Annotated in this window: 104 protein-coding genes and 1 riboswitch (1 of these 105 cut by a window edge); of the genes, 62 read left to right on the plus strand and 42 right to left on the minus strand. The window is 47.4% G+C overall.

The window, feature by feature from the left end; all coding sequences use genetic code 11:
• The first annotated feature begins 190 nt into the window (after positions 1-190).
• The 6 genes from nadA (at position 191) to B2739_RS13405 (ending at position 5522) form a co-directional block, all read left to right on the plus strand.
• Entirely contained in the window at positions 191-1246 is a 1056-nt protein-coding gene (gene nadA, locus B2739_RS13380; protein ID WP_331346351.1) for a quinolinate synthase NadA, read from the plus strand.
• A 139-nt stretch (positions 1247-1385) separates the two neighbouring features.
• A complete protein-coding gene (gene dapA / locus B2739_RS13385) occupies positions 1386-2258 on the plus strand; it encodes a 4-hydroxy-tetrahydrodipicolinate synthase (RefSeq protein ID WP_331346352.1) in 873 nt (290 codons plus the stop codon).
• A 35-nt stretch (positions 2259-2293) separates the two neighbouring features.
• Positions 2294-3514: an outer membrane protein assembly factor BamC gene (gene bamC / locus B2739_RS13390; protein WP_331346353.1), complete on the plus strand. Its 1221-nt coding sequence runs from the start codon at positions 2294-2296 to the stop codon at positions 3512-3514.
• A complete protein-coding gene (locus B2739_RS13395) occupies positions 3515-4285 on the plus strand; it encodes an MBL fold metallo-hydrolase (RefSeq protein WP_331346354.1) in 771 nt (256 codons plus the stop codon).
• A 41-nt stretch (positions 4286-4326) separates the two neighbouring features.
• Entirely contained in the window at positions 4327-5037 is a 711-nt protein-coding gene (gene purC, locus B2739_RS13400; protein ID WP_049630327.1) for a phosphoribosylaminoimidazolesuccinocarboxamide synthase, read from the plus strand.
• Between the two features lie 173 nt (positions 5038-5210).
• Positions 5211-5522 carry a PilZ domain-containing protein gene (locus B2739_RS13405; protein WP_331346355.1) on the plus strand — a complete coding sequence of 104 codons (312 nt, stop codon included), beginning with the start codon at positions 5211-5213 and terminating at the stop codon, positions 5520-5522.
• 14 nt (positions 5523-5536) lie between these two features.
• Here B2739_RS13405 and B2739_RS13410 read toward each other — a convergent pair whose 3' ends face one another.
• Complete coding sequence (locus B2739_RS13410) at positions 5537-6055, minus strand: leucine-rich repeat domain-containing protein (protein WP_331346356.1); 519 nt, start codon at positions 6053-6055, stop codon at positions 5537-5539.
• A 206-nt stretch (positions 6056-6261) separates the two neighbouring features.
• On the opposite strand from B2739_RS13410, the gene B2739_RS13415 reads away from it, so the two are divergent.
• From B2739_RS13415 to B2739_RS13435, 5 genes are all read left to right on the plus strand, one after another.
• A complete protein-coding gene (locus tag B2739_RS13415; protein ID WP_331346357.1) occupies positions 6262-6915 on the plus strand; it encodes an OmpA family protein in 654 nt (217 codons plus the stop codon).
• 230 nt (positions 6916-7145) lie between these two features.
• Complete coding sequence (locus B2739_RS13420; protein ID WP_331346358.1) at positions 7146-7562, plus strand: BlaI/MecI/CopY family transcriptional regulator; 417 nt, start codon at positions 7146-7148, stop codon at positions 7560-7562.
• A 55-nt stretch (positions 7563-7617) separates the two neighbouring features.
• Positions 7618-9165: a TonB family protein gene (locus tag B2739_RS13425; protein ID WP_331346359.1), complete on the plus strand. Its 1548-nt coding sequence runs from the start codon at positions 7618-7620 to the stop codon at positions 9163-9165.
• Between the two features lie 117 nt (positions 9166-9282).
• Complete coding sequence (locus B2739_RS13430; RefSeq protein WP_331346360.1) at positions 9283-9942, plus strand: TonB family protein; 660 nt, start codon at positions 9283-9285, stop codon at positions 9940-9942.
• Positions 9943-10001: 59 nt separating this feature from the next.
• Positions 10002-10838, plus strand: a complete 837-nt coding sequence (locus B2739_RS13435; RefSeq protein ID WP_331346361.1) for a class I SAM-dependent methyltransferase — start codon at positions 10002-10004, stop codon at positions 10836-10838.
• 6 nt (positions 10839-10844) lie between these two features.
• On the opposite strand, the gene hemN is transcribed toward B2739_RS13435, so the two are convergent.
• A complete protein-coding gene (gene hemN, locus B2739_RS13440; protein ID WP_331346362.1) occupies positions 10845-12248 on the minus strand; it encodes an oxygen-independent coproporphyrinogen III oxidase in 1404 nt (467 codons plus the stop codon).
• Between the two features lie 132 nt (positions 12249-12380).
• Between hemN and B2739_RS13445 the strand changes: the two genes are divergently transcribed.
• From B2739_RS13445 to B2739_RS13455, 3 genes are all read left to right on the plus strand, one after another.
• A complete protein-coding gene (locus B2739_RS13445; protein WP_331346363.1) occupies positions 12381-13013 on the plus strand; it encodes a 2OG-Fe(II) oxygenase in 633 nt (210 codons plus the stop codon).
• A gap of 384 nt (positions 13014-13397) precedes the next feature.
• Positions 13398-14843 carry a circularly permuted type 2 ATP-grasp protein gene (locus B2739_RS13450; protein WP_331346697.1) on the plus strand — a complete coding sequence of 482 codons (1446 nt, stop codon included), beginning with the start codon at positions 13398-13400 and terminating at the stop codon, positions 14841-14843.
• 2 nt (positions 14844-14845) lie between these two features.
• Positions 14846-15820: an alpha-E domain-containing protein gene (locus B2739_RS13455; protein ID WP_331346364.1), complete on the plus strand. Its 975-nt coding sequence runs from the start codon at positions 14846-14848 to the stop codon at positions 15818-15820.
• 198 nt (positions 15821-16018) lie between these two features.
• On the opposite strand, the gene B2739_RS13460 is transcribed toward B2739_RS13455, so the two are convergent.
• Positions 16019-16573, minus strand: a complete 555-nt coding sequence (locus B2739_RS13460) for a hypothetical protein (protein ID WP_331346365.1) — start codon at positions 16571-16573, stop codon at positions 16019-16021.
• An 844-nt stretch (positions 16574-17417) separates the two neighbouring features.
• Here B2739_RS13460 and B2739_RS13465 point away from each other — a divergent pair.
• A complete protein-coding gene (locus tag B2739_RS13465; RefSeq protein ID WP_331346366.1) occupies positions 17418-20789 on the plus strand; it encodes a cellulose-binding domain-containing protein in 3372 nt (1123 codons plus the stop codon).
• Positions 20790-20906: 117 nt separating this feature from the next.
• On the opposite strand, the gene B2739_RS13470 is transcribed toward B2739_RS13465, so the two are convergent.
• From B2739_RS13470 to metG, 13 genes are all read right to left on the minus strand, one after another.
• Positions 20907-21464, minus strand: a complete 558-nt coding sequence (locus B2739_RS13470) for a hypothetical protein (RefSeq protein WP_331346367.1) — start codon at positions 21462-21464, stop codon at positions 20907-20909.
• A gap of 86 nt (positions 21465-21550) precedes the next feature.
• Positions 21551-22453 (minus strand): transglutaminase family protein, encoded by a 903-nt coding sequence (locus tag B2739_RS13475; RefSeq protein WP_331346368.1) that lies wholly within the window; start codon positions 22451-22453, stop codon positions 21551-21553.
• Positions 22454-22535: 82 nt separating this feature from the next.
• Positions 22536-25085 (minus strand): circularly permuted type 2 ATP-grasp protein, encoded by a 2550-nt coding sequence (locus B2739_RS13480; protein ID WP_331346369.1) that lies wholly within the window; start codon positions 25083-25085, stop codon positions 22536-22538.
• 122 nt (positions 25086-25207) lie between these two features.
• Positions 25208-28639 (minus strand): transglutaminase family protein, encoded by a 3432-nt coding sequence (locus B2739_RS13485; RefSeq protein WP_331346370.1) that lies wholly within the window; start codon positions 28637-28639, stop codon positions 25208-25210.
• Between the two features lie 340 nt (positions 28640-28979).
• Positions 28980-29699: a peptidase gene (locus tag B2739_RS13490; protein WP_331346371.1), complete on the minus strand. Its 720-nt coding sequence runs from the start codon at positions 29697-29699 to the stop codon at positions 28980-28982.
• Complete coding sequence (locus B2739_RS13495) at positions 29696-30517, minus strand: mechanosensitive ion channel family protein (protein WP_331346372.1); 822 nt, start codon at positions 30515-30517, stop codon at positions 29696-29698. The genes B2739_RS13490 and B2739_RS13495 overlap by 4 nt, the downstream gene beginning before the upstream one ends.
• A gap of 36 nt (positions 30518-30553) precedes the next feature.
• On the minus strand, positions 30554-31273 hold the full coding sequence (locus B2739_RS13500; RefSeq protein ID WP_331346373.1) for an electron transport complex subunit E: 720 nt from the start codon (positions 31271-31273) through the stop codon (positions 30554-30556).
• Positions 31266-31916: an electron transport complex subunit RsxG gene (gene rsxG, locus B2739_RS13505; protein WP_331346374.1), complete on the minus strand. Its 651-nt coding sequence runs from the start codon at positions 31914-31916 to the stop codon at positions 31266-31268. The genes B2739_RS13500 and rsxG overlap by 8 nt, the downstream gene beginning before the upstream one ends.
• Positions 31916-32992: an electron transport complex subunit RsxD gene (gene rsxD, locus B2739_RS13510; RefSeq protein WP_331346375.1), complete on the minus strand. Its 1077-nt coding sequence runs from the start codon at positions 32990-32992 to the stop codon at positions 31916-31918. Before rsxD ends, rsxG begins: the two co-directional genes overlap by 1 nt.
• Positions 32993-33028: 36 nt before the next feature.
• Positions 33029-35398 (minus strand): electron transport complex subunit RsxC, encoded by a 2370-nt coding sequence (rsxC, locus tag B2739_RS13515; RefSeq protein WP_331346376.1) that lies wholly within the window; start codon positions 35396-35398, stop codon positions 33029-33031.
• 44 nt (positions 35399-35442) lie between these two features.
• Complete coding sequence (gene rsxB, locus B2739_RS13520) at positions 35443-36126, minus strand: electron transport complex subunit RsxB (protein WP_331346377.1); 684 nt, start codon at positions 36124-36126, stop codon at positions 35443-35445.
• A gap of 20 nt (positions 36127-36146) precedes the next feature.
• On the minus strand, positions 36147-36737 hold the full coding sequence (gene rsxA, locus B2739_RS13525) for an electron transport complex subunit RsxA (protein WP_049630308.1): 591 nt from the start codon (positions 36735-36737) through the stop codon (positions 36147-36149).
• A 189-nt stretch (positions 36738-36926) separates the two neighbouring features.
• Positions 36927-38960, minus strand: coding sequence for a methionine--tRNA ligase (gene metG / locus B2739_RS13530; RefSeq protein ID WP_331346378.1), 2034 nt, complete (start codon positions 38958-38960; stop codon positions 36927-36929).
• 249 nt (positions 38961-39209) lie between these two features.
• Here metG and B2739_RS13535 point away from each other — a divergent pair, with 249 nt between their 5' ends.
• Positions 39210-39596: a DUF4870 domain-containing protein gene (locus B2739_RS13535; protein ID WP_331346379.1), complete on the plus strand. Its 387-nt coding sequence runs from the start codon at positions 39210-39212 to the stop codon at positions 39594-39596.
• A 73-nt stretch (positions 39597-39669) separates the two neighbouring features.
• On the opposite strand, the gene greB is transcribed toward B2739_RS13535, so the two are convergent.
• Positions 39670-40182: a transcription elongation factor GreB gene (greB, locus tag B2739_RS13540; protein ID WP_331346380.1), complete on the minus strand. Its 513-nt coding sequence runs from the start codon at positions 40180-40182 to the stop codon at positions 39670-39672.
• Positions 40182-42053, minus strand: a complete 1872-nt coding sequence (locus tag B2739_RS13545; protein ID WP_331346381.1) for a S9 family peptidase — start codon at positions 42051-42053, stop codon at positions 40182-40184. The genes greB and B2739_RS13545 overlap by 1 nt, the downstream gene beginning before the upstream one ends.
• 220 nt (positions 42054-42273) lie before the next feature.
• Here B2739_RS13545 and tilS point away from each other — a divergent pair, with 220 nt between their 5' ends.
• Complete coding sequence (tilS, locus tag B2739_RS13550; RefSeq protein ID WP_331346382.1) at positions 42274-43557, plus strand: tRNA lysidine(34) synthetase TilS; 1284 nt, start codon at positions 42274-42276, stop codon at positions 43555-43557.
• Between the two features lie 83 nt (positions 43558-43640).
• On the opposite strand, the gene B2739_RS13555 is transcribed toward tilS, so the two are convergent.
• Positions 43641-45917, minus strand: coding sequence for a hypothetical protein (locus B2739_RS13555; RefSeq protein ID WP_331346383.1), 2277 nt, complete (start codon positions 45915-45917; stop codon positions 43641-43643).
• A 311-nt stretch (positions 45918-46228) separates the two neighbouring features.
• On the minus strand, positions 46229-48163 hold the full coding sequence (locus B2739_RS13560; RefSeq protein ID WP_331346384.1) for a di-heme-cytochrome C peroxidase: 1935 nt from the start codon (positions 48161-48163) through the stop codon (positions 46229-46231).
• Between the two features lie 430 nt (positions 48164-48593).
• Here B2739_RS13560 and B2739_RS13565 point away from each other — a divergent pair, with 430 nt between their 5' ends.
• Positions 48594-48974, plus strand: coding sequence for a hypothetical protein (locus B2739_RS13565; RefSeq protein WP_331346385.1), 381 nt, complete (start codon positions 48594-48596; stop codon positions 48972-48974).
• Positions 48975-48976: 2 nt separating this feature from the next.
• Here the strand turns inward: B2739_RS13565 and B2739_RS13570 are convergent, their stop codons facing one another.
• Complete coding sequence (locus B2739_RS13570; RefSeq protein ID WP_331346386.1) at positions 48977-49426, minus strand: hypothetical protein; 450 nt, start codon at positions 49424-49426, stop codon at positions 48977-48979.
• Between the two features lie 54 nt (positions 49427-49480).
• The gene (locus B2739_RS13575; protein WP_331346387.1) at positions 49481-50815 is read right to left on the minus strand and encodes a flavohemoglobin expression-modulating QEGLA motif protein; all 1335 of its coding nucleotides are present in this window, start codon (positions 50813-50815) and stop codon (positions 49481-49483) included.
• A gap of 258 nt (positions 50816-51073) precedes the next feature.
• On the opposite strand from B2739_RS13575, the gene B2739_RS13580 reads away from it, so the two are divergent.
• From B2739_RS13580 to B2739_RS13670, 19 genes are all read left to right on the plus strand, one after another.
• Positions 51074-51382, plus strand: a complete 309-nt coding sequence (locus B2739_RS13580) for a Rieske (2Fe-2S) protein (RefSeq protein WP_331346388.1) — start codon at positions 51074-51076, stop codon at positions 51380-51382.
• 87 nt (positions 51383-51469) lie between these two features.
• A complete protein-coding gene (locus tag B2739_RS13585) occupies positions 51470-51967 on the plus strand; it encodes a DUF4124 domain-containing protein (RefSeq protein WP_331346389.1) in 498 nt (165 codons plus the stop codon).
• Positions 51968-51988: 21 nt separating this feature from the next.
• On the plus strand, positions 51989-52240 hold the full coding sequence (locus tag B2739_RS13590) for a hypothetical protein (RefSeq protein ID WP_331346390.1): 252 nt from the start codon (positions 51989-51991) through the stop codon (positions 52238-52240).
• A gap of 7 nt (positions 52241-52247) precedes the next feature.
• On the plus strand, positions 52248-52682 hold the full coding sequence (gene mtgA, locus B2739_RS13595; protein ID WP_331346391.1) for a monofunctional biosynthetic peptidoglycan transglycosylase: 435 nt from the start codon (positions 52248-52250) through the stop codon (positions 52680-52682).
• A gap of 191 nt (positions 52683-52873) precedes the next feature.
• Positions 52874-53134: a zinc ribbon domain-containing protein gene (locus tag B2739_RS13600; protein ID WP_331346392.1), complete on the plus strand. Its 261-nt coding sequence runs from the start codon at positions 52874-52876 to the stop codon at positions 53132-53134.
• Between the two features lie 47 nt (positions 53135-53181).
• Positions 53182-54990: an aspartate--tRNA ligase gene (gene aspS, locus B2739_RS13605; RefSeq protein WP_331346393.1), complete on the plus strand. Its 1809-nt coding sequence runs from the start codon at positions 53182-53184 to the stop codon at positions 54988-54990.
• A 95-nt stretch (positions 54991-55085) separates the two neighbouring features.
• Positions 55086-55829 (plus strand): YebC/PmpR family DNA-binding transcriptional regulator, encoded by a 744-nt coding sequence (locus tag B2739_RS13610; RefSeq protein ID WP_331346394.1) that lies wholly within the window; start codon positions 55086-55088, stop codon positions 55827-55829.
• Positions 55830-55934: 105 nt separating this feature from the next.
• Entirely contained in the window at positions 55935-56543 is a 609-nt protein-coding gene (locus B2739_RS13615) for a helix-turn-helix transcriptional regulator (RefSeq protein ID WP_331346395.1), read from the plus strand.
• Between the two features lie 144 nt (positions 56544-56687).
• Positions 56688-57209: a crossover junction endodeoxyribonuclease RuvC gene (ruvC, locus tag B2739_RS13620; RefSeq protein WP_331346396.1), complete on the plus strand. Its 522-nt coding sequence runs from the start codon at positions 56688-56690 to the stop codon at positions 57207-57209.
• A gap of 32 nt (positions 57210-57241) precedes the next feature.
• Positions 57242-57856 carry a Holliday junction branch migration protein RuvA gene (gene ruvA, locus B2739_RS13625; RefSeq protein ID WP_331346397.1) on the plus strand — a complete coding sequence of 205 codons (615 nt, stop codon included), beginning with the start codon at positions 57242-57244 and terminating at the stop codon, positions 57854-57856.
• A 19-nt stretch (positions 57857-57875) separates the two neighbouring features.
• Positions 57876-58901, plus strand: coding sequence for a Holliday junction branch migration DNA helicase RuvB (gene ruvB, locus B2739_RS13630; protein WP_331346398.1), 1026 nt, complete (start codon positions 57876-57878; stop codon positions 58899-58901).
• Between the two features lie 8 nt (positions 58902-58909).
• A complete protein-coding gene (gene ybgC / locus B2739_RS13635) occupies positions 58910-59317 on the plus strand; it encodes a tol-pal system-associated acyl-CoA thioesterase (RefSeq protein ID WP_331346399.1) in 408 nt (135 codons plus the stop codon).
• A 21-nt stretch (positions 59318-59338) separates the two neighbouring features.
• Positions 59339-60025: a protein TolQ gene (gene tolQ / locus B2739_RS13640; protein WP_331346400.1), complete on the plus strand. Its 687-nt coding sequence runs from the start codon at positions 59339-59341 to the stop codon at positions 60023-60025.
• A gap of 38 nt (positions 60026-60063) precedes the next feature.
• Complete coding sequence (gene tolR, locus B2739_RS13645; protein WP_331346401.1) at positions 60064-60492, plus strand: protein TolR; 429 nt, start codon at positions 60064-60066, stop codon at positions 60490-60492.
• A gap of 5 nt (positions 60493-60497) precedes the next feature.
• Positions 60498-61340: a cell envelope integrity protein TolA gene (gene tolA / locus B2739_RS13650; protein WP_331346402.1), complete on the plus strand. Its 843-nt coding sequence runs from the start codon at positions 60498-60500 to the stop codon at positions 61338-61340.
• Positions 61337-62617 (plus strand): Tol-Pal system beta propeller repeat protein TolB, encoded by a 1281-nt coding sequence (gene tolB, locus B2739_RS13655; protein WP_331346403.1) that lies wholly within the window; start codon positions 61337-61339, stop codon positions 62615-62617. Before tolA ends, tolB begins: the two co-directional genes overlap by 4 nt.
• A 42-nt stretch (positions 62618-62659) precedes the next feature.
• A complete protein-coding gene (gene pal, locus B2739_RS13660) occupies positions 62660-63124 on the plus strand; it encodes a peptidoglycan-associated lipoprotein Pal (protein WP_331346404.1) in 465 nt (154 codons plus the stop codon).
• A gap of 13 nt (positions 63125-63137) precedes the next feature.
• Complete coding sequence (locus B2739_RS13665) at positions 63138-63893, plus strand: YbgF trimerization domain-containing protein (protein WP_331346405.1); 756 nt, start codon at positions 63138-63140, stop codon at positions 63891-63893.
• Positions 63894-64183: 290 nt separating this feature from the next.
• Positions 64184-65440, plus strand: a complete 1257-nt coding sequence (locus tag B2739_RS13670) for a hypothetical protein (RefSeq protein WP_331346406.1) — start codon at positions 64184-64186, stop codon at positions 65438-65440.
• Between the two features lie 12 nt (positions 65441-65452).
• Here the strand turns inward: B2739_RS13670 and B2739_RS13675 are convergent, their stop codons facing one another.
• From B2739_RS13675 to B2739_RS13685, 3 genes are all read right to left on the minus strand, one after another.
• Entirely contained in the window at positions 65453-66646 is a 1194-nt protein-coding gene (locus B2739_RS13675) for a lipid A deacylase LpxR family protein (protein ID WP_331346407.1), read from the minus strand.
• 216 nt (positions 66647-66862) lie between these two features.
• Complete coding sequence (locus tag B2739_RS13680; RefSeq protein ID WP_331346408.1) at positions 66863-67453, minus strand: TetR/AcrR family transcriptional regulator; 591 nt, start codon at positions 67451-67453, stop codon at positions 66863-66865.
• A 179-nt stretch (positions 67454-67632) separates the two neighbouring features.
• Positions 67633-68652: a nucleoid-associated protein gene (locus B2739_RS13685; RefSeq protein ID WP_331346409.1), complete on the minus strand. Its 1020-nt coding sequence runs from the start codon at positions 68650-68652 to the stop codon at positions 67633-67635.
• Positions 68653-68755: 103 nt separating this feature from the next.
• Between B2739_RS13685 and B2739_RS13690 the strand changes: the two genes are divergently transcribed.
• The 3 genes from B2739_RS13690 to B2739_RS13700 all read left to right on the plus strand — a co-directional run bounded on the left by B2739_RS13690 (position 68756) and on the right by B2739_RS13700 (position 72884).
• Positions 68756-69103 carry a RidA family protein gene (locus tag B2739_RS13690; protein WP_331346410.1) on the plus strand — a complete coding sequence of 116 codons (348 nt, stop codon included), beginning with the start codon at positions 68756-68758 and terminating at the stop codon, positions 69101-69103.
• Positions 69104-69189: 86 nt separating this feature from the next.
• Positions 69190-70377 (plus strand): PilT/PilU family type 4a pilus ATPase, encoded by a 1188-nt coding sequence (locus B2739_RS13695; RefSeq protein WP_331346411.1) that lies wholly within the window; start codon positions 69190-69192, stop codon positions 70375-70377.
• 17 nt (positions 70378-70394) lie between these two features.
• Positions 70395-72884, plus strand: a complete 2490-nt coding sequence (locus tag B2739_RS13700; protein ID WP_331346412.1) for a bifunctional acetate--CoA ligase family protein/GNAT family N-acetyltransferase — start codon at positions 70395-70397, stop codon at positions 72882-72884.
• 11 nt (positions 72885-72895) lie between these two features.
• Here B2739_RS13700 and B2739_RS13705 read toward each other — a convergent pair whose 3' ends face one another.
• The 5 genes from B2739_RS13705 to dusB all read right to left on the minus strand — a co-directional run bounded on the left by B2739_RS13705 (position 72896) and on the right by dusB (position 78405).
• Positions 72896-73840 (minus strand): histone deacetylase family protein, encoded by a 945-nt coding sequence (locus B2739_RS13705; protein ID WP_331346413.1) that lies wholly within the window; start codon positions 73838-73840, stop codon positions 72896-72898.
• 129 nt (positions 73841-73969) lie between these two features.
• Positions 73970-75256 carry a phosphoribosylamine--glycine ligase gene (gene purD / locus B2739_RS13710; protein WP_331346414.1) on the minus strand — a complete coding sequence of 429 codons (1287 nt, stop codon included), beginning with the start codon at positions 75254-75256 and terminating at the stop codon, positions 73970-73972.
• A 146-nt stretch (positions 75257-75402) separates the two neighbouring features.
• Positions 75403-76980 (minus strand): bifunctional phosphoribosylaminoimidazolecarboxamide formyltransferase/IMP cyclohydrolase, encoded by a 1578-nt coding sequence (gene purH / locus B2739_RS13715; RefSeq protein ID WP_331346415.1) that lies wholly within the window; start codon positions 76978-76980, stop codon positions 75403-75405.
• A 145-nt stretch (positions 76981-77125) separates the two neighbouring features.
• On the minus strand, positions 77126-77419 hold the full coding sequence (gene fis, locus B2739_RS13720) for a DNA-binding transcriptional regulator Fis (protein ID WP_331346416.1): 294 nt from the start codon (positions 77417-77419) through the stop codon (positions 77126-77128).
• The gene (gene dusB, locus B2739_RS13725; protein WP_331346417.1) at positions 77416-78405 is read right to left on the minus strand and encodes a tRNA dihydrouridine synthase DusB; all 990 of its coding nucleotides are present in this window, start codon (positions 78403-78405) and stop codon (positions 77416-77418) included. Before dusB ends, fis begins: the two co-directional genes overlap by 4 nt.
• 41 nt (positions 78406-78446) lie before the next feature.
• On the opposite strand from dusB, the gene B2739_RS13730 reads away from it, so the two are divergent.
• The gene (locus tag B2739_RS13730; protein ID WP_331346418.1) at positions 78447-78629 is read left to right on the plus strand and encodes a hypothetical protein; all 183 of its coding nucleotides are present in this window, start codon (positions 78447-78449) and stop codon (positions 78627-78629) included.
• Here B2739_RS13730 and B2739_RS13735 read toward each other — a convergent pair.
• The 7 genes from B2739_RS13735 to B2739_RS13765 form a co-directional block, all read right to left on the minus strand.
• Positions 78619-79578 carry a hypothetical protein gene (locus B2739_RS13735; RefSeq protein WP_331346419.1) on the minus strand — a complete coding sequence of 320 codons (960 nt, stop codon included), beginning with the start codon at positions 79576-79578 and terminating at the stop codon, positions 78619-78621. The genes B2739_RS13730 and B2739_RS13735 overlap by 11 nt on opposite strands.
• Positions 79579-79632: 54 nt before the next feature.
• A complete protein-coding gene (locus tag B2739_RS13740; protein ID WP_331346420.1) occupies positions 79633-81036 on the minus strand; it encodes a DUF3426 domain-containing protein in 1404 nt (467 codons plus the stop codon).
• Positions 81037-81214: 178 nt separating this feature from the next.
• Positions 81215-82096: a 50S ribosomal protein L11 methyltransferase gene (gene prmA, locus B2739_RS13745; RefSeq protein WP_331346421.1), complete on the minus strand. Its 882-nt coding sequence runs from the start codon at positions 82094-82096 to the stop codon at positions 81215-81217.
• Positions 82097-82197: 101 nt separating this feature from the next.
• Positions 82198-83538, minus strand: a complete 1341-nt coding sequence (gene accC, locus B2739_RS13750; RefSeq protein WP_331346422.1) for an acetyl-CoA carboxylase biotin carboxylase subunit — start codon at positions 83536-83538, stop codon at positions 82198-82200.
• Between the two features lie 58 nt (positions 83539-83596).
• On the minus strand, positions 83597-84061 hold the full coding sequence (gene accB / locus B2739_RS13755) for an acetyl-CoA carboxylase biotin carboxyl carrier protein (RefSeq protein WP_331346423.1): 465 nt from the start codon (positions 84059-84061) through the stop codon (positions 83597-83599).
• Positions 84062-84126: 65 nt separating this feature from the next.
• Positions 84127-84564 (minus strand): type II 3-dehydroquinate dehydratase, encoded by a 438-nt coding sequence (gene aroQ, locus B2739_RS13760; RefSeq protein ID WP_049630272.1) that lies wholly within the window; start codon positions 84562-84564, stop codon positions 84127-84129.
• A 323-nt stretch (positions 84565-84887) separates the two neighbouring features.
• The gene (locus B2739_RS13765) at positions 84888-86702 is read right to left on the minus strand and encodes a protein-disulfide reductase DsbD (RefSeq protein WP_331346424.1); all 1815 of its coding nucleotides are present in this window, start codon (positions 86700-86702) and stop codon (positions 84888-84890) included.
• A gap of 201 nt (positions 86703-86903) precedes the next feature.
• On the opposite strand from B2739_RS13765, the gene B2739_RS13770 reads away from it, so the two are divergent.
• Together B2739_RS13770 and waaA are read left to right on the plus strand one after the other, a co-directional pair.
• Positions 86904-87635 carry a hypothetical protein gene (locus B2739_RS13770; protein ID WP_331346425.1) on the plus strand — a complete coding sequence of 244 codons (732 nt, stop codon included), beginning with the start codon at positions 86904-86906 and terminating at the stop codon, positions 87633-87635.
• Positions 87635-88930: a lipid IV(A) 3-deoxy-D-manno-octulosonic acid transferase gene (gene waaA, locus B2739_RS13775; protein ID WP_331346426.1), complete on the plus strand. Its 1296-nt coding sequence runs from the start codon at positions 87635-87637 to the stop codon at positions 88928-88930. Before B2739_RS13770 ends, waaA begins: the two co-directional genes overlap by 1 nt.
• Before the next feature lie 78 nt (positions 88931-89008).
• Here waaA and B2739_RS13780 read toward each other — a convergent pair whose 3' ends face one another.
• Positions 89009-90373 (minus strand): TolC family outer membrane protein, encoded by a 1365-nt coding sequence (locus B2739_RS13780; protein WP_331346427.1) that lies wholly within the window; start codon positions 90371-90373, stop codon positions 89009-89011.
• A gap of 575 nt (positions 90374-90948) precedes the next feature.
• On the opposite strand from B2739_RS13780, the gene nhaD reads away from it, so the two are divergent.
• From nhaD to radA, 12 genes are all read left to right on the plus strand, one after another.
• On the plus strand, positions 90949-92208 hold the full coding sequence (nhaD, locus tag B2739_RS13785) for a sodium:proton antiporter NhaD (RefSeq protein WP_331346428.1): 1260 nt from the start codon (positions 90949-90951) through the stop codon (positions 92206-92208).
• A gap of 163 nt (positions 92209-92371) precedes the next feature.
• Positions 92372-93613 carry a sodium:proton antiporter gene (locus B2739_RS13790; protein ID WP_331346429.1) on the plus strand — a complete coding sequence of 414 codons (1242 nt, stop codon included), beginning with the start codon at positions 92372-92374 and terminating at the stop codon, positions 93611-93613.
• 125 nt (positions 93614-93738) lie between these two features.
• Positions 93739-93835: riboswitch (TPP riboswitch) on the plus strand.
• Positions 93836-93906: 71 nt separating this feature from the next.
• Positions 93907-94746, plus strand: a complete 840-nt coding sequence (thiD, locus tag B2739_RS13795; RefSeq protein ID WP_331346430.1) for a bifunctional hydroxymethylpyrimidine kinase/phosphomethylpyrimidine kinase — start codon at positions 93907-93909, stop codon at positions 94744-94746.
• A 15-nt stretch (positions 94747-94761) separates the two neighbouring features.
• Positions 94762-96672, plus strand: a complete 1911-nt coding sequence (thiC, locus tag B2739_RS13800) for a phosphomethylpyrimidine synthase ThiC (RefSeq protein ID WP_331346431.1) — start codon at positions 94762-94764, stop codon at positions 96670-96672.
• Between the two features lie 52 nt (positions 96673-96724).
• The gene (locus B2739_RS13805) at positions 96725-97348 is read left to right on the plus strand and encodes an NUDIX domain-containing protein (RefSeq protein WP_331346432.1); all 624 of its coding nucleotides are present in this window, start codon (positions 96725-96727) and stop codon (positions 97346-97348) included.
• A gap of 163 nt (positions 97349-97511) precedes the next feature.
• Positions 97512-98027 (plus strand): DUF1249 domain-containing protein, encoded by a 516-nt coding sequence (locus B2739_RS13810; RefSeq protein ID WP_331346433.1) that lies wholly within the window; start codon positions 97512-97514, stop codon positions 98025-98027.
• 206 nt (positions 98028-98233) lie between these two features.
• Positions 98234-99016 (plus strand): 3',5'-cyclic-AMP phosphodiesterase, encoded by a 783-nt coding sequence (gene cpdA, locus B2739_RS13815; protein WP_331346434.1) that lies wholly within the window; start codon positions 98234-98236, stop codon positions 99014-99016.
• Positions 99017-99022: 6 nt separating this feature from the next.
• The gene (locus B2739_RS13820; RefSeq protein ID WP_331346435.1) at positions 99023-99604 is read left to right on the plus strand and encodes a YqiA/YcfP family alpha/beta fold hydrolase; all 582 of its coding nucleotides are present in this window, start codon (positions 99023-99025) and stop codon (positions 99602-99604) included.
• 66 nt (positions 99605-99670) lie between these two features.
• Positions 99671-101560 (plus strand): DNA topoisomerase IV subunit B, encoded by a 1890-nt coding sequence (gene parE / locus B2739_RS13825; RefSeq protein ID WP_331346436.1) that lies wholly within the window; start codon positions 99671-99673, stop codon positions 101558-101560.
• A gap of 195 nt (positions 101561-101755) precedes the next feature.
• The gene (locus B2739_RS13830) at positions 101756-104107 is read left to right on the plus strand and encodes a hypothetical protein (protein WP_331346437.1); all 2352 of its coding nucleotides are present in this window, start codon (positions 101756-101758) and stop codon (positions 104105-104107) included.
• A gap of 147 nt (positions 104108-104254) precedes the next feature.
• On the plus strand, positions 104255-105175 hold the full coding sequence (locus B2739_RS13835) for a hypothetical protein (protein ID WP_331346438.1): 921 nt from the start codon (positions 104255-104257) through the stop codon (positions 105173-105175).
• Positions 105175-106545 (plus strand): DNA repair protein RadA, encoded by a 1371-nt coding sequence (gene radA / locus B2739_RS13840; RefSeq protein WP_331346439.1) that lies wholly within the window; start codon positions 105175-105177, stop codon positions 106543-106545. Before B2739_RS13835 ends, radA begins: the two co-directional genes overlap by 1 nt.
• Positions 106546-106586: 41 nt before the next feature.
• Here radA and B2739_RS13845 read toward each other — a convergent pair whose 3' ends face one another.
• The 3 genes from B2739_RS13845 to B2739_RS13855 form a co-directional block, all read right to left on the minus strand.
• Positions 106587-107279, minus strand: coding sequence for a transporter substrate-binding domain-containing protein (locus B2739_RS13845; protein WP_331346440.1), 693 nt, complete (start codon positions 107277-107279; stop codon positions 106587-106589).
• 225 nt (positions 107280-107504) lie between these two features.
• Positions 107505-107885 (minus strand): PilZ domain-containing protein, encoded by a 381-nt coding sequence (locus tag B2739_RS13850; protein ID WP_331346441.1) that lies wholly within the window; start codon positions 107883-107885, stop codon positions 107505-107507.
• Positions 107886-107947: 62 nt separating this feature from the next.
• The gene (locus B2739_RS13855; protein WP_331346442.1) at positions 107948-108331 is read right to left on the minus strand and encodes a PilZ domain-containing protein; all 384 of its coding nucleotides are present in this window, start codon (positions 108329-108331) and stop codon (positions 107948-107950) included.
• Positions 108332-108498: 167 nt separating this feature from the next.
• On the opposite strand from B2739_RS13855, the gene B2739_RS13860 reads away from it, so the two are divergent.
• From B2739_RS13860 to B2739_RS13890, 7 genes are all read left to right on the plus strand, one after another.
• On the plus strand, positions 108499-109410 hold the full coding sequence (locus tag B2739_RS13860) for an ROK family protein (protein ID WP_331346443.1): 912 nt from the start codon (positions 108499-108501) through the stop codon (positions 109408-109410).
• Positions 109411-109510: 100 nt separating this feature from the next.
• Positions 109511-110281 carry an ABC transporter substrate-binding protein gene (locus tag B2739_RS13865; protein ID WP_331346444.1) on the plus strand — a complete coding sequence of 257 codons (771 nt, stop codon included), beginning with the start codon at positions 109511-109513 and terminating at the stop codon, positions 110279-110281.
• Between the two features lie 111 nt (positions 110282-110392).
• Positions 110393-111394, plus strand: a complete 1002-nt coding sequence (locus tag B2739_RS13870) for an iron ABC transporter permease (protein WP_331346445.1) — start codon at positions 110393-110395, stop codon at positions 111392-111394.
• 2 nt (positions 111395-111396) lie between these two features.
• On the plus strand, positions 111397-112191 hold the full coding sequence (locus tag B2739_RS13875; protein ID WP_331346446.1) for an ABC transporter ATP-binding protein: 795 nt from the start codon (positions 111397-111399) through the stop codon (positions 112189-112191).
• A gap of 5 nt (positions 112192-112196) precedes the next feature.
• Positions 112197-112703, plus strand: coding sequence for a DUF4442 domain-containing protein (locus B2739_RS13880; protein ID WP_331346447.1), 507 nt, complete (start codon positions 112197-112199; stop codon positions 112701-112703).
• Positions 112704-112722: 19 nt separating this feature from the next.
• On the plus strand, positions 112723-113760 hold the full coding sequence (locus B2739_RS13885) for a Gfo/Idh/MocA family oxidoreductase (RefSeq protein ID WP_331346448.1): 1038 nt from the start codon (positions 112723-112725) through the stop codon (positions 113758-113760).
• 119 nt (positions 113761-113879) lie between these two features.
• Positions 113880-115160, plus strand: a complete 1281-nt coding sequence (locus B2739_RS13890; protein WP_331346449.1) for an MFS transporter — start codon at positions 113880-113882, stop codon at positions 115158-115160.
• Here the strand turns inward: B2739_RS13890 and B2739_RS13895 are convergent.
• On the minus strand, positions 115132-115343 hold the 3' end of the coding sequence (locus tag B2739_RS13895; protein WP_331346450.1) for a DUF1461 domain-containing protein. It continues 511 nt past the right edge of the window; only the last 212 of its 723 coding nucleotides appear in the window; its start codon lies beyond the right edge, outside the window — the gene reads right to left on this strand; its stop codon occupies positions 115132-115134. The genes B2739_RS13890 and B2739_RS13895 overlap by 29 nt on opposite strands.

Consider the following 115343-nt stretch of genomic DNA (forward strand, 5'->3'; position numbering starts at 1 on the left):
GTTCGAATCCAGCACGACCCACCACATTGAAATAAAAAAGGGCGCTTAATAAAGCGCCCTTTTTTATTGCACCAAATAACTGATTCTTGCAAAGCTCCAGATTTAACAGCCAACCCATCGTTTTCTCTGTGATAAAATTTGGCGCAAATTTATGACTCGCCCAAGCGAGTTGGTTTTAGTGAGGCGATGTATGTCCGAGTTTCTGAATCTTGCTGTGCGCGATCTTGCTGCCGAAGATCTCGTCAAACAACATCTGGCGCGTGTCTGGAGTGCACCTCAATATACTCCTGAGCAAGAGGCAGAATATAAATCGCGTATCAAAGCATTGCTCAAGCAGCATAATGCCGTATTGGTTGCTCATTATTACACCGATCCCTTGATACAGGCGCTTGCTGAAGAGACAGGTGGCTGTGTGTCTGACTCTTTGGAAATGGCCCGTTTTGGCAAAAATCACTCTGCGGACACTCTTATTGTTGCAGGTGTTAAATTCATGGGTGAGACAGCCAAAATCCTTACACCTGAAAAGCGTGTGCTTATGCCGACCCTTGAAGCGACTTGTTCGCTGGATTTGGGTTGCCCTATCGATGAGTTTTCTGCGTTTTGCGACCAGCATCCTGACCGTACTGTGGTGGTTTATGCCAATACCTCTGCCGCAGTGAAAGCACGTGCTGACTGGGTCGTGACTTCCAGTATTGCTTTGGATGTGGTTGATTATTTGGATCGACAAGGTAAAAAAATTCTGTGGGCACCTGATAAGCATCTTGGTGCTTATGTTCAGCAAAAAACCGGCGCTGATGTTCTACTGTGGGATGGTGCCTGCATTGTTCACGAAGAGTTTAAGGCGAAAGGTGTAGAGGATCTTAAAATTCTTTACCCAGGTGCTGCTGTGCTGGTGCATCCCGAGTCACCCAAGGCGGTAGTGGAATTGGCTGACGTGGTTGGATCGACGTCGCAGCTGATCAAAGCGGCGCAAACTTTACCCAATCGTGAGTTCATTGTGGCAACGGACCAAGGCATTTTCTACAAAATGCAGCAGGTCAATCCTGATAAGACTTTCCATATCGCCCCCACGGCGGGAAGTGGTGCAACTTGCCGTTCGTGTGCTAACTGCCCTTGGATGGCAATGAATGTGTTGGATAATCTGGCAAGTGTGTTTGATCGGGCAGATAACGAAATCCATGTTGACCTGGACTTGGGTAAACGAGCGATGATTCCATTGCAGCGAATGTTGGATTTTAAAAAATAAGTGTCGGCAATGGTGTTTAATAGTGTTTTGCTTGTTTCGTCTGGCACCACTCAGTACCATGTCGCCTTTCGTTATACAGTCACCCCATTCCTCAATTTTTAAGCGCTACTTTAAGTTCACTAGCTAACGGAGCCCCCAGATGATTCAAGGCAGTATGGTTGCCCTGGTAACACCGATGAATGCAGATAATTCTCTCGATTGGGCGAGCTTGCATAAATTGGTGGACTGGCATCTGGAGCAAGGCACACATGCAATCGTTGCTGTGGGGACTACCGGTGAATCGCCAACGCTGAATGTTGATGAGCATTTGGCTGTCATCAAAAAAGTGGTTGATCAAGTAAATGGCCGTATTCCGGTAATCGCCGGTACGGGTGCTAACTCTACTGCAGAAGCGGTTGAGTTGACTCAAGCGGCAAAAGATATAGGTGCGGATGCTTGCCTGCTGGTGACGCCTTATTACAACAAGCCGACTCAGGAAGGCTTGGTATTGCACCATACTCATATCGCGCGCGCAGTTGCTATCCCACAAGTCCTTTACAACGTACCCGGTCGTACCGGGGTGGATATGAAGCCGGAAACAGTACTGCGTTTGGCCAAGGTGCCTAACATCGTTGGAATCAAAGAGGCAACGGGCGATCTTGAGCGCGCTAAAGTGCTGATCGAGCAAGCCCCGTCCAGCTTTGCAATTATTTCGGGTGATGATGCAACCGCAGCTGATTTAATTCTTTTGGGGGGTAAAGGGGATATTTCTGTCACGGCGAATGTCGTACCTGCTGCCATTGCACGTATGTGCGAATTGGCTCTGGCAGGTAATGCAAGTGAAGCGCTTGCAATTAATGAGCGTTTACTGCCTTTGCATACGGCTATGTTTGTTGAATCCAACCCGATTCCGGTGAAGTGGGCCCTTGAGCATATGGGGATGATCCAATCGGGTATTCGCCTGCCGCTGACACGTTTGTCAGAGCAGTATCACCAACAGCTTAAATCAGCGATGCAACTCGCCGGGGTCTGATAACCTCTGGGTTGCATGTTGTCACGAGATGATTAATGAGTCCGACTAACGCAATGACCATAACAAAAAAACCATTATTGACTATTAATTTCAAGCGCCCATTATGGGTTCTGCTAGTTGCCACTTTAGGGTTTTCCCTGTCAGGGTGCGGCACGTTTTTTGGCGATGAAGGCGTTTTTCGTAATCGCGAAGGTGATTATTTGAAAGCCGATAATATTCCTCCGCTTGTGTTGCCCGCCGGGACAAAATCAGAAACCATGGGAGAGTTGTATCCAATCCCACCAATTACTGCGACTGATTTTGGTTTTGATCCGAGTGCAGATGACTATGAAGTGCCACGGCCTATGCCCTTGTCTGCAAACCTGGGGCAAGAAAACGTCAAAATTCAACGTGTAGGTAATGAAAGTTGGATTTTACTGAATGCGGCACCTGGCGAAGTTTGGCCACGAATTCGTAATTTCCTGAATGTGAATACCTTGGCCGTTAGTAAAGCGGATATTGGTAAAGGCATCATTGAGACCAGCTGGTTACAATTTAAGACTGACTTATCAACCTATGATCGTTATCGCTTGCAGATCGATCAAGGTGTGCAGCCCGAGACTACTGAAATCCACATTACCCACATGAGTGTTCCTGTCGCGGAAAAACCAGCACCCACTCTGGGTTGGCCGCGCCGTTCAGTTAATCCTGATCGTGAAAAGTGGATGTTGGATGAACTTGCAGCAACTCTGGCGAGCGAAACGGCTGAAGGTGGCACATCATTACTCGCACAGGCGATTGGGGGCTCGGTAAAAGCAAATCTAGGTGTGTCAGGCAATGAGCCGTTGATGACCATCAAGCTGGATCGTCAGCGCACCTTTGCAACTCTGACCTATGCAGCCAAACGCGATGGCTTCTCTACGTTCGATCAAGATATCGATGCGGGTATCTACTATGTTCATTACATAAATCCGGAAGATGCTAAGCCGGGTTGGCTCAAACGTTTGTTCCGTATTGGTTTGGAGCCTAAAACCCCAACCACTCCTTACTCGTTGGAGCAAATCAAAACCAATATGTTGACTGGGGATGCTTTTGAAAAGGCGCCTCGCTCTGATCGTGACGAAGAAAAAACATTGCCTGATGCGCCGGGTTATTTGATTGTTGTAACCGGAAGCAGCAACAATTTTGTTGTCCGCGTCCGCGATCCTTATGGAAAACGTTTGACTCCCCATGAGGCTCGTGAGTTGTTAACTGTGCTGCGTAGAAACCTGATCTAAATGGGAAGTTCCCTGCGCTTTGCATCCCTTGGGAGTGGCAGCCGCGGTAATTCAACCCTAATCGAGTGGGCCGCAGGGACGTTGTTGATTGATTGTGGCTTCAGCGTCAAAGAAGCCAATCAACGGCTTGAGCGATTAGGGAAGTGTGCAGAAGATCTGACGGCGATATTGGTAACCCATGAGCATACTGACCACATAAAAGGTGTCGCAGCTATGGCTCGGCGCTATCGTTTGCCGGTCTATATGACACCGGGAACCTGGCAGAGTAGGGATTTGGGTGAGTTACCTGATTTGCGACTAATTGAGGCCTATACTCCTTTTTTGCTCAATGATTTGCAGGTCGTTCCTGTTGCTGTCCCCCATGATGCACGCGAACCTGCGCAATTTGTTTTTGAATATGAAGGGTTACGATTGGGGGTGCTAACGGATTTGGGAAGTATTACCTCCCACGTAGAAACGCATTACCAGGATTTGGATGCGATGGTGCTTGAAGCTAATCATGATCCTTTTATGTTGGCCTCCGGACCATATCCACCATCGTTAAAACAACGTGTTGGCGGGCTCTGGGGGCACTTGAGCAATCAGCAAGCTGCCGGGTTTTTACAGCGGCTCAATTGTGCGCGGCTGCAGCATTTGGTCGTAGCGCACATCAGCCAACAAAATAATTCGCTGGAGCTGGCGCAAGCTGCTCTGGAGTCGGTTACGGCAGAAGTCAAACAAGTGACTTTTGCCTGCCAAAACCAGGGTTTTGACTGGTTGTCGGTTACTTAACTACAAGTTTAATTCTTTACTTTCGAATAGCAGGCCTATCAATGGAAAAGCGCGAACAACTCTACGCTGGCAAAGCCAAGTCCATCTATAAAACTGACGATCCTGATCTGTTGATCATGTTGTTTCGCAACGATACGTCTGCCTTTGATGGCAAGCGCATTGAACAATTGGATCGCAAAGGCATGGTGAACAATAAGTTCAATGCATTCATCATGGGTAAGTTACAAGAAGCGGGTATACCCACGCATTTCGTCAAGTTGGTATCTGATACCGAATCCTTGGTGAAAACGATGGAAATGATTCCGGTGGAGTGCGTTGTGCGCAATCTCGCAGCAGGCTCTTTAGTGCGTCGCCTAGGGGTTCAGGAAGGCATGGATTTGAATCCACCTACGTTTGAGCTCTTTCTTAAAAACGATGCCCTGGGCGACCCAATGGTCAATGAATCCCACGTGCAGTCATTTGGTTGGGCAACACCTGAACAATTGGCACGGATGAAAGAGCTGACCTTCAAAATCAACGCTGTACTTAAGGATTTGTTTGCAGCAGGCAACATGCTGTTGGTTGATTTCAAAGTGGAATTTGGTCTGCATAAAGGTGAAGTAATCCTTGGTGATGAGTTTTCACCGGACGGTTGCCGTTTATGGGATAAAGATACACGTGAAAAGCTGGATAAAGACCGTTTCCGTCAAAATCTGGGCAATGTGGTCGAGTCTTACGAAATGGTTGGTCAGCGTCTTGGTTTGACATTCTAAGAATGCGATCCAAACATTAAAAAAGGGGGCGCAGAGCCCCCTTTTTATTTGTGTGTTTAGTTGTATGTTTTGCTGACAACCACTTCTTCACAGAGGTGGTAGATGATTTTTGTCTAATTCTATCTATACTCAGCAATATTCGTGAGTGAATTATCACGCGCAACAATGCATAGATGAATAAACAGCAAGTTAATTATGGAGAACTCACAGTGAATGAACGCCGCGTTTTTGAGCGTACATCAACCTCTGTCCGGGTTGAAATGTCGCACCCCAGCTTTGGAACAATCATTGGATTTGCTAAAGATATTTCCGATGGTGGCGCGCAAGTCCAAATAGAAAATCAGGTCTGTCCACCTGTGGGAACTGAGGTTTCAGTAAAGTTTAAAAAAGCCGTTGGTGCTATCAATGCAGACCCGGTACGTATGCGCGTGGTGCACCAACTCCGTAATACCATTGGTTTGATGTTTGTTCGGGGCGCTAGTTAAAGCGCCCGGGTTTTTCATAAGCATTGTGTCGGCAATGCCAGTTCAAGCTTTTGATTGTTCAGGTTTTGTGAGAGTTGTTTTAAGTCTTTGCAGCCCATTTGTGGATTGTTTGTTACATCCAAGTGTTTTAAATGTAACAAATGCAATAGCGGTGCCGCGTTGTTGATTTTGTTATTTCCCAACATTAATTTCTCCAAACGTCCTAATTGGCCGATGGTTTCTATGGCAACTAACTGATTGTTGGCCAAATTAAGTTCTTTTAATGCAAAAAATGTTTCTAATCCTGAAAGTGATGTAATGCCTGCATCGCTGCAGTCTAATCGTTTCAAATCTTCCGCTTTGGTGATGTGTTGATCGTAAATAGTTTGTTCAACACAATCGTGCAATTTAGCATCTGCTAATTGGTAGTTTTTGAATATTGAGGGTGGTGTGTAAACAACATTTTCATTCACACTCACTGAATAGTTTTTACAACCCGTAATTAAAAAACTGACGATAAGACCACAAAAAGCAAAAGGAAATTTGTTATACATAGCGAGTTTTCTCAGGTTGAATTAATAAGTGCTGAATGTAAGCACTTTAATAAGGTTCGGGCTGTACAGCAATCATTGGATTTGAAATTCAGTATTTATTCAGTTCCGCTATTTAACAATTCCCCTTAATTAACAATTCCACTTAAGTAGTTATCTGTTAAATTGACATGATGTTTTTTTATTTTTGTTTTACAGGAGAGTCCAACATGAAATATATCCTCGCATTATTATTTTCCATGAGCTTGATTGCGTGTACCACTACAGATCCTTATACCGGTGAACAAAAGACCAGTAAGACTGTTAAAGGTGCCGGTATTGGCGCTGTTGCGGGGGCAGTGTTAGGTGCTGCTACTGGCGACAATAAAAAAGATCGTCGTGACCGCGCGTTAAAAGGTGCTGTTCTTGGTGGGGTGATTGGTGGCGGTGTCGGTAATTATATGGATCGCCAGGAGGCCAAACTGCGTGCTGAATTACAAGGCACTGGTGTACAGGTTCAGCGCGATGGCAATAACCTGACATTGATTATGCCCGGAAATATTACGTTTTCATCCAATAGTGCGGATATTCGCTCTGACTTTTTCGATGTGCTCAACTCAGTTGCAAAAGTGTTGGCCGAGTTTAACCAAACCTCCATTCGCGTAACCGGACATACAGACTCTACAGGTGGCGACAAAATTAACCAGCCGTTGAGCGAACGCCGCGCCGACAGTGTAGCCATGTATTTGCGTAGTCAGAAAGTGAGTAGCGCACGTATTCAATCTTATGGCTATGGTTCACGTTACCCGTTAGCTAGCAACGATACTCCAAGTGGCCGCGAACAAAACCGCCGTGTTGAGCTGGAATTGATTCCTAACGAATAAACGTTATTTGGGTTACCTGAAGCCGCCAAGCATTGCTTGGCGGCTTTTTTATTATCTTAAATTTCATAGGGTTAATAGGGGTGTGCTAATTTTTTAGCACATTTTACTTGACCATTTGAGCGGTGGTGCTATTTTATTAGCATGGTGCTAAAAAATTAGCAGCGACGACGGGTAAGTCTCTGGCAACCCGAAAATCAGGCAGAGCACATTTTTTATTAATGGTGATAACAATGACTTTAGATGATCTGGATAAAAGCGCTGCCGCGCAACTGAGTCGACGTGAGCGGCAAATAATGGATGCATTGTTTGAAGCGGGTGAACTGTCAGCGCAGGATGTCCGTGCGGCAATTCCTGATGCGCCAAGTTATTCGGCAGTACGTGCGTTATTGGCCAAGTTGGTAGAGAAAAAGATCGTTGATTTTCGCGAGGATGGCCCCCGTTATATTTATTTTCCGGTAATCGCTGCAGAAGAGGCGCGGGCATCGGCGCTACAAAAGTTACTAAAAACATTTTTTGGTGGTTCAACTACGGCAGCGGTCAATGCGCTACTTGGCATGAACCGGGAAAAGTTGAGTGAAACAGAAGTTCAGCAACTGCAAAGAGCGATTGAGGATGCCGCGCGCGATTCCCAATCATCTCAGCAATGAGCTCGGGATTTAATAAAAAATCAAACAGTTAGATAAACGCATGGGCAGGTGGTAAATGAATACCCAACTGATGACCAGTTTTATTATTTCCGGACTAATAAAGCCGACTATTTTATTGCTCGTCATTAGCGCGTTGTGGTGGCTATTACGCAAACGCTCCGCATCATTGCAACATTTTGTGCTGAGTCTTGGTGTAATCAGTGTGTTTTTGTTGGTGTTGCTCACGTTTGGATTAAGCGACACATCAATTTCGTTGTTCCCTTCTTTAGCGTCGGCTTTTCAGTTACCTACGTCCTGGTTGGATGCGATTAATACGTGGTTAAGCAACCACTCATCCCCTCGTGAATTACTGTTTGCGACGGCAATTTATGTATTGCCCGCGAGCACTATTCTGTTTTATTTACTCCTGGGTATCGCTGGGCTTTGGTGGCAAACACGGCGAGCGGAGCCAGCTAAGTCACCGGAATTGATTGCACAGTTAAATATGTTGCGTGAATTGGTAGGTATACAACGCAATGTTCGTTTGGTGATGGATCGCGATATTGATTCTCCACAAACTTGGGGGCTTTTCCGCCCGGTTATTATGCTGCCGCGTGCAGCACTATTGTGGGGTGAAGATAAACAAATCAGTGCGCTTATTCATGAGCTCGGACATATTGCACGTTGGGATTGGCTGACATTGTTATTGGTGAAAATAACCTGCGCATGCTTCTGGTTTTTAGTGCCCATCTGGTGGGTTGCCAATCAAATTTATCAGCAAGCTGAAATCGCATGTGATGATTATATTTTTAAACTGCGCGATAAACATCTTGTGTATGCCAAAAATTTATTAGCAATTGCCAGTGCAGATGAATCAGCCGATTCATCGGAGAGTTTACGTATGCGTGGTCAGTCTCCTGTGTATTGGCGCATTATGGCATTGCTTGACCAGCAGCGGTCACATCAACCAGTGGCGATGGAAACGGCTCAGTACTGGACTATTTGTAGTGTATTAGTGTTGGTGTTTTGGGCGAGCGTGCAGTTGCTGCCTCTGCAGGAACAATTGCGTCAGCGGGGTGATTTTTTGTTAGAAATCCAGTGGCCTGAGCTCACAAAAAATGAACCGGTTGAGAGTAATAAATCTGTTATTGTCGAGCCATTTAGTTGGGAATTGCTCCAGCGGATTAAACCGGCGCTGCAAGAATATCCCCAATGGGATGATGACCGACTGGAGGTTACTCGTGTACATGTCAGCAAACCTGTAAAAAAAGAGTTTTCGGATGGTTTATCGCTGGAGCAAATGCGCCCCGATATTCCCCGTATTCAGATACAAGGTTATTTGCCCGTAGATTTGGTAACGCCGGAATATCCTGCGGTGGCGCTTCAAAAAGGAATAGAAGGTTGGGTACAAGTAGAATTTTCTATAGGTACCGAAGGTGAAATTATTGAGCCGCGAATTATTGCTCGATCCCCATCAGCAATTTTTGATCGCAATGTACTGGGGGCGATTAAAAAATCCCGTTATCGCCCGCAGATTATTGATGGTCAAGCAGTCATTGTTCAAGGTGTTACAGAGACATACCATTTTCAACTGATTCCCGCATCGTCTTTCTCCCGACGATAAATTTTTTGTGACGACTAATTTTATTCGTCGATAAATTTCACGCTGTATTTCCCTGCTGTTTTTAATGGCCCTTACTCGGGCAGGGCCATGTTTTGCCCGAACATTGAGGATGTCATCATGAGTAAAGCAATAACCGTTAATCCATTAAATAAAGTCGCTTCTGGCGATGAGCAAATACATATACTTGCGCGCATTTTCACGGGGTTACCTTTGGGTGTGTTTATGACAGCTTGCCTTCTTTGGATGATGCAGGCATTGGTCAATAACGAACAGCCAGTGGAAATAGTAGACGATACTCCGAAAATTCCGGTTGTTGTTATGGCAGGTCCTCCAAGAATTGATACCAGAATCGATGAGCCACCTGTGCGTCCTGTTGAGGTAGAGCAGCCACCGAAAATCGCGATGGTTGAACCTATCGAGATTGATCCCGGTTCAACCGCGATCAATCTGGGCGGTCCTATGGTGATAGAGCAACCACCTATCAGTGCTGGAATAGCCGGTACAGGTCAAATGATTCCTTTCATTAAAGTGCCGCCGCAATATCCGCAATCGGCGTTGGCAAAAGGTGTAGAGGGTTATGTGGATGTCATGTTTGATGTAACGGAATTAGGTACCACTGATAATATTCGCGTTATTGGTTTTCATCCATCGAGCGTTTTTAACCGCAGCGTCTTAAAGGCAATTAAAAACTGGAAATACAAACCCAATGTGGTGGATGGTAATCCAGTCAGAACACCGGATGTGCGTGATCGCGTGACTTTTAAACTGGAAAAATAGTTGCGCTTACAAGGGCACAGTAGATAATAGCTGCTCTATTTACTGTGCCCTTGGTTGTTATGTCCAGCTCATCCAATATCGCTATTTTATGCAATGACTTACTACTCAACTCTGCTCGCACTGCATGGGTTAAATCACTGGCCTCGCAGCTGCAAATCCCTTTGTTACGTGATCAATCGCCAGACTCAATCACCAGTGCTGAATTCGTATTGCTCGTTGATGAAACGCGTGTGGCGTTGCAACAAACTGGACGCAAGGCACCTGGACCTATTCTGGTGGAATTTACAGCGGGTTCGGTTGATCATCGCCGGAAATTTGGTGGTGGCAAAGGGCAGATGATTGCCAAAGCAGTCGGCATTAAATCGGGCTGCTACCCACATGTATTGGATGCAACAGCCGGTTTGGGTAAAGACAGTTTTGTGTTGGCGAGTTTGGGTTGTCCCGTTACGCTGCTTGAGCGTTCACCCATTGTGCAAGTGTTATTGCAAGACGGATTAATGCGTGCATTGGCGTATGCGCGTGAGCAAGATCCTGAATTGTTAGTGGTGCTACAGCGTATGCAATTGATTACGCAGGATAGTGGCGCGTATTTGGCCTCACTGGATGCATCGGCACTTCCCGATGTGATTTATCTTGATCCGATGTTTCCCGAACGAAATAAAAGCGCCGACGTTAAAAAAGAAATGGCCGCATTTCACGATATTGTTGGTAAAGATGAAGATGCCGATTCACTTTTACCACTGGCGCTTGAGCGTGTGAATTATCGGGTAGTGGTCAAGCGCCCGCGCAAAGCTCCGTTTTTAAATAATCAAACTCCCTCATACCAATTGGAAGGAAAATCCAGCCGTTACGATATTTATACGATTAAAAAATTACCCGAGCATCTCAATAGTTAATGTCGGTCAGATAATTTTTGAGTAACGGATGGGTGATACCGTGTTCTGCTGTTTTTGCAGGTATTCATCAAATACCATACAAATTCGGCGAATTAACAAGCGGCCTTTGTTGTGGACATGAATGCCGCTGTTATCAATGCTTAATAATCCATCTTCACGCATTGATTGCAGCTGCGTAATTTCTTTTTGAAAATGCATTTTTGGATCAATTTCAAATTCACGTATGACATCTGCAAAAGCCAACTCAAAATGGCAAATCAATTGGTTGATCACGAAGCGCCGCACTATATCTTCCTGGTTCAAACTAAAACCTTTCATAATAGGCAGCAAGCCCATATCCATTTTTTGTTGATAGGTGGTTAAATCTTTTGCATTTTGTACGTACACATTATCAATCATGCTGATGGATGACACACCCAAGGCTAATAAATCGCAATTGCCATGGGTTGAATATCCCTGAAAGTTTCGCTGCAATTTCCCTTGTCGCTGTGCAATGGCAAGCGGATCATTGGGTTTGGCAAAGTGGTCCATACCGATATACACGTAGCCTGCAGCTTGCAGGGTCTCAATCGCGAGCTGCAACATCTCTAATTTTTCAGTAGATGATGGCAGATCGCTTTCGTTAATCATCTTTTGGCTTTTAAACAAATGTGGCATGTGCGCGTAGTTAAATAGCGATAAGCGATCTGGTTCCAAGCCAATTACTTGCTGCAAAGTATCGTGTAACGATTGTTGGTTCTGTAGTGGCAGTCCGTAAATCAAATCCATACTGACGGATTGGTATTGTTGCTCGCGTATGGTGTGCATCAGAGCGGCGACTTGTTCATAGGTGTTAAAACGGTTAACAGCGTTTTGTACGTCCTGGTCAAAATCCTGTACACCCATACTGATCCGGTTAAATCCCAGCTTACGTAAGTGGCGCAATCTATCCGGAGCGATTTGCCCCGGATGAATTTCAATTGAAAATTCAGCTGATTCATCATCAGCAAATGTAAATAAACGGCGGCTCGCATTCATGAGTAGCGACATTTCATCATCGCTAATAAAAGTTGGTGTGCCTCCGCCCCAGTGTAGTTGCTGCACTTGTTTTCCGGGTTCAAATAAATCGGCATAAAGCGACAGCTCCTGAATCATGCGTTGCACGTAGGGAAGGGCGCGGCTTTTATTATGCGTGACGACTTTGTTGCAACCGCAGTAGTAACAAAGGCTTTCACAAAATGGAATGTGGAAATACAGCGACAGTGGCCGATGCGCGAGATTGCTGCGCACAATTGCACGGAACAAGGCAGACTGGCTGAATGCTTCACGGAATTGTGGCGCGGTAGGGTAGGAGGTATAACGCGGCCCTGCCAAATCGTAGCGTTGGATAAGTGCCGAATCCCATTCAAGTGGTTGTTCAAAGTTGCGCATAACGCCTACCTGTTAGTGTGGAGTCGTTATAGTAAAAACCGGCGCAGTTAAACGAATTGACATGGATCAAGCCTATAATGGCTAATCTGGTTAATCCTGTAATCATTCTTAACCTGAACGATGATGGTGTGTATGTCTAACAGCAAGTTTGATTCTCAAGACACATGTTGTCTTGCAGAAAAGTTCGATGAAATTGCCGATGCACTCGCCGGCCCTGGCTTTATTATTCTGGACGGTGCATTTCCCGATACGCTCACCAATGGGCTTATCGAACTTATCAATACCAAAGATGCCCAGCTGAAAAGGGCAGGGGTTGGCCGCAATGAGGATTTCCAGCTCAACGATACTGTGCGTGGTGATGCCATAGAGTGGTTGGAGCCGGGTGATCCCAGTGTCACAGAGTTTTTATCCATTATGGATAAACTGCGCAGCGCTCTTAACCAGCGTTTGTTTCTTGGGTTATGTGATTATGAGGCGCATTTTGCGCGTTATAACCCCGGTGCTTTTTATAAGAAACACAGCGATGCATTTCGCGGAAAACCGGGCCGCAAGGTTTCCAGCGTATTTTATTTAAATGTGGATTGGGATTTTGCAGCAGGCGGCGAATTGGTGCTCTATGATGAAGCAGGCAAGGACGAGTTAGTTCGTGTTGCACCAGAATGCGGCAGGCTGGTGCTGTTTCTGAGTGAAGAATTTCCCCATGAAGTCCTCCCCGCGAGCCGCCAACGCCAGAGTATTGCGGGTTGGTTTAAGGTAAGCCCCTAAGTTTTTTGTTCACAGGAAAATATTTCAGCCTACGGCAATCAAATTTTTAGGTGGCCAATCCCTTGGCGAGTGATAAACGACGGCTAAAACTCTGCGTAATAGGTGAAATCGCTGGATTGTTTTCATCGTTGCCCGATTGGAAGGGCTGGGATAAAAGAAATAGCATAAGAATGTTTGGGAGCGGTTAAGTTAGTTGGCAATGCTTTTGCAGGATTCGGGTTGTAGCTCGCTGAAAGTCTTCCGGGAGCGGAGCAATGGAACCAGGGACGAATTTCAGCGGGCGCTATAACAACAAGATAATCAGACCCGATGCTCAGAGAAACTCCTCTCTACAGAGACAATAAAGCGAGGCCGCGCATGCTTAAGGAAGTCACCATGAGTGAAATGAAAATTGATTGGCAGAATTACCATTCTGGCAATTTTTACGACGAATTGATTAGCTCGCCCGGTAACCCCCGTCCTGAAACCAAACATCTTGCGCAGTATCTGGCCTCACTTTCCGGCGAAGAATTGCAAGAGCGAAAACTCTCTGCTGAACTTGCGATTAAAACCATGGGTATTTCGTTTACGGTGTATAGCGATGCAGGCAATATCGACCGTGAATGGCCATTCGATATTATCCCGCGCATCATTCCGCAACGTGAATGGCAAAAAACCGAACGCGGTTTGATCCAGCGATTGACGGCGTTGAATTTATTTATCAACGATATTTATAACGACCAAAAAATTATCAAAGATAAGGTTGTACCTTCTTATTTATTTGAAGACTCAGTCAACTTCCGTAAAGAATGCATCGGTATGAAACCGGCATACGGTGTGTGGTCACATATTTGTGGCAGCGATTTAATCCGCGATAACAAAGGCGAATTTTTTGTATTGGAAGACAACCTGCGTGTGCCTTCCGGTGTGTCTTACATGTTGGAAAACCGCAAAGTCACCAAGCGGGTTTTTCCGGAATTATTTGAAAACCATAACATCGTTCCCGTCACCGATTATCCCAATCAATTATTCGACACACTTGCATCGCTCTCGCCGCGTAAATCAGACCGCCCGGAAATTGTGGTGCTCACGCCTGGTATTTATAACTCTGCTTATTTTGAACATTCATACCTTGCGCAACAAATGGGCGTGGAATTGGTTGAAGGTAATGACTTGGTTGTTGATAGCGATGACTGCGTTTATATGCGCAGTATTGATGGTTTGAAACGTGTGGATGTTATTTATCGTCGTATTGATGATTTATTCCTTGATCCTGAAATGTTTCATCCTGATTCGGTATTGGGTGTGCGCGGGTTAATGCGTGCATGGCTAAAAGGCAATGTCGCACTGGCTAATGCACCGGGTGCGGGTGTGGCAGATGACAAAGTCATCTATACCTACGTGCCTGACATGATCAAATATTATTTGGGTGAAGAGCCCATCCTGCCGAATGTTCCCAGTTATTTATGTGTGGATAAAAAACAGTGCGATTACGTGTTGCAAAATCTCGATAAGTTAGTCGTGAAGCCTGCAAACGAATCGGGCGGTTACGGTATGATTATCGGCCCACAGGCGAGCAAAAAAGAATTGGAAGAATTTGCGCTGCGTATAAAAGCGAATCCACGCAACTATATGGCACAGCCACTGATTTCATTATCGACTGCGCCTATTCTCACAGAAGGTAATGCCGAGCCGCGCCATATCGATTTGCGTCCGTTTGTGTTGCAAGGCAAAGATCACTGCGTAACACCAGGCGGCTTAACACGCGTGGCAATGCGCAAAGATTCTTATGTCGTAAACTCATCGCAAGGCGGTGGCAGTAAAGATACCTGGATTGTGGTGGAGGACTAATTATGTTGTCCCGTGTAGCTGAGCGCATTTATTGGTTGGGGCGTTACATGGAACGCTGCGAAAATACGGCGCGCCTTGTAAATGTAAACTCGAATTTATTATTGGATTTGCCGAGCGGTGTGCGGGTGGGTTGGGGGTCGTTGATCGATATCAGCGGCACCGGCAGTTATTTTAAAAAAGATACTTTAAGTGCAGATGAAAAAACCGTTGTACATTTTATACTGGCGGACAAAGACAACCCTGCATCCTTAATTAACTCATTGAGTTTTGCGCGCGAAAATTCGCGCATCACACGTGAAATCATGCCCATGGAAGCATGGGAATTAATTAATGATTTGTATCACTACATTCGCGACCGCGCCGAAAAAGTTACCTCGCGCCGCGACCGCAATATCATCCTGCTGCATGTTATCAGCAGCGTGCAACAATTTACCGGCCTATTGGCGGGCTGCATGAGCCACAACAACGCCTACGATCTCATCCGTATCGGGCGAAATCTCGAACGCGCCGACATGAGTACACGCATCGTCGATGTCGGCTTGGTGAATTTATTGCCACATTTGTCGATTGGTGGAACGGAAGTATTAGAGCCTTACGACAACATCCTTTGGATGAGTGTGCTGCGTTCTTTAAGCGCATACCAAATGTATCGCCAACATGTGCGTGACCGGGTAAATGCCAATGCAGTGGTGGGTTTTTTACTGCAAAACGAAGATTTTCCGCGCGCCGTATCCCACTGCCTAAAACAGTTGGAGCAGTGTTTGTGGGCGTTGCCGAATAGCGAAAAAGTATTGGCCGCCATTGTGAATATCCAGCACAAATTGGACGAAGCGGATTTGGACAAGTTATTGCAATCCGGTTTGCATGAGTACATTGATGAGTTGCAATTGGAAATTGGTAACTTGCATTTCAAAATTGCAGAAACCTGGTTTCTTCCCAGTGTAATGGTGCAATCACAAGAGCAAAAATCGGCGTGATTGTTTATTTGGAAGAGTAATTTTTTGATACATGATGCTGTCTTGCGTGTTGTCTCTCTGAGACCTCTGGCCCGTTATGCGGGCCTTTTTTATTATGGCTGTTAGCTAGTTGTTGAAGCCGTTATCTAATGCAACAACTTTTTTCGTCAATAAAAAAGGGCGCATTTTAGTGCGCCCTTTAACCTGACTAAATCTGGTTTATTTAATCATCAATACTGCATCAGGCTTTTTGCCTTTGGCTGGAATGAGTGATCTGGCTGTTGCCATAGAGTCAGAACATTCTGGCTTGAAGTTCGCAACATTTTTATTGGTTGCTTTTGGCACTTCTTCGGTCAGTATTTCCACCGTGTTGCCGTCATCATCAAGGTCGCCAACGTCGGGCAATTTGAGCGTCAGCTTATTGTTGGTCACGTAAGCTTCAACACTGATTGTATTTAATGTTCCAAGCTTAAAGGTATTTTTCTCTACGTGAGTAAAATCAAATCCGGAATCAATCCAGTAACAATTTCCCCATTCATCGTAGGTATCGCCCGCGTAATCATAAAAGGTGCCTTTTCCGTCGCTTGCGATATGCAAATAAAGCTCGTCGCGCACACCCGGAGAAACCTCTTCCGACAGGTCCCACAATCCGGCAATCGCGGCTGTACCATATTGCGTGTTGCCGAATACGTTACCGCCTCCATTACCGCTTCCACTACCACCGCCGCCACAAGCTGCCAATAAAAACAGGCTGCCATAAACCATTTTTTTCATAATCCCAAGCTCCATCCCAAGCTCCATTAATGAGCGGTGAAATCCAACATAAGTCCTATGCAAGGTTGCCGCAGAGGCGAGCAAAGATGCGGGCGCGATCTTAGCATAATGGCTGATAATCCCCAGCGTTTGGATAAGCTTGGAAAGGTCTGTTTTTGCAAAAAATAGATGTTGGTTTTTCCAAGCAGGTTGTCTATTTCCAGTTAGTCAGCCTGCCTTCATCCGCATCCAATAAGTGCCCAAAAAGCTGGATAAGGTTATATAAATGGTTTGCAGGGTGAAAATAACTTTCAGCCTCATGAAAAAATCATCGGGCTGTTTCAATTGGTTACACGAGAGTATTTGTTTGGTAGCAGCATCTTATCGTGGATATTTACAAAACTTGACAACGTTGTCCATTGGGCGTAGTTTGAGATGTTCAAGTACTCAGTTCTGAGTGTTTTCTTGTTAGTTGGTTATCGATGTTTGTTGGAATGCTTTTGTTGGAATAGCTGTTGGGAACTACAGCGCTGGGTTACAACAAGGGAATAATAAAAAATCTAACGAATAACGGGTTAATCACTGAATAGTCCGCTGATCATTATTTTATTTGAGTGAAAACTCAGAGCGATATCCTATTGCCTGAAAAAAAATAGGATCGCGCAACATAATTAATGCATTACGCCTGCTGCAGTATTGTTAAGCCCTTTTCTCTTAGAGCGGGATTCCGTTGGTATTTTTTGCTGATGTTGGAATCACCGTTGTTTTGCGATTGTGTGAATCAAGTGAAATAAAAATTACCCCGATCACAGGGGAGGGCGTTTTATTGCCCGAAGAAAATAAAATCAATCACGAGGGGAAAATAATGAAAATAATTTCAAAGTTGATGTTGATGTCGTCAGCGGGATTATTGTGGTCAACGACAGCCCAAGCTTACGACTGTAGCCAATTGGCGCAGTATGTAAATGGCTCCGCTTATACAACGGGTGCGCTGGTAAAAAATGTCAATAAGGCCTACCGCTGTACCGTGAGTGGTTGGTGTTCAATTGGCGGCCCTTATGAGCCGGGTGTAGGTTGGGCGGCAAGTAATGCATGGGCTGATTTGGGTTCATGCGATTCGGTCGTGACCTCAAGTAGTGTTGCACCTTCCAGTGTGTCATCCAGCAGCGTGGCACCATCAAGCGTATCGTCAAGCAGTGTTGCTCCTTCCAGTAAATCGAGCAGTGTTGCGCCTTCCAGTATTTCATCGAGCAGCTCTTCGGTTTCAACCGGTGTGTGTGCGGGCATTAATGTTTACCCGAACTGGACCCAAAAAGATTGGTCCGGTAATCCTTCATATGCTGCGGGCGGTGATCAAATGCAACACCAGGGTGTTGCGTATAAAGCAAATTGGTGGACGCAAAGTGTTCCGGGTAGCGATGGCTCCTGGGCATTTGTGCAAAATTGTACGGGCACAGGTAGCAGCTCGGTTGCGCCATCAAGCGTGTCATCGGTGAGCAGCAGTCGCTCCAGTGCATCATCGTTGAATAGCATTTCAAGTTCTTCCAGTTCAATTATTCCGTCTTCTTCATCTGTGCCTTCTTCTTCATCCGCTCCCTCCAGTGTGAGCAGCGCGAGCAGTAGCAGTGTGAGCGTGGCGATTACCGGTTATTTTCCGGTGCGCGCAAATCCCGTGAGTTTGAAAGTAAAAGGTTGGCCAAGTGATTTGGCGATGGGTTCTTTCACCGATAACAACACCGCATCCAACGATGCGCTTGCTGCATCCGGTGTGGATTCTGTTTTCAATAACGAAGGTAATGGCACTGGCGACCGTGGACAAGTGATTGCACCCAATGTTACCAACAATACCATTGTGCAAGCGCGTGATATTGAACGCGTAGGCGGTGGTTCTGTGTTGCCGGTGATTGGTGTTGCCACAGCTGATGCAACCGATATTGGTGCGGACGATATTTTAAATTCTGCCAATATGGTTAAGCATTTCCAAAATCTGATTCGCGTTGCAGCAACCTTGCAGGCGAGTAAAGATTCATCGCATCCGAACCCCGGTGCAATCGTGCTTAACGCTGGTTTATTAGCGCAGTGGCAAGCGAACCAAAATGGCAGTTTTAAAACTGCATTTGGTAGCCAGGGGGCATGGGTGGCGATTGATGTTAAACAAGCGGTGAAAGATGCGTTAACCAATGATGCGAACTTTGTTATCGGCAGCCAATCTTTATCGGCCATTTATAATTTGAATAATGTGAAAGCCGAAGTGGATAGCGCGTTGCAAAACAACATCACCGGTTGGGTGCAAGCACACAATTTGTTGATTAAACGTTTGAGTCCGGATGTCTCTTTCGGTTGGGTTGCGGGTGTATCAAGCCCTGGCAATAACACCTGGGTGCATACCGATTTTGATGGCTTGCAAGATGTCTGGAATGCAGCGGCTTTCTCTGTATCCACCTTTGCCAATAGCATCGGTGCTTACACCACGAATAGTTATCGCCCGGATTTCTTCGCGTTCGATACCTCGGCTGACGATGGTTTGTCACCTTCTGCGCGCGGTGCTTATGCTTACGGTGCAAGACAATGGGAAAATTATTTGAATTACGTGCGTCAGGTGACTGATTCATTATCAGTTCCGGCAATGCTGTGGCAAATTCCTGGTAGTCACTTAGCGAGCGTGAGTGAATCTACTGGCAGTTACAATCTGGCAAATGATTCAGGCACCGCCGGTACCTATTTCATGGGCGATAAAAGTATTGGAAAAACCATTAGCAATGTGCGCAGTGATGTGTTGAGCATTCCGCTTAATTCATCGGTGTACACAGGTGCAAGCAGTGTGAATGCCTTGTTACAGCAAACGCCGTACGACTGGGGTATTTCCGGTTTGCGCCGCGCCGCATACAGCAACGTGTTTGCGATTATGTGGGGTAGCAAAACCGGCGTAGGTGTTGTTCCAACTGCAAACAGTGCAACCGATAACGGTTGGTTGAAAAATAAAATTGCTGCCAATAAAGCCAATGGTGGTATGCCATTGTACGGCTCAGGTGAATTAACCACTGCAAGTGCGATCACCACCATTGCGCAGTTGAACAGCGATTTGGCGAGCGTTGAAAACGCCATGAATAATCAGGCGTTCCTTTACACCACACCATCCAATGGCAAAGAACCTTCCAGCATTTACAAGTGGGCGGATTTCTTGATGGCGTTAAATGCAATGCACAACGTAGGTGTAGGGCCAACCAAATATTGGTTAATTGATCCAACAAAAGATGATGCAACCAATATCAAATACGCCAAGGTGGCAATTGCAGCGTTCCTTTCACAAAGTATGAAAGAAACTATCCAATACGATGCGTGTGATGAAAATAACTGGTCGATCAATACCGGTGATCCAGTGAACTATCCGATCTCTGCATCATGCGGTCAACTGCAACAAGATTATGCATCCTACGGCCAAGACCCAATTACCGGCCGCGACAATCCATACTCTTGCCCACGCAATCCAAAAATGGAAATCACCGCGAACACCAATGCAAAATGGTACGGCGCTCCAGGTCCATTATTCACTGCGCCTGATCGCGTGTTGGCGAAGAAAGGTTTGCTCGTGAATGGTAGTGTGGGTTACTGGGATTACAGCGCATGGTTCCCTGCAGTCACCACCGTGGATAAATCTGCGCAGGCTTATTTGCGTGAAGAAGGTAAAGTGTATGACGGCCAAAAAGCCGGTAAGTTTGTGTGGAATGGCAGTGCAGGTAAGAGCATTGAAGGTTGTGGTTGGTGGGGGCGCGGTGTTATTCAAACCACTGGTCGGTTGAACTTTGGTAAGTTGAACCACTTCCTCGGCCGCAGCCATGTTGATCCTGCTTATGCTGGCCAAGTGATCGACGGTGTCCCAGTAACTCCGGCACCTGCACAACCGCTGTACGCCGATATGGATCTTTGCTCTAACCCGCAATTGGTGTGTTCATCAACCGAGCACGGTGAAATTAAATGGATCGCCGGTTTGTTCTTCTGGATGAACGAAGTGCAAGGCTACAACGATCCGGCGTACAACTGGGATTACTATGCACGCTTGAAAGCTTACGTTGATGGCGGATTAAAAGGCGATGCATTTATCAACGAGATTTCCGGCATTGTAAACCGCGGCTGTCCGGCAGCTACTTGCCCAATCAGCGGCGCAGTAGATGGCTTGGCTGACAGAAAAGCCAACTTCGTGAAAGTGCTGCAAATCATGGGCTTGAATCCGCAATAAGATTAAAGCCTGCAACAATAAAAAACCCGGCTCACAAGGCCGGGTTTTTTGTTTATCATCAGCTGGGTTATCGAACAAAGGCGCAATAAATTGTGCATTTTTATTACGCTGTCGATATTAAAACGTAATGCCAGTACTCACATAAAAATTCCAGTAGTGCGCTTTGGTATCGCCAGGTTCACCAAATAATTGGTAGTCCACACCCACACCGAGCAGTAAATTTTCCTGAATTCGCAAGCCCACTTCGCCGTTGGCTTCAAACATTGCTTCCCAATCATTTAAATCAGGGTTTTTGAATTTAAATTTACCAATTCCCGCGCCCACACTGCCCAGTAAATATAAGCCGGAATCATAGGCGTAGGGGTCATAATTAATTCCACCAAAACCAACGGAATAAGTTTCCACTTTTACATCCGGTATCGCTTGCTCCAGCTGCGTTACATTTTGGCTTGCGGCAATATAAACCGGCATCTGCGGTAATATCAGCTTTACGCCCAAGCTCCGCTCAAAATCCATTTCGTATTTATCGTACTCGCTATATTCAAACTCATCTTCATCCGCAATGATCTTTCCCCAAGGTGCAAATTTAAATTGCACCACCATCGGCAAATCATCCTGCGCATGGCTTAAGTTAGTGGTTAGGCCTAATATCAGTATGGATAAAAAACGTTTCATTGTTTTCCTTGAATAATGAGTTATAGATTAAGTTGCAGTAGTGCTCAGCTTATAGGTATGCGTGTTGTCATTGATAAATCTTAAGATTACAAGCCTTGAATAACATCTTCCGGAATGCGTTGCACATCGACGGATACGGATAATTGTGGAGATAGACCGCCACCAAAAATAACGCCTTTGAGTGGTGTTACGTCGGAGTAGTCGCGCCCCCACGCGGTGGTGATATGTTGTGAGCCAGTCAGGGTGTTGTTGGTTGGGTCAAACTCATACCAGCCTTCGCCCGGCGAATACACCGCGAACCAGGCGTGTGTTGCATCGGCACCTACTAATTTTTCCTGGCCTGGTGGTGGTAGTGTTTCCAAATAACCACTGACATAACGCGCGGGGTAGCCCAATGAGCGCAAGCAACCAATCGCGAGGTGCGCAAAATCCTGACACACGCCGCGCTTGTGTTTGAGTACATCGGCAAGCGGTGTTGCAACGTCAGAAAATTGCGGGTCGTAAACAAATTCGCTAAAAATCCGCTGCGTTAATTCCAATACTGCCGATAAAAAAGGCCGGTCATTGGCAAAAGAAGGTGCTGCATAATCGGCAAGGTCGGCATGTTGCTGCACCATGGGTGAATCCAGCATAAATTCACGTGCGCTTAGTGTTTCCCAGTCTTTGCTATTTTGCAGTAAATATTTTACGTAGGCGCAAGGGGTTCCAAAATCCAGATTGATATTGTGGGTGTTTTCTTTAATCAACAATTCACTGGTGATACTGACATCCAATTCACTATGGTCTTTTTCAATCGCAAATTGTAAAAAATGATTGCCAAAATAATCGGTATGTTGGGTATGCCCACTGACTTTGGGTGAAATAGTAATTTTTATATCTTCAACACGCTGGCGCTCGGTTGCGCGCGGCAACACATACGCAAGGTTGTAACAATGGCTCACCGGCAATGAATAGTGGTAGCGGGTGTTATGTTGGATACGGTATTTCATAGTCGGTGCGCTTTATCATTCGATTATGTTTAAAATCTGAGTTCGTTTAAAGATCAAAGTGCGTTTAAAGATCAGAGTGCGTTTAAAGGTGATCTTGCCATTCAGTATTTTTCACCAGCAATTGCGGCCCTTCGGTGTGATCAAAATACCGATGGCCTATGGTTTTTGCAGCGTTAGTAAGCAAATACTGCAGGCGCGATAACAATTGATCCAGATCGCTGCGAATACCATCTGTTGTTTTTGCCAGAGTTTTGATGTCGCTTAATTTCAGTGCGGTAGTCGCTTCCAACAATAGTTTGTGCTCTGCACTCAACGTATCGCGGTCTTCCGGCAATTCAGAAAAATGTTGCTCAAGCTGGTTTAGCTGATAAATCAACGAACGCGGATTTTTGTTGTTGAGCATAATCATTTCCAGCCCCTGATCGATATGAATGCCATTTTGGTAGCGGCGGCGATAAGGGATTAATGCTTCACCACAGAGTAATGTTGATTCGATAAGACTTTCCTGATCAGGCTCATCAAAACGTGGCGTCAGCAAGGCGCGTAAGCTGCTGATAATTTGCAGTGCGCGTTCAAGTCGGCGGCCGATTTCAATAAAGTGCCAGCCGTTGCCGCGCGTCATGCTTTCATGGATCAAACCGGCGAAGGCAAGCAGGGTAGTGATCAGGGGCACAAGTGCTTCTTCCGGTGCAGAGAGTGCGCCGGGTTCCAATGCAATTTTTAAATTTTCCAATTCATCGCCAATATCGTTAATCACGCGTTGGGTATCGCTGGATAATTGTTCTTTCACTTGCTCCGCAGAATTGATCATGGCGATCAAATTATTTGCCACGCTGCCCAAGCGCTGTTGATCCAGCAAAATTGCGATCATTTCCGGCTCGGGATTTTTTAATAAATTGTGCTGAAGGCTAGTAAAGCCGGGGTAAGTTGATGTTACATGGGTGATGGCACTTAGCAGTGTACACTGCACTGCATCGGGTAATTTTTCCGTGCGGTTGAGCTGGATAAATACCGTGCGCAATAAGCGTAATGCCGATTCGGCGCGCTCCGCGTAACGCCCCATCCAAAATAGATTTTCGACTACACGGCTGGGCAATGCATTGCCCGATTCCAGTGTGGGTTGTACATCTACCGGGCGCAAAGTGATTTGCTTTTCCGGTTCGGAGGCGAGTACCCAGGTGTCTTTGGAAACCGAGCCGCGTTGATTGGAAATAATGTTTTTATCGCTATCCAAATTAATACGGGTAAGGCCGCCGGGCATCACCGCGTAGGAACTTTCGCTTGCCACCGCAAAGGTGCGTAATACCGAAGGGCGCGGCACAATTTTCCCTTGGTGCCATGTGGGGGTTTGTGCACCGGCAACGTATTCTTGCGCAGCAAATTGATAAGGGTTTTTACGAATGCGGTTTTGCCAGGCTTGTAATTTGGTTTCATCCAAATCGGCACCGTAGGCTTCATACAAACCCGGGCGACGATAGGTAGGTTTAATCAGTAAATTTTTTAAATTGGCGCACACATATTCCAAATCATCCGGATTGCCACACCACCAGGTTTTTACCGATGGCAACTGCAAATCGCGACCAAAGAGCGCGCGCGAAATCGCCGGTAAGTAACGCAATAGCGCAGGGTTCTCAAGCACACTTGAACCGAGTGGATTAGCAATTGCAACGCGCCCCATACGCGCAACTTCCAACAAACCGGGCACGCCCAAACGTGAATCGCCTTTTAATTCAACAGGGTCACAATAAATATCATCCACGCGGCGCAAAATGACATCGACGCGTTTTAAACCATCGAGAGCTTTCATCCATACATAGCCGTTGCGCACACTTAAATCGCTGCCTTGCACTAATTGGAATCCCAAATAATTGGCGAGATAGGCGTGTTCAAAATACGCTTCGTTGTAGGTGCCGGGTGTGAGTACAACAATACGTGCAATGCCGCCGTTAGGATTTAATTCTTGTAACCGTTGGCGCAGCCGTGAAAAAAATAATGAAAGCCGGTGGACATGACTGTCGCGAAATAAACTGGGAAACACGCGGTTCATTACCGTGCGGTTTTCCAGCGCATAACCGGCACCTGAAGGTGCCTGGGTGCGGTCAGCCATCACCCGCATATGGCCATCGGGCGCGCGCACTAAATCTACGCCGTGTAAAATCAGTTGATGTGGGCCAGATAAATTGACGTTATGGCAGGGCCGTAAAAATCCCTGATGTGAAAATAACAATTCCGGCGGTATAACCCCTTGGCGAATTAATTTTCGCTCGCCGTAAATATCTTGCAGCAATAAATTAAAAAGCTCGGCGCGTTCAATCAAACCGGTTTCAATCTGATTCCATTCATCGCTATTGATTAATAAGGGGATTGGATTGAGTTGCCAGCTTTGGTTTGCATCCGGTTCATCGTAAATTTTATAGGTTGCACCATCATCGCGCAAAATGCGGCGCGCTTTTTTTTGCCGCTCTTCAATGGTGTCTTGTCCAAGAGATTCAAAACTGTGTAACAAGTAACGCCAGTAGGGACGAATGCGACCTTCTGTATCGTAGGCTTCATCAACGCCCTGTTGTGGCGAGGGATAATTAAATGCCCCCTGATTGGTATCGAGCCGTGTTTCCATAAGCGTGGAATTCATGATGTAGGTTCTTGTCGTTATGGTGTTTGTTTTTCATTTTAACCCGATTTTATCCCTGTAAGGTTTTTTGAGTGTAAATCCCTCTCATAGTTCATACAGCAACATAAGAGAGGGATGTGAAATTAACTGCGCAAATCAAGCGTATGTGGATATTCGTCAGCGGGTTCCTCGGGCGGTGGTGCCATTGGGCGCGGCGGATATTTGTTTTCAAAAAAATCGCGCAGAATTTTACCGGCCGGTGTAATCGGTAAAGCGCCGGGCGTATGGTTGATATCAAAAAAGCGGTTGCCGCGACGCGATTCTGCTTCATTCGCATTGACCGGGAACCGATCATAACTGCGGCCACCGGGGTGGCTCACGTGATAGGTACAGCCACCGATGCTTTTGCCATTCCAGGTATCAATTAAGTCAAATACCAACGGCGAATGTATGCCAATAGTAGGGTGCAGCGCAGACGGTGGTTGCCATGCGCGATAACGCACACCGCCAACATATTCGCCGTGTTTTCCGGTTGCGTTCAGGCATACGCGCCGACCGTTGCAGGCAAGTACATATCGGCCCGGAGTGAGCCCGCTGACTTTTACTTGCAAGCGTTCGACAGAGGAATCCACATAGCGTGATGTACCGAAGCTGCTGATCTCTTCACCCAGTACGTGCCAGGGCTCTATCGCCCAACGCAATTCTATTTCGATATCATCAAGTTGTACGCGGCCGTAATGGGGGAAGCGGAATTCTTCAAATGCTGCGAGCCATTCCAATTGGAACGGATAGCCATGTTCATTTAAATCGTTTACGACATCACGCAGGTCTTCCCACACATAGTGCGGCAACATAAATTTATCGTGCAGTAATGTTCCCCAGCGCACCAACGGTTGCTTGTACGGATTTTTCCAGAAGCGGCTGATCAAGCAGCGCAATAATAAAATTTGCACCAGCGACATACGCGCGTGCGGCGGCATTTCAAAGCCGCGAAATTCCAGAATGCCTTGCCGCCCACTCGCACTACCGGGTGAATACAATTTATCGATACAAAATTCCGCGCGATGGGTGTTGCCGGTAATATCGATCAATAAATTGCGCATCAATCTATCGACTAACCAAGGCTGCTCGACAATGCCGTCCGGCATTTTTTTGAATGCAATTTCCAGCTCGTACAACATTTCATCGCGCCCTTCATCAACGCGCGGTGACTGGCTGGTAGGGCCGATAAATAATCCGGAAAATAAATACGATAGCCCCGGATGATGTTGCCAATAAGTGACAAGGCTGCGCAATAAATCCGGGCGGCGCAGGAACGGGCTATTTGCGGGTGATGAACCACCAAAGGTGACATGATTGCCGCCGCCTGTGCCTGAGTGGCGGCCATCCAGCATAAATTTTTCGGTGCCTAACCGGCATTGCCGCGCATCTTCATACAAGGCTTCGGTATTGGTTACCAATTCCTGCCAGCTTTCGACCGGATGGATATTAACTTCAATTACACCCGGATCAGGTGTGATTAAAAATTTCTTTAACCGATAGTCTTTCGGTGGTTCGTAACCTTCCAACACGACCGGCATGTTTAACGCGGCAGCGGTATCTTCGATCGCTTCAATTAGCGCAACATAATGTTCAAGGTAAGTGAGCGGTGGTAAAAATAAATGCAAACGCCCATCGCGTACTTCAAAACAGAGCGCGGTGCGGATGACATAACCAGCTTCAATGTAAGCAGGTTTCGTTAGCGGCTCGCCACGCAACGCCGCTTTTTGTTCAGCCACTTTTTGCGCAATAGACGATTTGAGTGCGCTGGTTGATGCGCTGGTCAAGTTTGTCATTAATGCAGTCTGCTGTTGGCCGCTCGCTGCCAGTGGTTCACGTTCTGCCAGCGGATCATTTTCCGGTTGATAGCGCTCGTATTCGTGCTTGGGAAATTCCAGCGAATTTAACGGCAAACGCAATCCGAGTGGTGAATCGCCGGGGGTTAACATTAATTGGTCATTGCGCATTTTCCAGCGGCCGGTTAACCAATTCCGGTGCAAATAATTCCATTCAATCGGCAACACATAACCCGCTTCGGTATTGAGGCCGCGTGTTAACAGTTTTGCAATACGGCGACGCTCAAGGTCATCTTTTAAATCGGCTTTTAACAAATTAATGTCGGGCGGCATTGTTTGTTCTGCCCATAAGTAATAGAGCACGTCTTCATAGGCGGGAATTAAATGTTCAACGTTGACGGCAATTTTTTCGCACAGTGCCTGTGCAAATTTTTTTGCATCGACATGGGTGAGGCCGTAATTTTTATCAAAACGGGCGAGCAAGTGCGGGTTGCGCCACAGCGCTTGTCCATCAGTGCGCCAGAAACATCCCAAGGCCCAACGCGGGACTTCTTCACCGGGATACCATTTGCCTTGCCCGTAATGCAGTAGTCCATTGGGTGCGAATGTATTGCGCATGCGCAGCAATAAATCTTTGGCGAGTTTTAATTTGTCGGCACCCAATGCACCGGTATTCCACTGCTCGGATTCCATATCATCGATGGAGACAAAGGTGGGTTCACCGCCGGTGGTTAAACGCACATCCTGATCAATTAATTCTTTATCAACTGCTGCACCGAGCGCATTAATAGTTTGCCATTGATCTTCGGTATAAGGTTTGGTTACTCGCGGGTCTTCCAAAATACGGAAGACTTCATTGCTGTAAGAAAATTCTACTTCGCACTTACTGGTTGCACCGGTAATAGGAGCGGCAGAAATAGGATCGGGCGTGCAAGCGAGAGGAATGTGACCTTCTGTCGCCAGTAAACCTGATGTTGGGTCAAGGCCAATCCAACCTGCGCCGGGAATATAAATTTCCGTCCACGCATGCAAATCAGTGAAATCGTGTTCGGGACCACTGGGGCCATCAAGCGCTTTGATATCGGCGGTTAACTGCACTAAATATCCCGATGCAAAACGCGCGGCATAACCCAAATGACGAAAAATTTGCACGAGTAACCAGGCGCTATCGCGACAGGAACCTTTGGCGAGCGTAAGTGTTTCTTCGCAACTTTGTATTCCTGGTTCCAGCCGTACACCATAACCAATCATCTGCTGCACCAGCTGGTTGGTGCTCACCATAAAATCGTTGACTGCCCAAGGCTCTTTACTGAGTTCACGATGGCGGATGTCGGTTTTGAGTTTATCCACCATCGCCATTAATTGCGGGCCGCTTTCAGTGACTTCCAAATACGGAATTAACTCGCGCTGTAATTGGGTGTCGTATTTGAAGGGAATATGTTGTGCATATTCTTCGACGAAAAAATCGAACGGATTGATGGAGGTCATATCGGCAATGACTTCAACCTCGATGCTTAATTTTTTACATTGCTCAGGGAACACAAGCCGCGCCTGAAAATTGCCGAAGGGATCTTGCTGCCAGTTAATGAAGTGATTAGCGGGCTCTACTGTTAATGAGTAGCTGTGGATTTTGGTGCGGCTGTGGGGCGCCGGGCGCAAACGCAATACATGGGGATACAGGCTGGTGAGGCGATCAAACTCGTAATGGGTTGTATGGTGGATGGCAACACGAATAGCCATAAATACATCCTTCCTGCGTTATGCGGTTTATGGTTCATACTGGTGCATTCAAGTGTGCATCAGCTTGGGAAAAGGGCAAGTCACTGCCAGTGATTAAGTGAGCCTCTCTGTTTAGTCACCAGAGTCTGCGACTATCATCTACAGCCGTTATGACGCTGTTGGGATGCAATCTGCAAAAGTGATGCGCCCGCTCCCGTTACTGCATGGTTACTGCATATTAGTAAGGCAATAACTGCACCATAAGTGTCCTCCATCGCCAGTACAAAAAAATAAAGCGCCTGTATGGATCAGATACAGGCGCTTTATTTATCGCTAATGGGTTGAATTGCGTTGCGGAGATTTAGCCTTTAGGCGGCGATGGCAATTGTAAGAAGGCTTCGACAATCAAGCGGTCCCAGGATTTGGTGAGCTCGCGCAGGTATTGGTTATCCGCTTCAAAAATAGTGTGTTGCATAACGCCACTGTCGGTAGCGTAGGTCATCAACTCAATCGGTGGGCCAACGGTCAGGTTGGACTTCATTGTCGAGTCCATCGATACCAGCGCGCAGAGTGCGGCGGTATCCAACGTTGTTTCGGGTTTGAGGATCCGGTCCAGAATCGGCTTACCGTATTTGCTCTCGCCAATTTGCAGGTAGGGTGTTTGGTTGGAGGTGGTAATGTGGTTGCCTTGTGGATAGATCAGCATCACTGCCGGTGTCTCCAAGCCGATTTGGCCGCCCAACAGGAAGCTTGCTTCAAAGCTCACATTGGTATTGTGCTGGGCGTGCTTTTCCTGAATAGCGATACTGATCTCGCCTACATAATCTGCGGCCTCGTGAATACTCTCAACGGTGGCGAGGCTGACATCGGCACCGTCTTTAATATCCTTGCGGATTCGTGCAATAACGGATTGTGTTGTAGCCAGATTGCCCGCTGAATTGATCACCAGTTGGCGATCGCCCTGAATACCAAATTGGTACATCTTGCTGTAAGTGCTGACCTGGTCAACACCGGCGTTGGTGCGTGAATCCGAGCAGAAAATCAGGCCGGCATCGACTTTGATGGCAACACAATAGGTCATGGTTTATTCCAGTGGATATCCATCTGAGGGAAGGGAATGGTAATCCCGTTCTCATCAAAAGCAATTTTGATTTTTTCGGTCAGCTCAAATTTCACTGCCCAGTAATCTTCAGTTTTTACCCAGGGGCGCACAAAAAAATTCACGCTGCTCGGGCCTAGCTCACCGACGGCAATCAGGGGTTCCGGATCGGCCAGGACACGCGGGTCGGCTTTGATGATTGCATCCATTACATCGCGGGCAAGGCGTATATCATCGGCGTAACCAATACTGAAAACCATATCGATACGGCGGGTGGCGCGCTTGGAGTAATTGATGATGTTGCTGCTGTAAATTGCTCCATTGGGGATGATGACTTCTTTGTTGTCGCCGGTGTGCATGGTAGTAGAAAAAATGCCGATTTTTTCGATAACCCCGGCAACGCCCGCTGCTTCAACAAAATCGCCGCCTTTGAACGGACGGAAAATCAACAGCATAAAACCTGCCGCAAAATTCTGCAGTGAACCTTGCAATGCCAAGCCAATCGCCAAACCGGCAGCACCCAGTACAGCAATAACGGAATTGGTATTTACGCCCAGTTGGTCAAGTGCTGCAACAATCACAAATACCAGCAAGAGCGCATTGACGAGCGATTGGATAAACTCAACCAGAATGGAATCCAGCTTGGTGCGGCCAAGCACTTTCCCAAGCACGCGGGAAATAATTTTGGCAACTAATTGGCCAATCAAAAATATGAGCAGCGCGATAAGGATTTTAATGCTCCAGGGAGCAACAAACTTATCGTAGAAAGTGATCATCTGGGCTTGATCAATACCGAACATATTTATCTCCTCTCGTTGCTGTCAATCAATCGGCGATCAGGCAACACTGCCGGTAGTCCGTACACGTTTGCTGCCTTTGGGCGTGGATTCTTTTTTAGCCTGCATACGCTGTTTGAGTTGCGCGTCGATGTAATTTTTTCCGGCAATCAAAAAGCCAACCACAATAAAAGCACCTGGCGGCAGCAGGGCAAAAATGACATTGGGATAACTGGCTCCAAAAATATTTAATTGCCAGTTGCGCGCCGATTCACCAAAAATTAAATGCATGTCAGCAAACAAGTGGCCTGTACCCAGCAGCTCACGCACAGCGCCAACGGCAATTAATACCAACATAAAACCCATGCCCATCATAAAACCGTCAACTGCGGCGGGCAGCAATTTATTTTTGCTGGCGAATGCATCGGCGCGGCCAAGCACAGCACAGTTAGTGACGATCAGGGGGATAAAAATACCCAGTATCAAATACAGCTCATAGGTAAATGCTTTCATCAATAACTCGGTGCAGGTCACTGCCGAGGCAATAATCATGACAAACGCAGGCAGGCGGATTGCATCACTCACTTGATGGCGGATCAGTGAAACCACGATATTGGAAATCATCAATACGATCAGTGTGGCCAAGCCCAAACCTAATGCATTCACAACGGTTGAGCTAACGGCGAGCAGTGGGCACAGACCGAGTAATTGCACCAGCGCAGCATTGTTGCTCCACAAGCCTTTTTGGGTAATTTCTTTGTAATTTACGCCATTACTCATGCTGTTCACCTGTAGTTGGCTGTGTATCACTAAATAAACTGTCGTGGTTTGCAGCCGCAAATTCCAACACATGTTTTACTTGTCCGACCACTGCACGCGGGGTGATGGTTGCTCCGGCAAATTGATCAAACGCACCGCCGTCTTTTTTAACTTTCCATTCTTCAATCACTGGAAACATCAGGCTTTTGCCATTAAAACTTAAAATCCATTGGTGTTTTTTCAAATCAATTTTATCGCCAAGGCCGGGCGTTTCCTTGTGTTTGATAATGCGTACACCTGCAACGCTGCCATCGCGATTTACACCCACAATCATTTCAATATCGCCTGAGTAACCGTCGGGGGCAACGGCGGGCACAATCAATGCGGTGATGTCGCCATTGCGGCGTGCGCGATAAATTCTGGCGGTGCTACTGACATGCAAATCGGCCAATGCAGACTCAGGTATTGCGATAGTGTCATTGAGCAAATCATTGTCGTGATCTTGTACGGGAATAACTTCAAACAGCGCACGTTGTTGTGCAGCACGCTCGGCATTTGCAATGCGCTCTTTGGTGCCTAAATTGGTGAGCGCCAAGGTACCTGCAGTTGCCAATGCAAATGCGGCGAGCAATAAACTGTTTTTGCTAATGGATTGGCCGAGCATTAGTGACCTCCATCTTGCTTGTTGGAATCGGTAGCGCGGCGCGGCTTTTTGTGGCCGTAAGTGCGTGGAGTGGTGTAGTAGTCGATAAACGGCGCGGCAAAATTCAACAATAAAACGGCAAAGCCGACACCATCCGGATAGCTACTACCCCAGGTGCGAATTACGTAAACCAATACGCCAATCAGTGCACCGTAAATAATACGCCCGCGTGTACTAACGGCAGAACTTACCGGGTCAGTGACGATAAAAAATGCACCCAGCATGGTGGCACCGGAGAGCAAATGATAAATAGGTGAGCCGCCGGAATTAGAGCTGCCTGAGTCGTAAAACAGTGCCGCCATCAATGCCAGCGCCAGCAGCATCGACAGCGGTGCATGCCAGGTAAAGGCTTTTTTGTAGAGCAGGTAAAGCCCGCCAATCAAGAACGCAATGTTGACCCATTCCCAGCCCGCACCAGCCCAGCGCCCTTCGCTAAATACCGGTTGCTGTTGATAAAGGTCATCCAGCGTAAGCCCTGTGTTTTGTTTCATGATGTCCAGCACGGTCGCTGAGCTGTACCCATCAATCTGGGTACCCAAAAACACTTTATCGAGTGCAGCCACAAGGCTGGGCAAGGTTTGGCCATCACCCAGCATAGTCACTGGCGTTGCCCATTGCGTCATTTGCAGTGGGAATGAAATCAGCAGGAGTACGTAAGCAACCATCGCCGGATTAAACGGGTTAAAACCCATGCCGCCATAAAGTTGCTTTGCCAATACTATGGCGATAAAACTCGCGCTGACTACCAGCCACCAGGGGCAATAGGGCGGCAGCGATACACCGATCAATACGCCTGTCACCAAGGCGCTGCAATCGCGCAAGTAGAACATGATCGGGCGGCTGCGCAGTTTCATCACCAGGGCTTCAAAGGCAACACAACACAAGCTTGCCAAAAGCACGTTGATGATCACGCCTATCCCAAAGAAATGGGTGAGCGCCGCGATACCGGGAAATGTGGCGTACACCACCAGACGCATCAAGCGGCCGGTGCGGTTAGCCCCATGTGTATGGGGCGATGTGATATTCAGTAGTGCCATGCTTTTATCTCATTACACTGTGCCGCAGAGCATGCACTAGGCCAGTTCGCTCAGTTTTTCTTCCAGCTTGGTGACACCTGCGCGGAAGGCTTCAATATTCGGGTCGTTTTCTGCTTCGGCTTTGGCCAGGCGCTCACGGGCTTTTTGCAACCGCCCTTGTAATGACTGGACTTGCTCAGCGCGTTTTTCTTCATCGCTCATGTTGGCCATGGCTGCTGCTTTTGCTTTGGCCTTTTCAATCGCCGCTTGCGCTGCATTTTGCTCGGCGGTTTCTGCGGGCACAGTTGCAGCAGGTGGTTCGTCTTTCAGGCCTAGCGCAGTCAATTCCGCCAAGGCTTCAGCGACTTTCTGTTGGAGCTTATCCAGCCCTTGTTGCAGTGCATCGGCATTGGCGCTGCCTTCGGCTTTGGCCGCTGCGGTTTTTTCTTCCGCTTTGGCCAGTCGGGCGCGCAGCGATTCAAGGTTCGCACGCGCTTTCTCTTCCGGTGACATTGTCAATTTGGCTTGCGCGCGCGCGATAGCGGCTGCGACAGGATCATCGGCGGCAGGCGATGCAGGTGCAGCTGTCGATGCGCTTGGTGCGTCGGCACCCACCTGTGCTACCGGTGGGTTTACTCCCGCACTAAAATCCGCCAGCTTTTTCTCGGCCTCGGCTACTTTTAGCTCTGCTTGTTTGATGCGCGCCTGTTGTTTAACCAACTGTTCTTCGGTTATCGGCTTGTTGACATCTTTGGACACCAGGGGTTTTTGGGCAAATTCCAAGGCGTTTTGCGCGGCGGCAAGCATGCGCTCCAGCTTGGCTTTTTGCTCTTCTGGTGATGCTTGCACTGCGCCCGCCTTGGCAACTGCAGCGCTGATGACATCCCCCGAAGGGGCAGATTGAGGAGCCGATGTTGCAGTCTCTGCCGCTTTTTCCGCCAGTTTTTTCTTGGCTTCTTCGGCTGCCTTTTGGCGCGCCAAACGCTTGGCTTCTTTTTCAGCCTCTTCTTTGGCGATACGTGCCTGACGGAACTCAAAGCGTTGGCGTGAGCGGTCGGACTTTTCTTTTTCTATTTCATGTATACGGATGCTGCCTTTCGCAGCGCGATAGTACTGCACCAGCGGGATAGTACTGGGGCAAACGTAAGAACAAGCGCCGCATTCGATACAGTCAAATAAGTTATGCGATTCCAGCCGATCAAAATCTTCCGCTTGCGCGTACCAGAATAGCTGTTGTGGCAATAAGTTGACCGGGCAGGCTTCTGCACACAATCCACAACGGATACACGCCTGCGCTGGCTCGGGTGCGGGTAGCTCCTGCTTGCTGGGGGCGAGGATGCAGTTAGTGGTTTTGATCACCGGCGCATCCAGATCGAGCAGGGTAAAGCCCATCATCGGCCCGCCCATGATCACACGCGAGGCGCGGTTGGCATCAAAGCCGTGTTGCTCTAACAAATAGCGGATGGGAGTGCCGATTAAGGCATCGATATTGCGTTGGGTGTCCAGCGCTTCGCCCACCACGGTGGTAATCCGTGAAACCAAAGGTTCACCAAAGCGCACAGCGCGCCAGGCGGCGACGGCGGTACCTACGTTGACGCAGATCACCCCTATATCAGCCGAGTGATGGCCACTGGGAATCTCGCGCCCGGTCAGGATCTGGATGAGTTGTTTGGCTCCCCCGGAAGGGTATTTAGTGGGGAACACCACAACCTGGATATTGGCTGCTTCTGGATATTGGGCAAGAGCGCCAGCCACTGCCGCTTTTACCGCCGCAATCGCTTTGGGCTTGTTGTCTTCAATACCGATCAACAGGTTTTTAGGGTGATGGAGAATATGGCTAAGCAGCAGGGTGCCAGACACCAGCTCATTCGCACGGACTTGCATTAGCATATCGTCCGCGGTGATATAGGGCTCGCATTCGGCACCGTTGAGGATCAGGGTATCGATGACCTGCGTGGATTTGGGGGCGAGTTTGACCGCTGTTGGAAAGCCCGCTCCGCCCAGACCTGCTACACCAGCGGCGCGGATTTTATCGAGCAATTGCAAGCGATCCAGCTGCAGGTAATTATCGCATTCGGTCAGTTCAACCCACTCATCGAGGCCATCGGATTGAATTACTATCGATTCACTGCTCATGCCTGAGGGATGGGCAATTGCACGGCTCTCAATGGCGATGACGGTGCCCGATGTCGAGGCGTGGGTGTTGGCACTGAAGGTGCCATCTGCTGCACCGATCAGTTGCCCGGTAAGTACACGATCGCCCACTTGTACTACAGGTTGCGCCGGGGTGCCGATGTGTTGATTCAACGGAATGACCAATACCGGTGGAATAGGCAATTGCCCCAGCGGCAGTTGCAGGGATTGCTCTTTATGCTCGGGGGGGTGGATACCGCCGGGAAGTTCCCAGACTTTGATCAAGCTTGTCATTTATGCGAGTTTCTCGTCGTCGATACGGTAGTCATCAAGGCGTATCAGGCTGCTTTTTCGCCGTTGGGTTCGCCATCGGAGCTCCCGTTGGCATGTGCAGCTCCGCGTCCACGGTCAGAGGCGATCAAATTGACTTCCTGGGCAACTACGTGGAACACCGGGGTCTGATTGGTGGCGGGTAATTCCCACTTCCAGGTTGTCAGATCAGTTTGTACGGGAATCATGTCGATACAGTCTACCGGGCATGGCTCAACGCACAGATCACAGCCGGTACATTCATCGGCGATGACGGTATGCATATGCTTGGCCGCACCGAGAATCGCATCCATCGGGCACGCCTGAATACACTTGGTGCAGCCGATGCATTCGTCTTCACGGATAAACGCAACACGTTTTACATCCAGATGCTCACCGTGCTCGGCATCGAGTGAAGGTGCTTCTACATCCAGCAAATCGGCAAGGGCATTGATGGTGGCTTGTCCGCCAGGAGGACATTTGTTGATGGCTTCGCCGTTCGCAATCGCCTGGGCGTAAGGGCGGCAGCCGGGGTGGCCGCATTGACCGCATTGGGTTTGCGGTAACAACGCATCGATCTGTTCAACAATCGGGTCGCCTTCAACTTTGAATTTGACGGCCGCGAAGCCCAGTACTGCACCAAACATGGCCGATAAGCCACCCAGTGCAATCAAGGCGCTGAGGATAGGATTCTGGAAAATAAATTCGATCATGTGAGTGCCAGGTGTAGGTGTTATTGCAGGCTGACCAGCCCGCCAAAGCCCATGAACGCCAGGGCCATCAGGCCTGCGGTAATCATGCCAATTGCAGCGCCTTTAAACGGCACAGGCACATCGGCAACCGCAAGGCGTTCGCGCATCGCCGAAAATAAAATCAATACCATGGCAAAACCCAGTGCGCCGCCGAAGCCGTACATGGTCGATTCAAAAAAGCTGTGCGCTTTTTGGGTGTTCAGCAAAGCAACGCCCAATACGGCGCAGTTCACGGTGATTAACGGCAAGAAAACGCCCAGTACGCGGTACAACAGTGGGCTGGTTTTTTCCATAAACATTTTGACGAATTGGACTACTGCCGCGATCACCAGAATAAACGCGATGGTGCGCAAATATTGCAGTTCCAATGGTGCAAGCACCCAGGTATCAACCAGATAGGTGCAGATTGAGGCGAGCGTCATTACAAACGTTGTCGCGCCCGCCATACCAATGGCGCTCTCCAACTTGTTGGATACACCCATAAACGGACAAAGGCCGAGGAATTGTGCCAGCACAAAGTTATTCACCAACACGGTGCTGAGCAGAATAATGGCTAATTCGCTGAAACTCATGGTGATTGTCCGATAAAGGAAAACTGCTGGATAAAGGGGGGTAAAGTTGGGTGCGTATTATCGACAAGCAGAGGGGGATTCTCAATAAAAATGACATAAAGCCTTATGGGCTTTATCTATATCCTTATTCGATTCCCCCGATTTACGCTGCCCATGACCTCCATAAATAAAAAGGTCATAGGCAGATGCTTACATAACGCGTTGACCCGGTTTGGCTCCGCTGTGGGGTTCCAGCAAATACAATTCATTACCGCCGGGGCCTGCAGCCAGTACCATGCCTTCACTCATGCCAAATTTCATTTTGCGCGGCTTGAGGTTGGCAACCACCACCGTCAGTTTTCCAACCAAATCTTCCGGTTTGTAAGCGCTCTTGATGCCTGAGAACACATTGCGTGTTTCACCACCAATATCCAAGGTCAGACGCAATAATTTATCGGAACCTTCCACATGCTCGGCATTGGCGATCAGTGCGATGCGTAAATCTACTTTGGCGAAATCATCAAACTCGATTTCTGCTGCGATAGGTTCTGCTGCCGATGTTTGCGCAGGCGCTGCTGCAGTTTTGGTTGGAGCAGCGGCGGCCAATGCTTCTTTGCCTGCTTCAATCATCGCATCGACCTTGTCTTTTTCTACACGTGTCAGCAGCGGTTTGAACTCGTTAATTTTCTCACCGGAGCGGAAGCTTACTGGTGCATTCCAGCTCAAGGTTTCCCCGAGGAATTGCTCTGCATCTTTGGTTAATGCGGGCAACACGGGCTTCAAATACGTGAGCAACGCGCGGAACATGTTAATCCCGAGGGTGCAGACTGCTTGTGTCTGCGCTTCGGCTCCCGCTTGCTTGGCCAGCTTCCAGGGTTCTTGTGTCGCGATGTATTCGTTAGCCGCATCGGCCAGCGCCATAATTTCACGCATTGCTTTGCTGTAATCGCGGGATTCATAGTAATTGGCGATAGTTTCACCGGCATCGACAAATTGTTGCCACAGTGTTTTATCGGCAATTTCATTTGCTAAAACACCGCCCGCATTGTGAATGAATTTCGCTGTGCGGCTGGCAATGTTAACCACTTTGCCCACCAGATCTGAATTCACGCGCTGAATAAAATCTTCCAGATTTAAATCAATATCGTCCACGTTGCTGGTGAGTTTGGCTGCAAAGTAGTAACGCAAATATTCCGGATTCAAATGGTCGAGATAAGTGCGCGCATTAATAAACGTACCGCGCGATTTACTCATCTTGGTGCCGTTCACGGTGAGGAATCCGTGTACGCAAACTTTGGTGGGCGTGCGCAAATTGGCCGAGTGCAACATCGCTGGCCAGAAAAGCGCATGGAAATTCACAATATCTTTGCCGATAAAGTGATAGACCTCGGCGGTGGAATCCGGCTTCCAGTATTCCTGCCAGTCCTTGCCTTGTTTGTCCAAAAGATTTTTCAAGCTGGCGATATACCCGATAGGAGCATCCAACCAGACGTAAAAATATTTGCCGGGCTCACCGGGAATTTCAAAACCGAAGTAGGGCGCATCGCGGGATATATCCCATTCCTGCAAACCAGCATCCAGCCACTCGGCCATTTTGTTGGCCACTTCATCTTGCAGATGGCCAGCGCGGGTCCAGTGTTTCAGGAAATCGCTGAACACAGGTAAGGTGAAAAAAAAGTGTTCGGAATCTTTGGCAACCGGTGTTGCGCCGGAGATCGCCGATTTGGGGTTAATCAAATCCATCGGTGAATAGGTCGCACCGCACTTCTCGCAGTTATCGCCGTATTGGTCTTCGGTTTTACATTTCGGGCAGGTGCCTTTGATGTAGCGGTCAGCGAGGAACAGTTGTTTTTCCGGGTCATAAGCCTGGGTGATCGCGCGGGTGGCGATGTGACCATTGGCCTTCAGGCGAGTGTAAATCAGGTTGGCCAGCTCGCGATTTTCCTCGGAATGGGTGGAGTGATAATTATCAAAACCAATGTTAAACGCAGCAAAATCTGCTTCATGTTCAGCTTTTACGTTGGCGATTTGTTGCTCTGCAGAATGACCGAGCTGCTCGGCTTTGAGCATGATTGCCGTGCCGTGGGCATCGTCTGCACACACATAGGTACAATCAACACCGCGCATTTTCTGGAAACGCACCCAAATGTCGGTCTGGATATACTCCACCAAATGGCCGAGGTGGATCGAGCCGTTGGCATAAGGCAGGGCGCTGGTAACGAGAATCTTGCGTGATTGGGTCATCGAAGTAAAACCTGTCAAATTCAGTTGGGCTGTGGCCGGAGCCGCGAAAAAAGGTGGCGAACTATAGCATTTTTCGCTGTGGCTTTCAGTCGCTTGGTGTGATTGGTTGTTTATTCGTTAACCTGCTGCTATTAATAGTGGGTCGCGTTTAGATGCGGCATTGGGTATCTAAACCATTGGCTGATGACCATCAGGCTATTTATTCACGGCTATTTGCCAGAGCAATACAATTAATAAAAGGATAAGGCTATGGAAAACAACGAAGTACCAAAAGAAGCACCGCAAACCGAAACGCCCGGCACAGAGGTTGCCATCAGCGCATCACAAGACGCTAAAAATCTGGTGCTGCTGTTGTGGTTGGGTACATTATTTTTTGGATTTATTCCGGGTTTGTTGATGTATTTGTTGAAGAAAGATGATGCTTATGTGCTTGATCAAAGTAAGGAGTCCCTCAACTGGTCTATTACCGCGTTGATTGCGTATGTAGCGGGAATGATCCTGACGATTATTTTGGTGGGAGTATTAGTCATTGCCGCTGTGGGCATTTGCCATCTCGTGTTTTGCATCATGGGAATTATTGCTGCAACCAACGGCAAAACCTTCCGTGTTCCTTTTGCACTGCGTTTGATTAAATAAAGTGTTGAGAGTTTTCTGAAAAGGGCAGCGCGGCTGCCCTTTTTATTGTTAACGCATTTTTTCCATGCAAATTTTAATCTTGATCATACGGCTTGTAATCAATCGCCGTAATGTAAAACAGTTCCTCTCCCTCTGGTTTTTTTAACACAATTTCATCATCCAGCCGTTTGCCAAGCATGGCTTTGGCGAGCGGTGAATCCATGCTGAGTTTTTGTTTTGTTACATCAAATTCATCGGGCCCGACAATCTGGTAGGTTTGTTCATTTCCGTCTTCATCTTCCAGTGTTACCCACGCGCCAAAAAACACTTTGCTGCGATCATCCGGTAGCCTGTCAACGACGGTTAGCACTTCCATGCGTTTGGATAAAAAGCGTACCCGCGAATCAATTTCGCGCAGGCGGCGCTTACCATAAATGTAATCGCCATTTTCACTGCGGTCACCGTTTTTCGCAGCTTCGTGTACGACTTGCGTGACTTGCGGGCGTTCTATTTTCCATAATTGTGTGACTTCATCTTTCATGCGTTTGAATCCCGCAGCAGTGATGTAAGTAGAACCTTTGGGGGATGGTGGTCGCCAGCGTCCCATTATTTTTCTCCAAATACGTTTAAATAAAAGGCAAGCTCTGCTGTCAGTGCCTGTTGAATCGTCTGTGCCTGACGAAAGCCATGAGCTTCTTCTGGAAAGGTAATATATTCAGTATAAATTCCTTTGGATTGTAGTGCGTTTACCATAGCTTCTGCTTGTGATGGCGGAACCACTTTATCTTGTAAACCTTGTAAAAAAATCACTGGGCAATTCAGTTTTTCAATGTGACGAATAGGTGAACGTTCACTATAGATAGGTTGTTCCTGTGGGTAAATCCCAACCAATGAATCCAGATAATGGGCTTCAAATCTATGCGTATCTTTTGCCAGGGCTTCAAGATCGCCAATACCATAGAGGCTTGCACCTGCTTTAAACGTATCGCTAAAGGTCAGTGCTGCAAGCACGGTATAGCCGCCAGCACTGGAGCCGCGAATAGCGACTTTGTTTTTATCGATTTTATTTTGTGTAATTAAATAATCCACACCGCTACAGACATCAATGACATCGGTAATACCCCAATTACGTTTTAAGCGATCGCGATACTGGCGGCCATAGCCCGTGCTGCCACGATAATTTACGTCCAGTACGGCAAAGCCACGGCTGGTCCAAAATTGGATTTTTAAATTCAAGCCGGTTTCTGTTGCGCCTGTGGGGCCGCCGTGGCACATCACCAGCAATGGTGGTGGCAGAGTGTGATCTTCTGTTACCTGCGGATTGGTCGGGGCATAGAAAAATGCCTGAGCTGTTTCGTTGTCGCGCGTGGGAAATTCTATTGCTTGTGCATGGGCGATATATTCAGCTGCTATCGCTGTTTCACTTTTACTAATGGCAGAAATAGTGTTGCTGTTGCAGCAGTAAAGTTGTGAACCTTGTGTTGCGCTGGATGCAAGAAAGTAAGCCTTGTTATCGCAGCAGTGAATTGCCGTTATATCGCGAAACTCGGAATCAACTTTTGTGAACTGTTTGGTGAGCGTATCGATAATAGCTAAATACCAACAGCCCATTTGGTTGTAGCAGCAAAAAATCTCGCCGCTGTTTAAAAAACCATAAGTACTCATGCCAAACACCCATTGTGGCGTGGCGAACTCGGCAGTTAACGGATAAATAGATTCTGCACTGGCTCCATTCCAACGATAAATATTCCACCAGTTGCTGCGGTCTGACACAAAAAATAATTCGCCGGTTGGCGACCATTGTGGTTGAAAAATAGATTCGGTTTTACTTCCTGCAATAATCTGTTCTTGCACAATACTGCCATGTGCATCAAGTTGTGTCAGAACGCACTCAGTTCCATCCCACGGCATTTGTGGGTGGAACCAACGTAAATAACTCAGGGTGTTTCCATCCGGTGACACACGTGGATTGGAATAAAAATCTGCTCCTTGCGCGATTGTGTTAATCGCCAGAGATTGCAAATGTATGGCAACAATTTCTGCGCGTGGATGATGCGGGTTTTCTGTGTAATCTTCACGTACGGCCAGTAGTTTTTTGCGCTTGTGATCAAGGCAAAAATCGGCGTAGCGAAAGGCACCTTCAGGCGTGATGGGGCGCGATTGTTTTGTGTTTATATCGTATTGATAAAGACGTTGATCGCTGTCTTGCACATAAAAAATATCGGTTTCGGTGGCAAGATAAGAAGCCCCTCCATATTCCTGAGCCCTGGTGCGCACACTCAGCGGTGCAGCAAAAATATCCATGCGTGTGCCTTCGCTTTCACACACCAGCGCGTTGCGCCCCTTTTCTTGCGGGCGTGTTTCCAGCCAATACAAGCGCTTGCCCACTGCTTGTGGATCGCTGATGCGAATTCCCTGTGCAGTGAGCAATTCAGGTGTGATGGGAGAAGGCCAGTGGCCGTATTGCTTTGTATTCATAACTGTTTGCTTGTTTGGATCGCTCAACTTGCGGAGGTATGAGTTCACAAGACACGCCGTGAATACATCCATGTAGGCTCGAATCGGCATCCATGCCTCATACGGTCTTGTAAACCCATACCCCCCACAGGCATCACTATGTAAGTTAGAAAGGAATTTTTGTTTTGTTTGTAAATCCGCATTAATCTACGCATTTAATCCCACAATGCAATGTCAAATTATGCCGGATTTTACCCCCGAACAATTGCGTCAATATCTACCACCTTTTAACTCATCTACGAAAGAGGTGTGGTGGATAGGGTTTAGTGGTGGATTGGATTCGACGGTGTTGCTGCACGCGCTTGCACAATTGCAGTTGCCTGTATCCCTGCATGCATTGCACATTAATCACCAGATTTCGCCCAATGCAGACGATTGGCAGCATCAGTGTGAGCAATTTTGCAAACAGTTAGGCTTACCCTTTACTGCTGAAAAAGTGCAGGTAAAAAATGACGGAAAAGGTGTTGAAGACGCCGCACGTGAAGCGCGTTACCGGGTGTTTTTGCAGTATGTACAACAAGGTGAATATTTATTAACCGCGCATCACAGTAATGATCAGGCGGAAACACTCTTGTTGCGATTGATGCGCGGCACGGGGCCGCGCGGTTTAGCCGCAATTGTCAGTGAACGGTGTCTGGATACGGGTGGGAAATTAATTCGTCCTCTACTGCATTTTTCGCGTGACGATCTGGAAGCTTATGCTCGCGCACAGCAATTGACCTGGGTTGAAGATGAAAGTAATCAGGATGATCGCTATGACCGCAATTTTTTGCGCAATCAGATTATGCCGTTGTTGTATACGCGATGGCCTGCATTTATGCGCAAGTGGCAACAGACAGCTGACTTATGCGCGCAACAGGAATCTCTGTTAGACGAGTTTGCGCAACAGGATCTGGTGCAAGCAAATCCACGCACAGAGCGAGTGGGGCAGAGTGTTGATCTTGCCTGGTTAAAAACACTTTCGGTTGCCCGTCGACAACATTTGCTACGTTATTGGTTGCGTAGCCAGCGATGCGAAGTTCCCGAAAGCGCGCATTGGCAACAACTTGAAAATCAGCTTTTTTTATCGCGTGAAGATGCCAGTGTAAAAATCACCTGGAGCCAACATGCATTGTGCCCTTATCAGGATCGTTTGTTTTTGCTACCTGCCGTGCTGCCTGTATTGACGTTTCAATTGCTCCCGCCATCGGCAGTAAAAGAAGCAAACGGACTTTATTTGCGTGCAGATTTACCGGATATACAAATTCGCTACCGCACCGGTGGCGAGCGTTGCAAACCTCATGGCCGGGCGCACTCACAAACATTAAAAAAGTTATTGCAGGAATACGCATTGGAGCCTTGGTTGCGCGATCAAATTCCTTTGGTTTACAACGGTGATAATTTGGTTGCTGTTGGCGATTTATGGATTTGCGAAGGTTACCTTGCAGATACAGAAAAGCCAGGGATGCAATTGCGATGGCGGTGATAAAAAAACACATATGAGTCACAATAAAAAAACGGGAGGTGGTTAGCCTCCCGTTTTTTATTGCGATCAACTTTTAATTAGCATTAGAACAGGTAAACCGCTCCGGCCGCTTCTGCACTGTTGTCGTTTTGATCCAAGGCACCATCGGGCAAGCTCGATGTGCTGCTTGAGCTGCTAGAGGTTGACGCGGCAGATGAATAACCACGACCAGCTTCGCGATGTGCACCGACAGCCATAGTTTTACCATCTGCAGACAAGTCTACGTTCATGCCAAAACGGTCATCGCTATCAGTGTTGCTTGCTTTCACATAACTTTGTTGTGTCCAAACACTGTTATTGCGCTTGAAGACAAATACCGCACCGGCACGTTGGGCGCTGTTATCACCTTGGTCACCGTTGATACCTTTGGCGTTACTTGATTCGCGGAAGGAGCCTACCGCGAGCAGGGTGCCGTCTTTGGAAATACTGACATTACCGCCAAATTGGCCGCCGCCAAGTACTTCAATGCTGCGGTCATTTGCCAAGGAAACGCCCTCATGCAGGGTAAGGGTGGAAGGCTTGATAAACGCCTCCTGAATCCAATTACTGCCTGAGCGTGTAAACACATAAGTAGCGCCGGTATTGGCGTATTCAATTGTTTGAGCGGTATCGCCGTTGATGCCAGTCGCTTTGCTTGCATCACCCGGTGTGCCGACTACCAGCGTATTGCCATCGCCTGATAAATCAATGCTGCTTCCAAATGCAGTGTTGATGAAGGTGGTGCTGGGTTTTAAATAGGCTTCTTGTGCCCAGACATTATCGCTACGTTTGAACACATAGGCGGCACCATTTTTAATGAGGCCACGTACAGCATATTTGCCTGCTTCTTTACACTCTGGTTCGATCACATAACCTGAATCGGCGAGGTAATAGCAAGTGTCGTTGGACTGGGTTCCGTTAACGCCGGTTGCGTTGCTGTCTTCACCTGTCGCGCCTATGGCCATAGTGTTGCCGTCAGTAGAGAGGGCGATGCTGGCAGCAAACATGTCGCCAGCTTGGGCATTGGAGTTTTTGATGTACGCCTGTTGCAGCCAGCCATCTTCGAGGCGGATGAACACATGGACAGAGCCAGAGTTTGCTCCACCGTTATAAGAGCTGGAGGAATTTTTGGAGCTGCTGCTGGACGAGCTGGTGCTACTGCTGGACGAGCTGGTACTGCTCGTTGATGAGGCACTGGATGGATAAAATTCAAAACAGGCAGGATTTGAAGATCCAGCATAGTGAATGATCCCGCTGGAGGGGCTTTCATCCAGCGTGGTACCTACCGCCAATGTCTTGCCATCACCAGAGAGGGCAAGGCTCTCACCAAAACGCGCGCCTTCCTGTATCAAACTGGATTTTACGTAAGCTTCCTGAGTCCAGTTTTGATTGGTACGAGTGAATACATACACTGCACCCATGTCGTAATTGTTCGCTGTGATCAGGTCATCCGATGGGTCAGAAGAAGCTCCGTAACGGGTAGTTTCGTAGTTGTTCTGGTTACAGTTAATGCCGATTGATGGGCTGTCTTCCAACAATGCCGATACTGCCAGGGTATTACCGTCATCTGACAGAGCCACTTTGTAGCCGAAACGGTCATTGATCAGCATGCGATAAGGGTTGATATTGGGTTGTTCAGTGTTGGATGCTTTCAGGTAAGCCTGCTGTACCCACACGCCATTCTCTTTAATGAAGATATAAACTGCACCGGAGTTACTGCTGTCATTGCTGTCTTGGTTGCCGTTTACCCCGATTGCTTTGCTGTCTTCAGCCGGTGCGCCTACCGCAAGTGTGGTTCCATCAGCCGACAGGGCGATGCTCCAACCGAAGAAATCGTTGGCTTCGGTGTTGGATGCTTTCACATAACCAATCGCTTTGATCATTTCAGTAGCAGTGAATGTCAGGTTCGATTTCTCGCAACCTTCTGCATTACAAGCTTCTACGTAGTAGTAATTGTTGACCCAATCGTGGACATGTACACCTATGTCATCCGTTGCCTGCGTGCTGGTCAGGTTGCCACCAATCTGCACAACCCCACCGGTTGCCGCATCGTGTTTGAACAGTTTGTAATAGGTTGCACCGGCAACTGCATTCCATTGGAAGGTCAGGACTTTAGCTTTTTGGGCTTCTACCTTCACGCTTGGCCATTCACCTGAGCCATTGGCAGGTATGGATGCCGCCGTGTAGCTGCTGCGCGCAGAAGACAAGCTAACCGATGATGAGCTTGCTGAAGATTTTTTATCGCTGCCACCGCCGCAGCCAGCCAGAATAAATGAGCCTGCTATTAAGGAGAGGAGCAAGGTGGTGCGCTTTAGCAGCGGCGAAAAACGATCGATATTCATTCAGCAAATTCCTGAGGTTTAAAACTGGTCGGTGATTCTGTGTGTCGCGGCGCTTGGTGTCAATCAAATGCCAGCAATATTAGGGTCTTGGGTGTCCATAGCGGTTTACCCTTCATCCCGATGGGCAGCCTAAAGACCGCCAAATCCATAGATTGGTTCAGTGATGAAGTAGTGAATTTCCAAGCGCAGGATAATCTATTCAAAAGTCAGTCATGAAACTGTGAGCAATTGTGATACTTGGCGTTGGGTTTAAACGTGAAATGATGTTGAAGGTGCGCCCGATTGGGGGCGGGCGCAGTCTTTGCCGCTATTTAAAGTGTTTTCAGATACTCCACCAATGCCATTCGTTGATGGTCGGAGATGGGTTGCAGCAGGCGCATTTGGGGTTTGCCCTGCGCATCTTCCACTGGGCGATTATTGGCATCCAACACGAAGACAGGCGTGATACCAGCGGCGTACTCATGTCCTTTATTGGAATTGCTGGGCAGGCTGGTATCGAATACGAATAAGCCCGGATACTGCGCGGGATCGCGCTGGATAATCCCCACCTTTACCGCATCCAGCTCGCGTGCACCCAAGGTGAAACGGTTAGAGCGGCAGGTTTTGCCGCTGGCAATTTCATCATCGCTACAACTAGGCATAAAGAGCTCATAGAGACTGGGAACAGAACCGTTGTGCAAGTAAGGCGCAGTTGCCCATATTCCATTGAGTGGCCGTGCTTTGTAGGCGGCGAGCGTAGATGGGTTGTTTTTATTGACGGTTTCGAAATCCAGATGCCGCTTTGTGTTTTTGATCGGGTTATCTGAAATGGAGCCTATCAGGTCATATAGCTTTTCTGCCCAGCGGCGGAGAAAGAGTTTGTCGTGATCAGGCTCGAGCAACACCCCTTCTACTGCATTGCTTAAGGCAGGTAACACCGAGCCTGTCTGCTGGTAACGCGGTGAGTTGGGTTTGAGCTTGTTGATTCTGTCGCCTTCAAAATACCCCATCTTGCCTGCGTAATTGAGCGCATTCATCGCCATATACGGGTCGGTTCCGATCGTCTGCAAACTGGCAAATTGTGCGGTGATACGGCGTTTGGAATCAGTGCGGTCGATAGCTTCATGGCAGGTGTGGCACTGGTACTCCACAAACACCTGCGCACCTTCCCGTGCGAGTGATTGATCAATTGCAGGTAATACATTCTGTTTCGCCAGCTCTTCCCAGCTGGGTGACCAGAGGCTCTCCAGATGGCGCTCCATACGCGTCAGGTTTCGTACGACAACCGAGGAGCGATATCCGACATCGCCTTGTTGTTTCTTCAGATCAAACTGTGCAAACACGCCCAAGGCTTCGCCTGTATTGCGACCTAATGGGCCAGCCAACTCATTATCACCAACGCCATTCCACTGCACAAAATCATGCTGTGGTGTGTCCCACAAATAGGGATAACTCACCGGCGCATTGGCCGGGTTGTAATTGTCGGAGCTCTGTGGAGTGAGATGCGCAAGAATGCGATTGTAGATGCGGCCAAACGCATCCAGTCGTCCATAGCCGTAAGCGACAGACTGGTCACCGTGACGTGGTTCATTGATGCGGTTGTAGGAGGCGATTTGTGTGGCGGTATTGGCGAGCTTGCTGCGGAAATTTTCTTTTTCATCGGGATATTTCCCCTGCAAAACCTGTTTGGCTAAACGCTCAAATTTGTCTGGTTGATCAAGGCTGGTTTGCAGCGCTAATGCCAGCTCTTTCAGCATGAGCTCCATGTCAGCGAGTGTGCCGCCACCATCAATACGGATCGCAACGCCGCGATAATTCACTTGGCTGGTATGGCAAGCGGCGCAGGTAAAACCCACGTATTTTTCATTTGCATGATCATCTTTAACCCAGCCCACAGGTAATCCATCAGGATTCGAAACACTGGGCTTTTGCGGCAAATAACGCAGGCGATTCATATTGGCATCGCTGCGGAATAATAATTCGCTGTCAGCGACTTCCAGGTGCAGAAAAATATCGTAAGGGATCAGGTTGGAACCTTGGGAGACATTATAAAACCAGAGGCTATCTGCGCCGCTCCAGTTTTGTTCCGGATACACAACGCGCGAAGCGCTATCGCCATAACTATCTTGCGATTCAATCTGCGCATGGCGGTCGCTATCGACAAGTACACCTTGCGATACATAAGTACAGCCAGACAGCGTGGTAATAATAAGTGTTGTTGCAATAAGTAACGAAGCAGGCAAAAAACCTGGGCGATTGACAGTCATGATGAATCCTTGCTGCAGCTAAATGACTAACAACAGGCGCAATTTGCCTGTTAATTCGATTAAAAAATGGCCAAAAATATTATTTTGGTTAAGCAGTGAAAATTAAGGAACTATTTAAGGAACTATTCAGAAAGCCCATAGCCTTAGCTGTGAACTTTAGCAGAATGTGCTTTCACCGGCATCGTTTGTAAAAACAGCAAAACCTGTCACTGCTGTTTACCGAATGGTGGCAAGAAAGTAACAAATTGTTCCCGAATCTAGCCGATAGTGTTTGATCAATAGCTTTTGCTTGAACTGTCATAAATTGTGCGTAGACTGCCGCCTCGCCGCAGCAGAGGGACTTTTTACGGAACCGGGTGGCGAATAATCAATCAGTGAGTGATGTGTTTGTCACAGCAACTCCATAATAAAAAACGCAGCGGAACCTTTTATGTTGATGAATTCTGTGTTTGTGGATACGCCATTAAACAATCGCCTTGGACAAAGCGTTCATTTAGGTGTTTGTCACTTCCACTATCAAGGGCGCGATTACGTGTTTGTTGTCGCACCTACCCAGCAAGCGTCCAGTTTTGTCGGAAAAAACGCTGAGCCTTTTGCGTTTCAATTGCGTGAAAAATTCGGACTTGATCCGCGCCGCTTCGAATTAATTGAAGTTCGTGAATCTGTAGATGCTACGCATTTATATCGGTGGCGTTTTGAATGGGTAGGTAACTCGCCTCTATCCGCTCGCAGCGAAGAAATTAACTCCCCGGGTTTGCGCGCTGCGCTATTCGAGTTATTGGAGCCTGCTGCAGTTGCTGCAACAGCATAAACTTATTTGTCGTTTATGCTGTTGTCGCCATCAGTATTAACCGTATTGTTGTGCTGTTCTTCTAATTGCACCGCATTGATTTCCGGATGATGTGCTTTCTTCTCATTACGCCAGAACCATTTGCGCGGCGGCTGAGTGAATTTTTCCAGCTGTAATTGTTTGTGATGGCTATCGGTAAACCAATAATAATCGTGAATGCTTTTGGGTTTAAACCAACCGCGTACCTCGACGATATGTTCAACAGCTAATTTGGGCATACCCAGTTTGCGATCCAGATTGAAACTCTGATTCCAATGCACCAACAAATCCCGCTTGGCAGTTGCCACTGCCAATTCTTCGCTATCGGCGTTGATGAATTTACAGCTAATAAAGCCGATTACTGGTTCAGGTGTATCGCTGTAATTTTCAAAAAAAATATTTTCGCCTGAGAGTACAACTTTGTAATACGTCATAATTTACTTTCTAACTCAGTCTTAAGTACCAACTATTTTCGTTGGAGTATATCGCTAATCCAATTCGGCATCTGTAACGATTTGGGTGGGTGTAACAATCGGTAACTTTTCAAACAATTTGCTGAAGTGTTGCTGCACTCGCGCGATATTCATGGCTGAAATTCCGCTGGAAAAACCAAACCAGACATAAAGACCATTCAGATTTTTAAACATAGAGGGAAGATATTTTGGCCCGGCAATCACACCTTCCTGATAGCGTTCATACAAGAGTGGCAAGTCGTCCAGAGTAACTTTGCCGACAAACAGCATAGGGATAATTTCCGGTATCCCGGATTGGATCGCGCTGCGGATAAAATTCACGTTTTCGACAAACCCTTTTACATAGGAAATATCTTTAGTGAATACCGACCCGCCCGTCAGGGTTCCACCGCGAAAGACACGTTGGGTTACGCGGTAGCTGTCGTGTTCGCTGATGCCTCGTTCCAGAAAATGACGGTACACCTCGCAAAAATCAGCGCCTTGCTCGGCTAAATCCACAGCTACCACACGGTCACTGATTCGCCGTGCACGCTGGGGAAAGGAACTGAAAGTCAGTGTTTCCAGCAGTACCGCCATACCTTCTTGAATAGCGGTAATCCTCGGTGAACCTACGCTCAACCAGGTTGCCCAGGGTTGCTCGCGGCCGTTCAGTGTTGTGCCTATGTGTACCCATCCTTCATGAACTTCCAGGACTTGTATATCCAGCTCTGAAAAAACAGCGCGACGATTGATTTTGATGCAGTCACCACCTGCAGAGGCGTCAGACACAATATCGTCGCTGATTTGTACGCGCACCTCACCTTCACCAAAATAATCTGCCATACGTGCGCTCAGCATAGTGACGGCATCTTCGGCGTTAATGTGATTGGTGTAAGGGCGATTTAAATGCTCAACAGCGGGCAGTGAAAAAATTTGGCAAAGGCGCTCACCCATTTGGCGTAGCGTTTTCCGGTCACCGCGTAAATTATCGCTGGCTGAACCATAGAGTTGGCGACTGAACTGTCCAAACCGGTCGGTGCCGCGCGCACGCAATAACTCGATGACGATTTGGTATTGGTCAATGGTTGCTTGCAGGATTTTTCCCAATGCGTCATCGCGCCCTAATTGTCTGCGCACATCCGCTTTTAATTCTTTTAGCAATTGGTTGACGGTATCTGGCTCAAATGCCAATTTTTGACGCTGATAAAAATCATCACCCAGTGCGGGTAATTCTTTGCCTTGCTGTGCGCGGAATTGTTGTTCAATACTCGCTGGCCATTTAATAGCATCAAGGATGCGAATTGGCTTTTGCAGGGATATCAAGCGCGTCGATAACTGCTTTAAACGCTCCAGATAGAGTGGGTCGGTCATAACAAGGCTGCTGCTGCTAGGTGCAAGTAAGGTCGCAATATTGACGCATAAACAGTGCCAAGGATACTTGCTTGCCGCGGCGCTGGCCTATTAATAGGGGCGACATTCTAGCTGGTTGCCGACTATTTGTGGCTAGATTTATCTGGTGAAATAATGTGCTAATTCAGCCTTGTAAAAGAGGCTCTTTTGTTTTCTATGGTGTCCCGTGGCAAGAATCGCCAGAATGTGCGTGTCCGGCCCTGTTACAGAGGAATAGCTATGCCGTTTGTTGCTTTGGAAATGCTTCATCAACTTCATGATGGATACCGCAAGGCGGTGCGTGTGGCGGGGCAAGATTTGTTGCTGCTGCAAGAAAATGGCAAAACGCAGTTGATTGTTAATAGCTGTCCTCATGCGGGTGCATCGATGACTTATGCCACGTTCAGTAATAATTGCCTGCGTTGCCCGATGCATGGCATTGAGTTTGACTTGGCATCTGGCCGTTCGCCTAACCCTGCATGCACTCAGGCACTGCAATTTATTCCATTGGTTTATGAAGGTAACAGGATTGGTATTGATGTGCGTTAACCTCCATACGTTAATCTCAATAAGCGATGAAGTACGAATGAATCGAATGAGCAAAAATAATTAATCAGTAATCAAAAAGGACAATATATGTTGCGTTTATTGTTTAAATCAGTGGTGGTGCTTGTATTAATAGTCGGTATCGGTAATTACCTGGTGTATTTAAAAACAGGCCAAATGCCGCTGGGCGATATGCATGAACAGCTGGGGGATAATTGGTTTGCTGATTTGCGAGCATCTTTTTCAACTGAGCAATTCACTAACGATGCCAAACAAGCAGTTAATGATATTGCCAGCCAATATGGCGGGCAGGAACAAGCTGCACCGACAACCGTCTATAAATGGACTGATGCAGACGGACAAGTTCATTTTGGGGATAAGCCACAAAATGCCAATGCCGAGCAAGTAGAAGTCAAAATACAAAATGCGATATCAGCTCCGGTGGAAACTCAATCCGATAAAGGGGCTGATGCGGTAAATCCACAAGCAATTAATCAACAGCCTATGGGTAATTCTGCGCTCGATAAAGCCCGCGCGGCCGCTGAAGCGATGCAGCAGCGAATTCAACAACAAGAACAAGCGCAGTAGAGTGTTTAACACGGGTTTCTGATGAAAATTGTATGGCGTACTAGCGCAACCATAATCAAGTGGCTGTTGCTGCTACTTGTTGCGTATCAGTTATGGATTTTTGCGCACGTATTGCTGTGGAAGTGGGTAAACCCTGCTGAAACCAGCTTTATGGATATTCGCCTTGAAGAATTGCGTGAAAAAAATCCCAACGCGAAATTGAAACATCAATGGGTGGATTACCCGAAAAATCTCCACTCATTTAAAGCGTGCGGTGGTTGCTGCGGAGGATGATCGTTTTATGGAGCATCACGGATTTGATTTCCGGGGAATTGAGAATGCCTTGAAAAAAAATGAGCGCCGCGGCAAATCGGTTGCAGGTGGTTCATCGATTACCCAGCAGCTCGCTAAAAATTTGTTCTTATCGCCATCCCGCTCCTATCTGCGCAAAGCAGAGGAAGCGGTGATCGCATTGATGATCGAGCTGGTGTGGGATAAGCGCCGTATTCTTGAGGTTTATTTGAATGTGGTGGAGTGGGGCAACGGCGTATTTGGCGTCGAGGCTGCAGCGCGCCATTATTATCAGTTGTCGGCCGCCCAGATAGGGCCTTCAGCCGCAGCGCGTATGGCGGTGATGTTGCCTAATCCTCGCAAGTATGAAAAAGCCATGCCCGCGTGGGTGGCGCGCCACGCTTCCCGCGTGCAAGCCCGTATGCATCACTCCCGTATTCCTTGATCTTGCTTGAAATCCTGCGTCATATCCTTATCTCTGCCAAAGCTGTGCGTTTACCAAGGTCTTACGTTTGTCAGATCTGCAGGTTGCCGCAGCGACGCGGTTCTCGCCGCCAGCCTTTTACGTTACAATCGCGACCCTTTTGGGGTCTCGGCATCCTGTAGTTGATGACTTTTTGAACTGAGGTGATAGACGTGCCTATCTACGAATACCAATGTGAATCCTGCAACCATGAATTGGAAGCGCTGCAAAAGCTGAGCGATGCTCCTTTGGTAGACTGCCCTGCTTGCGGCAAGGCGAGTTTGAAAAAGCAAATCTCCGCGGCCGGTTTCCGCTTGGCGGGCGGAGGTTGGTATGAGACCGATTTCAAATCGGGCAAGAAAAAGAATCTCGCAGGTGAAGGCAGTTCCGGTGCTTCATCTGCATCAAGCTCCAATGTGACTTCGTCTAGCTGAGTCGTCGAGCTAATCCATTTACTGTCGATAAATAACGGGAAAAACCTATGCGCAGCCAATATTGTGGCGCTTTAAATGCCTCTCATATAAACCAGGAAGTCACCCTCTGCGGATGGGTAGACGGCCGTCGTGATCACGGTGGTGTGATCTTTATCGACCTGCGCGACCGCGAAGGTGTGGTGCAAGTGGTGTTTGACCCGGATGGCAAGGAAAACTTTGCACTTGCAGATAAAGTACGCGGTGAATATGTGTTGCAAGTGACTGGTAAGGTCCGTGCGCGCGCCGCCGCAACGGTGAACCCGAACATGCCTACCGGCGAAATCGAAGTTTATGGTGCGGCATTGACCATCCTCAACGAAGCTAAAACCATTCCGTTTCCGCTCGATGGTTTCACCAATGTAGGCGAAGAAACTCGCCTGAAATACCGCTTCCTGGATTTGCGTCGCGCTGAAATGCAGAAAAACCTGCGCTTCCGCAGCAAAGTAACCAGCGCAATCCGCAATTATCTGGATCGCAACGGCTTCCTTGATGTAGAAACCCCGATCCTGACCCGCGCAACACCAGAAGGTGCGCGCGATTATCTGGTGCCTTCACGTACCCATGACGGTAAATTCTTCGCACTGCCGCAATCCCCGCAATTGTTTAAGCAATTGCTGATGGTTGCCGGTTACGACCGTTACTACCAAATCGCAAAATGTTTCCGCGACGAAGACCTGCGCGCTGATCGCCAGCCGGAATTTACCCAAATCGATATCGAAACTTCCTTTATGAGCCAAGAGCAAATTATGGAAGTGACCGAAGGTATGTTCCGTGAATTGTTCAAAGATTTGCTGAACATTGAATTTGCTGAAATCAAACACATGCCATTCTCTGAGGCGATTGCCAAATACGGTTCAGACAAGCCTGACATGCGTATCCCACTGCAATTGGTGGATATCAAAGATCTGGTGACAGAAGTTGATTTCAAAGTATTTGCTGGTCCAGCGAATGATCCAAAATCACGCGTTACCGCATTGAAAGTGCCCGGCGGCAACGAGAAGCTGACCCGTAAACAAATTGACGATTACACCAAGTTTGTTGGCATCTACGGTGCAAAAGGCTTGGCTTACATCAAAGTCAACGACAAGTCTGATTTGGAAGAAGGCTTGCAATCACCGATTGTGAAAAACCTGCCGGTTCCCGTTCGTGCTGCGATTCTTGAGCGCGTTGGTGCAGAAAACGGCGATTTGATTTTCTTCGGCGCAGACAAGCATAAAATCGTTACCGAAGCACTGGGTGCGCTGCGCTGCAAGCTGGGTGCAGATTTGAATCTGTATACATGTGAGTGGGCACCTTTGTGGGTTGTTGATTTCCCGATGTTTGAAGATGACGACAAAGGCGGCTGGACTTCAATCCACCATCCATTCACGTCGCCAAGCTGTACACCGGAGCAATTGATTGCGAGCCCGGGCGATGCTTTGTCGCGCGCTTACGATTTGGTATTGAACGGTACTGAATTGGGTGGCGGCTCTGTGCGTATTCACTCACCCGAAATGCAACAAGCGGTATTCCAAATTCTTGGTATCAGCCCTGAAGAGCAGCGCGAAAAGTTCGGCTTCCTGTTGGATGCGCTGAGCTACGGTGCACCACCACACGGTGGTTTGGCGTTTGGTCTGGATCGCTTGATTATGTTGATGGTAGGCGCGAGCTCTATCCGCGATGTAATCGCCTTCCCGAAAACCCAAAGTGCAGCCTGCGTAATGACTGATGCGCCTGGTACTGTGGATGAAATGCAACTGCGTGAGCTGCACATTCGTTTGCGCAATCAAAAGAAAACCGTTGATGTGACCGAAGAGTCACCCGAATACGGCATGTAATACTTAGGTATTGAAAAGGGTGGGCAATTGCCCACCTTTTTTGTTTCTGACTTTTGTCTTTTTATTGTTACAAAGCATCTGAATGGGAGCTATCAATGGCCGGACATTCCAAATGGGCTAACATGAAACACCGCAAAGCGCGTCAAGACGCCAAGCGGACTAAAATTTTCACCAAAATCATCCGCGAACTGACGGTCGCCGCAAAGGGTGGCGCCAGCCCAGCCGATAACCCGCGGTTGCGTGCGGCAGTGGAAAAGGCCTATTTAAATAATCTCAAAAAAGATGTGGTTGAGCGCGCGATTGCGCGTGGTGCTGGCACCAACGAATCCGATGCTTACGAAGAGCTCACCTATGAAGGTTATGGTGTAAATGGCGTTGCATTTATCGTTGAATGTATGACCGACAACCGCAATCGCACTGCGGGTGATGTGCGTCACGCGTTTGATAAAAAAGGCGGTAACCTCGGCACCAGTGGTTCGGTCTCTTATCTGTTTGCCCGCAAAGGCCAAATCAGTTTTGCGCCGGGCATTAATGAAGATGCCTTAATGGAAGCGGCGTTGGAAGCGGGCGCAGATGATGTGGTTATCAATGATGATGGATCCGCTGATGTGATGACCGCCTTCGAAGACTTCTTCCGGGTAAAAGATGCTTTGGCGGCAGCCGGATTAAAAGAATCCGAATCTGAAATCACCCAAATTCCATCGCTTACCGTTAGCCTCGATAAAGACGCCGCCGAAAAAATCCTCGCATTAATTGATGCGCTTGAAGATTTGGACGATGTGCAAAACGTCTACACCAATGCCGATATAGCGGACGATATTATGGAGCAGATTGGTTAACAGGATTTTTCACACCAATTTTCCTCATGTCATATTCCTGTCGTATACAAAATCACAGGAATAGATGAGTTTGGGTTCCCCCAAACTCTTCGAGGTATAGGCAGTATGGATATGCAAATTAATAAGCACTTTCTCAGGCAAGAGCGTGAAAAGCGCGCATGGAGCCAAAGTCATTTAGCCGACGTGGCTGATTTAAGTATGCGCACGGTGCAACGTATTGAGCACAGTGGTGTTGCGTCTATGGAATTTGCAAAGGCGCTGGCAGCCGCCCTGGACTTGGAGCTTGCTGCGCTAGTGCAATCATCACCGGCCATTACTCCACACCGTCCGATGTCTTATCGCCTATTTGCGGCTATTGGCACGGTGCTGGTAGGTGTGATTGCTGTTGGTTGGTGGTCAACGGCAGCGGCGCAGCAGGTCAAGCTCAGTCTTTCGATAGAAGCGCCCAACGGTACTTACTCTGATTTCAAGCTGTTAAATACCATTGGCGAGCAGAGCGAAATGCAATTGGATAATCAGTTCCGGGTTCTGGTTAATTCTCGCCGTCAAGGTGAGTACCTGTTGCTTGAAGCTGACATATACCATTTTGTGGAAGCAGAATACCAACTGATGGCATCCCCATCCCTTCTGATTGAAGATCAGGAGCCTTCATCCTTACACCTTGAATTTCCCAATGGCGACAAGGTGAAGTTGCTGGTTATGGCTGATTATTAAGCGTCACCATTTTTAGATTGGATTGGCAGTTGTTCGCAGACCCACAGCGACTGCCTCCTGCGCCTGCACATCTGTAAATCCCTCTTGCTTCACCCTGAATCACGTGCAACACTGCCACCAATACAACTGTATATAGATACAACTATGGCACTCATTCTCGGTATCGACCCCGGTTCCCGTAAAACAGGTTTTGGCATTATCAATGTCATTGGTAGTAAGTACGAATACCTGACCAGCGGGGTGATTCGCATGAAGGATTCGGATGAGTTGCCCGCCCGTTTAAAAGTGATTTTTGATTCCCTGACCCAGATTATCGAACAATATTGCCCGCAAGAAATGGCAATTGAGCAAGTATTCATGGCTAAGAATGCGGCATCCGCACTAAAACTTGGTCAGGCGCGAGGCGCGGCGATAGTGGCTGCAACAGCGCAAAATGTGCCTGTGTCGGAATATGAGGCGCGCAAGGTGAAGCAATCGGTGGTGGGGAATGGTGCAGCGGATAAATTGCAGGTTCAGCATATGGTAAAAACCTTGTTGCGTCTTCCTGCATCACCGCAAGAGGATGCCGCTGACGCACTGGCGGTTGCTCTTTGCCATGCCAATACGCGTGACCATTTAATCAGGATGGCGGGCTCTTCGAGTTTTCGCCGCGGCCGTATAGTGTAATTTCCGTAACCTAAACAACAAAGAGACTGGTTATGATTGGACGTTTGCGTGGGTTGTTGGTAGAAAAGCAACCTCCTTATTTATTGTTGGATGTGAACGGGGTTGGTTATGAGGTGCAGGCACCCATGACCACGTTTTATCGTCTGCCTGCTTTAGGGAATGAAGTTGTGCTGCATACCCATCTATCGATTACGGAAAATTTGCATCAACTATTTGGGTTCGCTGAGCAGCGCGATCGCTCGTTATTCCGCACATTGATCAAAGTGAATGGTGTTGGTCCCAAGCTTGCGATTGCAATCTTATCGGGTATGGAGGCTGACGATATTGCCCGCTGTGTGCGGGACGATAACATTAACGCCCTGACCAAAGTCCCGGGCATAGGTAAAAAAACTGCCGAGCGATTGGTAATTGAATTGCGTGATCGTCTGAAAAATTGGGATATGCCACAAGGTGATATGTTGGCGCACAGTGAAATCCAAAGCATTGCAACTGATAACGATGTATTCGCAGAAGCAGAAAGCGCCCTCATTGCGTTAGGTTACAAACCGGCAGAAGCGGCAAAAATGGTATCGCTGGCTAATAAACAAAAACCCGATGCGAAAAGCGAAGAGCTAATTCGTATCGCTCTTCGTAGCATTGCCGGTTAGTTTTTAAAGGGTTTACTTGATGATAGAAACGGATCGACTGATTGCTCCTGCTGCTAAAGAGCGCGAAGATCATCTTGATCGTACTGTGCGCCCTAAATACCTTGCTGATTATGTTGGCCAGCCAGCGGTATGCGAACAGATGGAGATTTTTATTGGTGCCGCTAAAAAGCGTGGCGAAGCACTTGATCACACATTAGTGTTTGGCCCCCCTGGGTTAGGCAAAACCACACTGGCCAATATTATTGCCAATGAAATGAATGTTTCGCTTAAGAGCACATCCGGTCCTGTGTTGGAAAAAGCGGGGGATTTGGCTGCGCTGCTCACGAATCTTGAGCCTGGTGATGTTCTATTTATCGATGAGATCCATCGTCTTAGTCCGGTCGTGGAAGAAATTTTGTATCCGGCAATGGAAGATTTCCAGCTGGATATCATGATCGGTGAAGGGCCTGCTGCGCGTTCGATCAAACTTGATTTGCCGCAATTTACCCTTGTTGGCGCAACAACCCGTGCAGGCTTGTTGACATCACCTCTGCGTGACCGTTTTGGTATTGTTCAGCGTCTTGAGTTTTATAATGTTGCCGATCTCACCCATATCGTTGCTCGTTCAGCGGCTTTGCTGGGAGTGAGAATGGACTACGAAGGTGCAGGTGAGGTTGCCAAACGATCGCGTGGAACTCCTCGTATCGCTAATCGTTTGTTACGCCGTGTGCGTGATTATGCCGAAATAAAAGGTGATGGTGCGGTCACTGCAACTATGGCAGATGCTGCATTAAACATGCTGAATGTGGATGAGCGTGGTTTCGATCACATGGATCGCCGCTTATTGATGGCGATGCTGCACAATTTTGATGGTGGGCCTGTGGGGGTGGAAAGTTTGGCTGCAGCCATCAGTGAAGATCGTGGAACGATTGAAGATGTAATCGAGCCCTATTTGATACAGCAAGGTTTTATGGCGCGCACCCCGCGTGGCCGTATTTTGACCAACAATGCTTATTTATATTTTGGGATACCTGTCCCCAAGCGATTACAAGATCCGACGGAATAAATAGTTGTATGAGCGTATTTAGCAGCCCGGTAAGGGTTTATATCGAGGACACTGATGCTGGAGGGATTGTTTACTATGTAAATTATCTCAAATTCATGGAGCGTAGTCGTACAGAATTTTTGCGCAGTTTCGGCTATGATAAGCCCGCAATTCTGGATGGTGGTTTATTGTTGGTCGTTCATTCGGCGCAGATCAATTACCGTCGTCCTGCGCGTTTGGATGATTTGCTCAATGTAACTACGCAAATTCACAGATTGGCGCGAACTTATATCGAATTTCAGCAGCGGGTACTGCGTGGAGAAGAGTTGATGTGTGAAGGGATAATTCGTATCGCCTGTGTTGATAACGAATCTATGAAACCTAACGCTCTTCCGGCCAGCATGCATCAGCAATTGAATCAATTCTGTCATTCTTAAAACTGAGAGTTAAACAAGTTTATGCCTGCTACAGATAATAGTCTGTCAATTTCTCATCTCATTCTCAATGCCAGCTTTCTAGTACAATTAGTGATGCTGATTCTCGTATTAGCCTCAGTGATTTCGTGGGCGATGATTTTTCAACGTGAGCGCTATCAACGAAAAGCGACAGGTGCATTTAATTACTTTGAAAAGCAGTTTTGGTCGGGGATTGACTTAAACCAGTTGTACCGTCAAGGCAACAGTCGCAACGAGATGGTCGAGGGTATTGAGAGTATTTTTCGCGCTGGTTTCAAAGAGTTTACTCGCCTGCGTCAAACAGCAGGAGCTGATTCAGATGCGGTAATGGAAGGTTCCCAGCGGGCAATGCGCGTTGCATTAGCGCGCGAACAAGAAAAGTTAGAAGAAAACTTACCATTTCTTGCGAGTGTTGCATCAGTAAGTCCCTACATCGGTCTTTTCGGAACTGTGTGGGGCATCATGGTGTCATTCCTGAATATTGCTAATGCTGGCCAGCCAAGCCTTGCAACAGTAGCACCAGGTATTGCAGAAGCGTTGATTGCAACTGCGATGGGGCTTTTTGCTGCAATTCCAGCGGTGCTTGCCTATAACAAATTCTCAGCACGTGCGGAAAGCTTACTGGCAAACTACCAGACGTTTGCCGAAGAATTTTCAGCAATTTTGCACCGCCAGGTTCACAGCAAATAACGCTGTTTTACGGTCACTGAAAAAACAGGTTAATAGCTATGTCTGGATTTGGTTCTCCAATCAAAAAGAAACTGAAAGCTGAAATTAATGTTGTGCCATTAATTGATGTGATGTTGGTTCTTTTGATCGTATTTATGATTGCTGCACCCATGATGACCCAAGGGATCAAAGTGGAATTACCACAAGCTGCTTCTGAGCCTGTTGAAAGCAAAGAAGACGAACCTATTACGGTATCAGTTAAAGCTGATGGTACTTATTATATTGATCTTGGGGGGGATGCTGAGGCTCCGCGTCCCCTCGCTGAGATCAAATCGATAGTGAGTAAAGTGCTGAAAGAAAAACCTAACACTCCAGTATTTGTGCAAGGCGACAAAAAAGTCGATTACGGTGTTGTGGTCACTCTCATGGGAGAACTTAAACAGGCTGGTGCACCTTCCGTAGGCTTGATTACGGAGCCAGCGCGCTAACCTATATGAAGTTTGAACAATCTCTATCACTTCCTTTATTTCTTAGCGTGTTTTTTCACGTTTTGTTGTTGGTGTTATTTTTAGGTAACTGGGATTTCTTCAAAAAAGAAGAAGAACCTTATAAGCCACATTATGTTACGGCAACATTGGTCGACATGAAGCCGAAGGCTAAAGCCCAGCCGCAACAAACGAAAGAACAGGTGTTGGACTCCAAAGCTTACGAAGATTTAAAGAACAATAAGAAGCAGGAAGAACAGCGCCGTAAGGAAGCTGAAGCTTTAGTTCAAAAGAAAAAAGAACAAGAAACAAAAGCTGCCGAGGCAGAAAAGCAAAAGCAGCAAAAAATCAAAGAAGAGCAGGCAAAAATAGCTAAAGCCAAGGCAGAAAAAGAGGCGGCAGAAAAGAAGCGTAAAGCTGAAGAAGAGGCTAAGCAAAAAGCTGAAGCTGCCAAAAAGACTAAGCGGGAGCAAGAAGCTCAAGAAGAGCAACGCCGAATACAAGCTGCCTTACAAAAGGAAGAAAAGCACATCAGTGAATCGAATGATGACGTGAATACCAAAAGTTATGAGGAAATGCTCATAGAAAGGGTCCAACAAAATTGGAGTCGCCCCCCTTCAGCGAGACGGGGAATGGAGGTAACGTTGGAGGTGAATATGCTTCCAACCGGTGTGGTAACGGGATTGCGAATTATCAAAAGTAGCGGTGATCCAGCGTTTGATCGTTCTGCTGAACAAGCTGTAAGACGCGTAGATAGATTTACTGAAGCAATGCAGATTCCACCAGATATATTCGAAAAATATTTTCGTGTGTTTAGGTTTACATTCAGCCCAGAGGATTTAAGGTCGTGAAGCGATATTTATTGTTATGTTTAATTTTTGTCACGGGAATGGCCCAGGCACAGTTAAACCTTAAGGTAACCAAAGGTGTAGATAATCCCACAAAGATTGCTGTGGTGCCTTTTGCATGGACAGGTGGGGCGCTTCCTGAGGATTTGGCAAAAATCATCGGTAACGATTTGGAGTTCTCTGGCCAATTTGAAGCAACTGCACCTGAGCGTATGTTGTCTTTTCCTCGCTCTGAGGCTGAAGTTCATTATCGTGATTGGAAAGCATTGGGTTCTGAATACTTGGTGATTGGATCTATCACCCAGCAGGCTGGTCGTTATTATGCGAGTTATGAGCTCTTTGATGTGGTTCAACAAAAGCGTGTCTTTGCCAAACTCACCGTTGATGGCTCAGCGACGCAATTGCGCGATATGGCACACCACATCAGTGATAAGGTATATGAAACAATCACAGGTGTTCGTGGCATTTTTTCAACTAAGTTGATTTATGTTGAGGCATTTAAACGTCCGCAAAAATACCGATTGATGCTCTCTGATATCGATGGCTTTCGTCCCCGCATGTTGCTTGAATCCCGTTATCCATTGTTGTCGCCTGTATGGTCTCCAAATGGGCAGCGCGTAGCTTATGTGTCATTCGAATCTGATAATAAGCCTGCAATCTATATTCAGGATATTGCGACTGGTAGACGTCAGCAGATGACTAATTTCCGTGGTTTAAATGGTGCTCCAGCGTGGTCTCCGGACGGACAAAAGCTGGCGATGGCGCTATCGAAGGATGGTAATCCTGAAATTTATGTGATGAATGTATTGACTCGTCAATTGACCCGTGTGACCAATCATTTTGCTATTGACCATGAGCCAACTTGGTCAGCAGACGGCGCATCACTGTTTTTTACCTCAGATAGAGGTGGTAAGCCGCAAATTTACCAGGTGCACTTGTCCTCCATGCAACAAGAGCGCGTAACGTTTGATGGCGATTATAATGCTCGTGCTCGGGTTTCACCGGATGGTAAAAGTCTGGTTATGTTGAATAAACGTCCCGGAACTACTCATCATATCGCTGCACAAGATATAAAATCTGGCAATTTACGCATTTTGTCCGAGACAAATTTGGACGAATCGCCTACTATAGCGCCCAATGGCGCTATGCTGATGTATGCGACTCGTTCTGGTGGTAAAGGAGTGTTGGCAGCCGTGTCCCTCGATGCGCGTGTCAAAATCCTCCAGCCTCCAAAACAAGGTGATGTGCGGGAACCCGCATGGTCGCCATTCTTTAACTAAATCCCGTAAAACAGATCAAAACTTCATTGGAGTTACACACACATGATCACCAAGGCACTCAAACAAGGTCTTACTCTGGCTGTTGTTATGTCTTTTTTGGTTGGCTGTTCAAGCAGCGATAACAAAGGCACTGAACCTACAACTACCGGTAGCGCTGTTACCGATACATCTAGTTCAGAAGCAACCCTGTCAAACGTTGTTTACTTTGATTTCGATCAATACGCTTTGACCGCTGAAAGCCGTGCTGTTTTGTTGGCGCATGCTGACAAACTGAAAGGCGCTTCAGTTGCTGTGCGTTTAGAAGGTCACGCTGACGAGCGCGGTTCACGCGAGTACAACATGGCTCTGGGTGAAAAACGTGCCAACGCTGTTCGCGATTTCCTTGTAACTCAAGGAGTTAACGGTTCATCTTTGGAAGTTATTAGCTTCGGCGAAGAACAACCAGTTGCTACCGGTAGCGATGAAGCTTCTTGGTCTCAAAACCGTCGCGTAGAAGTTAAGTACTAAGAGTCTGACCCGTATGCTGAAAAATCTGCTTGCTGCCACGTTAATTGTTGCAGCTCCAGCGTTGCAGGCACAAGTACGGGTTGTTGAGTCTTCACCTCAGGGCGTTCGTCCTGGGGTGGCTCAATCTGAATTGCCTGTATCTGCTGAATCTGATGTTTACTCTCAAATACGAGCTTTACAAGAAGAAGTTGCTACACTACGAGGTCTTCTTGAGGAGCAATCCTACGAATTAAAACAATTAAAACAATTACAGTTAGATAACTATATAGATCTTGATCGGCGCTTGTCGGGCGCAAGTGGATCACATATAGCGTCCGATACTCGAACCAATATTTCCCCGTCATCAATAAGTTCAGCACCCACTGATTCATCTAAATCTGGATCACCTTTATCTGCATCTTTAACAGAAAGCGATACATATAAGGCTGCTTACGATCTCTTGAATCAAAAAGATTTTGACGGTGCAGTGGCTGCATTCAACATACATCTAGAGCGTTTTCCTAATGGTGACTTTGCCAGCAATAGTCATTATTGGTTAGGTAAAATTGCAATGCTGAAAAAAGATTATCCGCAGGCGAGATCTTGGTTCACTGAGCTTATTGCTAACTTTCCTAGCGCCGCAAAAGTACCAGATGCGCAGCTGGATCTTGGAAAGGTGTACTTTCTGATGGGTGACAAAGCCAAAGCGAAATTATTGCTGAATGACGTTGCAGCAGGCAACTCAGATGCTGCGCGCTTAGCGCAAAAGTTTATTGCCGATAATTTTTAATTGTTTTCAAAAATATTTTTTCCCTTTATCAGGGGGCTGAATAAAAGGTTCCCTCTTTTAACTTCAACTTGACTGGCCACTTGTTGTAATTTATTCCTTTGGTTGAGTTAGCCATTCCAGTTTTATAGTCCCTTCATTTACATCTGCTTTTTAGCTTCTGTCGAGTTTTTACTTGTTAAAGTTTTTTCTTAAATGACGATAATATTTTGATTGTCATGCTTCATTCAGATAATGTGAAGTAAGCTGTGTGCTTTTACTTGACTAATAATTTATTTATTGAGGTTTGCGATATGAGGCTTCTACAAAAAAAACTCAGCATAAGACTTTTCATCGGTTTGCTTGCTTTTTTTTGCGGGTTTGTAATCGCAGCTGAAAAACAGACTGCATCAAGTTATAAATTGGATTATCTAGTCACTTTTTTGCCTGAAAAAGAAGGCGCAAAAGTTGTCATCCGTATAGATAATGGGGAGCTTCTGCAAAAACTGCGGTTTAATAATGCAGCTGGTTTTTATTCAGATATTCGTGCCAATGGAAAATTAACACTTAAAGATTCACAGGTGTATTGGGATTTGCCGGCGCGCAATGCAACACTTAGCTACTTTGTGAAGTTGACACATGAACGTTCTGCTGGAAGGTATGATGCCCTTATGACAGAAAATTGGGCATTATTTCGTGGAGACGATTTGATTCCTCCAGTAGAAACAACCGAAGCACCTGGTGCACAAGCAGTTGCAGAGTTGGAATTTATTTTGCCAAAAACGTGGAAAAACATTGAAACTGGTTGGGCTCGAAAAAAAGATAATGTATTCATAATTGATAATCCTGAGCGTTTGTTTGATAGACCCACAGGCTGGATGATTGCTGGAAAAATTGGTACTCGACGAGCAACAATTAAAAAAACGGGAATTGCGATTAGTGCTCCAGTAGGTGAAGGGATGCGTCGGATGGATGCATTGACGTTTTTTAATTTTGTCTGGCCTGAATTACACAATGCTTTCGAAAAAACGCCCACTAAATTACTAGTTGTTGGAGCGGGTGATCCAATGTGGCGGGGGGGATTATCGGCATCAAACTCTTTGTTTTTACATACGGATCGCCCCTTGGTTAGCGAAAATGGAACCAGTCCTTTATTGCATGAATTAACGCACATGGTTACGCGTATTAGTGGTAAGGAAACTGAAACGGCAAATGATGATTGGATAGCAGAAGGGTTAGCTGAATTTTATTCATTTGAGCTGCTGTATCGAGCCCATGGTATGACAACAGCTCGTAGAACTAAAATCATCAAAGGACTGGAAAAGTGGGGCTCAGAAGTTAAACACCTACGAAAAAGTAAATCTACTGGTGCTGTTACAGCCCGCGCAGTAGTGCTTCTGGATGAATTGGATAAAGAAATTCGCAAACGCACCAAGAAGCAATACTCTATAGATGACGTTACTAGAGAGCTTATGAAAATTCGTAAAGTCTCATTAACAGATTTGCAGAATATTACAGAGAAACTTATTGGTGCCAAAGCTGATGCACTGAATTCGCCATTATTAAAATAATGGCAAATTCAGTTAAATGTTTCGCGCAACAATTATGCCGCCCCAAAGCAAGTTGCGATCACCTGCACCCCGTTTAATTTCAGAGCTGTGGCCGCGTAACACATAGCTAATTCGATAACCTTGTTTAAATGCAAAGGTATAACCGAGCCAGGCCTCAACTAATATTGGGCGAAGTTCGTGATGTTCATAACTTACAAGGCTATCGCGGAATTGCCCTTGGAGGAAGGCGTTGTAAGAGCGAGCTTTTATTGCAATGCCCGTCCAAAAATAGCGTTCGCTAACTGACTGCGCATTACTGGAATAGGATGATTTTTCTCCGTAACTTGCGAGTTCTGGATTGAACGATGACCAGGGACTATGAATTTGACCAGCGCGCATACTTAAGCTCCAACTGGTCTCTGTCAGATATCCAACAGATGCCTGCAAGGTACTTTTGATTTCAAGATTGTCCGAACCATTGTCAAAATATTGCTGCCGGGCAATCAGGTAGCGACCGGTTAACTCTCCGCCTTCACTGATTTGATTATTCCAGCCTTTTGCTTCTTTACCTGCTGTACCTTGATGGGCAATATTTTGTAGCTCCCCAACAAGTCCAGTTCCTAAAAAACCTACAGTCAGCGTGCTTTTCCACGCTAAATTATCGACCAGATCGACTTGTTCCCGGGAGCTGGATAGATATATCAAGCTTGCATAAGGGCGATCATCGGTATTGGCTTTTTCTAGGGTTATGTCCTCGGGAGTGAATCCAAAAAGCCCTATTTCGCGGCTGTAGGCTTCTTGAGTACTGATGGAGTGATGTTGAAAACCAAGCCACCTATCGATTAGGGCTAAGGGCTTATTAAGAGATATCACTGCATTTCGCACGCTCTCGCCGGTTTGTGTGAAATTGAGGCCGTAAGTGTAATCCTGGTCGCGATGGCCCGGCACTAGAATGTCATTATCGAAAGCAATAGCCCAACTTCTTGAGCCAATTCTGCGATTGTCATACCAATACAAGTTTGGTCTTTTTTCGTTTTCTATTGATGCGGCAAGTTGCAACCATTCGGGTTCCTTCTGCGCAAGATAATCTTTCGTTTCGGCTGATGCGCTGTTGCTAAGAAATAGTCCAGCAATCAAAGCCCAAATTACTGCATGGATAAATTGCGCCCCTCTGATGGAGTTTGATGTGTTTTTCTGCAGAAACTGAACTATTTGAGTTTTCGTCATGTGGTAACTCCTTCATTTGTCGCTACCTGTTTTCTCATATTCTGATGGCATCAATATAAAAATAAATGACCGGTCGTCTTTTATTTAATGCAAAATTCAGGCGAATAAAGACCCATAAAAGTGATAATTACTCATCGCTTTGCATTTAAAAGTGACTGGTCATCTTATTTTTATAAGGCAGAAATACCGGCTATGGTATTTCTGATGATGTGGTGTTTACGTCTTTGGTTTATTGAACAGCTCAGGCAATACTGTCAAAAATGCATCGAGCGGCTCGCGGCATCTGGATGCTTTCATGCGCATTAAGGTGCCTTCCCATGCATTGAATAGAAACTCTGCTAACACGGGTGATGGAAGGTGACTCTTCAGCCCATCTTGAAGCCGGGCTTCCTCTAGAACATCTTCAATAGCTTGCGTACTATTACGCAGCATCTGCCGCACCTTAATACGAATTGCCTCACTGGATTCGGCCATTTCCTGACACATATTCCCCAGAAAACAGCCTCCATTGAGGTTTTCTTCGCAGCCGCCAATATTCTCTACAAAAAAACGCGTAAGACGTTCTTTGGGGCAAATACTGCGGTCACTGAGTAAATGACGATTCTGAACCATGCGCTCTTCGGCTACTTTCTCCAAGGCTTCAATTGCAAAGTCTTCTTTACTTTTGAAATAGGTATAGAAAGAGCCTTTAGGCACATTGGCGGCATTGACAATATCCTGAATGCTGGTGCCGTTGTAACCGCGGGTAGCCATTACTTTAAGCCCTTCATCGAGGAGATGATCTTTTTTCAGTTCACGTTTACTCATGATGTAAATATATGACCAGTCGTCTTGTTTTTCAATGGGTAGTTTAGTTTATATGATTATAAGAAGTGGATTTTTTGCTCTATAGCTATGGTGGTATGAGGATGGACAGGCAAAATTTATCCCTGGATATAACACCGCCAGCACCTCATCAATATTATTAATATAGAAAGACATAGGATTTATTGTGAGTTTTTCAAATGCTTGAGTAAGCGTGCTTTCAATGATGAAGGTAAGTTTTTAATTGTAAGTACATCATTTGTCGCATCGTACTCAATTTCCCGCCCCAAACACTCGGAAGCAAAGCTCATGCTTAAAGAATCATTTCTGCCGCTGATACGGACGTAGCTGCGGACCTGTCCTGCATGAGGAATAAACTCTGGCTTGATGTCTGGTTTGTTGTTTTCCAGATATCGGATAAAGCGCTCAGGTTCGTAGCTTTTCACTTCTGCGGCTAATGTGTGGGAAAGGTCTGTAATAGCGACCGTTTTTCCTGCTTTATTCTGTTCCAAACAGTAATCAGCGACTTTGGTGCGGGTTATTTTTGCGCTGGTTTCATCCAGCGTCTGACTAAAGTCATCAACGACCTTCAGGAAGTCTGCGGTTTCCTGCTTGATATCTTGCTTGTCAGTAAAAGCGATGAAATGAGTAAAGGCATCGGCAACATCTTTATCACCGCGTGCGCGCATCAGTGTGAGATAGGTTGATGAGTCACCGCTCGTCCAGTCATTTAGCTGAATTTTTGCTGCAAGCGTAAAGCCACTGGTATCCAGAAATAGCGAGTCATCAAGCGATAACTCACCGTCGAGATACAAGCCACTTTGATGTTCAACCAAATAAACACTGAGCGTATCACCAATTTCCAGTTTTTCTTCCACAAAGAACACATAGGCATCTAATAAGGATTCGGCTTTCTCCAGCGCTTGCTGGAATTGCTGCATCGCCTTATGGGTAAAGCTTAAGAAACCCAAGCGTTCTTCCCTGCAATCCCGCAACCAGGATGGGAGCGGAAACTCGCCGAGGTCATCAGAGAAGCGTCCATAACTCTTGCCACCTTTACGAATGAATTGCGTCTTTAATTCATACGCCAGCTCGTCCAATTTACCACCGGGGGAAAACGGTTCACTTTTAAGTTGCAATTCAAAAGCGCTACCGGGTGAGTGACGATAAATACGGTGTGCAATGATGGACGTTAAAGCCATGGTTGATTGCTTTCCTAATGATAAGTGGCGTTGGGCGGGACGCGAAAGGCGGCTATTATAGGCGCCACTTTCTATTTGCAAATACTCTTTTAGGAAACTATCAATGGATATCCAACGCTTTAACCCGAGCCCCCGCTGGTCTGATGCGACGATTTATCGCGGTATCGCGCATTTTGTTGAAGTACCCAATGACACCGCTTGCGATATGGAATCGCAAATTGCACAAATTTTACAGCAGGCAGAAGTTACTCTGGGGGCGATTCGCAGTGATAAATCCCGCATATTGTCAGCCACTATTTATATCACCCACCAAGATAATGTGGCTGTGCTAAACAGTGTCTGGACTGACTGGTTGCCAGCGGGTTGTGCACCATCGAGGGCATGTGTAAAAGTAGAGTTGCTGGACCCGGCTATGCTGGTTGAAATTGCATTTGTTGCTGCGGTCAATTAACACGACTTATCACAACAGTGTGAGCTTATCTTGCCTATACTCCTCCTATTGTTTTGTGTTTAGCCTTGTTTCTGGAGGAAGTATTGATGGCAACCCCTATCGACCAATATCTAAATATCCTCGCCAAAAAGGACGGTTCTGATTTATACCTGAGCACAGGTGCGCCGCCGTGCGCAAAATTTCAAGGTGTATTAAAGCCACTTGCTACTGAGGCTTTTAAGCCGGGCGAAATAGAGTCCATCGCCAATGCGATTATGGATGAAGAGCAGCGCGCAGTATTTGCGCACGAATTGGAAATGAATTTGGCGATTTCCATTCACGGTGTGGGTCGCTTTCGCATCAATATTTTTAAACAGCGCAATGAAGTGGCGATAGTTGCACGCAATATCAAAACTGATATTCCACAATTTGATGCGCTGGGGCTGCCCGATATTTTAAAAGATGTGATTATGACCAAGCGCGGCTTGGTTCTGTTTGTTGGTGGTACGGGCTCAGGTAAATCGACATCACTTGCAGCGCTGATTGATCATCGCAACTCATCGAGTGGCGGTCACATTATTACGATTGAAGATCCTGTGGAATTTGTACACAAACATAAGCGCAGTGTTATCAATCAACGCGAAGTCGGTGTTGATACGCGTAGTTATAAAGCCGCCCTCAAAAATACCCTGCGCCAAGCTCCTGATGTGATTTTGATTGGCGAAATTCGTGATCGCGAAACCATGGAGCATGCATTGGAGTTTGCAGAAACCGGGCACTTGGCTATTTCAACTCTGCATGCAAACAATGCTAATCAGGCGTTGGAGCGCATTGTCAATTTATTTCCCGAAGAGCGACGTCCGCAATTGTTAATGGGGCTTTCGCAAAATTTACGTGCATTTGTGTCGCAACGACTCTTGCCAACTGTAGATGGAAAACGCTGCGCCGCTGTTGAGGTGTTGTTGGGTACCAAAACCATTCAAGAGTTGATATTAAAAGGACGTTTTACTGAAATTAAAGAGATAATGGAAAAGTCTGAAAACCTTGGCATGCAAACATTTGATGGAGCGATTTTTAAATTGTTTATGGCAGGCAAGGTGAGCTTTGATGATGCTATTGCCAATGCTGATTCGCCCAATAATTTACGCTTGCGAATCAAGTTGGCGACTGATGGTGTTGCAGTGCCCAAAAGTGAAACCGTTGTTGAATCATCACCGCAACCGGTATCCAACGTATCGGCAACCAGTTTTGGTGAATTGAGCTTACAAAAAATTGATGATGAAGAAAATCCATAAAGACAGCAGTAAATTTTATGAGCGTAAAAAGTGTTGAGCAACTCTTAAATCCTCAATCCATTGCTGTGATTGGTGCGTCGAATCAGCCTAATCGCCCCGGTAATGCGGTGATGCGTAATTTATTGCAAGGGCAATTTGATGGCCCCATTATGCCTGTTACACCGCACTATAAATCGGTGAATGGTGTATTAGCTTATCGCTCAATTGATGAATTACCTATAGTTCCTGATCTTGCGATCATTTGTACACGCGCCACACGTGTACCTGCCATTATTTCGCAACTGGGACGCAAAGGTACGCGTAATGCGATTGTCATTGCTGCAGGCTTGGATAATTTATTTACCGCGCAAGGCACCAATTTACAAGAGCAAATGCTTGCCATTGCCAAAGAGTGGGGTGTGCGAATTTTGGGGCCTGATTCGCTTGGTATTATTATTCCTGCGTTAGGGTTGAATGCGAGTTATGCGCATATCAATGCTTTACCAGGAAAAATTGCAGTGGTATCACAATCGTCTGCGGTTTGCGTTACTTTATTGGATTGGGCGCGTCGTCGTCGTATTGGTTTTTCGCAATTCATTTCACTCGGCGAAGGAATTGATATCGACTTCGATGAAATTCTTGATTACCTCGGACGCGATTCGCAGACATCGGCGATCTTGTTGTACATAGACGCAATTCACAATGGACGTGCGTTTATGTCTGCCGCTCGTGCAGCTTCTTTTAATAAACCTATTTTGGTTATCAAAGCGGGAATTTATGCAGAGAGTAGTGCGCTTACATCGCGATTACCTCCTGAGAAAATAGGTAATGATGCAGTATACGATGCGGCATTTCGGCGTGCAGGTATGTTGCGTGTAGGTGATTTACGTGAGCTTCTGGCAGCGGTAGAAACACTGGCTAATGGTAAGCCTATTTACAGCGAGCAATTGGTGATTATTGCTAACGGCAATGGTCCTTGTGCAATGGCAGTTGATGCACTTTTGCAGCGTGGAGGGCGTTTGGCAACGCTTGATGAAAGTGTCGTTGCGCAGCTGCAACCTTTAATTCATGGTGGTGGTCGAGCTACCAACCCAATCAATTTGTTGGGTGATGCATCACCGGAAACCTATCAAAAAGTGATTCAGGTATTGTTGCAGAGCAACAGCATTGAAAATATTTTGATCATGCAGGCCCCTTCAGCGTTAACTCCTGGTGAAATTTATGCAGATGCAATAATTAATACCTATAAAAATTATAATGGACGAAAACCCAATATTTTTGCTAATTGGATGGGAGAGGATGCTGCACAAAATGCACGTTTGCGTTTTGCTGATGCCAATATTGCTTCTTTCCGTACTCCAGAGGGAGCGGTAGGGGCTTTTATGCACATGGTGCAATATCGGCGCAACCAAAAACTCTTGTCTGAAACTCCTGAATCAATTAGCGATAAAGTTCCTTATCAGCCGCATACTGCACAAACTATTATTGCGAAAGCATTGGACGAAAATCGCAATCAACTCACTTCCATTGAGGCTTTGGCGTTATTAAAGGATTACGGCATTAAAACGCAAAATGAATCGATCGATATGCCTGGCTCGCAGCGTAAAGGCGCTTATCCTTTACGTGTGCAAGTACAAATAGATCCGGTGTTTGGCCCTGTGATTTTATTGGGTGAAGCGGCCAGCCATTGGAGTATACGCCGCAATGCAGTAGTTGCTTTACCTCCGTTAAATATGGCATTGGCTCGCTACATGGTAATACAGGCGCTTGCTGAAGGAAAAATTCGCGAGCGTGAATTATATGTGCCATTGGATATGCCCTCATTGTGTTTGTTCTTGACGCAAATTAGCCAGATTGTGATTGATCATCAGGCCGTTCATAATTTGCTGATTAATCCTGTGCTTGCGGCTGGTGAAGATATTCACGTATTGGATGTGAGTATTGATATTTCTGCTGAAAAAAATAGTTGCCCACTGGCGATTCGCCCGTATCCGAAAGAGTTGGAAGAGACGTTCGTATTGCGCGATCAACGCAAGATATTACTGCGGCCTATTCGCCCGGAAGATGAATTAAATTTGCAGGTGTTTGATAATTCGCAAAGTAAAGAAGATCGGTACAAACGTTATTTCGCCGAGCTACCCCAGTTTTCTCACGAACAAATGGCGCGTTTGGCGCAAATAGATTACGCGCGCGAAATGGCATTTATTGCAGTCGCCAATGATGACCAACAGGAAAAAATATTGGGCGTGGTGCGTGTGCAGATTGATCCTGATAATACCCAGGCTGAATTTGCCATGGCGGTGCGCAGTGAATTAAAGGGTATAGGGCTGGGTGGGCGCTTGTTGCAGAAAATGATTGATTATTGCCGTGCGCAAGGAACACCCACATTAATAGGCTGCACAATGCTGGAAAATTCCGGCATGGCTAATCTCGCCAGAAAATTGGGTTTTTCTGTAAGATTTAATCGGGAAGATGGCTTGATTGATATGTCCCTTAATTTACATGAAACCGACAACACCCATCCGTGAAAATGTTTTTTTTATAGTTTTGCCAGCGCTTTGATATGGGCAAGAGCACAGCGGCCCAAGCCTAACAGATCGTAACCGCCTTCCAATGTGGAGATAATCCCTTTGCATTGTTCGTGTTGCGGATTGGTTTTGCTTTTATCCATTAATTGACGAAGCTGCTGCGTAATCCAAAAATAATCTTGTTCGAATAAACTGATAGATGACATATCGTCATCGATGTAAGCATCAAAACCTGCAGAAATAAAAATCATTTGCGGCTTGAAGTTTTCCAGCGCGGGAAACCATTGTGCGCTGATTGCATCGCGAAACTCCTGGCTGCGACAGGTCGCGGGTAATGGAGTATTGATGATGTTTTTTGGCACATCATCAATGTTAGTGTGAGGGTAAAAGGGATATTGGAAGCTGGAGCAGAATAACACCCGAGGCTCATTTAAAAAAATATCCTGTGTTCCATTGCCATGGTGCACATCAAAATCCACTATCGCCACTCGTTCCAGTCCATATTCATGAATAGCGTGTGCAGCAGCAACGGCAACATTATTGAAAATGCAAAAACCCATCGCCCGGTTATGTTCTGCATGATGGCCAGGTGGACGAACATTGCAAAAAACTGCATCTGTTTCGCCGCGCATGACCATATCTACACCCATGACTGCAGCGCCTGCTGCATATCGCGCGGCTATTAATGTTTTGGGTGAAAGATAGACATCATCTGCATAAAAAATTGCACCGGTTTTTGGCGTTGCCGCAGTAATTTGCTGGATGTATTCGGCAGTGTGAACACGTTGTAATTGTGCGTCGGTAACTTCAATGGCATCACGTTGGTACAGTAATGCATCGATACCACTGGCTAATAATTGATTTGCAATAGCATCAATACGCGCAGGACATTCCGGATGCCCATCGGGCATGTGATGGTCATGACAAGCGGGGTGACTGATTAAGGTGGCAAGCATGCGTTAATTATCCTTTGCTGTGAGGGCCACTATAAACGGTTTGGTGATGTTGTGTGAATTGACCTATTAGTGCGCCCAATAAAAACCCGCATCACTGCGGGTTTTTTTACTACAACCGAAAACGTGGGATCAGTTTTTCTCACGGGCGATGGCACGGTATGCAATATCTTTACGATAGAACATGCCTTTCCAGCTAATCTGCTGCGCTAATTGATAAGCGCGTTGCTGTGCTTCCTGCACGCTATTGCCCAGTGCCGTTGCACAGAGTACGCGGCCGCCGTTAGTCACTGTGTTGCCATCTTTTTCAGCGGTGCCGGCGTGGAATACTTTTTCGCCCGCCACTTCCTGAGTTGGCAAGCCGGAAATAATATCGCCTTTGTCATAAGCCTCGGGGTAGCCGCCAGCGGCCAGTACTACACCAACCGATGCGCGTGGATCCCAATTAGCCGTAGTGTTATGCAAATCGCCCTTGAGTGCTGCTAAACACAGCTCTACCAAGTCCGATTGCAAACGCAGCATTATGGGTTGGGTTTCCGGGTCACCAAAACGGCAGTTGTACTCAATCACTTTGGGTGTGCCCGAGGCGTCAATCATCAAACCCGCGTACAAAAAGCCAACGTAGGTGTTGCCTTCGGCAGCCATGCCATTCACGGTGGGGTAAATGATTTCTTTCATCACTCGGTCATGAACCGCTTGCGTGACAACAGGGGCGGGCGAATAAGCACCCATTCCGCCGGTATTGGGGCCGGTATCGCCATCGCCAACACGTTTGTGATCCTGGCTGGTTGCCATGGGCAATACATTTTTGCCATCGACCATCACGATAAAGCTGGCTTCTTCACCCGCTAAAAATTCTTCAATCACCACGCGGCAACCGGCATCACCAAAGGCATTGCCTGATAGCATATCGCGCACGGCGTCTTCGGCTTGTTGCAGGGTTTCGGCAACGATTACCCCTTTGCCCGCCGCGAGGCCGTCAGCTTTAATCACAATCGGAGCGCCTTTTTCACGCAGGTAGGCGAGGGCAGGTTCTACTTCGACAAAATTTTGGTAATCGGCGGTAGGAATTTTGTGACGGGCAAGAAAGTCTTTGGTGAACGCTTTTGAGCCTTCTAATTGTGCCGCGCCTTTGCTTGGGCCAAAACACAATAAATTGCGCTCCTGGAAATAATCCACCACACCGGCAACCAGTGGCACTTCGGGGCCAACAATGGTTAAGCCGACATTGTTTTGTTCAGCAAAATTAGCGAGTGCTTCAAAATTCAAAACGTCGATGGCGACATTTTGCAATTTTGCTTCCAGCGCTGTGCCGGCATTGCCTGGAGCAACAAATACTGTTTCGACTTGCGCGTTTTGTGCAGCTTTCCAGGCGAGCGCATGTTCGCGGCCGCCGCTGCCAATAATTAATACGTTCATAAAATTAATATCTTTTTAAGTTGTTCATGTAGGTTGGGGTGAGGAGTGAACTCCAACATGACCCTGTAGCTGTAACCAATGTTGGGGTTCGCAAGCTCACCGCCAACCTACAAAAGCAATATCGCAATTGATTAATAATCTGGTTATTAATGACGGAAGTGACGCATACCGGTAAATACCATTGCCATGCTGTGTTCGTCAGCGGCGGCGATCACTTCTTCATCGCGCATTGAACCGCCGGGTTGAATCACGGCAGCTATACCGACTTTGGCGGCGTTATCTATACCATCACGGAAGGGGAAGAAGGCATCGGATGCCATAACCGAACCAGCCACTTGCAGGCCAGCGTGCTCAGCTTTAATCGCAGCGATACGGGCAGAGTTAACACGGCTCATTTGGCCTGCGCCTACACCAATGGTGCGATTGTCTTTTGCATAAATAATCGCGTTGGATTTAACAAACTTGGCCACTTTCCAGGCGAATAATAAATCGCGAATTTCTGCTTCAGTGGGAGCGCGTTTGGTGACGATTTTAAGATCGTCAGCGGCGATAACGCCCATGTCACGATCTTGCACTAGCAGGCCACCGTTGACACGTTTGTAATCCAAGCCGCCGATGCGCTCGTTGCCCCAGTCACCACAGGCCAATACGCGCACGTTTTGTTTTGCTTTGGTAATTTCCAGCGCTTCTGCTGAAATGCTGGGTGCAATAATCACTTCAACAAATTGACGGGACACAATCGCTTCGGCAGTTTTTGCATCCAACTCGCGGTTAAAAGCAATAATGCCACCAAAAGCGGATTCAGTATCGGTCGCGTAAGCCAGCTCGTAAGCTTCCAGAATATTGGCGGCAACACCTACACCACAGGGGTTGGCGTGTTTAACAATTACGCATGCAGGTTCATCAAAAGATTTAACGGTTTCCAGTGCCGCATCGGTATCTGCCACGTTGTTAAATGACAGCTCTTTACCTTGCAATTGTTTTGCAGTGGCAACGCTGGCTTCCTGCGCATTTTTTTCAACGTAGAAAGCGGCTTTTTGATGCGGGTTTTCACCGTAGCGCATTTCTTGCGCTTTAATGAACTGAGTATTAAAGGTGCGTGGGAAATCAGCACTGCCACCTTCAACCATACGGCCAAAATAATTCGCGATGGCGCCATCGTAAGCAGCAGTGTGTTCGTAGGCTTTAATCGCCAAATCAAAACGGGTTTTTAACGAGGTGCAGCCGTTGTTGGCTTGCATCTCAGCGAGAATCGTTGCGTAGTCAGCCGCGTTAACCACGATGTTGACGTGTGCGTGGTTTTTCGCTGCGGCGCGCACCATAGTCGGGCCGCCGATATCAATATTTTCTACCGCATCTTCCAGCGAACAATCTTTATTCGCGACGGTTTTTTCGAAGGGGTAGAGGTTGACCACTACCATGTCGATAGCATTAATACCGTGTTCGCGCATGATCGCTTCATCTGTACCGCGACGCCCCAAAATGCCACCGTGAACTTTCGGGTGCAGGGTTTTAACGCGGCCATCCATCATTTCGGGAAAACCGGTGTAGTCAGAGACTTCAATAGCAGGGATCTTGTTGTCGGTCAGCAATTTAAAGGTGCCGCCGGTGGATAAAATTTCCACGCCTTGGGCGTGCAGCGCTTGGGCGAATTCAACAATGCCGGTTTTATCCGAGACACTGATAAGGGCGCGTTTTACGGCAACAAGATCAGAAGTAGACATACACAATTCCTGTAGATGTGAAAGTTGTAGATGTGAAAGTTAAAGCGGAAAACGGGTGTACAAAAAAATAAGAATTGCTAAAAAGCAAAAGGGGTGGAAACGAATTACCACCCCCTTTTTTATGTGCCATGCGGCGCTGGAGAAATTACAGCAGGCCGTATTGCTTCAATTTTTTACGCAGAGTGCCACGGTTCAAACCCAATACTTGCGCAGCGCGTGTTTGGTTATGACGGGTGTACTTCAATACGATTTCAAGCATCGGGGCTTCTACTTCAGCGAGAACCATTTCATACACATTACTAACGTCTTGGCCGTCGAGGTGTTTGAAGTAGTTTTCTACTGCTTGCTCTACGCAGCCGCGCAGCGATTGAGCCTGGGTTGGTTGTTGTGGAGCAGCTTGTGCTGGAGTTACATCAGCAAAGAAAGTTGCGGTATTCATGCGGCTTTTTCCTCTTTCGTAAGCAGCTGTTCAAAGAAATTTTGAATGCTGGTTTGTTGTTCTTCTGCATTATCTATAGCGTTAAAGGTTTTGCGAAATACTTCGCTGCCTGGGACTGTCTGCAAATACCAACTCGCATGTTTGCGTGCGATACGCGGCCCCATAAACTCACCATAAAAACGGTATAGCTCACACAGATGGGTACATAAAATATCCCTGATTTCTGTCAGGGATGGTTCGGGTAATTGCTCACCGGTACGCAGGTAATGCGCAATTTCCCGGAAGATCCAGGGACGGCCTTGCGCGGCGCGCCCAATCATCACTGCTGCTGCACCTGTGTGATCCAACACAGTTTTGGCTTTTTGCGGTGAATCTATATCGCCATTGGCAAATACCGGAATTTTCACAGCATTCACTACACTGGCGATGGTGTCGTACTCGGCCTCACCCAGAAAAGCGTCAGCGCGGGTGCGACCGTGAAGTGCAAGTGCTTGTATGCCTGCATCTTCAGCGATGCGTGCAATACGCACAGCATTGCGTTCTTCATGGCTCCAGCCAGTGCGAAATTTCAAGGTGACAGGAATCTCCACCGATTTCACTACTGCCTGCAAAATCTCTGTTACCAGTTGTTCGTCTTTTAACAGTGCCGAACCTGCGGCTTTTTTGCATACTTTTTTAGCGGGGCAACCCATATTGATATCGATAATCTGGGCACCATTAGCGGCGTTGAGGCGCGCGGCTTCAGCCATCATCTCCGGGTCGCCACCGGCAATTTGCACTGCAATCGGCTCGATTTCACCCGTGTGGTCCATCCGTAAGCTGCTTTTGCGGCTACTCCACAGGGTGGAGTCAGCTGTTAGCATTTCCGATATCACCAACCCTGCACCTAAAGATCGACACAATTGCCGAAATGGTCGATCAGTAACGCCTGCCATGGGCGCGAGAATAACCTGACTGTCGATGCAATAGGAGCCAATAGTAAACACGTGATTGGGTGTCGTGGTTGTGGCAATGACCGGCTAAAAAAGTGCACAAAATTTGTGCTGCAGCCCTGCTTAAAAGGGTCGCCATAATACCCGTTTGGGCAGGTGTTGGGAATGTAAAAAATACAAAAAATGGTGTTTTTTTGAGCGATAAAAAAGCGTTTTTTAGTCTGTTTGTATTGCAAAAAATAATTATTTGGGGCAGAGGAGGGGGATTTATTGGTTAACTGGATCGTAAAGGTAGGTTTCGTAGTCACGAGCCAGGTGTTTGATCGATGGATTTTCCATTTTGATGATATTGCGCTCTTTCAATTTTGCCTGTTGTAGAGGTTGTATATGGCGCTTGCGCCATAGGTCATCAAAAGAGCTGTCTTTAAAAGCGATATCCAGTCCTTTTTGGATGCGGTTAAGTGCTGCCTGACTGTTTTTATGGGCAAAGAAAAACTTGGGTAGAGGATAATAGAGTGCCATGTAGGCATCGCTGCTAAGTCCCAGGCTACTTTGGTGTTGGGCTTCGAAATAATATTCCAGTGGGCCGCGGCAAAAGAAATCGATCCTGCCGGCTTTGGTCATGCGAAAAAGGTTAACAACACTACTACTTTCGACTACCGCAAGGTTGTTGTGGCGCAATACTTTGGCATCACTCCAGCCAATACCGACACCAAAATCATAGTGTTTAAGTTGATGTATACGTGTGAGGTTTTTGGTTTGTTCTTTTAGCTCGTCGCGCATAAAACAAATCCGGTAACTGAGCGCGCCCCGATCCAGTGGAAAGGGAATGTAGATCAGTTTTTCTTGTTCAGCTAGCTCATCCTCGTAGCTCATTTGCAGAACCAGATTGGGGTAGTTGTCATGGCTGAGCATAACCAGCGTGCGGGCGCGGTTCATTGGCGGGATACCGCGCAGTTCATAAGGGCCATATTCCTTGGTGGTTTTATCCAGTGCCAGTTTCAGTATTTCAACTTCGTGCAATATCCGTTCTTTGCTGTTTAGTTCCGGGAGCTTATGGGTGATAACCAGAGGAGGTATAGATGTAGCCAGTTCTGGTGGTTGTGTGTTTGCGCAGGTGCCGAGTGGGATCAGGCAAAGGAGGCTCGCCGCGATGTATCGCTGGCCAAAAGAGGTGTAGCGCTTCAGGAGCGGCGATATGTACCTACTGATAAAAGCGGATTCCATATTCTGTATCCCACGGGGTTGCAGCCAGTGTGGCTGCCTTGGAAGTCCTATTCTTTATGGTTGGTTGCTGACAATTTGGATGTAGTAATTCACGGCTTCAGCGCCGGGATCTACCAAGTCTAGACTGATATAAACTTTTTGGTTTTGTGGCATCAACTGTTGTCCGGCCATTTCTCCCCCTAGGTATTCCTTGGGCGTAAAGCGACGTGCCGCAACATGGTTTTCATTGATGTCAGTGAACACCAGTTCCAGGTCGGGGAAAGGTTGTTCAAAAGGGGCGTTATTGATGATTAATACGTCCACTTCCAGCGCATCGGGAACCTCTTTGTTCGTCCGCACAGAAAGGTTGGAGGTGATGATCCGGCTAGTATCAACCAATGTAGGTACCTGACATCCAATATACGGGCACAAAAATACGTAGCCTGTGCGATAGGGTTCGACACGGCTGAAGTAATCAAATTTAAACCAACCCACTTGTACTATCAGTGCTATCAAGGCGAGACAACTGAGTGTCGGCCATAGCTTGCTTTGGTACCAGCGGCGCATGCGTTTGGCAGTGAACTCAATAGGTGCTGGCATGATGTTCATTAATAACGCCGAGCGTGAGTTGTCATATGCGCGTATCTTGGGTTGTGTTTTTACTTGGCGTTTTGACGTTTCTTCTTCTTTGGGCGGTGGATTTTCGTCCGGCTCCGCAAACAGTTTGGGGTCGGGTGTGGTCGAGGTATTGTGATTTGCCGGTGCAGTGAAACCTTGGTGGCTGGGGATATTAGCCAGTTCGTCGCTCAGTATTAAGTCATCATCAGATCGGGTTTGTTGTGGTGCATCTTCGGGTTCACCTACCAGGCTAAATACCAGACCGGGATTGGTGGTTGGTGAGCGGTTTGCCGAGGGCTCGGCTTGCATAGCCATGCTACTGGCCAGTTCGTCATCTGCCAGTTGTTCTTCAGTTTTGGGTTTAATGACAGCTAGTTGAGGTGTGTCATCTTCCTCATCTTCAATCAGCATTTCCGCCCAGGATTCATCGGCAGTGCTGTTGGTATCCTCTTCCGGGTCTTTATCGCGTAACTTGCGTTCGAACAGGGAAACCTCTGGTTTGGGCGCCATGTCTATATCCATAAAGCCATCGAATTCGTAGCTCTTGGTGTCCGATTTCGTGTCATCCATGTCATCGCTGATAAGAATATCGTCTGTTTGATCCAGAGAGGATTTGTCGATCACCCGTATAACCGGTTGTGGTTTGATGGCTGTTTTGGGTGTTGGGGTGGCCGGCGGTTGTGATTGGGTTGCCGTTTTTGTGGTCGGGGTAGTTACCAAATATTCCTGAGCTTTGAATACATGCAAACAAGAGCCACAGCGGACGGCACCTTTTGCGGATTGCAGTTGGCTTTGGGTGATACGAAATGCAGTTCCGCACTTGGGGCAGCGAGTAATCATTGGGTTGCTGGGCGATGTCATAGTTGATTTGCTCTTAACACCTGAGGTTTGAAAAGCCCGGATGCCTTTTTATCAGTATTTTACAGTTTAAGGTTTGCAGCTCAATGTGTTGCAGTGTAACCAGCGGGAAGCTCAGGGTAAATTCCAGCGACAATGCGGATTTAGGCTCCGCATCGGCAATGCCAACTGGCTCACTTTCTTAATTGACTTTTGTAGCTGTTAATCTTACCCACTCCTCATGCTCTGCAATCGGGTCGAATATAAACCAGGGTTCATAGGCCGCCATGACAGTTTTGGCTTGAACGGAAAGTATCCCTGACAGGCACAATTTCCCGCCTTTTTTGGTCATAGCACTGAGTGATGGGGCCAGCTCAGCCAATGGGCCTGCAAGGATATTCGCAAGCATGACATCGACTTGAGGATTTGGGCAGTCCGGCGGCAGATATACAGGCATGGCATCGGCAGGCAAATTGTTGCGTTTGGCATTTTCGGTGGTGGCGAGCAGCGCCTGTGGGTCTATATCGACACCGATCACTTGTTTTGCACCTAACAAAAGCGTTGCTATGCCGAGGATTCCCGAACCGCACCCATAGTCGATAACCGTTTTGCCGGTGAAGTCCTGCTGGTCGATCCACTGCATACATAAGAAAGTGGTGGGGTGAGTGCCGGTGCCAAAGGCAAGGCCAGGGTCAAGCATCAGGTTCACTTTGTCTGGTTCAGGCGGTGTTTGCCAGCTTGGGCAAATCCACAGGCGCTCTCCACAGCGGATAGCGTGGTAGTTACTCATCCATTCCCGCTCCCAATCCTTATCTTCCAGTTGTTCCCAGGAGTGTTCAGGCAGTGGGTTGCCGAAACGGCGTTCGGCGAGTGCGATAGTGTTTGCAGTGTCGATTTCTGCATCAAACAAACCGGTCATTTTTACACTGTCCCATAGCGGGGTTTCTCCCAATCCTGGCTCAAGGATGGGTTGATCGGCATTGTCTTGCAGTGTTACTGATGCAGCACCGCAGGCGAGCAAAGAGTCTTCAAGCGAGCTGACGTAACGGCGTGGAGTGATGATTTTCAATTGCAGCCAAGGCATAGGAACTCTGCTGTTAATAAAAGAAATATTGGATTTAATGTGATGCAGATTAAAGCAAAAAGGGCGCGATCAATCGCGCCCTTTCGGTCCACTGGCACATTTTATTCGGCCAGTTTCTTTTCCAGATAATGGATGTTCACGCCACCTTTGCGGAATTCGGTGTCGCGTACCAACATCTGTTGCAATGGAATGTTGGTGCGAATGCCATCCACAATGGTTTCATCCAGTGCATTGCGCATACGGTTCAAGGCAATTTCGCGCGTATCACCGTAGGTGATGATTTTAGCGATCATTGAGTCGTAGTTTGGCGGCACTGTATAGCCGTTATACAGGTGTGAATCTACACGCACACCCAAACCGCCGGGAGCGTGGAAGCCTTTTACCAAGCCGGGGCAGGGCATAAAGGTTTTTGGGTCTTCAGCGTTAATCCGGCATTCAAATGAATGGCCGCGAATAATGACATCGGATTGTTTGATCGATAGAGGCAGGCCTGAGCAGACGCGGATTTGCTCTTTGATCAAGTCGATACCGGTCACCATTTCAGACACCGGATGCTCAACCTGGATACGGGTGTTCATCTCGATAAAATAGAAACGGCCATCTTCGTACAAAAACTCAAAAGTGCCCGCGCCTTTGTATTTGATATCGATACACGCTTTTACACAGGCAGCATAGGTTTGCTCGCGAACTTCCTGAGGAATCCCGGGGGCCGGCGCTTCTTCCAATACTTTTTGGTGGCGGCGTTGCAAGGAGCAGTCGCGGTCACCCAAATGGATTGCATTGCCCTGGCCGTCAGAAAGGATTTGCACTTCTACGTGACGTGGGTTCTGCAGAAATTTTTCCATGTATACAGTGCCATCACCAAATGCCGCTTTGGCTTCGCCTTGGGTTACATGGATAGAGTTGATCAATGCAGCTTCGGTGTGCACTACGCGCATACCGCGACCGCCGCCGCCTGCCGCGGCCTTGATGATAATCGGATAGCCGATACGCTTGGCGATTTTCAGGCATTCTTCCGGATCATCCGGCAGTGGACCATCGGAGCCTGGAACGGTAGGAACTCCCGCTTTTTTCATTGCTTTGATTGCTTCTACCTTGTCTCCCATCATGCGGATAACGTCAGGATCCGGGCCGATGAAAGTAAAGCCACTTTTTTGCACTCGCTCAGCAAAATCAGCATTTTCAGCAAGAAAACCGTAACCCGGGTGAACGGCTTCGGCATCGGTAATTTCCATGGCGGCGATAATGGCCGGTACATTCAGGTAGCTTTTGGGTGATGGATTAGGGCCGATACAAACGGACTCATCCGCCAGACGTACGTGTTTCAAATCGCGGTCAATCTGTGAGTGCACGGCAACAGTCTTGATGCCCAGCTCCTTACAGGCGCGCAATACGCGCAACGCGATTTCGCCACGGTTGGCGATCAAAATTTTATCGAACATAACTCTGTTCCTCAGCGATTAGTGATTGGATTGTCGCTGCGACAACCGCAATAGTTGATTAAGCAATGGTCACTAAAGGCTGATCGAATTCAACAGGGTTACCATCTTCAACCAGAATCGCCTCGATAACACCAGCTTTGTCGGCTTCGATCTGGTTCATCATTTTCATGGCTTCGATGATACAAATAACGTCACCAACCTTAACGTGTTTGCCAACTTCAATAAATGAAGGTGAGCCTGGGCTTGGTGAGCGGTAGAAGGTGCCAACCATAGGTGATTTCACTACGTGGCCAGACACAACAGGTGCGGCAGCGGGAGCTGCAGCTGGGGTGGCGGCAGGTGCAGCCATTGGAGCGGCAGGTGCAGCGGGTGCTGCAAAAGCAGGTGCTGGTGCGTTGAAGTATTGAGTGGTGCCGCTATTGCGTGCAATACGAACAGATTCTTCGCCTTCTTTGATTTCCAGTTCGCCGATGTTGGATTCTTCCAACAGCTCGATCAGTTTTTTAATTTTGCGAATATCCATAAAGTCCTCTCTGCAGCAAGGTATGTGGTGGTTGGTGATGGCCGCATTGGCCACATGAATGAAAACTACTTAACTAATTTGAATGCAGCTTGTAATGCCAGGTCATAACTGGTGGCACCAAAACCGCAGATGACGCCTTGGGCAACATCTGAAAAATAAGAGTGATGGCGAAACGCCTCACGCTTGTGGACGTTTGACAGGTGTACTTCGATAAAAGGAATGTCCACACCCAGCAGGGCATCGCGCAGTGCGACACTGGTGTGTGTAAAAGCGGCAGGGTTGATGATAATGAAGTCGACCCCTTCTTTGCGCGCATCATGGATACGGTCAATTAGTTCGTATTCAGCGTTGCTTTGCAGGGTTTGCAAATGATGGCCTGCTGCTTGCGCGGTTTGAGCCAAATTGCGGTTGATGTCTTCGAGGGTGGTAGCGCCATAGATGCCTGGTTCGCGCAACCCAAGAAGATTCAGGTTGGGGCCATGAAGTACCAAAATGGTTGCCATTAACACTAATCCTGCGGTGATTTTCTGGTTTTATGCTGTGACTGGCGGGGAAATGCCTGGTTCAGCTTGCCGGGGATTTCAAAGTGTGGGGAGTTTGCCGCAAAAATGTAGGTCTGTCCACGATAACGGCGAAATTTTATTAATATGACAGAAAATGCCTGCAAGATTGCAGAAGTTAGTCGTTAGGGTTGTAAAAATAGGCACGGAAATAGCTGTTTTGTTCGATTATCCCGACATCTTGCCCTCATGTTGGCAGCAAGATGGGGGAACTTGAGATAAAAAGCATCAAAAATGAATCATCTTCTGCAAAAATCGTCGAAATGCTATTTTATTTCGCCCTGCATTGCGTTTGCCAGTATTTCCGGTGTCAGTAATTGGGGTAAAACAGCGGCTCTTTCATTGCTTCCAGCGGGAAACCACAGATATAAAGGAACACCGCTGCGACCATATTCTTGCAAAAGTTCGGTGATTTTCGGGTCGGTATTTGTCCAATCGCCTTTAAATGTTGCCACATTGAGCGCGTCAAATAGTTGCTCGGCGGCATCGGTGTGCAGTGCGATGCGTTCATTGGCCAGGCAGGTAAGGCACCAATCTGCAGTAAGATTGATGAATACCGGGCGGCCGTCTGCACGCGCTTGGGCGACTGATTCGGGCGAATAAGATTGCCAGCGATCAGTTGCGAGTGTGCCTTGATTGCTATTTGAGCTCTGCCAAACCAGAACAACTGCCAATATCCAGCTAGTTGCAATACCCAAACGGCGGATTGATTGCCAAATACCAGTGGTGGAGCGTGCCAGTAACCAGCAGCCGAACGCAATTGCGACCGCCCCTACACAGAGTGCGGCCATGCCGCTGACGCTTGTCTGGCGGCCAAAAACCCACAATAACCAGATGGCGCTCAAGTACAGCGGAAAGGCCAAAAATTGCTTGAGATTATCCATCCATACCCCGGGTTTCGGGAGCCGGGTGGCTAATGCAGGTAAATAGCAGAGTAGCAGCAAGGGCAGAGCCATGCCGAAACCCAGTGCCGCAAAGACGGCGATGCATAAGATTGCAGGTTGGGTAAGCGCAAAGCCCAAAGCGGCTCCCATAAACGGTGCGGTGCAGGGGCTTGCGACAACTGCGGCGAGAACTCCGGTAAAGAAGGAGCCGCCAAGACCTGATTTTTGGGTCAAGTTTTGTCCGGCACCCATTAGACTGGTGCCGATATTAATGACTCCTGACATGCTCAGTCCCATCACAAAAAACAAATAGGCGAGCGCGGCGATCAATTCCGGCGACTGCAGCTGGAAGCCCCAGCCGATAGCTTCACCTCCTTTGCGGGCAAGCAATAACGCAATCGCAAACCCTACAAAACAGAGCACAATGCCTGCTGTATAAGCCCAGCCATGGATCGCCAGTCGCTTTCGGTCAGCTGCAGCCAGGCTCATCACTTTAATAGACAGCACTGGAAATACACAGGGCATTAAATTCAGGATAATCCCTCCCAGCATCGCCAGAATCATGGCCTGTACAATCCAGCCAGACCCGGCTTCTGGCTCAGGCATGTTTGCAGAAGGTGTTGTGGTTGGAGGCGCGACGGCTGGCGACCCGGTTGCTGGAGATGCGGCCGTTTGCTCCATTACCAATGCATTAGTGGGATCTACTGAGAGTGTTTTTTTCTGCGGAGGATAGCAAAGGCCGGCATCGGCACAGCCCTGATATTCGATATTCAAGGCAAAAGGGGTGGCGATAGTATCCAAGTCAAAACTAACGGTCACTCCGTGGTAGTGCACCATGGTCTCACGTTCGAACAGCTCGTCATACTTCATTTTCCCGGGGGTATATACAGGTGTGAGCGCAATCTCCTGATCTGTTTTGAACTTGAAGCGCTCCTCATAGAGGTAGTAAGCCTCTGCAATAGACCAATGCAGTAAAAGCTTTCCGTTTTCGATGGTGTAGCTCGGAATGAACGCTTGTCCGACAGGTAAAAATTCGTCCTGGGCGACCAGTTGGTTGCTCAGCGTGGAAGGCGATTGGTTAAAACTCTGGTTCTTAGGGGCAAAAGGGTCATCTGCTGCGTTTATGGAAAGACTGATGGCTAGCAAACCGGCAGGAAGCAGCAAAAAAAGGCGTGAAAAAAGGTGTGAAAGTATCATGATTTTTCTGGGTCTAATTGATAAGGCCGGGATGTCGGCGCGACTGAGTTACAGTAACATACGCGGCCTATGGACACTGGGCAATGCCTATCATTCCCTTGATCTGTGAATTTATCTTTTTTTACCTGCAGTGTTTACTGTCAAACACAATCAGTTCCTGAATATATCTTGTTGCTTATTTAAGAGAAGAGAGTTGCCACTATGTTGACGGTTGTTGGTCGCCTTGGATTATTGATGGTGATGGCGTTTAGCTTGAGCGGCTGCCAAACACCATTTTGGATGAATCAGAAAAAAGCACCGGCACCTGCTCCCGCTCCGGTGGTGCAGAAGCCTCAGGTGACTACCAAAGAACAGCAGGTTGTGAAGATGTTGATCCTCAACGGTGAATACACGCTATCGCAAGATCAGTTGCTGACACCGAAAAATGACAATGCCTATGATTACTTTCGGGCGGCGCTCAAATTGGATCCGAACAATCAACGGGCGAAAGGTGGTTTGCAAGGTATTGTCATGCGCTATGTGGATTTGGCCCGTCAGGCTGCAGCGCGAGGAAATTATTCGCAAGCGACTACTATGCTGAATAACGCGCGTATTGTTGATCCGTCGAATTTATTGATTAAAGAAGTGTCCAGCGCGCTGACTGAGCAAATCAAGGCGGCTCCTCCGGTAGAGCCTTATCGTGGTGGTGCGAATGATTTTTTGTTGGATGCCAGTTTGTTAGGCAAGGATGATCCGCGCATACTTGCCAAGCTCGCCGAAATCGCTAATAAGCTCAAAGCCAGCAATAGTTTGGCAATTATTATTGCCCGGACCGATGTGGAAGGGCGTTGGATTTACCAAAAAATGCGCGATGCAGTTCCAGGATATCGCGTACGTGGGGATATAAAACTGGGTAGCCCGGCGCGCGTACAACTGACTCCGGCTGCGCACTGATGATGCGTTTTCTATACACGGTTGTTTTTTATTGTCTGCTTCCCGTTATTTTGTTGCGCTTACTGTGGCGTTCGGTTTCTGCGCCGGCTTATGCCCGGCGTTGGGCCGAGCGTTTTGCATTCTTCCCCGCGCTGGCCACCTCTAAAAAAATAATCTGGTTACACACAGTATCGGTAGGGGAATTTTTGGCAGCATTGCCGATGATCCGCCGTTTGCAATCCAATCCTGCGATTCAATTAGTGATTACCACAACAACGCCCACCGGTTCCGAGCGTGTGCGTTCGGTCTTGGGTGATTCAGTTTTCCACGTGTATGCGCCTTATGATTTACCTGATGTTGTTGCACGTTTCTTGTGTCGCATCAATCCTTCAGTGTATTTAGTAATGGAAACCGAACTCTGGCCAAATACCTTGGCGGCGTGTGCCAAACGTAACATTCCGGCGTTGCTGATTAATGGACGCCTGTCTGCGAGGTCGGCGCGGGGTTATGACCGTCTTTCTCAGTTAACCGCTCCCATGCTGCAACATATTTCTACTGCGTTGATTCAAAATCACATCGATGCGCAACGTTTTATTGAATTGGGCTTGCCGCAATCCAATATTGTGGTGACAGGTAATATTAAATTCGATTTAACGTTGAGTGATGAATTAAAAAACCAAGCGCAATTATTGAAATCCTCGCTTTCAAATAACGGCCAACGGTTGATTTGGATTGCAGCTAGTACTCACCAAGGTGAAGATGAAATTATCCTTGATGCCTTTGCCCAGCTGCGTGAACACAAAGCCCAATCAGGTGAAAAAACATTACTTGTTCCTCCGTTATTGATTTTGGTTCCGCGGCATCCCGAGCGGTTTACGCGAGTGGGTCAGCTTTGCACTAGTCGCGGTTTTAACACAGTTCGCCGCAGCAGTGGCGTATTTACAGCAGATATGGACATTTTGTTGGGCGATACCATGGGCGAGTTACTCCTGCTGTTTGGTGCGAGTGATATTGCGTTTGTAGGTGGTAGTTTAGTTCCCAATGGCGGGCACAATTTTATCGAGCCAGCTGCATGGGGATTACCTTTGCTAAGCGGTGAGCATGTCTTTAATTTTGCAGAGGTATCCCAGTTGATGATTCAGGCCGATGCGCTGCAAATAACAGGCAATGCAAATGAATTGGCGCACGCCGTGATGGCTCTAATGCAAGATGCCGCCCTGCGAAATAATCGCGGTGAAAATGCATTGCGCGTAGCACAGGAAAATCGCGGTGCGCTGGATAAAACGCTTGCAGTGATTGAACGCTATTTGCAGTAAATATTATTGGGATTCAAAAACAAAAATGCCGGGTTAATTGCCCGGCATTTTTGTTTTTTCTATCGTGTTAAGCGATGTTTAGTTTTCGTATTGGCTACGGCTCACTAAAGAATCGTCGAGCAACCACTTGTCGATTTCCTGCACATCAGCGGGTGTCAACATGCCAGCGACTTCACGCAATTTGATAGTGTCAATCACGTAGTCATAAAGCGCGTTGGAATAATCGCGGCGCGCTTGATAAAGGTTGCGCTGTGCGAGTAACACTTCAACCAGGTTGCGTGTACCCACCTCATAGCCCGATTGCGTTGCTTCCAATGCGGACTGGTTGGAAATAATTGCCTGCTTGCGTGCTTGTACTGCGGCAACGTCAGTTTCAACAGACAAATGCAACGCACGGGTATTTTGGATTACGCTACGTTGCGTGCTGTTATATTGCTCCTGCGCTTGATTGTATTGTGCGTATGCTTGACGGCTGCGCCCCGTTGTTGCGCCGCCGCTGAATATCGGCACGTCCAGGCGCAAGTTGACAGAAGTGCCATCGGTGCTCCCGTCTTGTGGAATGCCGGTGCGGACGCCATCCGAATCATAATCAGAATAACCCAGGGAGGCCCCAAGGGTTGGCAAATGGTTTGAGCGGTTAGCTTTGGCGTTTTGCAAGGATGCATCAGCCTGTAGCTTGGAGGCTTTCAGGTTGTAATTGTTTTTGAGCGAGAACTCTACCCACTCTGCGCGATTGGCGGGTGTTGGTGTGACAACCGGAAATTTGGCTGACAAAGGGGCAACTTTGTCTTCCGGCTTGCCGGTCAATACTTCAAGGGCCTCATAATTGATACCCAGATTACCCCGCGCTTCCAGTGTTGAGGCTCTGGCGCTGTCAAACGCGGCTTGAGCTTCATGGACTTCGGTGATTGCCGTCAAGCCCACTTCGAAGCGTTGTTTGGTTTGTTCGAGTTGTTTTGCCAATGCTTTTTCTTCCGCAATGGTAGCTTCCAATGTTTCAATCGAGCGCAGCACATTGAAGTAGGCTTCTGCGGTACGAACAATCAGGCTTTGCTGGTCAGCACCGAATTGTGCTTCTGCTTGCTCGCTTAATTTGCTTCCCTGTTTGTACACATACCAGGCAGACATATCAAATAGCGGCTGATTTAAAGTGACATCCCAACCAGTGGAGTCGATGTCGGTCTTTGCTGTCGTGTTGTTAAGACGATTTACCGAATCCTCGTCGGTGTTACCGTATTGCGCTTTAGCGTTAATTTGCGGAAGCAGGCCAGAGCGACCGATGGTTTTGTTTTGCAATCCTGCTTCATATTTGGCTTTGTCTGCTTTTAGTTGGGAGTCGTTTTGCAAAGCAAGTTCATAAACGTCCAACAGGCTGTTGGCGCTGGCAGTTAACGGTGCCAGAGAAAAAAGGCTGATGAGCAAGTAAAGCTTGGTCTTTTTCATAAAAGGTTTCCAAAGTCCAGAGTTGAGAATTCCAGTTCAACATCCGGCAGATGAGCGCCTGATGTTTATGGCCGCGAGGGCCTTATTAAATAGCAGTGTGCGTGGAGTGTAGCCGCTTGCTGCGATGGGGTCGAGAAGTGCGCGGAGGTTCACTGGTTAAAAAGGGTAAAACGCACCCGGGTTTGCGTGAAGTTACAAATGTAAGCTCAGCCGCATATTTACCTTTCTAGATCCTTATATACATCCGCATCATATCTGCCCACACAGCTTTAGACGCGCGTGTCCATCTTATAGATTCATCCTGCAAAAAAATGTCAGTGACTGTAACAGCTGCTTTTGGTCATTGTGCACTTATGGGTACTTGTCGTGTGAGTTTGGTTGGAAGTAAGTCCTGATATTGGTAGTTTTGCAAAAACTGTTGATTTTTTAGCCTATCCTGCATTTGTTTGATTGCTTCATCAAAATGCAACTTCTATCATGCGCGCCTAATTCAAGACGGGTTTATTTATCGCTGGCGCTCAGTCGCAGGTGCTCCTTCCCGCAGGATTTCTTTAACTTTATATAAAAGGTCTTATATGTCGATGTCCCTGGAAGTTGTCCTGATCATCTTTGCAGTGCTCGCGCTGCTGGGGGTGGTCTTCGAAGAAGTTATTCATATCAACAAAGCGAAAACCACGCTGTTCTTTGGCAGCCTTTCCTGGCTTGTCATGTTTATGTTTTCCGGTGGGCATGAACAACAAGACGTGATGCTGGACAAGTTAGATCACAATCTGTTGGAGATCGCGACGCTCTGGTTGTTCTTGATGGCAACCATGACATTCGTTGCTTATCTGAATGCCAAAGGAATTGTTCAGTCCGTTGTCCAGCGTTTGTGCCCGGCGCAAATGAGTACTCGTAGTCTGATGATTTTGGTGGCTTTGTTTGCGATGACGCTATCAATGATTTGCGATAACGTTACGGCGACCTTGGTTACGCTTGGGCTGGTGCATGCGTTTGATGTTGAGCAGAAAACCCGTATCAAGCTGGCTGTTTTGGTGGTGTTCGCTGTGAACTCCGGTGGTGTTGCGCTGATCACGGGCGATGTCACCACACTGATGATCTTCTTGTCTGGCCATGTGACTATGCCGCAACTTTTATTGTTATGGGTTCCGGCTATCGTGGGTGTAATGGTTTTGGCTGCATTGATGTTCCCTGGAGTGTCGGGACAAGTGACTACTGAAAAGAATGCTCGCACTTTCACAGGTATGGATTGGGCGATTGTAGGGACGTTTTTCAGTACTATCGCGTGCACGATGTTGTTCAATTTTTTCTTTGGTGTACCACCGGTGCTGACATTCTTGGTGGGTTTGTCGATCATGTTCTTTATAGGCCATTTCATGAATCTGGATCCGGAAGAAACCCAAATTCTTGAGTATGTCCGTCAGATCGAATACGAAACCCTGTTGTTCTTCCTCGGTATTTTGTTGTTGGTGGGCATGTTGAAAGAAATCGGTACATTGGATTTATTGACCAATTTCTACGCACAAATTGCACCGCAATACGCGAACTATTTGATGGGACTTTTCTCTGCACTGATCGATAACGTACCCCTGACGGCTGCATTGCTGAAGTCTGAGCCGGTTTTACCAACAGCCGAATGGTTGGCTTTAACCTACAGTGTAGGTGTAGGTGGCTCGTTGTTGGCAATTGGTTCTGCAGCAGGGATTATTGCCATGAGCAAAGTGAAAGGGCTGACTTTCGGTGCCTTCTTGCGCTACACCCCTCTGGTATTGATTGCCTATACCTGCGGTTATGCGGTGGCGTTAACACTGGCAAGTTTGGTATTCCCAAACTAGCGGCTAACCAGTGTGTTCAGGCTTTACAAAAACCGGGTTTTTACCCGGTTTTTGTGTTTATGAAGGCCGGAATTTACAGACAATTTATAATTGTCGTGTTGGTTTGCTGTCAGCATGCGCGCATTCTTTATTTACGTTTTTTAACTATTAATTTGGAGTCGCCATGTCTGCATTAGAGATAGCCAAGCTCGACCTTATGTATGTCGGGGTAATTATTTTCACGGGGTTACTGGGTGGGGTAATTGCCAAGAAAATTAAAGTACCCGATATCGTCCTCTTTCTATTAATCGGTATCGGCCTTGGCCCAACTATCGGTGGTCTTTTGCACGTACCTGCTGATTCCACCATGAACCAGATAATCCTCACCATTGGCGCTTGTTATTTGCTGTTTGAAGGCGGGGCGACTTTGCGCTTTGCGGTACTGAAGGAAATCTGGATTACCTTACTGGTCATTGCGTCTATCGGCGTGTTGATCACCGGTGCAATCATGACGGTTGCCGGTGTATGGATGGGCATTCCACTTGCAATTGCATTGGTCTTGGCTGCACTTACCGCATCGACGGACCCCGCGACACTGGTGCCAATCTTTAAACAAGTACCGATTCGCGATCGGGTATCCCAGACTGTAATGAGCGAATCAGCACTTAATGACGCCATGGGTGCTATTGCGACTTTTGCAGTAGTTGCATATGTCATGGGAACTGGCGAGGGGTTTAGTTTGACCCATTCTTTGGCTGAATTGGCGTATGAAGCTTGTGCCGGGGTGGTGCTAGGGGCCGTTGTTGGGTATAGCGCAGCGTTTCTGATGGCGCACAACACCTTCGGTATTTTCCGCGAGGTTACCCCATTTGTAATCATCTTGGCGGTTATCACGGTATTCCTATTGGCTGATGGTATGGGCGCTTCTGGTTTTATGGCAGTGTTTACCTGCGGGGTAATGATTGGCAACAAAGAGTCTTTCAGCTTGCCATTGGACCACCACGAACATGAATATTTAGAAGATTATGTTGGTAATACCGCGCTGTTAATGCGTATGTTTATTTTTATCCTGCTGGGTTCACAGGTCGATTTCCATTTGTTAAAAGAATACTTGGGCGTTGGTCTTGCACTGCTATTTATCTTTATCTTTATCGCCCGACCCGTCACCGTATTGTTGTGTGCAGGCCCTGATCGTCGTGCCAAGTGGACTTGGAAAGAATTGGTTTTTATGAGTTGGACGCGGGAAACCGGTGTTATCCCTGCAGCATTGGTGGGGATTCTGGCGGGTATGAAAGTACCCGGCATAGATGTTGTCGGTGCAATTACGTTCATTTTTATCTTGGGGACTATTCTGATTCAGGCACCTACAACAGCGCTATTAGCGGGTAAATTGGGCTTGTTGAAATCCCAGGAAAAATCCGAATAAGTACACGATGTATTAATCCAAAACGCCCGCAGGTAAACCCGCGGGCGTTTTTTTATGCAGTGAATATGATCAGCCTTAATCCAAAAGGTTTCTTTACTCGATCTTGCAACTTGAATAGACTGCCCACTTTCTTGTCGGGGTGCTGGTGCGATGTACTGGCTGAGATATACCCGCCGACCTGATCCGGTTAGTACCGGCGTAGGGAACGAGAGCCTCCTGTTTTAGCATGTCTTCATGCGTGGTCTTTTCTCTCCTTTCCGTGCCATTACCGATTAATGAATAACGGAAATCTAATGAATTCGCCTATTCAAACTGCCGCTCATACTCCTGGCATATCGACACCTATTGCATTAACCATCGCTGGTAGTGACAGCGGCGGCGGTGCAGGTATTCAGGCCGATTTAAAAACGTTTTCGGCCTTGGGGGTGTTTGGTGCAAGTGTAATTGCCTCCCTTACAGCCCAAAATACTTTGGGAGTGCAGGGTGTATTTCCTGTGCCTCCGGTATTTGTCCAGCAACAAATTCAATCAGTGCTCAGTGATTTATCGGTTGGTGCGATCAAAAGCGGCATGTTGGCTACGGCCGATATCATTGCTGCAGTAGCGGAGTCACTGAGTGCTTACTCCCACATCCCATTCGTTCTGGATCCGGTGATGGTTGCCACCAGCGGTGATCGATTATTGGCCGAAGATGCAATCCATACGTTGATTGAAAAACTGATTCCTTTGGCGAGTGTTGTCACGCCGAATTTGCATGAAGCGGCTGTATTATTAAATGAACCGGTTGCAACCAGTCTTGAACAAATGCAACTACAAGGCGAAAAAATTATCGCCTTGGGTGCGCGCGCAGTATTGATGAAAGGTGGACATACTAACAGTGAACAGGCGACCGATTTATTGGTGACGGCTGCGGGTGTGAGTGCATTTTCAATGCCGCGCTTAAATACAAAAAATACCCACGGCACAGGTTGTACCCTGGCATCTGCAATTGCGGCAGGATTAGCAAAAAAATTATCGCTTCATGATGCGGTAAATGAAGCAAAACACTATCTACACAATGCATTACTGCATTCAGAAAAATTACACATAGGGCAGGGTTCTGGTCCTGTACATCATTTTTATTCTTTTTATTAGGCAAGGGGCTCTACTATGAATACCAGCGTCGAAAAAATTCTTAGCCAAACTGCTGAAGTTGATAAAGCATCGGTGCAGCCATTTACTGGCTCAAGAAAAATCTATGTGCAAGGTTCACGTCCGGATATTCGTGTGCCCATGCGTGAGATTACCCTTGCTGATACGCCCACCGATTTTGGTGGCGAAAAAAATCCACCTGTACGTGTATATGATACGTCAGGTCCTTATACCGATCCTGATGCCACTATCGATTTGCGTACGGGGTTAGGTGATGTGCGTAGCGCGTGGATTGAAGAGCGCAACGATACTGAAATTTTGCAAGACAGCCATTCCGAATTTACCAAACAACGTTTGAGTGACAACAGCCTGGATCATTTGCGTTTTAATTTGACTCGCCAGCCGCGCCGCGCAAAACCGGGGATGAATGTATCGCAAATGCATTACGCCAAAAAAGGCATTATCACTCCTGAAATGGAATACATCGCCATTCGTGAAAACATGGCGTTGGCTCAAGCGCGTGAGTTAGGTGTACTTAAGGAGCAGCACCCGGGTATGAGCTTTGGTGCAAGTATCCCGGATGAAATCACGCCCGAATTTGTGCGCAGTGAAGTGGCGCGCGGACGTGCGATCATTCCGGCGAACATCAATCACCCGGAAGTGGAGCCGATGATTATCGGGCGCAATTTTTTAGTGAAAATTAATGGCAATATCGGCAATTCTGCTTTGGGTTCGTCGATCGAAGAGGAAGTGGAAAAACTTACCTGGGGTGCGCGCTGGGGCGCTGATACGGTCATGGATTTATCTACCGGTAAAAATATCCATGAAACGCGCGAATGGATTATTCGCAATTCTCATGTGCCGATTGGTACTGTGCCGATTTATCAAGCATTGGAAAAAGTAAATGGCGTTGCGGAAAATCTCACTTGGGAAATTTTTCGCGATACATTGATCGAACAAGCAGAGCAAGGCGTAGATTATTTTACTATCCATGCAGGTGTATTACTGCGTTATGTTCCGCTCACTGCCAAGCGTGTAACCGGCATTGTGTCGCGCGGTGGTTCTATTATGGCGAAGTGGTGTCTTGCGCATCACAAAGAAAATTTCCTCTACACTCACTTTGAAGACATTTGCGAAATCATGAAGGCTTACGATGTGAGCTTTTCATTGGGTGATGGTTTGCGCCCTGGTTCAATTGCCGATGCAAACGACGAGGCGCAATTTGGTGAATTGGAGACCTTGGGTGAGTTAACCAAAATCGCTTGGAAACATGACGTACAGTGCATGATTGAAGGCCCAGGACATGTGCCTATGCATATGATCAAAGAAAATATGGAAAAACAATTGGAAGTGTGTGACGAAGCACCTTTCTACACCCTTGGGCCGCTGACTACCGATATCGCTCCCGGTTACGATCACATTACTTCGGGTATTGGTGCCGCCATGATTGGTTGGTACGGCTGTGCCATGCTGTGTTATGTCACTCCAAAAGAGCATTTGGGGCTGCCAAACAAAGATGATGTGAAAGAGGGAATCATCACTTACAAAATTGCAGCGCACGCAGCAGATTTGGCAAAAGGCCATCCCGGTGCACAACTGCGTGACAATGCGTTATCCAAAGCGCGTTTTGAATTCCGTTGGGAAGATCAATTTAATTTGGGTTTGGATCCAGATACCGCACGCGCTTATCACGATGAAACCTTACCGAAAGATTCGGCCAAGGTCGCGCATTTCTGTTCTATGTGCGGCCCGAAATTTTGCTCTATGAAAATTACCCAGGAAGTGCGCGATTATGCTGCGCAACAAGGTGTTAATGTAGAAGGCATTAATGAGGATCAGCTGGTCCGTATGATTGATGTTGAAGCGGAAATGCAGCAAAAATCCAAAGAGTTTATGGAGCAAGGTGCCGAGTTGTACCATAAGGTGTAATTTTTCTTCCCAGCCTCCCTTTGAAAAAGGGAGGCGTTTAACAGGATTTATCATGATCGAAAAGCCTCAATTCACACGTGCGGATGTTGAAATTATTCGCCGGGAAGAAATGTACAAACGTTTTTTTCGTGTTGAAAAAGTATTTCTCAAACACAAATTATTTGATGGTGGTTGGGGGCAGGAAATTGGGCGCGAACTGTTTGTACGCGGTGAGGCTGTAGCAGTTGTGCTTTACGATCCTGTACGCGATTTGATTGGTATGGTGGAACAATTTCGTGTTGGCGCTTTGGACGAGCCTAATGGCCCATGGTGTTATGAAGTGGTGGCCGGCATGCTTGAGCCAGGTGAGTCGCCGGAAGAGGTTGCACGGCGCGAGCTTATGGAAGAGGCGAATGTTGAACCTTATGCGCTGGAATATATCTGCAATTACTTATCAAGCCCCGGCGGATGCAATGAAAAATTACATTTATATTGTGGCTTGTGCGATCTACAACAAGCAGGCGGTGTGTATGGATTACCGGAAGAAGGAGAAGATATTCGTGTGCACGTATTTCCTGCGGAAGATGTTTTTACCGTGTTGTTAGATGGAGCATTTAATAACGCTGCTGCATTAATTTGTCTGCAGTGGTTGCAATTAAATCGGACCCGATTACAAAATCAAGCTGTGCACGAATAAATTTTTCCAACCATTGACTTAGCTACAACTCTGGCTAACACTTCCATTACCAGTATGGTTTTACATTAACGCGCAGGCTTGTGTTTCTTTTCTCTATTTATCCGTTATGGCACGGTTTTTTAGGGAATTTTTATAATCCTTTTTGGGAAAACCCAAGGCTTTTATGTTCACATTGCGTACCGCCAAAGCTCAACCCGAATACGTTACCTACAAAGAGCGTTATAAGGTGGATTTGCCGTTGCAGATGGCCGAATGTGAGGCCAACTATTTGCGCTTGACCAAATTATTGGCATTGAATCATTCTGCTGAATTGCATAATCCGTCGCTGCATGAATTCCGCTTCATGGTGGCGCGTGGTGAACAACATTGGCTGCATGTGTTGCGTATTATCGAACGTTCGCCTTACACAACTACTTTGGAACTTAGTCGTGAAGCGGTAGGGTTCAGCTCAGATTGGTTGGCAATGCCGCGCTTGACCTTGCGGATGTACCATGATGCAAAACTTGCTGAGGTGTTGGCGTGGGAGGGACACAAGCGTTTGCGTCCGCGCTATGAATACCCCAATCAAGCGATGTATCACAGCGATGAAAAATATCAACTTAACCGTTTCCTTGGTGAGTGGTTAAAAGTGTGCCTTGAACATGGGCACAGTATGGATTCCCACATTTGTTTTGAATAAAACCCTTCCGGGTTAATTCCCGATTTCTTCACAAAATTTGCAACTATTGCGCATTTTTCCACAGTCACAGGGTGGCATAAAGCATCATTAGCGTATATCGTTGCGATTGAAACTTATCCATTTTGACATCCAAGTCAACGCCGTAAGAGTGAAGTCACTCTACAAATCAACCACAGAACCCGACTATCGAGGGACGAGAGCCGACAGTGCGTCTGATTCAGATAACCGATTGCCATTTGGGTTCGCAACATAGCGAAACCCTTCTGGGGTTAAATACCGACCAGAGCCTAGAGGATGTGCTTCAGCTTATCCAAAAGGTAGAGTCTGGCTTTGATCATTTAGTATGCACCGGTGATGTGGCCAGCGAAGGCCACGTCGATTGCTATCGCCGTTTCGCCCAAACTATCCGCCGCTTTTTTCCTCAGCCGCTAAGCTGGCTTGCAGGCAATCACGATTCAGCAGATATCATGTCTTCCAATCAGGATACATTGGGAATTCAGGGGCGCTTGGTCGATTTGGGGCATTGGTTGTTAGTGTTGCTGGATTCGAGTGTACCGGGACAAGTTTATGGCCAGCTTGGCGCAAGCGAATTGGATTTTTTGGAACATGTCCTGCAAAACCAAGCGGACAAACACGTTATTGTTGCGTTGCATCACCAACCAGTACCGGTCGGTAGTGTCTGGATTGACCAATACGTTGTTCGCAATGCCGATGCATTATTCAATTTGGTTGAAACTTGCCCGCAAGTCAAAATGGTGATTTGGGGACACGTCCATCAGGAATTCAGTGCGCGACGCAACCATCTTGCACTTTATGCAACTCCATCCACCTGTGTTCAATTCAAACCTTTATGTGATGATTTCACTGTGGATACCCAAATGCCGGGTTATCGTTGGTTTGAGTTAAACGATGACGGCACTTATGCGACAGGTGTAGTGCGCGTTACCGATAAACAATACGTTATTGATTATAAATCTGCAGGCTATTGATCGCTCATGGCTGCACTGCTGTATATCCACGGGTTTCTTAGCTCTCCTCTTTCTTTTAAAGCACAGCAAACAGCGCGTTGGCTGTCATCCGTTCATCCTGACATTGCGTTTTATTGCCCCCAATTACCCCCTTATCCGGCACAAACCCAATATCAACTAGAGCAACTGGTGGAAAGCCTTTTGCCGCAACCTGTTTATGTAATGGGCAGCTCATTGGGGGGATTTTGGGCAACCTGGTTAGCAGAAAAATATAACTTGAAAGCCGTGCTGATTAACCCAGCCGTGCGGCCGCAGGATTTTATGCCCGCCTATTTAGAGGTTGACCTGAAAAGTTATCACACGGATGATAGCTACCGTTTACATGCTGGGCATATCACTGAAATTATTGCAGCCGATATACCCGTAACGCGCCCAGCCAATTATTGGTTGTTATTGCAGACCGGCGATGAAACTCTGGATTATCGTCAGGCAGTGCAAAAATATGCCGGCTGCAAGCAAACAATAGAAGAGGGTGGTGATCATGCGTTCCAGGGGTTTGAACGCTATCTTGACGATTGCATTGTCTTTTTTCAGAAAACAGATTTTTAATTCACCGCTTTTGAATTCACAGTTCTTATTATTTACAGACATCCATTCACAGACATCAATTAAAAAATGGCTAATTATTCCGCAGAAGATATTGAAGTACTCACGGGATTAGACCCCGTAAAAAAACGTCCGGGCATGTATACCGAAACTACACGCCCCAATCACCTTGCACAGGAAATTATCGACAACTCAGTAGATGAAGCCCTTGCAGGCCATGCGAAATCCATTGAGGTCATTCTGCACAAAGACCAATCTGTTACCGTGATCGATGATGGTCGCGGTATGCCTGTGGATATTCACCCTGAGCAAGGAAAACCGGGCGTAGAAGTGATCTTATGTACACTCCATGCGGGTGGAAAATTTTCTAATAAAAACTACCAATTTTCTGGTGGTTTGCACGGTGTGGGCGTTTCTGTTGTTAACGCACTGTCAGAAAAATTAATTGTGACTGTAAAGCGTGATGGCAACGTGTATCGCATGGGTTTTTCCAACGGAGATAAAGCAACTGATTTGGAAATTATTGATACCTGTCCAAAACGCCAAACGGGAACCAGCGTTCACTTTTTACCGAATCCCACTTATTTCGATTCCAACAAATTTTCAGTTAGCCGTTTACGTCATGTACTGCGTGCAAAAGCAGTGTTATGCCCCGGTCTCACGGTTACGTTTGTTGATGAACAAACGGGTGAAAAAGATGTTTGGTATTACGAAGACGGTTTAAAAGATTATCTTGCCGGTGCAACCAAAGAATGGCTCACCTTGCCCGAGCAACCTTTCGTTGGCGATTTCAGTGGCCAAACAGAAGCGGTGAACTGGGCAGTGCAATGGTTGCCGGAAGGGGGTGAGTTAATTCAGGAAAGCTACGTGAACCTGATCCCCACCGCGCAGGGCGGAACCCATGTCAATGGTTTGCGCACAGGCTTGCTGGATGCACTGCGCGATTATTGTGAGTTCCGCAATTTGTTGCCGCGCGGAATAAAACTCGCGCCGGAAGATTTGTGGAATGCTTGCTGTTTCGTCCTGTCTTATAAACATGCCGACCCACAATTCTCGGGGCAGACAAAAGAGCGTTTGACATCACGCGAAGCGGCCGCGTTTGTCTCGGGGATTACCAAAGATGCATTTGCACTCTGGTTAAATCAGCACACAGAAGATGGCGACAAGCTGGCTGAATTTTGTATTAGCAACGCGCAAAAACGTGTGCGCGCCAGTAAAAAAATTGAGCGTAAACGTGTGACGCAAGGTCCTGCGTTGCCGGGGAAATTAGCTGACTGTTCCAGTGCTGATCCTGCGCGCAGCGAATTATTTTTAGTGGAAGGGGATTCAGCGGGTGGTTCGGCCAAGCAAGCGCGTGACCGTGAATTCCAGGCAATTATGCCGCTGCGTGGAAAAATCCTGAATACCTGGGAAGTGGTGTCAGAAGAAATTCTGGCAAGCCAGGAAGTGCACGATATTTCTGTAGCGATTGGTATGGACCCGGGCAGTGAAGATCTGAGTGAATTGCGCTATCACAAAATTTGTATCCTCGCCGATGCGGATTCGGATGGATTGCATATTGCCACCTTGCTCTGTGCGCTTTTTGTAAAACATTTCCCGGTATTGGTACGTCATGGCTTTGTGTATGTTGCTATGCCGCCGTTGTATCGTATCGATATCGGCAAAGAGGTCTATTACGCACTGGATGAGGGTGAGAAAAACGGTGTGCTGAATCGCATTGCCGCGGAAAACAAAAAAGGCAAACCCAATGTTCAGCGCTTCAAAGGGTTGGGGGAAATGAATCCTCTGCAATTGCGCGAGACAACAATGGCGCGTGATACTCGCCGCTTGGTGCAGCTCACCATGGACGAAGAAGATGGCACTATGCAGGTGATGGATATGATGCTGGCTAAAAAGCGTGCCAGTGACCGCAAAAACTGGCTGGAAGAAAAAGGCAATCTGGCGGAAATTATTGCCTGATTTTTTGACGGTTCGTATTTCAGTTACACCCTCCTAAAAGGCAAACCCACTGAGGTTTGCCTTTTTCGTTATTGGTGGGCGTATTCTTTTAATGCGACTGTGATCTGTTACCGATCCTTGTTAACAAATTCGCTCCTTGGCAAAACTTGGCTACACTTTCTTCATAATTCCATAACATCTGCTCAGGAAGTCGCCATGAAAAACAAGATGAATAAGCTTCTGTTATCTGCTTTTATGGGTTCTCTGCTAACACTGCATGGTTGTGGCGGTGGTAGCGGGACGGAAAAGGCACCCGAGCCGCAGGCGGCCAGTGTCTTTAAGCCCGGGACTCATCCGCGATTTGACCCTGTAACCTCAGATATTCCATTCAATACAGACCTGATTTTTGCCAAAGCCGCTGATTCGGACGGTACAGCAGATCTGGGGGCTCCAAGCGACCCTGTGCGCGCCACCATGAATCAGCTAGATGGATTTTCTACATCGGCATTTTTTGACATTTTGCTAAGTGCAAGCGTCAATCCTGATTCGGTGATGGCATCCAAAACTGTTTTTCTGGTGGAATTGAACACTGACGGTAAAGATGCGCTGAACCCAGCCAATATTGCAGGTATTACTGGTTTGGCGAGTTTTGATGCCGTGGTTGCATCACAGGATGGCGGCACGAATAACGTTATCCGTATTCGCCCGACCAAACCGCTCAAGCCCAAAACCAAATATCTGGTGATTCTCACCAATGATCTTAAAGATTCCGGCGGCGCTGCGTTAACCCGCTCCTGGACTTATAACGCCTTGCGCGATCCAAGTTACGACACCCTGAGTGCCTTGGTTCCCGTGCGCAATGCGATTATCGGCTGGGAGACCCTGGCGAGTGGTTTTCTTTCGGCTGTTAGCGGCGGCCAATTGTCCGCATCAGCGGCCAAAGAAAAATTGGTACTGACCTACACCTTTACAACAACCGATCCGACGACCGGCTTGGTGGCGATGGCTTCACCGCGTGCAGTGATTGCAGGTATGCAAATTGCTGCTGGTGCTGCGCCCAGTACAGCCGTTGCTAACGCCATGCAGTTGGATTCGCTCAACCTGCTGCCGACACCCAAGGCGCGTGATTTGGGTATTTCTGGCCTGACGGGAATTGATTTCAATAATTTCAGCAGCGCACTTGCTGCGAATGTGGGGAAACTCTACACCGGCTACATCAAATTGCCTTATTACCAGACAGCGGCAACAGGTTTGGGGTTTGGCGAGTATCTCAAGCGCAGTTGGAAACCTGACCTTACCTTGGCAGGCGCTTTAGGCGTAACGGTTCCAAGGGATGTAGATGGCAGCTACAACGTAACCTATCGCTATCCATTTGCGGCCAAAACGGGTGATGAGTCTGTGCCCCTGCAAATCACCCTGCCGCAGGATAATTGGGTACCGGGTTATGCCGGGGCTGCCAATTGCGGCCAGATTTATGCGGTGACGGGGTATCCAACGGTCATTTATGTACATGGCATCACCAGTGATCGTGCATCGGTTTTGGCGCTAGGGCACACCTTGGCCAGCCGCTGTATTGCAACTGTGGCGATTGATTTGCCCGTTCACGGCATTCCAGCTAACAGCGCCCTTGTGAATGTATTAAACGTGGAGAAGAGTAAATCCATTCCTTTTGCTGCGCTCTATGGTGCTAATGCTCCCCATGAGCGTCACTTCAATGTGGCGGGTTCTGGTGGAGCTCCTGCGCCGATGAACTTTGAAACACCGGGTGCTACCGATGGTTCAGGTGCGCAATTCATTAATCTTGGCTATCTGACCAATACGCGCGATAACAACCGTCAGGCGGTGATGGATTTGTTGAACCTGAATGCCAGCCTTGGTGGCATCAATACCGAAATCCGCAAATCGGTGAGCACAGGGTTGGATGTGAACCGTGTGTATGTGGTGGGTGTATCTCTGGGCGGTATTTTGGGTAGTGTGTTCACCACGGTTAATCAGATGGCGATTGCTAACGATGCAAAAGTCGGCCTGCCATCCAACCTTAATCCTGTGCGCGGTATTGTGACCAGTGCAGCGGGTACCCAGGTTGCGCAAATTTTAGTGAACTCAGCAACCTTTGCGCCGGTTATCAATGGTGGTTTGGGGGCCAGTGGCGTTAATGTGGGCACTAGCAACTATGAGCGCTTCCTTTATGCAGCCCAAAGTGCGATGGATGCGGGTGATCCTGTGAACTACATGCAAACGCTGGCAGCGCTGGGTGTTCCTGCCTTGGTGCAGCAAATCAATAATGATGCGGTGATCCCTAACGGTGCCGCGGTGGCACCCTTGACGGGCACATCGGCAATGGCATCGCTATTGGGCGCTACCCAGCTTGGGTTGGGCACAACGCAACTAGGTCGTGGATATGTCAAACATACTGCAGGTGGGCATGTATCATTGTTACGCCCTGAAGGTGGAGCACCTCAAGTGACGGCAGAATTGCAGACACAGGTTGTGACCTTTGTTCTTAACAATGGCAATGTATCCGTTGGTGGTGGTGCACCGGGCAATATTGAATTGCCAGCTAACTGATAATTTTCTGGCAAAAATAAACCCCGGCTGGCCGGGGTTTATTTTTTTATACTGCCCGATTTGCATTTTAATGGCGCAATAACTGCTAATAAATTAAGGTAAACTGCCGCCCGTTTTGCAGCTTTGCTGCGTTGATGAGTTTGTAATATGACCCCACGCAATTATTTATATCTACTCAAAAAATACGATGAATACCAAGCGCAAATCGAGCGTTTGTTGGAATCCATTGTGACCTCGTTATCGCCCAATAAATTGGAAACAGGCCACGACCAATTGAATGAAGTTGTGAAACGTTTGCACAAGTCGTATCCGTTTGTGGAACTGTTGTATTGCCTTGATGAAAATGGAATACAAACGACTGAGTCGGCTGCATCGCCCACAGTGCCAGACCCCAAGCGGCGTGAACCTGGTTTTGGTTCTGACCGCAGCAACCGCATTTATTATTCACGCGCGCGTGACAATGTGGCTGCTGCGACGGTTACCCAACCTTATCTTTCCAGTGCTACGCATCAGTTAGCGATATCTGCAGTGCAGCGGTTTATTGATCCCAATAACGCCACGCGTTATCTGGTGATCAATTTTAATTTGGAAAAACTGATCACCTTTTTGAACGGCGATAGTTTGCGCAGGGTTGTGCATCCGTTGTTCCAGGTTGTTTATGGTTTGATTGGCATTATGTTGGTGGCGGTATCCATGCTGTTGTTATTTTCAGCAGGCCAGTCGTTGTATGAAATGATCCACGAACATACCAATACCGCAACACAAGCATTCCAGTCGGTCATTTTGGTGACTTTGGGCTTGGCGATTTTTGATCTGGGCAAAACGATTCTGGAAGAAGAAGTGCTGCTCCACAAAGATATTCATCACACAGGTTCAACACGCCGCACTATTGCACGGTTTATGTCGGCGATTGTGATTGCAGTATCCATTGAGTCGCTATTATTGATGTTTAAATCTTTATTGGGCGATGCAACCCATTTGAACTCAGCAGTGTTTATGTTGTTCGCCGCGGTTGCACTTCTGATTGGTCTGGGCGCTTATTTGAAATTGACGAGTGAAAAACGTTAATGAGCACAAAAAATAAAAGTGCGTTTGTTTGCAACGAATGTGGTGCTGATTTTAAAAAATGGCAGGGCCAGTGCACCGAGTGTGGTGCATGGAACAGTTTGAGCGAAGTGCGTTTAGGCCCAACGCCGTCTAACCGCGCAGCCAAATTTGAAGGTTATGCTGGTGGTGCAAGCGGCAATAAAATCCAGACGCTCGCCGAAATTTCATTGAATGATGTTCCGCGTTTTAGCAGTGGAACGGGTGAGTTTGATCGTGTGCTCGGCGGTGGATTTGTTCCCGGCTCGGTAGTGTTGATTGGCGGTAATCCGGGCGCGGGTAAATCCACCTTGTTACTGCAAACCCTGTGTAATCTGGCGCGCACCATGCGCGCGCTTTATATCACCGGTGAAGAATCGCTGCAGCAAGTGGCGATGCGTGCACAGCGTCTGGGGTTGCCCACAGACCAACTGCAAATGCTGAGTGAAACCAGTGTTGAAGCGATTTGCGCAACAGCGCAGCAGGTTGTCCCCAAAGTCATGGTGATTGATTCCATTCAAGTGATGCACATGGAAGACATTACCTCTGCGCCCGGTTCTGTTTCGCAAGTGCGCGAAAGCGCTGCGTATCTCACCCGTTTTGCCAAACAAACCGGCACCGTTTTGATTCTGGTTGGTCATGTCACCAAAGATGGTTCGCTTGCCGGCCCCAAAGTGTTGGAGCACATGATCGATTGTTCGATTTTGCTGGAAGGCGATAACGATTCACGCTACCGCACTCTACGTGGCCACAAAAACCGTTTTGGTGCAGTGAATGAATTGGGCGTGTTTGCCATGACCGAGCAGGGTATGCGCGAAGTCAGCAACCCGTCTGCCATTTTTTTGCAGCGCGCAGAGGATGCATCGTCCGGATCGGTTGTGATGGTGATGTGGGAGGGAACTCGCCCGCTACTGATAGAAATCCAGGCATTGGTTGATGACAGTCATCTTGGTAATCCACGCCGTGTTGCGGTGGGAATGGATCAAAACCGTTTGGCAATGCTGCTTGCAGTATTGCATCGTCATGGCGGCATTATGGTGGGCGATCAGGATGTATTTGTGAATGTCGTCGGTGGTGTAAAGGTGATGGAAACCAGCGCGGATTTGGCGGTATTACTGGCAATCGTATCCAGCTTCCGCGACCGTGTGTTACCGCAGGATTTAATTGTATTTGGCGAAGTGGGCTTGTCGGGCGAAATACGTCCGGTACCCAGTGGGCATGAGCGTTTACGTGAGGCGGCCAAGCATGGTTTCAAGCGCGCGATTGTGCCTTTTGCCAATGCCCCGCGGGATAAAAATGTGGGTATTGATGTTGTTGCGGTTAAAAATCTGCAAGAGGCGTTAAATGCGCTCTAATCATATGAGGCACTTTTAATAGCAAATAGTGGATTGCGGTTTTAATTATTTGGTATTTGCAACTCAATCACATTGCGGTCGAGTGCCTGCATCATTTCCCATGCTTGGCTGAAGTTGGGAATATCAAAAAAGAGCGCATCAAGGCTGCCATCCTGTTGCGCTATTTCCAATCCTTGTTTGATCCGCTCGGCAAGTTCAGCATTATTCTTGTTAAGAAAGAAATAAATCGGCTGCGGATAATGAATCGCCAAATTTTTTTCTATCGCCAACCCCAATTTTTCGTATCGCTCCATGTCATCCTGCACTTCCTGAAGGCTGCGCGCCATGTAATCAAACCGTTTGAGTTTTAACATGCGGAACATGGGTTCATAGGAGTAGGATTTTACAAGTGGCAAACCGTTAAAACGATAAATCTCTGTATCGCTCCAATGGGTGCCCGTGCCGATTTTAAGTTGCTGCAAATCGGATAGCGTTTTGATGTTATCAAAGCGGGCCTGTTCGTCAGCCCGGATCACTAGCAGGCGATATTCGTTGATGCCGCGTAGCAAATTAAATTGAACGGTAGCAAATTCTGCTTCACGCTCCGGTGAGCTGCTGCTCCAGACAACATCCAATGTACCGTTTTGGACGAGCAGCCGTGCGCGTTCGCGCGCGACGCTTTTTTCGTGATGTGTTATCTGGATATGCTCATCCGCAAGAGCCGTTTTATGCAGGGCCAGTTGCAGGGCTTGCACATAAAAACGTCCGGTGACTTCAGGTTCAAACGAGTTTTTTTGGGGTAAAACGAGATGCAGATTCTCCGCCCACGAGCAAACAGAGATACTCGTGAAATAAAGAAAAAAACAGAGTGCTGCGTAGCGCATGACTTCAGGCCATATCCAAATCGTCAGGTTACATTCACGTTATTGGCTCAATATAAAACACATGTCAGACATAAATGAATGGCCAACTGCTATTGGCTAGTGGCCATTTTCGATCAGGCTTAACAATTCATAAAGCAGTGTTTTATCGATGGGAGTATCTGGTTGGAACTCAAAACCTAACAAATGTTCGCGCACATGAATCAAACGGCCATGCAGGTTGAGTAATTTTTTAGGGGAAGTGACTAAATTCAGCTCATCAAGTTGTATGTGTACTCGCAGCGGATCCCCTTTTTGCAGCAAATGTTCACCTAAAATAGCCAAGCGTGCGCCCGATTCAGAAAGATCGAGCACATGCGCTTCCCATTTTTTGGTGGAGTAGTGTAAATCGGCATAAGCCCGCAAAGGAAAGCGCGGATGCCTGCGTTTATCTTCTTCGTTGTATCCGTTATTGGTCTGGTCAGAATCAAGGTCATTCATTGTTTTTATTGGCTCTGCAATGGGATCTAGGTTTTGTCTGCGATGGTTTTTTTGGCCACTGATCAATAGGCAATAATCAGTTCAGACAGCTCCCTTTCTGCTTCCGTTGCATCTCCCAAATTTAATTCAATCAAACGGCGTAAATGGCTTACGCTGTCGATATCAATTGAGGTACACATAAGTCCGGTCTGGTTGTGATGCTGGTGAGCAACTACCACAGACATGGCAATAGAGGTGTTATCCGATAACAGGATTTTTACCAGAATCGGATCGGCCTTGATCACAGCGCCAGGTAGCGTTTGTTGTATCAGCAAACCCTTCAGGGAAATATCCAGCAGTGTCGCCCGCCAATGAAATTCACCTTGTGCCAGTTCAACATGGGCATCAAACAGGATGCGGCTAAATTTGCGGCGTTCGTTGACGGTTCTTTTTTCGGTCTCGCTCATAATGTGTTCTTTGTGTTGTCTCTGAAGCAGTAATCGTAATCTGGTATGCAGAGAGTGTAGCCGCTGACAGCCATTTCGCCATTATCGGATAAAGCCTCTGTCGCTATTTGCCTCGCCCGACAGGCGCCACCTATAATCCCATCCAACGTGATAACAGGCTGATTCTTATGGCAGATTTTCGTATTGGTATTGATTTGGGCGGGACTAAAACCGAGGTGATACTACTTAATGGCTCCAGTCAGGAGCTGTTCCGTACGCGCATTCCCACGGTGCGCGATGACTATGATGCAACCCTGCGCGATATCGCCCATTTGGTCGCCCAGGCTGAGGCCGCCGCAGGCGAGACTATGTTGCCGGTCGGGATTGGTATTCCAGGTACGATCTCACGCAAAACTGGCTGGGTGAAAAATGCCAATTCCACTTGGCTCAACGGTAAGCCTTTCCAGAAAGACCTTTCGGCATTTTTAATGCGCGATGTCAAAGTCACCAACGATGCGAATTGCCTTGCGGTATCAGAAGCGACCGACGGCGCAGGGCGCGGATACGATCTGGTGTTTGCCGGCATCCTCGGCACCGGTTGTGGTGCAGGAATTGCCTATCAAGGCAAGCCGGTAATTGGCCCAAACGGTGTTGCAGGCGAGTGGGGGCATAACCCATTGCCCTGGACATCCGAAGCTGAACTCAATGCGCGCCCCTGTTATTGCGGTAAGGCCGGGTGTCAGGAGACGTTTTTATCCGGCACTGGTTTGTGCCTTTCGTATCAATTGGCAACCGATGAAAAACTCAAGGGTCACGAGATCGTAGAGCGCGCAGAGCAGGGCGATGTCGTCGCCCGGGAAGTGCTGACCAATTATTACGATCAGGTCGCACGCGGCCTTGCGGCGATCATCAACGCAATTGATCCGGATGTGATTGTGTTGGGTGGCGGTGCATCGAACATTCAAGCGCTGTACATCGAAGTGCCCAAGTTGCTACCGCACTATGTCTTTGGCCGGGAATGCGATACGCCGATTGTGCAAGCGGTTCACGGCGACTCTAGCGGTGTACGCGGTGCCGCCTGGTTGAATCCACTTGTGTAATCTGTTTTGCCAATCGTGGAATAAAAAAGCCATCGCAAAGGCGTTGGCTTTTTTATTTTTATGGGGCGCATCTTCTTTGTTTTTATTGGGTGCACTCCGCGTGCAGGCCGAACCCGTGCCCCAGCGCATTGCTTCATTGAATATTTGCATCGACCAGTTGTTGTGGGAGCTGGTTGATCGTCAACGTTTGGTATCGATCAGTTACCTCACCGCCAATCCCATGTGGTCGCCTATTGCGGCGCAGGTAAAAGGTGTCACGCTCAATCATGGCTTGGCGGAAGAAATTGTGCCGCTCAAACCCGATGTTATTTTTGCCGGTGAGTTTGATGCGCCCACTGCGATTGAACTATTACAGAAATTGAATTTGCGAGTGGAGCGATTGTCTTTGCCGCGCACGCTTGGCGATATCAATACGCAGATTTTGCAATTAGCCAACATGATAGGCGAGCGCGAAAAAGCGGAGCGGATGGTGAATAACATCAACACCCGAATTGCAGCGCTACAAGCAGCCAATCAACACAAAAAACCGCTTACTGCTTTTTGGTATTCCGCCAATGGTGTTGTCATTGGCGATGGCACTCTGGAGCATGAATTTATGCAATTGGCCGGGTTGCGCAACCTGGCTGCCGAGCGCGGCATGTTTAGTTTTAATCAATTGGATTTGGAATTATTGCTCAGTGCCAAACCGCAACTATTAATTGTGGAGCAGGGCAGTGATGATGCATTTTCACTTGCGCGTGAATATCTATCGCACCCGGCATTGCAGCACGCCGATTTTAAAGTGATTGTCTTACCTGCGGGTTTATCCGGGTGTGCGGCAACCGTGATCAGCGATGTTGCGATGCGATTGAAGGATTCATTAGCCAAATAATGGATTAACCGAATAATGCATTGACGAAAAAATGCATAGATATTACTAAAAGCATCATCGTTACATTATTTTCTTAACAAACAAACTCAATCAATAAAAAGGTAAATACCTTTGCAAATCCGAATCTCTTTTGCCGCCTTAATTGGCTTGCTAGTGCTTGCCATTGCGGTTGCATCAACCGTTGCACTTAATACGGGGCTTGCCGATATTGAGGTCATGAATGGCTTGCAGGATTTTTTTAACGGCGAGCAAAGCCTTGCTGCCAACGTGGTAGGGCAAATACGTTTGCCGCGTTTGATTCTTGCCCTTGTTATTGGTGCAACACTCGGTATGAGTGGTGCTGCTATGCAAGGTTTGTTGCGCAATCCGTTGGCTGACCCGGGCGTATTGGGTGTAAGTAGCGGCGCAGCTTTTGGGGCAATTTGCACTTTGTATTTTGGTATCGCTGCATCGGCCTGGTACTGGTTGCCCAGTGCCGCCATTCTGGGTGCGTTGTTCACCTTGTTTATGGTGTACGTGCTCGCCGGTTTGCACAGCAGTATGTTGGCTTTGATTTTGGCTGGCACTGCCATGAGTGCCATTATGGTTTCATTAATTGCCGTTGCATTAAATTTTGCTCCGAGTTTGTATGCGATGCAGGAAATTGTATTTTGGATGTTAGGCTCACTCGCCAACCGCCATTTTGATCACGTCAGTATTGCGCTGCCACTTGCTGTTATTAGTTGGCTAATGATGCTCAGCCGCAGCCGCTTTCTGGATGCATTGAGTTTGGGTGAAGACAGTGCACGCTCATTAGGCTTTAACAATCAACGCGAGCGCTGGATTTTATTAGTCGGTATTTCCATTGGCGTGGGTGCTTGTGTTGCGGTGAGTGGCGCGATTGGATTTATCGGTCTGGTGATTCCGCATTTGTTGCGCCCATTTGTGGGTTATCGCCCCGGGCGTTTGATGTTTGCCAGCGCACTTGGCGGTGCGTTGTTATTAGTGCTCGCGGATATTCTGGTGCGCCAGTTTGACAGTGCGCGCGAATTAAAACTTGGCGTTGTGACATCACTGGTGGGTGCGCCGTTCTTTTTATTATTGATTTTAAAAACCCGTTCGCGGTGGGCCTGATAATGACCACAACACTCAATGCCCAAGGTGTATCGGTTATCCGCGATAACACAGCCATTATCGATCAGGTAAACATGCAATTATCGCCCGGCGAATTTGTCGGGCTGATTGGTCCTAACGGTGCCGGTAAAAGTTCGTTGTTACGTGTGCTGGCGGGATTAGGCGATGCTGATGCCGGACGTATCAGTATGAGCAACAACACATACACGGATGTCGCCATACAACAATTACCCAACCGCGTGCGCGCGCAACTACTTGCGTATTTGCCGCAACAGGAAACGCCTGCATGGCCACTTCAAGTGGAGCATCTTGTCGGACTCGGGCGTGCGCCATGGCATAAACCCATGAGTGGAAAATCGCCGCGCGATGCACAGGCAATTGAGCGCGCTTTGCAAATCACCGACTTAACCCCGCTGCGCCACCGCATTGTGACTACACTCTCTGGTGGTGAATTACAGCGTGCATTACTTGCGCGTGTATTTGCCGGTGAACCGGAAATGATTTTGGCCGATGAACCTATTGCCGCGCTCGATCCTTACCATCAGTTGCATATGATGGAGTTGTTGGCAGAGCACGCGCAGCAAGGCGGATCGGTGTTGGCGGCGCTGCACGATTTAAGTTTGGCTGCACGGTTTTGTTCGCGCCTGGTGTTAATCCATCATGGAAAAATTATTGCCGATGGTCAGCCGATACAAGTGCTGACAAATGAAAATTTACAGCAAGTCTATGGCATCAGTGTGTATGTCGATTGCCGCGATGATGGTGTCGTCATCATTCCACGAAGCAGAGTGGTGTAAAGAATATGAAAGCCGGTGTATTTAAATTTCTGGCCAACATGTGGCCGCCATTATTATTTGCGGGTATTAAAGCAACGTATCTTGCGGCTGATTACAAAGAGGCGAGAGTGACCTTAAAGTTGCGCTGGTATAACCGCAATTATGTTGGGGTGCAGTACGGTGGCAGTTTGATGTCCATGACTGATCCTTGGTACATGCTGATGATTATGCACAGCCTCGGGCGCGATTATTTTGTATGGGATAAACACGCAGAAATAGATTATCTCTCACCCGGAAAGACCAATGTCCATGCGCATTTTTTATTGACCGATGAAATCCTTAATGACATACGAACAAAAACAGCCAACGGTGAAAAATACGTGCCGGAGTTTGTCGTGGAAATAAAAGATGATCACAATAATATCGTTGCGCGGGTGAAACGCCGTGTCTATATCAAATTAAAACCGCGTGCACGCAATAAAGATGATCTGGATCAAGCAGAGCCGGATCTGAACGACATCAATAGCAATTAGTGAGAGAAGAACTATTATCATGTTAAATGTTGCACTCTGTTCTTATGGTATGTCTGGCAAGGTTTTTCACGCTCCGCTGATTACCGCCGAACCTCGTTTAAAACTGCACACAATTCTGCAACGCAATGAGCCCACTGCGCTGGCCGATTACCCAAATGCAAAGATCGTTAAATCCTTTGATGAATTAATTGCTGATCCCGATATCCATTTGGTGGTGGTCAACACGCCTAACGAGCATCACTACCCAATGACAAAAGCGGCATTGCTTGCGGGCAAACATGTCGTAGTAGAAAAACCCTTCACACTGAGTTTGGCGGAAGGTAATGAGCTAATTGCATTGGCTCAACAACAACATCGTATTCTGTCGGTGTTCCAAAACAAACGTTTGGAAAGCGACCATCTGGATGCAAAAACTATTATCGAGTCAGGTAGCTTGGGGCGTATCGTGGAAGTGGAGTGGCATTACGATCGCTACCGCACCAACATCACCCATAAAAAATGGAAGGAAGATAATTTACCTGGCTCTGGTACCTGGTTTGATTTGGGGATCCACATGGTAGATTCCATGCTGTGCTTGTTCGGTAAACCCAATGCTGTTTATGCCGATATGCGAAGTCTTCGCCGTGCAGAAGGCTCGACGGATTATTTCAACACAATTTTTTACTACGATGACCTGCGTGTTATTTTACGTTCAAGCACCTACGTTAGTGAAAAAAGTGCAACGGTTTCTATCCACGGCGATAAAGGCTCCTACCTGAAATTCGGGCAAGATGTACAAGAAAGCCAAATGATGCGCGGCATCATTCCCGGCATGGAAGGCTGGGCGCAACCGGGCGATGATAATTACGGCATCCTGCATGTCCACAATAACGGCGAAGCGCAGCGCACAATAATTCCCGGTCAGCGCGGCTATTACGAACACTATTATCACAATATTGTGGATGCAATTAGCGGAACCGCGCCCTTGGCATTTTTGCCGCAGCAATCCTTGTTAGGTGTGGAAGTGTTGTTGGCTGCAGAAGAAAGCGCTAAGCAACAAACACTCATTCGATTGTAAGCTGCATCAGAAATACAACACTGATAAAACTGCAAGACTAGGTACTCAATTAAAAACAGCAACTTCGGTTGCTGTTTTTAATTGAGTCTAAAATGATGCACTAATTAAAAAGATACCCGATGCAACAAAACCTCTCCCTCAATGCCAACCGATTTGTCATTTTCTCGGTATTTTTTACTGCGCGTGCTTATTATCCGGTACTTGCAGTTCTATTTATCGATTTGGGGTTAACGCTCGATCAGTTTGTGTTGCTCAATTTAATTTGGGCGCTGACAATTTTTTTGTTTGAAGTGCCTTCCGGTGCATTGGCCGATACGATTGGGCGGCGAACGTTGTTGATTGCGGCATCGGTACTCATGATTGTGGAGATGCTGTGTTTATTGATGGCACCGCGCGATGGTGGGACATTATTGTTTGTGCTCTGCGTGATTAACCGGATCTGCTCCGGGTTATCGGAGGCCTGCGCAAGTGGTGCCGATGAAGCGCTGGCTTACGATTCGCTGCCGCCTGAGAATCGCGCAAGTGCCTGGGATAAATTGTTAACCAGTGCAATGCGTTGGCGTTCGCTGGGTTTTGTGGTGGCGATGATTATTGGTGGCCTGCTGTACGATCCGGATAGCGTTAATTTCCTTTTACCTGAAAGCTTGCATGTGTCAGAAAATATCGCGCAGCGTTTGCCGGTGTTGTTAGTGTTGCTGCAAGCTGTGGCTTGTTTATTGATTACCTTACGGATGGTGGAGCCAGTGCACAGCGCGAGTGGTTCGACATTAACGCAAGCGTTTCGGCTTACGTTGGATACCGTGCGCTGGGTGATAACACATCCCGTTGCATTGGTGGTGATATTGGTGGGCGTTGCGCTGGATCCCATCGTGCGAAATTTTGCCACTATTACCAGTAGTTATTATCGCTTGATTGAATTGCCCGAGTGGACGTTTGGTTTGCTCGGTGCGGCCGTGGGTGTGTTGGGTTGGTTTGTACCGACCATGGCGAATTATTTAAATACGCGTTTTAGTCTGATGACAAACTTAGTGATTATCAGTGCAGCAACATTATTGGGTTTGGTTTTGTTAGTGCCCGTGTGGCCGATTTATGGATTAATCCCCTCGTTGTTTTTGATGATGTTGATGGGCTATTTGGGTTTTACCCTGAGCCGAACCTTGCACAACGCAGCAGATTCATCACGCCGTGCGACGGTATTGTCGGTGAAAGGTTTGGTATTTAATTTAGGTTATGGCTTATTTAGTTTGGGCTTTTCTGTATTGCTTGCCAGCTTTCCCGATACGCCAGAAGGCGCATCGTTGCGCAATGCACTCTTGTGGCAGTTGCCGTTTTTTGCGGTATTGATCTGTGCGTTGTTGGCCTGGGCATTTTTTACCTTGCGCGCTTCAACAAAACCTTAATGCCATAAAGCGCTGCGCACCAAAGCGCAACCATCAGCACCAATAACAACAGTGCAATAAACGCAAAAATATCCGGTGCTTTCATTAGCGTAGTCATCAGTGAATCTTGATAATAAAAAAACCACTGGTGACCATCGGGAAATACCTGCACATGCAACCAATAAAAAACCGCAGTGGGGCCAA

The organism is Cellvibrio sp. UBA7661, from assembly GCA_002483365.1.
Lineage (GTDB): Bacteria > Pseudomonadota > Gammaproteobacteria > Pseudomonadales > Cellvibrionaceae > Cellvibrio.

Coding starts and splice junctions, on each gene's coding strand:
- radA (WP_331346439.1), top strand. CDS start 105,175: ATGAGCACAAAAAATAAAAGTGCGTTTGTTTGCAACGAATGTGGTGCT.
- B2739_RS13495 (WP_331346372.1), bottom strand. CDS start 30,517: ATGTTCGGTATTGATCAAGCCCAGATGATCACTTTCTACGATAAGTTT.
- B2739_RS13545 (WP_331346381.1), bottom strand. CDS start 42,053: ATGAATACAAAGCAATACGGCCACTGGCCTTCTCCCATCACACCTGAA.
- nadA (WP_331346351.1), top strand. CDS start 191: ATGTCCGAGTTTCTGAATCTTGCTGTGCGCGATCTTGCTGCCGAAGAT.
- waaA (WP_331346426.1), top strand. CDS start 87,635: ATGATGCGTTTTCTATACACGGTTGTTTTTTATTGTCTGCTTCCCGTT.
- B2739_RS13695 (WP_331346411.1), top strand. CDS start 69,190: ATGGCAACCCCTATCGACCAATATCTAAATATCCTCGCCAAAAAGGAC.
- ybgC (WP_331346399.1), top strand. CDS start 58,910: ATGAGCGTATTTAGCAGCCCGGTAAGGGTTTATATCGAGGACACTGAT.
- accC (WP_331346422.1), bottom strand. CDS start 83,538: ATGTTCGATAAAATTTTGATCGCCAACCGTGGCGAAATCGCGTTGCGC.
- B2739_RS13425 (WP_331346359.1), top strand. CDS start 7,618: ATGAATACCCAACTGATGACCAGTTTTATTATTTCCGGACTAATAAAG.
- B2739_RS13675 (WP_331346407.1), bottom strand. CDS start 66,646: ATGACGAAAACTCAAATAGTTCAGTTTCTGCAGAAAAACACATCAAAC.
- B2739_RS13670 (WP_331346406.1), top strand. CDS start 64,184: ATGAGGCTTCTACAAAAAAAACTCAGCATAAGACTTTTCATCGGTTTG.
- dapA (WP_331346352.1), top strand. CDS start 1,386: ATGATTCAAGGCAGTATGGTTGCCCTGGTAACACCGATGAATGCAGAT.
- pal (WP_331346404.1), top strand. CDS start 62,660: ATGATCACCAAGGCACTCAAACAAGGTCTTACTCTGGCTGTTGTTATG.
- B2739_RS13500 (WP_331346373.1), bottom strand. CDS start 31,273: ATGAGTAATGGCGTAAATTACAAAGAAATTACCCAAAAAGGCTTGTGG.
- tolA (WP_331346402.1), top strand. CDS start 60,498: ATGAAGTTTGAACAATCTCTATCACTTCCTTTATTTCTTAGCGTGTTT.
- B2739_RS13410 (WP_331346356.1), bottom strand. CDS start 6,055: ATGTATAACAAATTTCCTTTTGCTTTTTGTGGTCTTATCGTCAGTTTT.
- B2739_RS13405 (WP_331346355.1), top strand. CDS start 5,211: ATGAATAAACAGCAAGTTAATTATGGAGAACTCACAGTGAATGAACGC.
- tilS (WP_331346382.1), top strand. CDS start 42,274: ATGCCGGATTTTACCCCCGAACAATTGCGTCAATATCTACCACCTTTT.
- aroQ (WP_049630272.1), bottom strand. CDS start 84,564: ATGGCAACCATTTTGGTACTTCATGGCCCCAACCTGAATCTTCTTGGG.
- B2739_RS13435 (WP_331346361.1), top strand. CDS start 10,002: ATGTCCAGCTCATCCAATATCGCTATTTTATGCAATGACTTACTACTC.
- B2739_RS13450 (WP_331346697.1), top strand. CDS start 13,398: ATGAAAATTGATTGGCAGAATTACCATTCTGGCAATTTTTACGACGAA.
- B2739_RS13575 (WP_331346387.1), bottom strand. CDS start 50,815: ATGACCGACCCACTCTATCTGGAGCGTTTAAAGCAGTTATCGACGCGC.
- B2739_RS13885 (WP_331346448.1), top strand. CDS start 112,723: ATGTTAAATGTTGCACTCTGTTCTTATGGTATGTCTGGCAAGGTTTTT.
- B2739_RS13420 (WP_331346358.1), top strand. CDS start 7,146: ATGACTTTAGATGATCTGGATAAAAGCGCTGCCGCGCAACTGAGTCGA.
- rsxA (WP_049630308.1), bottom strand. CDS start 36,737: ATGAGTTTCAGCGAATTAGCCATTATTCTGCTCAGCACCGTGTTGGTG.
- B2739_RS13820 (WP_331346435.1), top strand. CDS start 99,023: ATGGCTGCACTGCTGTATATCCACGGGTTTCTTAGCTCTCCTCTTTCT.
- B2739_RS13855 (WP_331346442.1), bottom strand. CDS start 108,331: ATGAGCGAGACCGAAAAAAGAACCGTCAACGAACGCCGCAAATTTAGC.
- B2739_RS13685 (WP_331346409.1), bottom strand. CDS start 68,652: ATGGCTTTAACGTCCATCATTGCACACCGTATTTATCGTCACTCACCC.
- B2739_RS13465 (WP_331346366.1), top strand. CDS start 17,418: ATGAAAATAATTTCAAAGTTGATGTTGATGTCGTCAGCGGGATTATTG.
- B2739_RS13850 (WP_331346441.1), bottom strand. CDS start 107,885: ATGAATGACCTTGATTCTGACCAGACCAATAACGGATACAACGAAGAA.
- B2739_RS13790 (WP_331346429.1), top strand. CDS start 92,372: ATGTCTGCATTAGAGATAGCCAAGCTCGACCTTATGTATGTCGGGGTA.
- B2739_RS13430 (WP_331346360.1), top strand. CDS start 9,283: ATGAGTAAAGCAATAACCGTTAATCCATTAAATAAAGTCGCTTCTGGC.
- rsxC (WP_331346376.1), bottom strand. CDS start 35,398: ATGACAAGCTTGATCAAAGTCTGGGAACTTCCCGGCGGTATCCACCCC.
- thiC (WP_331346431.1), top strand. CDS start 94,762: ATGAATACCAGCGTCGAAAAAATTCTTAGCCAAACTGCTGAAGTTGAT.
- B2739_RS13455 (WP_331346364.1), top strand. CDS start 14,846: ATGTTGTCCCGTGTAGCTGAGCGCATTTATTGGTTGGGGCGTTACATG.
- bamC (WP_331346353.1), top strand. CDS start 2,294: ATGAGTCCGACTAACGCAATGACCATAACAAAAAAACCATTATTGACT.
- tolQ (WP_331346400.1), top strand. CDS start 59,339: ATGCCTGCTACAGATAATAGTCTGTCAATTTCTCATCTCATTCTCAAT.
- greB (WP_331346380.1), bottom strand. CDS start 40,182: ATGGGACGCTGGCGACCACCATCCCCCAAAGGTTCTACTTACATCACT.
- B2739_RS13700 (WP_331346412.1), top strand. CDS start 70,395: ATGAGCGTAAAAAGTGTTGAGCAACTCTTAAATCCTCAATCCATTGCT.
- B2739_RS13705 (WP_331346413.1), bottom strand. CDS start 73,840: ATGCTTGCCACCTTAATCAGTCACCCCGCTTGTCATGACCATCACATG.
- B2739_RS13835 (WP_331346438.1), top strand. CDS start 104,255: ATGACCCCACGCAATTATTTATATCTACTCAAAAAATACGATGAATAC.
- B2739_RS13460 (WP_331346365.1), bottom strand. CDS start 16,573: ATGAAAAAAATGGTTTATGGCAGCCTGTTTTTATTGGCAGCTTGTGGC.
- B2739_RS13560 (WP_331346384.1), bottom strand. CDS start 48,163: ATGACTGTCAATCGCCCAGGTTTTTTGCCTGCTTCGTTACTTATTGCA.
- B2739_RS13585 (WP_331346389.1), top strand. CDS start 51,470: ATGTTGCGTTTATTGTTTAAATCAGTGGTGGTGCTTGTATTAATAGTC.
- B2739_RS13740 (WP_331346420.1), bottom strand. CDS start 81,036: ATGACATCGCCCAGCAACCCAATGATTACTCGCTGCCCCAAGTGCGGA.
- B2739_RS13780 (WP_331346427.1), bottom strand. CDS start 90,373: ATGAAAAAGACCAAGCTTTACTTGCTCATCAGCCTTTTTTCTCTGGCA.
- B2739_RS13475 (WP_331346368.1), bottom strand. CDS start 22,453: ATGAAATACCGTATCCAACATAACACCCGCTACCACTATTCATTGCCG.
- B2739_RS13445 (WP_331346363.1), top strand. CDS start 12,381: ATGTCTAACAGCAAGTTTGATTCTCAAGACACATGTTGTCTTGCAGAA.
- B2739_RS13810 (WP_331346433.1), top strand. CDS start 97,512: ATGTTCACATTGCGTACCGCCAAAGCTCAACCCGAATACGTTACCTAC.
- B2739_RS13470 (WP_331346367.1), bottom strand. CDS start 21,464: ATGAAACGTTTTTTATCCATACTGATATTAGGCCTAACCACTAACTTA.
- ruvB (WP_331346398.1), top strand. CDS start 57,876: ATGATAGAAACGGATCGACTGATTGCTCCTGCTGCTAAAGAGCGCGAA.
- B2739_RS13770 (WP_331346425.1), top strand. CDS start 86,904: ATGTTGACGGTTGTTGGTCGCCTTGGATTATTGATGGTGATGGCGTTT.
- thiD (WP_331346430.1), top strand. CDS start 93,907: ATGAATTCGCCTATTCAAACTGCCGCTCATACTCCTGGCATATCGACA.
- B2739_RS13590 (WP_331346390.1), top strand. CDS start 51,989: ATGAAAATTGTATGGCGTACTAGCGCAACCATAATCAAGTGGCTGTTG.
- hemN (WP_331346362.1), bottom strand. CDS start 12,248: ATGCGCAACTTTGAACAACCACTTGAATGGGATTCGGCACTTATCCAA.
- parE (WP_331346436.1), top strand. CDS start 99,671: ATGGCTAATTATTCCGCAGAAGATATTGAAGTACTCACGGGATTAGAC.
- B2739_RS13875 (WP_331346446.1), top strand. CDS start 111,397: ATGACCACAACACTCAATGCCCAAGGTGTATCGGTTATCCGCGATAAC.
- B2739_RS13580 (WP_331346388.1), top strand. CDS start 51,074: ATGCCGTTTGTTGCTTTGGAAATGCTTCATCAACTTCATGATGGATAC.
- B2739_RS13860 (WP_331346443.1), top strand. CDS start 108,499: ATGGCAGATTTTCGTATTGGTATTGATTTGGGCGGGACTAAAACCGAG.
- B2739_RS13570 (WP_331346386.1), bottom strand. CDS start 49,426: ATGACGTATTACAAAGTTGTACTCTCAGGCGAAAATATTTTTTTTGAA.
- mtgA (WP_331346391.1), top strand. CDS start 52,248: ATGGAGCATCACGGATTTGATTTCCGGGGAATTGAGAATGCCTTGAAA.
- metG (WP_331346378.1), bottom strand. CDS start 38,960: ATGACCCAATCACGCAAGATTCTCGTTACCAGCGCCCTGCCTTATGCC.
- purD (WP_331346414.1), bottom strand. CDS start 75,256: ATGAACGTATTAATTATTGGCAGCGGCGGCCGCGAACATGCGCTCGCC.
- B2739_RS13690 (WP_331346410.1), top strand. CDS start 68,756: ATGGATATCCAACGCTTTAACCCGAGCCCCCGCTGGTCTGATGCGACG.
- nhaD (WP_331346428.1), top strand. CDS start 90,949: ATGTCGATGTCCCTGGAAGTTGTCCTGATCATCTTTGCAGTGCTCGCG.
- accB (WP_331346423.1), bottom strand. CDS start 84,061: ATGGATATTCGCAAAATTAAAAAACTGATCGAGCTGTTGGAAGAATCC.
- B2739_RS13680 (WP_331346408.1), bottom strand. CDS start 67,453: ATGAGTAAACGTGAACTGAAAAAAGATCATCTCCTCGATGAAGGGCTT.
- B2739_RS13615 (WP_331346395.1), top strand. CDS start 55,935: ATGGATATGCAAATTAATAAGCACTTTCTCAGGCAAGAGCGTGAAAAG.
- purH (WP_331346415.1), bottom strand. CDS start 76,980: ATGTCTACTTCTGATCTTGTTGCCGTAAAACGCGCCCTTATCAGTGTC.
- B2739_RS13665 (WP_331346405.1), top strand. CDS start 63,138: ATGCTGAAAAATCTGCTTGCTGCCACGTTAATTGTTGCAGCTCCAGCG.
- B2739_RS13395 (WP_331346354.1), top strand. CDS start 3,515: ATGGGAAGTTCCCTGCGCTTTGCATCCCTTGGGAGTGGCAGCCGCGGT.
- ruvC (WP_331346396.1), top strand. CDS start 56,688: ATGGCACTCATTCTCGGTATCGACCCCGGTTCCCGTAAAACAGGTTTT.
- B2739_RS13535 (WP_331346379.1), top strand. CDS start 39,210: ATGGAAAACAACGAAGTACCAAAAGAAGCACCGCAAACCGAAACGCCC.
- B2739_RS13485 (WP_331346370.1), bottom strand. CDS start 28,639: ATGGCTATTCGTGTTGCCATCCACCATACAACCCATTACGAGTTTGAT.
- prmA (WP_331346421.1), bottom strand. CDS start 82,096: ATGCCTTGGCTGCAATTGAAAATCATCACTCCACGCCGTTACGTCAGC.
- B2739_RS13565 (WP_331346385.1), top strand. CDS start 48,594: ATGTTGATGAATTCTGTGTTTGTGGATACGCCATTAAACAATCGCCTT.
- B2739_RS13490 (WP_331346371.1), bottom strand. CDS start 29,699: ATGACCTATTGTGTTGCCATCAAAGTCGATGCCGGCCTGATTTTCTGC.
- purC (WP_049630327.1), top strand. CDS start 4,327: ATGGAAAAGCGCGAACAACTCTACGCTGGCAAAGCCAAGTCCATCTAT.
- aspS (WP_331346393.1), top strand. CDS start 53,182: ATGCGCAGCCAATATTGTGGCGCTTTAAATGCCTCTCATATAAACCAG.
- B2739_RS13415 (WP_331346357.1), top strand. CDS start 6,262: ATGAAATATATCCTCGCATTATTATTTTCCATGAGCTTGATTGCGTGT.
- tolR (WP_331346401.1), top strand. CDS start 60,064: ATGTCTGGATTTGGTTCTCCAATCAAAAAGAAACTGAAAGCTGAAATT.
- B2739_RS13880 (WP_331346447.1), top strand. CDS start 112,197: ATGAAAGCCGGTGTATTTAAATTTCTGGCCAACATGTGGCCGCCATTA.
- B2739_RS13805 (WP_331346432.1), top strand. CDS start 96,725: ATGATCGAAAAGCCTCAATTCACACGTGCGGATGTTGAAATTATTCGC.
- B2739_RS13610 (WP_331346394.1), top strand. CDS start 55,086: ATGGCCGGACATTCCAAATGGGCTAACATGAAACACCGCAAAGCGCGT.
- B2739_RS13890 (WP_331346449.1), top strand. CDS start 113,880: ATGCAACAAAACCTCTCCCTCAATGCCAACCGATTTGTCATTTTCTCG.
- rsxB (WP_331346377.1), bottom strand. CDS start 36,126: ATGATCGAATTTATTTTCCAGAATCCTATCCTCAGCGCCTTGATTGCA.
- ruvA (WP_331346397.1), top strand. CDS start 57,242: ATGATTGGACGTTTGCGTGGGTTGTTGGTAGAAAAGCAACCTCCTTAT.
- B2739_RS13735 (WP_331346419.1), bottom strand. CDS start 79,578: ATGGAATCCGCTTTTATCAGTAGGTACATATCGCCGCTCCTGAAGCGC.
- rsxD (WP_331346375.1), bottom strand. CDS start 32,992: ATGGCACTACTGAATATCACATCGCCCCATACACATGGGGCTAACCGC.
- B2739_RS13765 (WP_331346424.1), bottom strand. CDS start 86,702: ATGATACTTTCACACCTTTTTTCACGCCTTTTTTTGCTGCTTCCTGCC.
- B2739_RS13480 (WP_331346369.1), bottom strand. CDS start 25,085: ATGAATTCCACGCTTATGGAAACACGGCTCGATACCAATCAGGGGGCA.
- B2739_RS13830 (WP_331346437.1), top strand. CDS start 101,756: ATGAAAAACAAGATGAATAAGCTTCTGTTATCTGCTTTTATGGGTTCT.
- rsxG (WP_331346374.1), bottom strand. CDS start 31,916: ATGCTCGGCCAATCCATTAGCAAAAACAGTTTATTGCTCGCCGCATTT.
- B2739_RS13555 (WP_331346383.1), bottom strand. CDS start 45,917: ATGAATATCGATCGTTTTTCGCCGCTGCTAAAGCGCACCACCTTGCTC.
- fis (WP_331346416.1), bottom strand. CDS start 77,419: ATGAATACCGCAACTTTCTTTGCTGATGTAACTCCAGCACAAGCTGCT.